The organism is Pseudoalteromonas sp. DY56-GL79 (genome assembly GCF_041414765.1).
GTDB lineage: Bacteria > Pseudomonadota > Gammaproteobacteria > Enterobacterales > Alteromonadaceae > Pseudoalteromonas > Pseudoalteromonas piscicida.
This window is the reverse complement of sequence record NZ_JANHZS010000003.1, coordinates 115344-230686: the sequence shown is the minus strand read 5'-3', so window position 1 is coordinate 230686 and position 115343 is coordinate 115344. Positions and strand designations below refer to the sequence as shown.

The 115343-nt window shown below is 42.9% G+C and carries 95 protein-coding genes, 5 tRNA genes and 1 other RNA gene (2 of these 101 cut by a window edge); 51 read left to right on the top strand and 50 right to left on the bottom strand.

The genetic code is table 11. From position 1 onward, the window contains the following. On the bottom strand, window positions 1-1119 hold the 5' portion of the coding sequence (locus NO992_RS03540; protein ID WP_371374394.1) for a GNAT family N-acetyltransferase. Its footprint begins 1551 nt before the window's first position; only the first 1119 of its 2670 coding nucleotides appear in the window; its start codon is at window positions 1117-1119; its stop codon lies beyond the left edge, outside the window. A 145-nt stretch (window positions 1120-1264) separates the two neighbouring features. On the opposite strand from NO992_RS03540, the gene NO992_RS03535 reads away from it, so the two are divergent. Next, the gene (locus tag NO992_RS03535) at window positions 1265-1975 is read left to right on the top strand and encodes an SIMPL domain-containing protein (protein WP_010374677.1); all 711 of its coding nucleotides are present in this window, start codon (window positions 1265-1267) and stop codon (window positions 1973-1975) included. Between the two features lie 83 nt (window positions 1976-2058). Here the strand turns inward: NO992_RS03535 and NO992_RS03530 are convergent, their stop codons facing one another. The 4 genes from NO992_RS03530 to NO992_RS03515 all read right to left on the bottom strand — a co-directional run bounded on the left by NO992_RS03530 (window position 2059) and on the right by NO992_RS03515 (window position 4996). Beyond that, window positions 2059-2541, bottom strand: coding sequence for an NYN domain-containing protein (locus NO992_RS03530; protein ID WP_253105588.1), 483 nt, complete (start codon window positions 2539-2541; stop codon window positions 2059-2061). A gap of 40 nt (window positions 2542-2581) precedes the next feature. Further along, entirely contained in the window at window positions 2582-3271 is a 690-nt protein-coding gene (locus NO992_RS03525; protein ID WP_010374681.1) for a hypothetical protein, read from the bottom strand. Window positions 3272-3344: 73 nt separating this feature from the next. Continuing rightward, window positions 3345-3857: an NUDIX hydrolase gene (locus tag NO992_RS03520; RefSeq protein ID WP_010374683.1), complete on the bottom strand. Its 513-nt coding sequence runs from the start codon at window positions 3855-3857 to the stop codon at window positions 3345-3347. An 86-nt stretch (window positions 3858-3943) separates the two neighbouring features. Continuing rightward, window positions 3944-4996 (bottom strand): aldo/keto reductase, encoded by a 1053-nt coding sequence (locus tag NO992_RS03515; RefSeq protein WP_371374389.1) that lies wholly within the window; start codon window positions 4994-4996, stop codon window positions 3944-3946. A gap of 152 nt (window positions 4997-5148) precedes the next feature. Between NO992_RS03515 and dinB the strand changes: the two genes are divergently transcribed. From dinB to NO992_RS03500, 3 genes are all read left to right on the top strand, one after another. Continuing rightward, window positions 5149-6273: a DNA polymerase IV gene (dinB, locus tag NO992_RS03510; protein ID WP_371374386.1), complete on the top strand. Its 1125-nt coding sequence runs from the start codon at window positions 5149-5151 to the stop codon at window positions 6271-6273. A 125-nt stretch (window positions 6274-6398) separates the two neighbouring features. Then, on the top strand, window positions 6399-8084 hold the full coding sequence (locus NO992_RS03505; protein WP_010374688.1) for a carbon starvation protein A: 1686 nt from the start codon (window positions 6399-6401) through the stop codon (window positions 8082-8084). A 69-nt stretch (window positions 8085-8153) separates the two neighbouring features. Further along, window positions 8154-9686, top strand: coding sequence for a leucyl aminopeptidase family protein (locus tag NO992_RS03500; RefSeq protein ID WP_371374383.1), 1533 nt, complete (start codon window positions 8154-8156; stop codon window positions 9684-9686). Between the two features lie 222 nt (window positions 9687-9908). Here the strand turns inward: NO992_RS03500 and NO992_RS03495 are convergent, their stop codons facing one another. From NO992_RS03495 to NO992_RS03480, 4 genes are all read right to left on the bottom strand, one after another. Further along, the gene (locus NO992_RS03495; RefSeq protein ID WP_371374380.1) at window positions 9909-12059 is read right to left on the bottom strand and encodes a M3 family metallopeptidase; all 2151 of its coding nucleotides are present in this window, start codon (window positions 12057-12059) and stop codon (window positions 9909-9911) included. A 116-nt stretch (window positions 12060-12175) separates the two neighbouring features. Beyond that, on the bottom strand, window positions 12176-13093 hold the full coding sequence (gene folE2 / locus NO992_RS03490; protein ID WP_371374377.1) for a GTP cyclohydrolase FolE2: 918 nt from the start codon (window positions 13091-13093) through the stop codon (window positions 12176-12178). Between the two features lie 20 nt (window positions 13094-13113). Then, window positions 13114-14448, bottom strand: a complete 1335-nt coding sequence (locus NO992_RS03485; RefSeq protein WP_371374374.1) for a dihydroorotase — start codon at window positions 14446-14448, stop codon at window positions 13114-13116. An 11-nt stretch (window positions 14449-14459) separates the two neighbouring features. Further along, window positions 14460-14984: a Fur family transcriptional regulator gene (locus NO992_RS03480; RefSeq protein WP_371374371.1), complete on the bottom strand. Its 525-nt coding sequence runs from the start codon at window positions 14982-14984 to the stop codon at window positions 14460-14462. Between the two features lie 33 nt (window positions 14985-15017). Between NO992_RS03480 and NO992_RS03475 the strand changes: the two genes are divergently transcribed. Beyond that, a complete protein-coding gene (locus NO992_RS03475; RefSeq protein WP_371374368.1) occupies window positions 15018-17411 on the top strand; it encodes a TonB-dependent receptor in 2394 nt (797 codons plus the stop codon). A 134-nt stretch (window positions 17412-17545) separates the two neighbouring features. Further along, window positions 17546-18934 carry an alkaline phosphatase PhoX gene (locus NO992_RS03470; RefSeq protein ID WP_371374365.1) on the top strand — a complete coding sequence of 463 codons (1389 nt, stop codon included), beginning with the start codon at window positions 17546-17548 and terminating at the stop codon, window positions 18932-18934. A 150-nt stretch (window positions 18935-19084) separates the two neighbouring features. Here the strand turns inward: NO992_RS03470 and NO992_RS03465 are convergent, their stop codons facing one another. Continuing rightward, on the bottom strand, window positions 19085-20056 hold the full coding sequence (locus tag NO992_RS03465) for a YihY/virulence factor BrkB family protein (protein ID WP_371374361.1): 972 nt from the start codon (window positions 20054-20056) through the stop codon (window positions 19085-19087). A 134-nt stretch (window positions 20057-20190) separates the two neighbouring features. On the opposite strand from NO992_RS03465, the gene NO992_RS03460 reads away from it, so the two are divergent. Further along, the gene (locus NO992_RS03460; protein ID WP_371374358.1) at window positions 20191-21300 is read left to right on the top strand and encodes a mechanosensitive ion channel domain-containing protein; all 1110 of its coding nucleotides are present in this window, start codon (window positions 20191-20193) and stop codon (window positions 21298-21300) included. 78 nt (window positions 21301-21378) lie between these two features. Here NO992_RS03460 and NO992_RS03455 read toward each other — a convergent pair whose 3' ends face one another. After that, entirely contained in the window at window positions 21379-21810 is a 432-nt protein-coding gene (locus NO992_RS03455) for an Lrp/AsnC family transcriptional regulator (protein WP_371374354.1), read from the bottom strand. Window positions 21811-21973: 163 nt separating this feature from the next. Here NO992_RS03455 and ctlX point away from each other — a divergent pair, with 163 nt between their 5' ends. Next, window positions 21974-22885 carry a citrulline utilization hydrolase CtlX gene (gene ctlX, locus NO992_RS03450; RefSeq protein WP_253105576.1) on the top strand — a complete coding sequence of 304 codons (912 nt, stop codon included), beginning with the start codon at window positions 21974-21976 and terminating at the stop codon, window positions 22883-22885. A gap of 82 nt (window positions 22886-22967) precedes the next feature. Next, entirely contained in the window at window positions 22968-24398 is a 1431-nt protein-coding gene (locus NO992_RS03445) for an alanine/glycine:cation symporter family protein (protein WP_371374351.1), read from the top strand. Window positions 24399-24516: 118 nt separating this feature from the next. Here the strand turns inward: NO992_RS03445 and NO992_RS03440 are convergent, their stop codons facing one another. After that, window positions 24517-25254 (bottom strand): TIGR04211 family SH3 domain-containing protein, encoded by a 738-nt coding sequence (locus NO992_RS03440; protein WP_017216479.1) that lies wholly within the window; start codon window positions 25252-25254, stop codon window positions 24517-24519. A 172-nt stretch (window positions 25255-25426) separates the two neighbouring features. On the opposite strand from NO992_RS03440, the gene NO992_RS03435 reads away from it, so the two are divergent. Together NO992_RS03435 and NO992_RS03430 are read left to right on the top strand one after the other, a co-directional pair. After that, on the top strand, window positions 25427-26947 hold the full coding sequence (locus NO992_RS03435) for a CYTH domain-containing protein (protein WP_010374710.1): 1521 nt from the start codon (window positions 25427-25429) through the stop codon (window positions 26945-26947). 110 nt (window positions 26948-27057) lie between these two features. Beyond that, a complete protein-coding gene (locus NO992_RS03430) occupies window positions 27058-27903 on the top strand; it encodes an HDOD domain-containing protein (protein ID WP_010374711.1) in 846 nt (281 codons plus the stop codon). Between the two features lie 64 nt (window positions 27904-27967). Here NO992_RS03430 and metK read toward each other — a convergent pair whose 3' ends face one another. Continuing rightward, entirely contained in the window at window positions 27968-29119 is a 1152-nt protein-coding gene (gene metK, locus NO992_RS03425) for a methionine adenosyltransferase (protein ID WP_010374713.1), read from the bottom strand. A gap of 260 nt (window positions 29120-29379) precedes the next feature. Here metK and tkt point away from each other — a divergent pair, with 260 nt between their 5' ends. Next, window positions 29380-31374 carry a transketolase gene (gene tkt, locus NO992_RS03420; RefSeq protein WP_371374346.1) on the top strand — a complete coding sequence of 665 codons (1995 nt, stop codon included), beginning with the start codon at window positions 29380-29382 and terminating at the stop codon, window positions 31372-31374. 115 nt (window positions 31375-31489) lie between these two features. Here the strand turns inward: tkt and NO992_RS03415 are convergent, their stop codons facing one another. The 7 genes from NO992_RS03415 to lptD all read right to left on the bottom strand — a co-directional run bounded on the left by NO992_RS03415 (window position 31490) and on the right by lptD (window position 40365). Continuing rightward, entirely contained in the window at window positions 31490-33505 is a 2016-nt protein-coding gene (locus tag NO992_RS03415; protein WP_017216477.1) for a methyl-accepting chemotaxis protein, read from the bottom strand. Window positions 33506-33739: 234 nt separating this feature from the next. Continuing rightward, on the bottom strand, window positions 33740-34537 hold the full coding sequence (locus NO992_RS03410; RefSeq protein ID WP_371374341.1) for a symmetrical bis(5'-nucleosyl)-tetraphosphatase: 798 nt from the start codon (window positions 34535-34537) through the stop codon (window positions 33740-33742). A 99-nt stretch (window positions 34538-34636) separates the two neighbouring features. After that, window positions 34637-35026 carry a Co2+/Mg2+ efflux protein ApaG gene (gene apaG / locus NO992_RS03405; RefSeq protein WP_371374338.1) on the bottom strand — a complete coding sequence of 130 codons (390 nt, stop codon included), beginning with the start codon at window positions 35024-35026 and terminating at the stop codon, window positions 34637-34639. Further along, complete coding sequence (gene rsmA, locus NO992_RS03400; RefSeq protein ID WP_371374335.1) at window positions 35010-35816, bottom strand: 16S rRNA (adenine(1518)-N(6)/adenine(1519)-N(6))-dimethyltransferase RsmA; 807 nt, start codon at window positions 35814-35816, stop codon at window positions 35010-35012. Before rsmA ends, apaG begins: the two co-directional genes overlap by 17 nt. Then, entirely contained in the window at window positions 35813-36805 is a 993-nt protein-coding gene (gene pdxA, locus NO992_RS03395; RefSeq protein WP_010374725.1) for a 4-hydroxythreonine-4-phosphate dehydrogenase PdxA, read from the bottom strand. Before pdxA ends, rsmA begins: the two co-directional genes overlap by 4 nt. Before the next feature lie 5 nt (window positions 36806-36810). Further along, a complete protein-coding gene (gene surA / locus NO992_RS03390) occupies window positions 36811-38103 on the bottom strand; it encodes a peptidylprolyl isomerase SurA (protein ID WP_017216475.1) in 1293 nt (430 codons plus the stop codon). 15 nt (window positions 38104-38118) lie between these two features. After that, window positions 38119-40365, bottom strand: a complete 2247-nt coding sequence (gene lptD / locus NO992_RS03385; RefSeq protein WP_010374728.1) for an LPS assembly protein LptD — start codon at window positions 40363-40365, stop codon at window positions 38119-38121. A gap of 112 nt (window positions 40366-40477) precedes the next feature. Between lptD and NO992_RS03380 the strand changes: the two genes are divergently transcribed. Genes NO992_RS03380 through djlA form a run of 3 tightly spaced genes read left to right on the top strand, consistent with a single transcriptional unit; the run spans window position 40478 to window position 43009 of the window. Next, window positions 40478-41473 carry an aminoglycoside phosphotransferase family protein gene (locus tag NO992_RS03380; RefSeq protein ID WP_371374331.1) on the top strand — a complete coding sequence of 332 codons (996 nt, stop codon included), beginning with the start codon at window positions 40478-40480 and terminating at the stop codon, window positions 41471-41473. Between the two features lie 8 nt (window positions 41474-41481). Continuing rightward, window positions 41482-42174, top strand: coding sequence for an N-acetylmuramate alpha-1-phosphate uridylyltransferase MurU (gene murU / locus NO992_RS03375; RefSeq protein WP_045962677.1), 693 nt, complete (start codon window positions 41482-41484; stop codon window positions 42172-42174). Further along, window positions 42164-43009: a co-chaperone DjlA gene (djlA, locus tag NO992_RS03370; RefSeq protein WP_010374731.1), complete on the top strand. Its 846-nt coding sequence runs from the start codon at window positions 42164-42166 to the stop codon at window positions 43007-43009. Before murU ends, djlA begins: the two co-directional genes overlap by 11 nt. A gap of 9 nt (window positions 43010-43018) precedes the next feature. Here djlA and NO992_RS03365 read toward each other — a convergent pair whose 3' ends face one another. Then, the gene (locus tag NO992_RS03365; protein WP_253105561.1) at window positions 43019-43864 is read right to left on the bottom strand and encodes a DUF3530 family protein; all 846 of its coding nucleotides are present in this window, start codon (window positions 43862-43864) and stop codon (window positions 43019-43021) included. Window positions 43865-43984: 120 nt separating this feature from the next. Here NO992_RS03365 and NO992_RS03360 point away from each other — a divergent pair, with 120 nt between their 5' ends. After that, window positions 43985-44920 (top strand): DUF368 domain-containing protein, encoded by a 936-nt coding sequence (locus NO992_RS03360; protein WP_010374734.1) that lies wholly within the window; start codon window positions 43985-43987, stop codon window positions 44918-44920. A gap of 37 nt (window positions 44921-44957) precedes the next feature. Here the strand turns inward: NO992_RS03360 and NO992_RS03355 are convergent, their stop codons facing one another. Further along, window positions 44958-45647, bottom strand: a complete 690-nt coding sequence (locus NO992_RS03355) for a 2OG-Fe(II) oxygenase family protein (protein ID WP_349198123.1) — start codon at window positions 45645-45647, stop codon at window positions 44958-44960. Window positions 45648-45792: 145 nt separating this feature from the next. Between NO992_RS03355 and nhaD the strand changes: the two genes are divergently transcribed. Continuing rightward, window positions 45793-47241, top strand: a complete 1449-nt coding sequence (gene nhaD / locus NO992_RS03350; RefSeq protein WP_017216469.1) for a sodium:proton antiporter NhaD — start codon at window positions 45793-45795, stop codon at window positions 47239-47241. 58 nt (window positions 47242-47299) lie between these two features. Here nhaD and NO992_RS03345 read toward each other — a convergent pair whose 3' ends face one another. After that, window positions 47300-48310, bottom strand: a complete 1011-nt coding sequence (locus tag NO992_RS03345) for an ATP-dependent 6-phosphofructokinase (protein WP_371374325.1) — start codon at window positions 48308-48310, stop codon at window positions 47300-47302. A 145-nt stretch (window positions 48311-48455) separates the two neighbouring features. After that, entirely contained in the window at window positions 48456-48851 is a 396-nt protein-coding gene (locus NO992_RS03340; RefSeq protein WP_010374742.1) for an MmcQ/YjbR family DNA-binding protein, read from the bottom strand. A 605-nt stretch (window positions 48852-49456) separates the two neighbouring features. Between NO992_RS03340 and NO992_RS03335 the strand changes: the two genes are divergently transcribed. Further along, the gene (locus NO992_RS03335; RefSeq protein WP_081629149.1) at window positions 49457-49648 is read left to right on the top strand and encodes a hypothetical protein; all 192 of its coding nucleotides are present in this window, start codon (window positions 49457-49459) and stop codon (window positions 49646-49648) included. A 25-nt stretch (window positions 49649-49673) separates the two neighbouring features. Here NO992_RS03335 and NO992_RS03330 read toward each other — a convergent pair whose 3' ends face one another. Then, window positions 49674-51911 (bottom strand): bifunctional diguanylate cyclase/phosphodiesterase, encoded by a 2238-nt coding sequence (locus tag NO992_RS03330; protein WP_017216467.1) that lies wholly within the window; start codon window positions 51909-51911, stop codon window positions 49674-49676. Between the two features lie 264 nt (window positions 51912-52175). After that, the gene (locus NO992_RS03325; RefSeq protein WP_371374321.1) at window positions 52176-54845 is read right to left on the bottom strand and encodes an insulinase family protein; all 2670 of its coding nucleotides are present in this window, start codon (window positions 54843-54845) and stop codon (window positions 52176-52178) included. Between the two features lie 286 nt (window positions 54846-55131). Here NO992_RS03325 and sixA point away from each other — a divergent pair, with 286 nt between their 5' ends. From sixA to NO992_RS03300, 5 genes are all read left to right on the top strand, one after another. Next, window positions 55132-55593: a phosphohistidine phosphatase SixA gene (gene sixA, locus NO992_RS03320; RefSeq protein ID WP_010374744.1), complete on the top strand. Its 462-nt coding sequence runs from the start codon at window positions 55132-55134 to the stop codon at window positions 55591-55593. Window positions 55594-56149: 556 nt separating this feature from the next. Beyond that, window positions 56150-58453, top strand: coding sequence for a TonB-dependent receptor (locus tag NO992_RS03315; RefSeq protein WP_045962670.1), 2304 nt, complete (start codon window positions 56150-56152; stop codon window positions 58451-58453). Window positions 58454-58536: 83 nt separating this feature from the next. After that, window positions 58537-58836 (top strand): hypothetical protein, encoded by a 300-nt coding sequence (locus NO992_RS03310; protein WP_010374748.1) that lies wholly within the window; start codon window positions 58537-58539, stop codon window positions 58834-58836. A 27-nt stretch (window positions 58837-58863) separates the two neighbouring features. Then, the gene (locus tag NO992_RS03305; RefSeq protein WP_371374316.1) at window positions 58864-59517 is read left to right on the top strand and encodes an HAD family hydrolase; all 654 of its coding nucleotides are present in this window, start codon (window positions 58864-58866) and stop codon (window positions 59515-59517) included. Between the two features lie 165 nt (window positions 59518-59682). Then, entirely contained in the window at window positions 59683-60522 is an 840-nt protein-coding gene (locus NO992_RS03300; RefSeq protein WP_371374312.1) for a DNA ligase, read from the top strand. An 80-nt stretch (window positions 60523-60602) separates the two neighbouring features. Here NO992_RS03300 and yeiP read toward each other — a convergent pair whose 3' ends face one another. Together yeiP and NO992_RS03290 are read right to left on the bottom strand one after the other, a co-directional pair. After that, entirely contained in the window at window positions 60603-61172 is a 570-nt protein-coding gene (gene yeiP, locus NO992_RS03295; protein WP_010606026.1) for an elongation factor P-like protein YeiP, read from the bottom strand. A gap of 83 nt (window positions 61173-61255) precedes the next feature. Beyond that, complete coding sequence (locus tag NO992_RS03290; RefSeq protein WP_371374308.1) at window positions 61256-62587, bottom strand: tetratricopeptide repeat protein; 1332 nt, start codon at window positions 62585-62587, stop codon at window positions 61256-61258. A 2216-nt stretch (window positions 62588-64803) separates the two neighbouring features. On the opposite strand from NO992_RS03290, the gene NO992_RS03285 reads away from it, so the two are divergent. Both NO992_RS03285 and NO992_RS03280 read left to right on the top strand, forming a co-directional pair. After that, window positions 64804-65136 (top strand): hypothetical protein, encoded by a 333-nt coding sequence (locus NO992_RS03285; RefSeq protein WP_371374305.1) that lies wholly within the window; start codon window positions 64804-64806, stop codon window positions 65134-65136. Window positions 65137-65275: 139 nt separating this feature from the next. Beyond that, on the top strand, window positions 65276-66043 hold the full coding sequence (locus tag NO992_RS03280; RefSeq protein WP_371374302.1) for a hypothetical protein: 768 nt from the start codon (window positions 65276-65278) through the stop codon (window positions 66041-66043). A gap of 672 nt (window positions 66044-66715) precedes the next feature. Here NO992_RS03280 and yghU read toward each other — a convergent pair. From yghU to NO992_RS03265, 3 genes are all read right to left on the bottom strand, one after another. After that, window positions 66716-67588: a glutathione-dependent disulfide-bond oxidoreductase gene (gene yghU / locus NO992_RS03275; protein WP_371374299.1), complete on the bottom strand. Its 873-nt coding sequence runs from the start codon at window positions 67586-67588 to the stop codon at window positions 66716-66718. A 212-nt stretch (window positions 67589-67800) separates the two neighbouring features. Next, a complete protein-coding gene (locus NO992_RS03270) occupies window positions 67801-69639 on the bottom strand; it encodes a S8 family serine peptidase (protein ID WP_371374296.1) in 1839 nt (612 codons plus the stop codon). Between the two features lie 241 nt (window positions 69640-69880). Beyond that, window positions 69881-71059, bottom strand: a complete 1179-nt coding sequence (locus tag NO992_RS03265) for a multidrug effflux MFS transporter (protein ID WP_371374292.1) — start codon at window positions 71057-71059, stop codon at window positions 69881-69883. Window positions 71060-71222: 163 nt separating this feature from the next. Between NO992_RS03265 and NO992_RS03260 the strand changes: the two genes are divergently transcribed. Next, window positions 71223-71693 carry a hotdog fold domain-containing protein gene (locus NO992_RS03260; RefSeq protein WP_010606036.1) on the top strand — a complete coding sequence of 157 codons (471 nt, stop codon included), beginning with the start codon at window positions 71223-71225 and terminating at the stop codon, window positions 71691-71693. On the opposite strand, the gene NO992_RS03255 is transcribed toward NO992_RS03260, so the two are convergent. From NO992_RS03255 to NO992_RS03230, 6 genes are all read right to left on the bottom strand, one after another. Further along, on the bottom strand, window positions 71690-72085 hold the full coding sequence (locus NO992_RS03255) for a polymer-forming cytoskeletal protein (protein WP_371374288.1): 396 nt from the start codon (window positions 72083-72085) through the stop codon (window positions 71690-71692). The two genes, NO992_RS03260 and NO992_RS03255, sit on opposite strands and share 4 nt — an antisense overlap. A 37-nt stretch (window positions 72086-72122) precedes the next feature. After that, window positions 72123-73202 (bottom strand): M23 family metallopeptidase, encoded by a 1080-nt coding sequence (locus NO992_RS03250; protein WP_371374285.1) that lies wholly within the window; start codon window positions 73200-73202, stop codon window positions 72123-72125. A 145-nt stretch (window positions 73203-73347) separates the two neighbouring features. Continuing rightward, window positions 73348-74661, bottom strand: coding sequence for a fumarylacetoacetase (gene fahA, locus NO992_RS03245; protein ID WP_010372399.1), 1314 nt, complete (start codon window positions 74659-74661; stop codon window positions 73348-73350). A gap of 132 nt (window positions 74662-74793) precedes the next feature. Beyond that, entirely contained in the window at window positions 74794-75840 is a 1047-nt protein-coding gene (gene hppD, locus NO992_RS03240) for a 4-hydroxyphenylpyruvate dioxygenase (RefSeq protein ID WP_045987722.1), read from the bottom strand. 419 nt (window positions 75841-76259) lie between these two features. After that, on the bottom strand, window positions 76260-77696 hold the full coding sequence (locus NO992_RS03235; RefSeq protein WP_017216449.1) for a peptide MFS transporter: 1437 nt from the start codon (window positions 77694-77696) through the stop codon (window positions 76260-76262). A 565-nt stretch (window positions 77697-78261) separates the two neighbouring features. Further along, entirely contained in the window at window positions 78262-81144 is a 2883-nt protein-coding gene (locus tag NO992_RS03230) for an ATP-binding protein (protein ID WP_371374280.1), read from the bottom strand. 266 nt (window positions 81145-81410) lie between these two features. On the opposite strand from NO992_RS03230, the gene NO992_RS03225 reads away from it, so the two are divergent. The 13 genes from NO992_RS03225 to NO992_RS03165 all read left to right on the top strand — a co-directional run bounded on the left by NO992_RS03225 (window position 81411) and on the right by NO992_RS03165 (window position 90454). Beyond that, window positions 81411-82619, top strand: a complete 1209-nt coding sequence (locus NO992_RS03225; protein ID WP_371374277.1) for a serine hydrolase domain-containing protein — start codon at window positions 81411-81413, stop codon at window positions 82617-82619. 306 nt (window positions 82620-82925) lie between these two features. Beyond that, window positions 82926-83001, top strand: a tRNA-Phe gene (locus NO992_RS03220). 63 nt (window positions 83002-83064) lie between these two features. Next, window positions 83065-83140 (top strand) — tRNA-Thr (locus tag NO992_RS03215). Between the two features lie 150 nt (window positions 83141-83290). Next, window positions 83291-83366: transfer RNA gene (locus NO992_RS03210), tRNA-Phe, on the top strand. Window positions 83367-83378: 12 nt separating this feature from the next. Beyond that, window positions 83379-83454: transfer RNA gene (locus tag NO992_RS03205), tRNA-Thr, on the top strand. Between the two features lie 72 nt (window positions 83455-83526). Continuing rightward, window positions 83527-83602 (top strand) — tRNA-Phe (locus tag NO992_RS03200). A 281-nt stretch (window positions 83603-83883) separates the two neighbouring features. Further along, entirely contained in the window at window positions 83884-84681 is a 798-nt protein-coding gene (locus NO992_RS03195) for a hypothetical protein (protein ID WP_371374274.1), read from the top strand. Window positions 84682-85050: 369 nt separating this feature from the next. Further along, the gene (locus tag NO992_RS03190; protein ID WP_371374271.1) at window positions 85051-85284 is read left to right on the top strand and encodes a hypothetical protein; all 234 of its coding nucleotides are present in this window, start codon (window positions 85051-85053) and stop codon (window positions 85282-85284) included. 284 nt (window positions 85285-85568) lie between these two features. Beyond that, entirely contained in the window at window positions 85569-86009 is a 441-nt protein-coding gene (locus tag NO992_RS03185) for a hypothetical protein (RefSeq protein WP_371374268.1), read from the top strand. Between the two features lie 596 nt (window positions 86010-86605). After that, entirely contained in the window at window positions 86606-87946 is a 1341-nt protein-coding gene (locus NO992_RS03180; protein ID WP_371374265.1) for a hypothetical protein, read from the top strand. A 671-nt stretch (window positions 87947-88617) separates the two neighbouring features. Next, window positions 88618-89502 carry a phage integrase N-terminal domain-containing protein gene (locus NO992_RS03175; protein ID WP_371374262.1) on the top strand — a complete coding sequence of 295 codons (885 nt, stop codon included), beginning with the start codon at window positions 88618-88620 and terminating at the stop codon, window positions 89500-89502. Window positions 89503-89515: 13 nt separating this feature from the next. Continuing rightward, window positions 89516-89725: a hypothetical protein gene (locus NO992_RS03170; protein WP_371374259.1), complete on the top strand. Its 210-nt coding sequence runs from the start codon at window positions 89516-89518 to the stop codon at window positions 89723-89725. A 195-nt stretch (window positions 89726-89920) separates the two neighbouring features. Further along, entirely contained in the window at window positions 89921-90454 is a 534-nt protein-coding gene (locus NO992_RS03165) for a hypothetical protein (protein ID WP_371374257.1), read from the top strand. Between the two features lie 81 nt (window positions 90455-90535). Here NO992_RS03165 and NO992_RS03160 read toward each other — a convergent pair whose 3' ends face one another. Next, window positions 90536-90946 carry a hypothetical protein gene (locus NO992_RS03160; RefSeq protein ID WP_371374255.1) on the bottom strand — a complete coding sequence of 137 codons (411 nt, stop codon included), beginning with the start codon at window positions 90944-90946 and terminating at the stop codon, window positions 90536-90538. Between the two features lie 46 nt (window positions 90947-90992). After that, window positions 90993-92597 carry a pentapeptide repeat-containing protein gene (locus NO992_RS03155; RefSeq protein WP_371374252.1) on the bottom strand — a complete coding sequence of 535 codons (1605 nt, stop codon included), beginning with the start codon at window positions 92595-92597 and terminating at the stop codon, window positions 90993-90995. A 169-nt stretch (window positions 92598-92766) separates the two neighbouring features. On the opposite strand from NO992_RS03155, the gene NO992_RS03150 reads away from it, so the two are divergent. Both NO992_RS03150 and NO992_RS03145 read left to right on the top strand, forming a co-directional pair. Next, a complete protein-coding gene (locus NO992_RS03150) occupies window positions 92767-92994 on the top strand; it encodes a DUF4224 domain-containing protein (protein WP_371374250.1) in 228 nt (75 codons plus the stop codon). Window positions 92995-93000: 6 nt separating this feature from the next. Further along, on the top strand, window positions 93001-94080 hold the full coding sequence (locus tag NO992_RS03145) for a tyrosine-type recombinase/integrase (protein ID WP_371374247.1): 1080 nt from the start codon (window positions 93001-93003) through the stop codon (window positions 94078-94080). Window positions 94081-94412: 332 nt separating this feature from the next. Here the strand turns inward: NO992_RS03145 and NO992_RS03140 are convergent, their stop codons facing one another. Both NO992_RS03140 and cysZ read right to left on the bottom strand, forming a co-directional pair. After that, window positions 94413-95630 (bottom strand): glycerophosphodiester phosphodiesterase family protein, encoded by a 1218-nt coding sequence (locus tag NO992_RS03140; RefSeq protein ID WP_371374244.1) that lies wholly within the window; start codon window positions 95628-95630, stop codon window positions 94413-94415. A gap of 78 nt (window positions 95631-95708) precedes the next feature. Continuing rightward, window positions 95709-96434, bottom strand: coding sequence for a sulfate transporter CysZ (gene cysZ / locus NO992_RS03135; protein WP_010372387.1), 726 nt, complete (start codon window positions 96432-96434; stop codon window positions 95709-95711). 417 nt (window positions 96435-96851) lie between these two features. On the opposite strand from cysZ, the gene NO992_RS03130 reads away from it, so the two are divergent. Together NO992_RS03130 and NO992_RS03125 are read left to right on the top strand one after the other, a co-directional pair. Beyond that, window positions 96852-97127, top strand: a complete 276-nt coding sequence (locus tag NO992_RS03130) for a hypothetical protein (RefSeq protein ID WP_045987718.1) — start codon at window positions 96852-96854, stop codon at window positions 97125-97127. A gap of 47 nt (window positions 97128-97174) precedes the next feature. Next, window positions 97175-97768 (top strand): CBS domain-containing protein, encoded by a 594-nt coding sequence (locus NO992_RS03125; protein WP_010606047.1) that lies wholly within the window; start codon window positions 97175-97177, stop codon window positions 97766-97768. A gap of 103 nt (window positions 97769-97871) precedes the next feature. On the opposite strand, the gene trmL is transcribed toward NO992_RS03125, so the two are convergent. Next, entirely contained in the window at window positions 97872-98336 is a 465-nt protein-coding gene (gene trmL / locus NO992_RS03120; protein WP_017216443.1) for a tRNA (uridine(34)/cytosine(34)/5-carboxymethylaminomethyluridine(34)-2'-O)-methyltransferase TrmL, read from the bottom strand. Between the two features lie 322 nt (window positions 98337-98658). On the opposite strand from trmL, the gene NO992_RS03115 reads away from it, so the two are divergent. Continuing rightward, window positions 98659-99504 (top strand): cation diffusion facilitator family transporter, encoded by an 846-nt coding sequence (locus tag NO992_RS03115; protein ID WP_082086207.1) that lies wholly within the window; start codon window positions 98659-98661, stop codon window positions 99502-99504. Here NO992_RS03115 and NO992_RS03110 read toward each other — a convergent pair. From NO992_RS03110 to NO992_RS03100, 3 genes are read right to left on the bottom strand one after another with little or no spacing between them, the layout of a single operon-like run. Further along, entirely contained in the window at window positions 99456-100418 is a 963-nt protein-coding gene (locus tag NO992_RS03110; protein ID WP_371374238.1) for an alpha/beta fold hydrolase, read from the bottom strand. The two genes, NO992_RS03115 and NO992_RS03110, sit on opposite strands and share 49 nt — an antisense overlap. 2 nt (window positions 100419-100420) lie before the next feature. Further along, the gene (locus NO992_RS03105; protein WP_045963353.1) at window positions 100421-101782 is read right to left on the bottom strand and encodes an ATP-binding protein; all 1362 of its coding nucleotides are present in this window, start codon (window positions 101780-101782) and stop codon (window positions 100421-100423) included. A 3-nt stretch (window positions 101783-101785) separates the two neighbouring features. Beyond that, complete coding sequence (locus NO992_RS03100) at window positions 101786-102472, bottom strand: response regulator (protein ID WP_253105441.1); 687 nt, start codon at window positions 102470-102472, stop codon at window positions 101786-101788. Window positions 102473-102679: 207 nt separating this feature from the next. On the opposite strand from NO992_RS03100, the gene NO992_RS03095 reads away from it, so the two are divergent. Together NO992_RS03095 and NO992_RS03090 are read left to right on the top strand one after the other, a co-directional pair. Further along, a complete protein-coding gene (locus tag NO992_RS03095; RefSeq protein ID WP_371374234.1) occupies window positions 102680-103141 on the top strand; it encodes a Spy/CpxP family protein refolding chaperone in 462 nt (153 codons plus the stop codon). A gap of 371 nt (window positions 103142-103512) precedes the next feature. After that, a complete protein-coding gene (locus NO992_RS03090; RefSeq protein WP_017216438.1) occupies window positions 103513-103821 on the top strand; it encodes a helix-turn-helix transcriptional regulator in 309 nt (102 codons plus the stop codon). A gap of 83 nt (window positions 103822-103904) precedes the next feature. Here NO992_RS03090 and yacG read toward each other — a convergent pair whose 3' ends face one another. After that, window positions 103905-104147, bottom strand: a complete 243-nt coding sequence (yacG, locus tag NO992_RS03085) for a DNA gyrase inhibitor YacG (RefSeq protein ID WP_371374450.1) — start codon at window positions 104145-104147, stop codon at window positions 103905-103907. Between the two features lie 156 nt (window positions 104148-104303). Between yacG and NO992_RS03080 the strand changes: the two genes are divergently transcribed. Together NO992_RS03080 and NO992_RS03075 are read left to right on the top strand one after the other, a co-directional pair. Next, window positions 104304-106634 carry an ATP-binding protein gene (locus NO992_RS03080; protein ID WP_371374231.1) on the top strand — a complete coding sequence of 777 codons (2331 nt, stop codon included), beginning with the start codon at window positions 104304-104306 and terminating at the stop codon, window positions 106632-106634. 79 nt (window positions 106635-106713) lie between these two features. Further along, window positions 106714-107163: a response regulator gene (locus NO992_RS03075; protein WP_371374228.1), complete on the top strand. Its 450-nt coding sequence runs from the start codon at window positions 106714-106716 to the stop codon at window positions 107161-107163. Window positions 107164-107209: 46 nt separating this feature from the next. Here NO992_RS03075 and NO992_RS03070 read toward each other — a convergent pair whose 3' ends face one another. From NO992_RS03070 to rapA, 4 genes are all read right to left on the bottom strand, one after another. Further along, window positions 107210-108568, bottom strand: a complete 1359-nt coding sequence (locus NO992_RS03070) for an L-cystine transporter (RefSeq protein ID WP_371374225.1) — start codon at window positions 108566-108568, stop codon at window positions 107210-107212. Between the two features lie 419 nt (window positions 108569-108987). After that, window positions 108988-109170, bottom strand: a non-coding RNA gene (gene ssrS, locus NO992_RS03065) — 6S RNA. 197 nt (window positions 109171-109367) lie between these two features. Continuing rightward, window positions 109368-110021 (bottom strand): bifunctional tRNA pseudouridine(32) synthase/23S rRNA pseudouridine(746) synthase RluA, encoded by a 654-nt coding sequence (gene rluA / locus NO992_RS03060; protein ID WP_349198069.1) that lies wholly within the window; start codon window positions 110019-110021, stop codon window positions 109368-109370. A gap of 104 nt (window positions 110022-110125) precedes the next feature. Beyond that, complete coding sequence (rapA, locus tag NO992_RS03055) at window positions 110126-113023, bottom strand: RNA polymerase-associated protein RapA (RefSeq protein WP_017216432.1); 2898 nt, start codon at window positions 113021-113023, stop codon at window positions 110126-110128. On the opposite strand from rapA, the gene NO992_RS03050 reads away from it, so the two are divergent. The 3 genes from NO992_RS03050 to NO992_RS03040 form a co-directional block, all read left to right on the top strand. Beyond that, on the top strand, window positions 113022-113228 hold the full coding sequence (locus NO992_RS03050) for a hypothetical protein (protein WP_349198065.1): 207 nt from the start codon (window positions 113022-113024) through the stop codon (window positions 113226-113228). The genes rapA and NO992_RS03050 overlap by 2 nt on opposite strands. 89 nt (window positions 113229-113317) lie before the next feature. Continuing rightward, complete coding sequence (locus NO992_RS03045; RefSeq protein WP_010372335.1) at window positions 113318-114718, top strand: PhoH family protein; 1401 nt, start codon at window positions 113318-113320, stop codon at window positions 114716-114718. Window positions 114719-114840: 122 nt separating this feature from the next. After that, window positions 114841-115343, top strand: the 5' end (the start) of a protein-coding gene (locus tag NO992_RS03040) for a response regulator (protein ID WP_371374220.1). The gene runs 3139 nt beyond the window's last position; 503 of the gene's 3642 nt are visible here — the first part of the coding sequence; the start codon lies at window positions 114841-114843; its stop codon lies off the right edge, out of view.

Sequence of the window (115343 nt, the reverse complement as noted above, 5' to 3'; positions counted from 1 at the left end):
GTTTTTGACTTCGTCAGCCTTTAATAAAATTTCTAGTGCTTGTTGGTAACGTTTTGGCGAGGAATCACCAAAAATATCTATAGGGTTACAAGCATGATCCGTTTGTGGGATCAGGGCGCTGAGCGCTTGCTTGGTCTGCTCGCTTAGCACCGCCAGTTTGCCTGAGTTCTGTAGTAAGGTATCGACGGCCATAATGCCTGGGCCGCCGCCATTGGTTAAAATGGTCAGCTGTTCTACTTGCAGCAATTTGGGGTGTAAAGCAAGGGTTTGAGTGGCAGCAAATAGTTCCCTAAGATCGTTTACCCTCAGCATACCAGCACGCTGGAACATAGCATCATAAACCGCGTCATCGGAGGTATTGCCGCCGGTGTGATTCAGCGCAGCGATTGCGCCAGCCTTGGTTTTTCCGGTTTTTATGGCGATGACAGGCTTACTAAATGCAGCGGCTCGAGCTGCAGAAATAAAGCGCCTAACATCGTCGATATTATCAATGTAAAGCAAAATAGCTTGGGTTTTTGGATCCCGTCCAAGGAAATCAAGTAGTTCGTCGAAATCGATATCAAGGCAGTCCCCAACGGAAACAAAGTAAGAAAAGCCGATTTTTTTATGTTGTGCCCAGTCCAGTATGGTTGAACATACCGCCGCCGATTGTGAAATAAAAGCAAGCTTACCGGGCGCTGCAACGGTATGAGAAAAGCTGGCATTAATACCCAAGTGAGGAATGAGTAAACCGAGACAATTAGGACCAAGTAAAGTGACTTTCGCTATTTTGGCAGCTTCTTTTAATTGTTGTTTGTGCTGATTATCAAGCCCCGCCGCGATGATGATTGCATGTTGACAGCCAATATCACCAAGTTCATTGATGATTTGCACTAAGGTTTGTTTGTTGGTACAAATAACAGCGAGATCAGGGACTTTGGGGAGCTGCTTGATGGCGCTGTAGGCGAGCACCCCATGCACGGCGGTATGCTTTGGACTGACGGGCATAATGGGCCCTTTAAAGCCGCCTTGTAGCAAGTTACGCATTACGATAAAGCCGGCGCGATCAGGATTGTTAGAGGCGCCAATCACCGCGATGGATTGGGGGTTAAAAAATTGGCTAATACGCTTTACGCTCATACTGTTTCCTAGTTCAGCCGCAGCTCATAAGCACCACTCTACCATTTTGCTCGCGGTTTTCGAGTGCAATTAAGGTAGACTTTGATCTATCCCCTTAATAATTGTTTGAAAACTATGACTGAGGCGTAACGTTGAGGACAGAGATATGTCTACTATGAGTAAATATTTGGCTCCTGCAGCTTTGCTATCACTAGCGGTGGTAGTGAGCGGTTGGATGGTAAAATCGACCATTCTAGAAGTAAAAGGAATGGAGCGAACGGTAAGTGTAAAAGGCTTATCGGAAAAGGAAGTAACAGCAGACACGGTGATTTGGCCCGTATTTTATCGTGATGCAGATAACGATCTGGAAGCCTTGGTGGAGCGCACGGAAAAGAAAAATGCGGCGATCCGCGCGTTCTTAACCTTGCATGGCTTTGATGCTTCAGAGCTTTCGATATCAGCGCCTTCCATTACGGATAAATACGCCCAAGAGTACGGTCAAAACAATCAAGGATTTCGCTATGTGGCAAAAGCCGGTGTGACTGTGTACTCCAATAATCCAGATAAAGTCTCGCAAGCACTAGGGCAGTTAAGTGAGCTGGCCAAACAAGGTATTGCTATCACCAAAGACGACTATCAAAATCGGGTTGAATATTTGTTTACTGGTCTTAATGATATTAAACCTGAAATGGTGCAAGAAGCCACACAAAAAGCTCGAGAAGTGGCGGTCAAATTTGCTAAAGATTCCGACTCTGTGCTTGGCAAAATAAAATCGGCAAGGCAAGGACAATTTAGTATTCGCGACAGAGACAGTAATACGCCACAGATAAAAATCGTGCGTGTTGTGACGAGCGTGGAATATTACTTATCGGATTAAAACGCGTGTATTGCACAACCAAGCAATCAAAAGTGACGAATTCGTCAACAAGCAAAGCCGCTGCTATCAAGGAGCTTTGCTTTTTATTTCTTGCCAATCAACAATTCGTTTTCGATTGGTATAAACTCACTGGCGGCACGGATCAGTGAAGCGGCGGTAAGCTGCGGCACGCCGTAAACTTCGACTCGGGTATGGTATTTATCTCTGAGCTTATTCGCGAGTAAATCAAAATCACCATCGCCAGTAACTAGAATTATCACATCGGATCCTGACGCGCATTCCATGGCATCAATGGTAATGCCAACATCCCAATCACATTTTGCGGAGCCATCGGCACGTTGAATATAAGGCTTTAACTTCACCTCAAAGCCAATCGCTCGCAAGATATTTTGGAACTGTCTTTGCTTGTCGTCACCCCGTTCGCTGGAATAGGCAATGGCTTGATATACCTCGCGATTAGCCGTCGCTTTGCGCCAAAACGAATTATAGTCGAAGCCTGTTTGGTAGGCTTGCTTGGTGGTGTAATAAACATTTTGGGCGTCAACTAAAATGGTGACTTTTTCCATAATGGACTCTTCGCAATAGATTTGCTTTATGATAGCAAGATTAGCGTTTGTTTAGCCATTTACTCATTGCGGCGTCATAGGCTTTTTTAATGGCACCGCCATCGCAAGGGCGAGGCGCAGTACGCCAATTCTTATTTAATCCTTCCGGTGTAGGAATGCTTGGGTCGGGCCTAACTTCAGCGTAACACAGGCCATTTTCCCGGTAGACTGTGTATTGAGACGTAGACTCGAGTTGCTCTCTTTGCATGCTCGCAGCAGTGGTTTGATGCGTTTTAGGCACGGTGATCCGCTGCGGCTTTTCTTGGCTTTGGCTGAGTACAACGTCACTCGGAACGCGCTCTAAAAGTTGCTGACGAAATTGAGAGATTGCTTTGCGATGGTCTAATTTTTTAGGTTGCGTGACGACCGCTGCTTTGGTTATGTGCTTAGTTGTACTTTCAACCGTAGGCTTTTTTTGTTCTGCTTGCGCAGTTTTTAGTACTTCAACTGTATCGTCCGGCAGCGTCGGTTTTAACTCCTCTACTGGCTTATCTTCAGTTATCGTCGGTGTCTCAATGCGCTCCATCTTAGGCTTGGCAGGCTCAATAACCAAATAGGTTTTCATTGCCTTAATTTCTACAGGCTTTGAGGGGATATAAATACTTTGCTGCAGATACCAGCCGAGCAGTAGATGCAGCACAATAGAGGCGATAATGGTGAAACTAATCAGGTTGTGTTGGAGCAGCCGCATTATTCTTATTAAATCCTTGAGTCATGCGGAGTTAGAGCTTAATAAAGACTTAATTGTTCCCTCAATAGGCAAATTAATCTGTGACTAATTGCGCGGAAATGTGTTTTAGCAAAGTGAGTTCACGTAATACGGACATCCCTTTGTTATTTGCATCATTTAGTTTTGCTTCGTTATGCGCGATGGCTTGGTTTATGTTGATCCACACCGGCTTCATACCATTGGCGTGTTCATAATCCTCCATAGCTGGCGCATCAAATTCGCCACAAATCTCACAAACGTAGCAATAAGAAATAATATGCACATTGTCATGATCGGGTTTATACCAAGGGCGGTACTCTTCGTAGCGACCAAAAGGAGTCAAACCTGTGATGGATACGGCACCCGTTTCTTCTTTTAGCTCGCGCTCCAATGCCGCTTCTAAGCTTTCACCCTCGTCGACGCCGCCACCTGGCAAGGTGTAATCATCATAACGTTTGGTGTAAAGCATAAGGATGTCGTTGTCTCTAAGGACAATGGCGCGAGTAGTTTTTCTGGTAAAGCAGCTACCTTGAAGTGGAGTGACTGGATTGTTGTTTAAGCTTTGCATGGGGGTTTTAACTTCGATCTAGGTAACAAAAATGGGTTTACAAAGCGATACGCCAGCGTAAAAGCGGCGTATCGCGAATGAAGATATTAAAACGGAGCAGGGTACGCTTTAAATACCGTATCAATCTCGGCTAAAGATTCTGCACATAGCGGTTGTTCAAACGCTTGAATATTTTCTTTAAGCTGTGCCATGGTTGTCGCGCCAATAATAGTTGAAGTCACGCCATCGACTTGATTGCACCAAGCTAGCGACAGTTGCGCTGCAGTCATATTAAATTCTTTGGCGATCTCTAAATATTTTGCAACGGCTTCTTGCGCTAGTTGCGTGTCTCTAAATAGGCCTTGTCTTTGCACTAAGGTAAAGCGGCTGCCTTCAGGTCTTGCGCCCCCTAAATATTTACCGCTCAGCATCCCACCAGCCAGCGGCGACCAAGGTAAATAGGCAATATCTTCGTTTACGCAGCTCTCAATTAAGTAAGGCCAATCTTTGGCATGTAGCAAGCTAAACTCATTTTGAATTGAAACCGGCTTAGGTAGGTTGTGCTGCATCGCCAAATTAAGGTAAGTGTGAATGCCCCAAGGCGTATCATCAGAAAGACCCCAATGGCGAATTTTACCTGCTTTAATACAGCTCGCTAGGCCCTCTAAAATATCTAGCATGCCAGCGCGTTCTTCGTCGCGGTCAAGCGCACTCAAAGGCACCATACCTGGCCATTGTTTACCAAAGTGCGGTGAAGTACGGTTTGGCCAATGTAGTTGGTAGAGGTCGATATAGTCGGTATTCAGGCGCGCTAAAGAATTGTCCACCGCTTGGATCACTGATTGTCCCGTAATAGGGCCGCCTTCACGGATCCAAGGCAAACCGCTTCCCGCAATCTTGGTTGCAAGCACGAGCTTTTCGCGCTTTTCTTGGTGGCGCTTTAGCCAATTGCCAATGATGGCTTCGGTTTTACCATAGGTTTCAGGTGAGGGAGGGACCGCGTACATTTCAGCGGTATCAATGAAGTTAATACCACGGCTTAGTGCATAATTGATTTGCTCGTCGGCATCATGCTGGTTGTTTTGTACGCCCCAAGTCATGCTTCCTAAACAAATGCGCGAAACTTCTAATGGGCTACTACCAAGTCGTGAGTACTTCATGCAGGCTCCTGATTGATTGCTGAATGATTAAATATAGCCAAAGTAACGGATTTAGTACTTTGAACTGTATTGATATTGTTAGCATTATCTCTGTTTTGCAGTGCAACTTGCAACAGACATCCACACAAGTATAGCCCAGAACACTAAGGCTTATGTTCAAGATTGCAACAGTTGGAAAATTAGCACATAATAAACACTGTTTATTTAGACAGTGTTTTAACGTGCGTAAATTTATTCATATTGATATGGACGCGTTCTATGCATCGGTAGAAATGCGCGATAACCCCGAGCTTGCAACAGTGCCGATGGCGATTGGTGGGCGGAGTCATCGTGGGGTGCTATCCACGGCTAACTATATTGCTCGGCAATATGGCGTGCGCTCGGCCATGTCGAATTATCAAGCGAAAAAACTCTGCCCTCAGCTGGTGATTGTACCGGGGAGAATGGAGGTATATAAGGCAATATCGCAACAAATTAGAACTATTTTTGCCCGTTATACTGAGCTCATTGAGCCACTGTCTTTGGATGAAGCCTATCTAGATGTCACTGAGTGTCAGCAATGTAATGGCAGTGCAACGCTTATTGCCGAGCAGATCCGAGCGGATATATTTGCAGAAACGGGCCTTACAGCTTCAGCGGGAATTGCGCCAATCAAGTTTTTAGCCAAAATTGCCAGCGATGAAAACAAGCCTAATGGTCAGTGTGTTATCCCGCCTCACCAAGTGAGCGCTTTTATTGATGCGTTACCCCTTAAAAAAATTCCAGGTGTAGGTAAAGTGACTCAACAACGTTTGCTAGCCATGGGACTTGAGTATGGCCGAGATATTAAGGCACTGTCTGAAATTCAGTTACGCCAATCATTTGGCAAGTTTGGCGCTGTATTATGGCGGCGTTGTCAAGGTATTGATGAGCGCCGAGTTGAGACCGATAGAGTGCGCAAATCGATAGGCGTTGAAACCACATTTGCAGAAGACACGCTCGACCTTGATACCTTAAAACAAGTCATAAAAGAAAAGTTGTTACCTGAACTGACTCGCCGAGCACAGCCTTATTTACAGCGCGGCTTTAATAAGCTTGGCGTTAAAGTGAAGTTTTACGATTTCACCCAAACCACCAAAGAATGCCAATACCAGCATATTGATTTGCCCGTTTTCGAGGAATTATTGATTGAGGCGATGTCACGGCAAAAGTTTAAACCCGTGCGCCTCGTGGGCTTGCATTTAGGACTAAATGAAAAGTCTAACACGCAAGCTCAATTGGGACTTTTTGATGGCTAATTCTGACCTACCTAGACTAAAAGATAACTGCAATTAGTTTAATTTGTGCTAGCTTCGAAGTTGTCGTGCAACAAACTAATCACGCCAACTGCGTGTAATTAAAACAACAACAAGAGGTAAGCATTATGCAATCCATAATGATCGTACTCTTCGGCATCATAGGGATGTTATTTGGATGGTTTGTCTATTCCAAATTTATTGCTGAAAAAATATTTAAAATGGATGACAACTTTGTCACGCCGGCTCATGAGCTTGAGGACGGCGTAGATTATGTTCCTACCAACAAAGTGGTATTGTGGGGGCATCACTTTACTTCAGTCGCGGGCGCTGCACCAATTGTAGGTCCAGCTATCGCTGTGTATTGGGGCTGGGTGCCAGCAGTACTTTGGGTTGTATTCGGTACCATATTCTTTGCGGGTGTCCATGATATGGGCGCGTTGTGGGCAAGTGCTCGCCATAAAGGCAAGTCGATGGGCGCGTTGTCTGAAAGCGTGATTGGCAAGCGCACGCGTTCATTGTTTATGATAGTGGTCTTCCTTGTACTGCTCATGGTAAATGCCGTATTCGGCGTGGTGATCGCAAACTCCTTCGTGGGTAACCCAAATGCGGTATTCCCCGCTTGGTCTGCTATCGTCGTGGCGCTTATTATCGGGCAATTGCTGAAACGAAAAGTGCCGCTAGTACCACTCTGTATTATCGGGGTTATTGTGCTCTACGCGACCATTTATATGGGCAGTAGTATGCCGATCACCTTACCAACCGAAATGTTTGGTCTAAGCGACAAAGCCAATTGGATCATCATTTTGTTTATCTATGCTGCCGTAGCGTCATTGTTACCGGTTTGGATGCTATTACAACCTCGTGACTTTATTAATGGCATGCAGCTGTTAGTGGGATTGATCCTGCTTTATGGTGCAGTATTTGTGGTGATGCCAGATATCACCGCGCCTGCGTTTAATACCCAAACGGTAGAAAACACCCCAAGTATTATACCCCTGTTATTCGTGACCATCGCTTGTGGTGCGGTATCTGGTTTCCACGGTATTGTTTCGTCGGGAACGAGTTCAAAACAACTAGACAAAGAAAAAGACGGCCGTTTTGTCGGCTACTTAGGTGCAGTTGGTGAAGGCTCACTTGCACTTATCACTTTGGTCGCCGTGAGTGGTGTGATGCTAGCTGTATCACCTGAAGAGTGGCACGAAATTTATAGTCATCTTGGTGCTGGCAGCGTATCAGCCTTTATTAACGGTGGCTCTAACCTGATTAGTACAGGCTGGGGACTACCAGTCGAAATCGCATCAACTCTACTTGCCGTTATGGTTGTACTTTTTGCAGGTACCACTATGGATTCTGGCGTTAGACTTCAGCGTTATATTATTCAAGAGTGGGGCGAGATCTATAACATCAAGTTCCTGAACAACGGTATCATCGCGACTTTATTGGCCGTTGCATGTTGCTTGCTACTCGCCTTTGGCGCGGGCGGCGCATCGGGTAGTGGTGGTATGGTGATTTGGCCGCTGTTTGGTTCAACCAACCAAATCTTGGCAAGCTTAACCTTGTTAGTTATCTCAGTGTATCTTATCAAACTCGGGCGTCCGGCAAAGTACACCTTGATCCCTATGGTATTTGTGCTGGTGATGGCGTTTTTTGCCGGAGTGATCAAGCTAGGTGAATACTATCAAAAAGGCAATTGGCTGTTGGTTGTGCTTGACGTTATCGTGCTGGTGGTCAGTATTTTGGTGATGTTAGAAGCTTGGTCTGTGATCAGCAAAACCAAAGCGAAACCAGATGAAGCCCGTGATATGTCGTAGTTCCCTTGGAACTTGACTACAAATCACCTATAGTCGGCCCTAATTCTAATATAGAAAAGGGCCGTTTTTATGTCTTTTCCAATCGCATTACCTTGTAACACCCTATTTGAAAGCGATGCAGATGCTATCGTTGTTGTTACTCATGATATTCAAAACCTTGGCAGTGCAGAGCTCGACGACGTTGCTGCGCCATTTTTAGCTGTGGATGCGCGCATTGCGCAAAAGGCAAGTCTGCTTGTTTCAGACAAAGTACCAGGCAAGCGTTTGGTGATTGCGCCAACCGGACCACTCGACAGAGATTACGATGACGTTCGCCGTTACTTTGAAGCGGCAAAGGCTGGTATTTTAGAAGCGAAAGCGGCTGGTGCAGTAAAGCCGGTACTCGCTGTCGTTAATGTGCCAGCCGATGCTCGTTACGAAAATGCGCGTGCAGTCAGCTTTTTAGGTGCTTGCCAAGGCTTATGGCAGCCATTAGAAGCACGTGAGTACCGTGGCGAAGTGATTGAACCAATCGAAGCGATTTATGTTTTTGAGGCGTCAGCACAATGCTGCGATCAACTGAGTGCAATCGCTGCAGGCCAATATGCTGCGCGCGATCTGTGTGGTACAGAACCTGAGCGCATGGCACCACCTCGTTTTGCTGACTACTGTGTCGAGCTATTTCAAGGTTCAGCGGTAAACGTTGAAGTTATCGCGGATCGTAAAGTTATGGATGAGCAATATCCTCTCTTAAGTACGGTAGCGCGTGCCTCTTACGCCGTTGAGCGTCACCATCCTCGTGTTGTAAAAATGGCATACGAGCCAGAAGGTGACGTTGAACGTACCCTTATTTTTGTTGGTAAAGGTCTTGTGTACGATACCGGCGGTGCAGACTTGAAAGTGGGCGGTTTTATGGCAGGCATGAGCCGTGATAAAGGCGGTGCGGCGTCAGTGGTTGGCTTTATGGAAGCAGTTGCTAAGTACCAACCAAAAGGTATTAAGGTAATTGCTTACCTTGCCGTGGTTCGTAACTCGATTGGTTCTGACTGTTTCGTGCCGGATGAAATCATTGAGAGCAGAGAAGGCGTTCGCGTTCGTATTGGTAACACTGATGCGGAAGGTCGCTTGGCGATGGGGGATTTACTCAGCGAAGCGAAAGACTTAGCTCTGGGTGAGAAAAACCCTGAGATCTTTACAGTTGCAACACTGACAGGTCATGCGGCGCGCGCCATGGGTCCTTACAGTGCTTATGTTGAGAATGGTCCAGCACGAGCAGCACAAGTATCTCGCAAGATTGCAGATATGGGCGACCTATGGGCTGACTGCGCGGAAGTATCGCGTAGCCGACGCGAAGACTATGACTTTGTAAAACCACGCACCCTTGCGGATGATGTGCTTTCGAGCAACAACGCACCATCGGCGGTTACCGCTCGTGGTCACCAATTCCCTATGGCATTTTTGGCAATTGTTGGTGGCTTAGACAAGCATGGTTGTAATGCAGAATTGCCAATTCCGTATGTACATATGGATATTGCGGGTAGCGGCGTTGAAGGTGGCGACTGGCAGCATGGCAAACCAACCGCTGCAACCGTTGCAAGCTTGTTTGCTCGGTATTGTATTTAATACCAATTGAATTAATTCTCTAATCAATTTGAAGGGTGAAATAGCATATTAGCTTCGTTAAAAATTTCTCATTTAGAACAACTAAATAGCAAAATTTTTGCCTTGCTACTAAAGCTATTTTCCCGCTTCAAGATAGATCATTTACTTAATACAACTGGTATAAGATTGATAAAAGGGAAGCATTGCAGCTTCCCTTTTTGGCTGGGTAAACTAAATAGTGTGTTATTTAGGGGTTAGTCCTCTGCGTTTTAATAGCGCTTCAGTCGTTGGCTCTTTTCCGCGGAATGCTTTGTAAGAGTCCATTACAGGTCTTGAGTTACCAACCGATAAAATATGTTTACGATATTTTTCGCCATTTTCAAGTTTAAGTCCACCGAGCTTTTGCACGTATGCATAGGCGTCGGCTGCTAATATTTCACTCCACATATAAGCATAGTAACCAGCAGAATAGCCGCCTCCCATAGAGTGCGCAAAAAATGCTGATTTATAACGCGGTGGAACGTAATCGAGGGCGACTCCATGCTTCTTCAGTGCCGCTTGTTCAAATTCATTGATATCGGTGGGTGCATGCTCAGGTGAAATTGTATGCCACTCCATATCTAAGAGCGCAGATGCCATGTACTCCAATGTATCGTAGCCCATATTAAAAGTTCGTGAGCGGATCACTTTATCAAGCAGTGTTTTTGGGATAGGCTCCCCGGTTTGGTAATGCTTTGCATAGTTACTGATAACTTCTGGGTGTGCAGCCCAGTCTTCCTCAAAGGTTGAGGGAAACTCAACAAAATCACGAGAAACAGCGGTTCCAGCAAGACTCGGATATTTTACGTCAGAAAACATCCCATGTAAGCCATGTCCCATTTCGTGAAACATAGTTGTCACTTCACTGTAGCTCACAAAGGTTGGTTCACCATCAGGTGCCTTTGCAATATTCATGACATTGATAACCACAGGCTTTTGGTTTAATAACTTAGATTGCCCTACAAATGAATTCATCCAAGCTCCACCACGTTTACCTTCTCTTGCAAAATAGTCGGCAAAGAATATCGCGAGGCTTTCACCATTGTTATCGATCAGTTCATAAGCCTTAACATCTGGATGATACACAGGTAAGTCAGGGCGAGCTTTGAAACTTACGCCGTACAGCTTATTCATGGTATAAAAAACACCATTTTCTAAGACGTTATTAAATTCGAAGTACTTTTTCACTTCTGTTTCGTCCAGATCATAACGAGATTGACGAACTTTTTCAGCGTAGTATGCCCAGTCCCAAGGTTTGATGTCGAACGAGTGCCCTTCGCTTTGAATAAGCGTTTTAATATCTGCAGCTTCCTTTTCCACGTTGGAAATAACGGCCGGCACCATGCTGCCAAGCATGTTGTAAACTGCTTTAGGGTTTCCAGCCATTTGCTTTTCTAGGCCGTAGTCTGCCCAGCTTTTATACCCTAACAGCGCTGCTCTTTCGGCCCTTAGCTGTGCCAGCCGGATGATAATTTGAGTGTTGTCATTATCACCTGACTGAGCACGATAAGCAGAAGCTTGCCAAATCTGTTGCCTAAGTGCTCGGTTGGTTAAAGACGCTAAAATAGGTTGACGAGTGGTGTTGGTAATACCGATTAAGTACTTGTCTTTATGTCCTGCAGCTTCAGCCGCACGTTTAGTGGCAAGAATTTGTCTTTCTGTTAAACCGTCTAATGCGGCTTTATCATCAACAATCACTGATATGGCAGACGTTTCTGCTAATAGGTTTTGTGAAAACTGGGTAGTCAGAGAGGAATGCTCTTCATTGATTTTGCGAATTTTCTCCTTATCTTCAGCACTTAGTTTTGCGCCAGCTCGTACAAAGTTGGTGTAGTAAACATCCAATAAACGCTTTGATTCAGAGTCCAGTTCGAGTGTGTTGCGATTATCATAAAGCGACTTTATACGGTCAAATAATGCGGCGTTCAAATTGATGTTATCGCGGTGTTCTGCGAGCATTGGGGCTAGTTCTTTTTGTAATTGACGACGCTTTACTGAGCTATCAGTGCCTATTAAGTTAAAAAATACGCTACTGGTTCGCTTTAGCAGTGCACCACTTTTTTCCATTGCAACTAAGGTGTTTTCAAACGTAGGCGTTGCAGGGTTAGTTGCAATACGCGCGATTTCTTTGAGGTGCTCTGCCATACCCAACTTAAATGCAGGCATAAAATGTTCATCTTTGATCTGGTCAAACATTGGGGTTTGGTAGATTAAAGTACTGGCGTTGAACAGTGGATTGTGATGGACTGATTCACTTTTCTTAGGCACGCTAGATGCCACCTCCGTTGTATAATTTGAACAACCAGAGACAAAAAGCGTGGAGTAAATCGTAACGGCGATGATGGTCTTTTTCATAAACTTCTCAGTATTTTTGTAATGTTATAGTGTATCTATTGTGTGTTTGTAGTTGTGTTTTATCGCATAATAATGGCGGTATCATGATTCTTGCATCTTAGGCAGATAAGTGTTTATTAAGTCAGTTTTTGAGCCGGAAACTTATTATCAATGGCGACAGCATTGTGAGCATGCAAACTTTCTTGATGTTCAATTTTGAACCAATAATCAACAAATTGTGTGTTTTGCTCTAAAAACTGTTTGACTCGTCGTGCGGCATCTTCACAAAACATTAGATTTTCTGCATTTAGCTTCGCAAATGCTTGTTCATCTTCACGTTTTACCGCAGTTTGAACTGGCGTGCCAATGGCTTGTTCTAGCGCTTTTATAAGGCTTGGAATGAGTGGCAACGTCCGTTCAGTTAGTTTTACCGTTACGTAAGCGAAAGAGCGCTGGCTATGAGGTGTGGCAATGCTTCCTTGTAGAGAGGTTATCCACGTCATTAGTTCGTGTTTTGAAATCATCTGTTGGGAAAACTGCTCTTCGATCTCTTCACTTAATGCTTGTCTAGAAAGTGCCGCTGAACAAGGGCAGGTACTTGAATAGGCAATAGTAAGTGATAACTCGTAGCTAAGCTCTGAGTTTATATACTCACAATTAAGCGTGATAGGGTAACTTTGATAGCCGAATTGATCGCTCAACAATGCTGGTTTATCTATGGTTACTTCAAACTGTAACTCAAGCTTGGCTGCTTTGCTCAATCCTTGTTGAGATTGAACCGACTCTTTTAATAACGCTTCAATCGTTTTAATATTCAAAGGAGCCGTACTTAGTATCTCTCTCAAGCGAATGTATAACCGGGACATATGGATCCCTTTCGCCTCAGGTTTATCAAGGCTAACAAAAATATTTGCAAGAGCGTTAACTCTTTGGCAGGAGGAGCTTGATATTTCCACCTCTAAAGGTATGGCAATTTTTTCCATACCCACCCACTTTAGCGGTAAGGCTGTTGTTGCAAGCTGCCCAAAGGCAACATCAGGTAAAGATACTGTCATATTTATTTCCGACGAGGTTTCTAGCGATTAAAAATTAGTGGCATAGCGGCTGTGGGTGTATTAAGCGGTTGTTGGCCGTCATAAACGAGACTGCCATTCACCCAAGTTTTTAAAACTTTTGCTGAAAAACGGTGACCGTCGAACGGGGTCCAGCCACAGTGATAGTGTGTTTTCTGATGGCAAGTGAGCGTTTCGTGATGAGGGTTCACGAGTACCAAGTCAGCATAGTATCCTTCACGAATAAAGCCTCTATCTACAATGTGATATCTTAACGCTGGATTATGTGCCACCTTCTCAACGAGCTGCTCTATAGATAAACGCTGATGATGCACATGGTCGAGCAAGCTTAACAATGCATGTTCAACTAAAGGTAAACCCGCAGGTGCTTGCTGGTAGGGGAGTTGCTTTTCTTGCCAAGTATGAGGTGCGTGATCAGTAGCGATAATATCTATTTGATTATTTCGTACCGCTGCTAACAAAGCATCACGATCGCTTTTCGCTTTAATCGCTGGGTTGCATTTTATTAGGTTACCCTGCAGTGCATAATCTTCTTGACTGAACCACAAATGATGAACACATGCTTCTGCCGTAATATGTTTGTCGCGAATATCGCCTGAAGGGAATAAGCTCAATTCTTTTTCTGTTGTGATATGCAGTACATGTAAATCGCTACGATATTGTTTCGCTAAAGATACAGCGTACGAAGAGGATGAATAACACGCTTCGACGTCACGAATGATGGGGTGATCTTGAATTGTTAAACTGCCACTGCGTCCGATGCACATGGATAAATTCTTTTCAATCACTCTTCCATCTTCACAGTGGGTGACAATTAGGGTTGGACTTTCTCTGAAAATTGCGTCGAGTGCTTGTGGATGCTCAACGAGTAGATCGCCTGTTGATGCCCCCATAAAAACTTTAACACCGCAGTACTTCTTCGCATCTAAACGTTTTATTTGTTCTAAATTATCTTCGGTTGCCCCTAAGTAAAAACTATAGTTTGCCAGCGAGCTTCTAGACGCAATCGCGTATTTCTGTTCAAGAGCTTCAATGGTTGTAGTCGCAGGGCTTACGTTTGGCATTTCCATATAGCTGGTGATACCACCTGCCACAGCAGCTCTGGATTCTGAGGCTATATTCCCCTTCTGTGTTAAGCCGGGCTCACGGAAATGTACTTGGTCGTCTATCATTCCAGGGAGTAGAAAATAACCTGTCGCATCCACAATATTGTCATTTGGCTGCGCAGTTATTGAGCTTGCAATTTTGTTTATTCTGTTATCAACGATAAGTACATCACATTCTTGTGATTGATTCTCGTTGACCACAATTGCATTTTTTATCAGTGTGTTTTTCATATTGTAGGGACCTATTTGTCAAGTTTGGCTTTGCAAAGGTTACATAAGCCAGGCAACTCTAAGCGTGCATTTGCAGCTGAAAATCCAGTGCTTTCTACCGCTTCAAATAGATGCTTGGCAGCCTCTTGAACAGAATCTATTTCTTCTATTTGATGGCAGGATTTGCAGACTAAGATCACGGATAGATGGTGATGGCACGCACCATCTAGACTCTTACAGGCTATATATTTATTTGCAGAATGGATCCGGTGTGCCAGATTGACTGATTCTAAGAATTCAAGAATGCGGTACACGGACATTGCTAGAATAGGAGAGTTGGTGCTTTTATTGTATTTGTCAGTAAGTTCATACGCTGATAGCGGCTCGACTGTTTGCAATAATATTTCTAGCACGCCCTGTCGTTTTTCAGTTAAACGCAGCCCTAACGATTGGCATTTTGCTTGAGCCTGTTTGAGAATAAAATTTCGTTGAGTTTTGTTCACGGCAATGACGACATAATCCATCCAACTATTGATACAATATAACATATCGAGCATAATTGATACAATATAACATTTATTGGAGTCGTTATGTCTAAACTATCAACAATATCCTTGCTCGTTGCTGCACTGTTACCACCAAGCCTTGTAGCAAAGTCTATAGAAGGTACAGTCGTCAATAAAGCTGGTAAAGGGATTGCAAATGCATCAATTGAGGTCGAAGGAACTGATATTCGCGTACTCACAGATAACAATGGTCATTTTCAAATTTCGGGCGTTGGGCTTGGAAATAAACAAATCCATGTAAGAGCATCTGGTTTTGCTCACCTGCATAAGGCGCTCACTCTGGAGCAAGGTGGCGTTAAAAACGCAATGCTAATGTTAAATCGTTCTCCAATAGAAGTTATAGATATTGTTGCTACTCCTGTACATATGTCGGCGATGGAATCTGCGGTTCCAGTTAGTGTTTTGTCAGGTGAAACATTGCGTCGACAGCAAACCGCTACGCTAGGGGATAGTTTAGAAAAATTGCCTGGCGTCAACACAAACTTCCACGCCAAAGTAGCGAGTACACCAATTATTCGAGGTTTGAGTGGCCCGCGAGTGTTGGTGACGCAAAATGGATTAGATGTCAGTGATGTATCTAGAGTTGGTCCTGATCACTCAGTCGCCTCCGAAGCCTCAACGGCTCAACAAATCGAGGTGTTGCGGGGACCTGCAACTCTTTTTTATGGTAGTGGTGCGATTGGGGGAGTGGTTAACGTTGTCGATACAAGAGTGCCAACCGATAATACAACTCGCGGAGAATGGAATCTGGAAAGTAACTCTGTTGATGACCAAAATACAGCCTCGTTTAATGCGACATCGGGTATTGGCTCTGTGGCTTTATATGTTGATGCATTCTGGCGAGAATCTAATGATTACGAAGTACCTGTTCCTGCTGAAATTCATGAGCATAGTGAAGGGAATGACAATGATGAACATCACTATAAAGTAGCAAATAGTGCTGAAGAGTCTGATGGTTTTACTGTTGGCTCAAGTTACTTATTTGATCAAGGTTATGTCGGTGTGGCTGTTGAGAAATTTAACCGCAAATACGGCATTCCGGGGCATACGCATGGTGATGAAGAAGCACATAATGAGGCTGAAGAGCAGGTTTTTGCCGACTTAGCACAAACAAAAGTGCAACTATTAAGCGAGTACAAGTTTAACAAAGGTTGGCTTGATAAAGTGAATGTGCGTGCTGGTTTTACAGAGTATGAACATGTTGAAGTTGAGCACGGCATGGTTGGAACAACATTTAAGAATGATACCAATGAGTTAAAAGTTGATTTACTACATCAGCCTCTGTCCGCTTGGACTGGTGGCGTAAGCTTACATTACAAACACAGTGATGTTGAGGCTCAAGGTAGTGAGGCGTTTACGCCACCATCTGATACCCAAACACTTGCGATAGGGGTAATGGAGGAAAGGCGGTTTGGTGATTTTTTAGTGCAGTTAGGTGGTCGTATTGAGCAAGTGGAGATCACCGCAAGTAATGTGCCTTTACCGAGTATTGATGCCCACTCGCACGATACTGAAATGCATGACCACATTGGTCACGATTCAGAAGCAACAAAGGTATATGCGGTTGAGCATCAGTTTACCCCTGTCAGTTTATCTTCGGGTCTTGTATGGGACTTTGCGCAAAATTATAACCTTGGGTTATCTGTTTCACACTCTGAACGCGCTCCTTCTTCATCGGAGTTATTTTCCTTTGGTCCTCACATAGGAACTGGCACTTACGAGGTAGGGGCGTTGTTCAAAATGGATGAGCACGGTCATTTTGAACTTGATGAGCAAGGCATAGCGCTAGAAAAGTCGCACAATATTGATATTACACTGCGAAAAACCCAAGGTGATATAGGCTTTATTTTTAACGCTTTTTACAACCAAGTAGATAACTACTACTATCAAATAGAAACTGGGTTGTACGCCCAGAGCGGCCATAGTCACGACCACAATCATGAACATGAGCACGATCATACTTCCGAATTACCTATTTATTTATTCAAGACAGATGATGTGGTTTTGCACGGTTTTGAAGCGCAAGTTGCTTGGCAATTGACCGACGAGTTGAAAGTTGATGTTTTCTCTGACTTTGTGCGCGCCAGATTAGAAGAAGGCGGAGATTTACCTCGTACACCACCTCTGCGCTTTGGGTCACAGCTAAGCTATCAGACGGATAATCTCAGTGCACATATCCACATTACTCGATATCAAGAGCAGGACCGGATTGCACCAGAAGAAACCATGACCGACGGTTATACCTTAGTTGATGCTAGCATCTCTTATGATCTTTCTGTGTTAAATCAAGATCTCTCTATTTATCTTAGAGGGAGTAATCTGACGGATACAGAAGCACGAGTACATAGTTCATTCTTAAAAGATATAGGCCCTCGTCCGGGACGCAGTTTCGCGCTTGGTATTCGCGGCTATTTTTAGCAGGTTAAACCATTGTGTACCTGCTGGTTAAAGCCACACAGGTACACAAGTCACTGAGTTGTACAACAACATAAATCTTATCTATATGTAGCACGAGATTATTACCGACACGACTACGATCAGCAGGAGAAATTATGGTTTCACGTCGAGGGTTTTTAAGGGGGGCTGGCACCCTCGCATTTATCGGCCTTTCTAAAAGCGCATTTGGCAGAGTGTCACTATTAGACTTTAACACAATGATAGCTGGGTATGGGCCGTTGATCACCGACCCCAATGGTTTACTCGATTTGCCCCAAGGTTTCAGTTATCAAATAGTATCAAGCCTTGGAGATAAAATGTCCGATGGTTTTACTGTACCTGACAAAGCCGATGGTATGGGTTGTATTGCTTTAGATGAAGAGCGGGTTGCATTGATCCGCAATCATGAATTGAAACCAACAGATTTAGCAAAAGCCGAGAACAGTATTCGCCAGCATAAAAGTGAGCTTGCTTTTGATACAAATGACTCAGGCATCGCACTTCCAGGTGGCACAAGTCATATTGTCTATAACCTAAAAACACGCCAAAAAGAACAAGAATATTTATCCTTGGTTGGCACTATTCGTAACTGCTCTGGTGGAATAACGCCTTGGGGGAGTTGGCTTACTTGTGAAGAAACAACTGCAACTAAAAATGATGGTTTTACACAAGATCACGGATATATTTTTGAAGTACCAGCGACTGCAAAGGGTTTAATTAAGCCACAACCTCTAAAAGCAATGGGGCGGTTTAATCATGAAGCTGCTGCTGTTGATCCCAAAACAGGTATTGTTTATCTCACGGAAGACCGGGGAGACAGTGTGTTTTACCGCTTTATTCCAAACGAAAAAGCAAAGCTCCACAAAGGCGGGAAACTACAAGCGTTGGCTGTGAAAGAAAGCCCGCAATTTGATAGTCGAAATTGGAATAAAAAAGCGATGCCACTTCATCAGGAGTTTATCGTTGAGTGGATAGATTTGGACGACCCGCAAAGTGCTAAAGACGATTTACGGATCCGTGCTTATCGAAGTGGAGCCGCGCTATTTGCTCGAGGTGAAGGGATCCATTGGGGTGAAAACGAGCTGTACTTTTGTTGTACCAATGGCGGAAAAAAGCAGCTAGGGCAAATCATGAAGTATCAGCCATCTGAGTTTGAGGGAACAGAAAAAGAACGTCTCAATCCAGGAAAGTTGTCTTTATTCGTGGAAAGCGCTAGCCAGTCTCTCTATAACTTTGGTGACAATCTTACCGTGTCGCCACAAGGACATTTAATTGTTTGTGAGGATCAGTATTCCGATGTTGTAGATAACTATCTAAGAGGCGTAACACCAGAGGGAGAACTCTATAATTTTGCACGGCTAGCTAAGCAAACTGAGCTCGCCGGTGCTTGTTTTTCACCAGACGGCAAGACTTTATTTGTTAATGTGTACTCACCAACGACAACATTGGCGATTGTGGGGCCATGGGAGCACTTTAATCAAGCAAAAAATAAAGAGCCTCTCTAATTTTAATTTGTTGAATTAGGGCTTGTTGAGCTTTTCGCTATTTGGTTTATGTTCTCATAAGTGTATTTTGGTCGCGACGCTCAACTTGCTGCTGAGTAATCTAAGCAAAATTTAAATCGTGAAAGTGAGCTATTGATATTGATGCTATTATCAATGAGGCTCCTTTTCTTTACGTTGTCTTGTCGTCAAATTATCAGCCACAAATGCGCCTCGTTGTCCTCTCTCTTTCTCAGGGCCAACGGTACTATCTTTTAAAGTTTGTAGCTCAGTACTGGCGTTTAATGCGGCACCAAAAATAATGATGTATGCGCTTAAGTATAACCACATCATCATAATGACGACGCCTCCCAATGAGCCATAAGTTTCATTGTAAGAAGCGAATTGCGCGACATAATATGAAAATCCCAATGACGCCAAGATCCATAAGCTGGTTGCGGTAAACGAACCGAGTGTTATCCAGCGCCATTTTGCGGCTCTGCGGTGAGGCGCATAACGATAAACAAACGCCAAAGAAAAGTGAAATAGCGCTGCTAAAATAGACCAAGTGATTAGCTGGATTATCGAATCGAGTGCTGTGGTAAATCCTACGAGGTTAAGTACAATCGGTAAAATTCCGATAATAGACAACGCCACAATCGCGACGAAAATCGCCCCCATAGAAAACAAAAAGCGTACCACTAGCGCTTGCAAAAACTGCCTTTTATTGTGCTCATGATACGTAATGTTGCAGGCTGTAATAAGTGCTTGGCAGCCTTTACTGCTGCTCCAGATTGTTAAAAAGAGGGTAAAAATAGCACCTAGACTTAGGCTTGCCTGAGATTTTTGAGTGAGCGCTTTGAGTTGTTGCAACATAATTTCTTGACTGGATGGTGGTAAGAGTTCAATAAGCGGCAGTAGCTGATCAACCATTTCTGCAGGAGAAGAAAAATAGGCATAGATAGCAACAACGGCCGCTAACGCGGGAAATATTGCCAACAGGGCATAAAATGCCACTCCAGCGGCCACTAGCGATAAATTATCTTGGGATAAGCTGTGATATAGCCGTTTACTGACATCACACCAACCGAGTGCTGGAATATCACTTGGTCTGTCTGCATTAAAGCCATGTTTATGAGCTGCCATTGGTTTTTCCTAAATCAATTCTGAGCCTGTTGATCTAAAGTGATATACAGCAAAAGGTCTGCCAATCTCGCTTGGCGTTATATTTGCTACTAATCAACTCGTGATCTTGTCAATAAAAAACTGAAGAGTGCAATATGGAAATTAATAATCTTATTAAAAATCAAATGACTAATATGATTCAGACGGCAGCTTCTCGCGAAGCGACTGAAGCCGTGAGCACATCAGATACACTAAGTTTAAGCGCACAGGTTGTGCACTTTTTACAAACCGCATGGCAATTATTACCTGCTCTGGCGTTGGGGATTGTGGTTATTGTGCTTTGTTATTATTTAGCACGGCCAATCTCTTATCTTTTGATTAAGCCCATAGGTTATGTCAGTAAAAGTCGATTATTACATCTCGTCACTCGCCGTTTTATCAGTGTGTTAGTCATATTTTTTGGTATTTATATCTTTTTGCGCTTGGCCGGGTTGAGTGAGTTTGCCGTCGCAGTAATGAGTGGTACTGGGCTTGTCGGTCTTATTCTTGGGTTTGCGTTTCGTGATATCGCCGAGAACTTTATTTCGAGTATGCTAATTAGTGTCCAACGCCCGTTTAGAATTGATGACGTTATTGAAGTGGATAACCGTTTGGGGATCGTTAAAAAAGTCACCGCCCGCGCAACCACCTTAGTTGATTACGATGGTAATCACATTCAAATACCCAATGCTACCGTCTACAAGAATGTAATTAAAAACTTTACTGCCAACCCCAAAACACGTGGACACTTTAAGATTGGTATTGGCTATGACAACGATATTCGCCTGACGCAGCAAATTGCAATTGACTTACTTAAAGAGCAAAGTGCGGTTTTAAACGACCCGCCACCTCAGGTTCTACTTGAAGCCTTAGGCTCCGCGACTATCAATCTTACCATTTATTTTTGGGTCAATAGCGAACAACATAGCCCGATCAAAGTGGCGTCTCAACTCATGCGAGAAACTGTTAATTGCTTTACAGAACACGGTATAAGCATGCCTGATGATGCTAGAGAGCGGATAATCATAGCTGCGAATACTGAAACACAAGGAGTAAACAAAGAAGCGACCAGTAATTCGAGTAGCAGAACGCCTGTGAAACAAAAGAACAAAACCACAGCAAGTGCAGTAGATGCGGATATTGACGATGTGAGTAGCGATGCGGATGAGATCAGAGAGCAAGCAGAGCGCGCTCGAAGCCCAGAAGAAGGGGACAATATTATTTAGCGGTAAATTAGGGCCTGTTGAGCTTTAGTTTATTTTGGACAATCGATTCACTTACCCTAATCTAAACGCTATCGAGCCTTACGTACTCGATAGCAAAATACTGGTTTCACTATTTAAAATGCCATCAATCTCTCGAACTTGTCTCAGTACACCATCGAATTCAGTGAGGTTAGCGGCTTGTATTTCAGCGATTAAATCCCATGCCCCGTTCGTAGTATGAATTTTACTTAATTCGGGGATCCCTCGCAGTGCATTAATCACTTGCGTGGTGGATTTACCAATCACTTCTATCATCATGATAGCGCGCACAAGCTCGGAGTCGATATGTTCATGAACCCGTACTGTAAAGCCTTGAATTGCACCACTGGAAATGAGTCTATCTAAACGGTTTTGTACGGTGCCACGAGACACATCGAGCGTCGTGGCTAAGGTTGAAATGGCTGCTCGGCCATCTTTGCGCAATTCAGCAATCAAGGCTTTATCAAGCGCATCATATAGATAAGGAGTCATAGTACGGCTTTGTGGTTTTTTGTTGTATTAGTCTATTTGTATAATTCAACTTAGCAAAGTGATAGAAAATTGCACGAATTGTATAAGATTTTGGCATTTAAATTGTCTTATGGTGTGGTTACACTGATATTGAGTATGACAACGCCCAAATGATGAGTGCAGTATGACAACGATATTCCAAGCACCAAGAGCTGTGGTGATGATCCGTCCACACCATTTCACTTCGAATCCGCAAACCATGCAAGATAACGCGTTTCAGCAAGCTTGCAGTGAAAACAATCCTAACAACAGAGCCTATGTTGAGGTCAGTAACGCCGTGCAAGCGTTAGAATTGGCTGGCGTGAAAGTGCACTTATTTGAAGATACTTCCACAGATACGCCAGATTCGGTCTTTCCAAATAACTGGTTTTCGACGCATAGCGATGGTCAATTAATTATTTATCCCATGTACGCCTCGAATCGACGATTGGAGATCCGTCGCGATATTATCGATTTTCTGAGTGCTCACTATCAGGTAACAAACATCAATGATTATAGTCATCTAACCGCTGAAGAAATATTCCTTGAAGGCACCGGCTCTATGGTTATCGATCATCAAGCAAAAGTGGTCTATGCGGTAGAATCCAAGCGCACCAACGCCGTGTTAGTTAATCAAGTTTGCGAGCAGTTGGGACTAGAGGCAGAGATATTTAATGCCTATGATAAAAATAAAGTGCCTGTTTATCACACCAATGTCTTAATGTGTGTCGCCACCGATTTCGCCATGATATGCCTAGATATGGTGCCAGAATATCAGCGGGCACAGCTTATTAATCGTTTTACGCAAAGCGGCCACACCCTGATTGCGCTATCTTATCAGCAGATCCAACATTTTTGCGGCAACGCGATTGAGCTGCAAGGCAGTATGGGACGCATACTCGCGCTTTCCACAACGGCTTATCAGGCGTTGTTGCCTGAGCAAATTGCTGTCATTGAAAAGTCAGCTAAGCTAGTTGCTATTGATATACCAACAATTGAAGCAGCAGGTGGCTCGGTGCGTTGTATGATTGCTGGAGTCCATTTAAATAACCGTTAAATAATACTAGGGCCTGTTTATCCTTCAAGAAGTTCAACAGGCCCTAGATAAACGGCAAATAATAATAAAACAGGAATCGCCTATGTTTGAAAGCGCAGTTAAGAGTATTAATGGGCTCTTATGGGGAGAAGGCCAGATACTTATTTATATCCTGCTATTTGCAGGGTTTTGGTTCACTATTCTTTTGCGAGGGATACAAGTTGTAAAGTTTCGTCACATGTTTAGCCTGTTACGGGGCAGCAGTCAGGGTGATGACAATACGATCAGTTCTTTTCAAGCGTTATGCACGGGGCTATCAGCTCGAGTTGGAACCGGTAACCTAGCAGGTGTTGCGGTTGCAATTTCTCTTGGTGGCAGTGGTGCGATATTTTGGATGTGGATGATAGCCATTTTGGGGATGGCAACAGGCTTTGCCGAAAGTGTACTTGGGCAAGTCTATAAAGTGCGAGATAGCCAAGGTGAGTTTAGAGGTGGTCCTGCTTATTATATTCACATGGGATTGGGAAGCCGAGCGTTTGCAGTATGCTTCGCCTTTTGCTTGTTTTTGGGATATGGATTTACCTTTAGCGCGATGCAAACCAATACCATAACCGATGCGCTCAATAATGCGTTTGATATTCCAACCTTATATTCAGGTATTGTGATCACTGTCCTTGCCGGCTCTATTATTCTTGGTGGCTTCAAAGCGATTGCGCGATTTGCTGAAAAGGTAGTGCCAGTAATGGGATTAGTCTTTGTCCTTGCGGCCATTATTATTACCGTGATGAATTACTCGCAAGTCCCTGCCATGATCAAAGATATTTTGCTTTCGGCTTTTGGCTTGCAAGAAGCGGGCGCTGGCGCACTTGGCGCAGCTATCAAAAATGGTATTCAGCGCGGGCTCTATTCTAACGAGGCGGGAGCGGGTAGTGTGCCGCACGCATCGGCAAGTGCGTCGCCAATTCCCAATCACCCGGTGACCCAAGGTTATATCCAAATGTTGGGCGTATTCTTTGATACCATCGTTTTATGTAGTTGTACTGCTGTCATAATTCTATTGGCAGATATAGATATTGGCAGAGAGATGGAAGGCATACGGCTAACACAATCTGCGATGACCGCGCATTTAGCAACTGGGGGCGTTTACTTTGTCGCGGCGGCGATTACTTTGTTTGCTTTCACCTCTGTAGTGGCTAATTACGCCTATGCAGAAAGTAACTTACACTTATTCCATCTGGATAATAAAGTTGGCCGTTCAATTTATACCGCATGCTACTTATCTATGATGTTGTGGGGCGCTTCGGCAACGCTAAAACAGGTATGGGATCTTGCCGACATAGCATTAGGTTTAATGACGGTGGTGAATGTTATTGCCATCGTGCGCCTTACACCCACTATCTTGGCGGTTACGGCCGATTATCATCTGCAAAGAGCAAAAGGGAAAGAACCTGTATTCGAAGTCGATAAGGTCAAAGTGCAAGGAGTTACTGAGTCTGGCATTTGGGGTAATATTAATGCGAAGAGTTCAGCCTAATACGTTTTAGATGGAATAAATAAAGGCCGAATTTTCCGGCCTTTATTTATTTTTGACAAGAGAGTTTAGATGAACCGTCAGTGACGAAGTTATCTAACCTCAATAGGTATATAACCAATTACCAGCCGTCGTAACGCTTTCTACGAGATAAAAATAGCGTCAGGATCACACCGATAATAATGCCACTGATCCCGATGATGCCACCGTAAGTGAGCAACTGGTGTTGCTCTTTTTGGACTTTTTGCTGCTGTGCTAAACGCTCATCTTGTAGTTGCTTTTCAAGCCCTGAAATAGTGTCTTGAAGTGAAGCATTCTCCGCTAGTAAATTGGTATTGTTTTGCTGCAGCATTGGAAGCTGCTGCTGGGCATCGTTCAGCGCCTCTTGGGTCTCCACTAAAGTTTGGTTAACCGCCTCTAATTGTTGCTTTAAACCTGGCTCCGTGGTGACAAATTTACTTTCTACCCAACCTTCTCTTGCTTTGTCGTCTTTAATTTGGACAAACTCGTCATTAGCGCCACTCAAAATAGTGATTGGCGTACCAGCATCAACAGAACCTAAAATTCGATAATTTTTACTTGGACCTGTGTGCATGAAAATAAAAAGATTGTCACTAATATAGCCGTTTGGTGTTGCGGCGTTTACTGTGCTATTTTCGTCTGGCTCTTCGGCAAAGCTTACAAAGCTGGTGAAGAGCAGGCTCGCAATGATAAATTGCTTAAAGTTGAACATGCGTGGGCCTTTTATTCTTTGGGTCGTAAAGTTTACAAAATAGTAGGGATTTCGCGGCCTAATAGCAAGGCTTTGTTTATTTTGAATGGCGCGAAATAATTGATTACATAATGAAAATTGCAGCATTTAACGCAATGATTCAGTGTTATTGATCCGTTGATGTTCAGCGAAATTAGCCTGACTATCTATTGATTTAGCGCATATTTGGTGCACTTCTCATCGGATAAAAAGATTGCAAACTTAGCCTCCTTTGTATATTTTGATCCTCCCTTAGACAAATAGGTAAAACACTGCCCTAATGGACACTGAAATAGAACTGAAATTTTTGGTTTCAGATAATGAAGTTCCGCTGATCCCTGCACTCATCACACAGTTTGCAAAAACGGTCACTAACAAGCCTGCTAAAAACTTAACTAACGCCTACTTTGACACGCCAAATCGTGAATTGCGTGCGCTAGATATCGGTCTAAGAACGCGTTGTTGCAATGATGAATGCGAGCAAACGATTAAGCTTGCGGGAGAAGTTGTAGGAGGGTTACATCAACGACCTGAGTACAATTTACCTATTCAGTCAGGACGTCCTGACTTGTTAGCGTTTGACGCGAATATTTGGCCTCACGGTATGCAACTTGAGTCTATTGCAGAAAACATATTCCCGATCTTCAGTACGAATTTTATTCGTCGTACTTGGTTAATCGAAACGGATTCAGGAACCAAAATCGAAGTCGTGTTGGATAAAGGGGAAATATCAGCACAAGGGAAGATGGAGCCAATCAATGAGCTTGAAATAGAGTTGATTGAGGGAAACAAAGAAGATCTTTTCTTATTAGCCGATCACCTAATTAAACAAGCTGGTATGCGCTTGGGACTATACTCAAAGGCCGCCAGAGGATATCGAATTGCCGATGATAAACCTCTAAAACCAAATAAGTTTATAGGGTTTGTACCGCTCAAGTCTCAGGTAACGCAAGAACAAGCGCTAATTGCGACAGTCAGTTATGGTATTCAGTTCGTCCAAAAACATGAGCAGTGCTATTTTAATAAACCAAGTCTCAAGACATTAAAACGAGTTATTGATGGAGTTTCGCTTATCCGCCACGCATTTTGGTTGTTCGATGACATCGTTGATAAAAGCTCGACTGAGAGTATTCGCAATGAGTTAAAATGGTTGTTGTCAGAACTTGCTTGGGTCGAAAATGCAATTCATTTAAAAACCTATACCTCAAAGCGTCATGCTTATTATAAGAAACTTAATCAGTTTCCTGAATTGGCGCAGGTCATTACCGATTTACAAGATGTTCAGCCGACACCGACAGACATTGAAGATTTATTTCATTGCACTCGTTATAACCGTTTGATCCTTTCACTTACTCGTTGGCTTGTTGATAGAGCGTGGCGTAAAAACTGGGATCAAAAAGCGTTGAGTGCAGCAGAGCTACCGGTCACAGAAATCGCAAGCCAATTATTTGATAAAGACTGGCAAGAGTTGAAAAACTTGCTTCCACAGGATAAATCGCTTTCTGAAAGAGATTATCTACATGTCAGAATAAAGCTAGAAAACACACTACTAAGCGGTAACTGTCTGGGCAAGCTTTACGATAAAGAAGCACGCAAAGCGTTTAGAACGCCTTGGATTGATATCGTTTATGGTATTTATGAGCTAGAAACACTGGCGTATCTATATCAGCTTTGCCAAAGCCAAAACGCAGATGAACTGCAAGAAGTGCAGGCATGGCTCAAGCAAAAATCAGACTTTTTGATAAGTGCTATGGAGCAAAGTCGACAATCTTCCATGCATAGCGAGCCATATTGGTTTTAACCAAATTAAGCGGGGTTTTATCCCGCTTTTTTGTACCACTTCATAACAATCAATACTGCAAATATCAGGCGATGAACTAAACTTGGGTGTATCAATTCTGAGGTAGCCCAATGATCGATATAGACGATAAAGTGCTGAATGATTTGCGCGGCGGATTTAACTTACCTGCTAAGCCTGAAATATTACAAGCCTTACAAAATGAATTATCACAACCTGAGCCTGAGTTATTTACCGTGGCGGATATTATTGCGGCAGATGTTGGTGCGTCAGCTGCGGTGTTAAAGGTAATTAATTCACCTGCTTATGGTCTTGCCCGTACAATCACAGATATAAAACAAGCAGTGATGTTTTTGGGCGTTACCTGTATTACGCAGCTAGTGACAGGGTATTTGCTTAAAAATGCGTTTGAGCAGTCAAAGTGCTGTATTTCACTGCAGCAGTTTTGGGATAACGCTGCGGATATTTCAAAAGCAGCGATGGTGGTTGGACATCATTTAAAGGCATCATTACCGATGGAGAATTTGCAGCTGCTGGGACTGTTTCACGATGCCGGGATCCCTGCAATGGCCGTAAAATATCCTGACTACGCAGAGGTAATAAAGCAGTCTATAGAGCGGCCTGAGCAAACACTGATTTACTATGAGCAGCAAAAGTACCCAGTGCCTCACACTGTGATAGGCTACTTCCTTGCGACGTCTTGGCACTTACCCAAAGAAATATGCCAGATGATTTTACGCCACCATGACGTTAGCTATCTTGAAGAGCAAAAAAATGCACAACATGTGCAAACCTTTGCGGCACTTAAACTGGCTGAAAACCTCTGTTTTGAAGCAAAACACTTTAGAAGCGCAGCAGATTGGTACCTATTTAAAGATAAGGTGATGATTGAGCTAAATCTACATGAAGATGAGTATCAAAACTTAAAAGATGATGTCGACGAAGTATTTATTGGGTAGGGGATTATTTACGGGCATTAAAAAAGGCGCATTTGGCGCCTTTTTTACTTTTTGCAGCAGGGGATTATAGGCCTGCAGCTGCACGTAGTGCGTCAGCTTTATCAGTTGCTTCCCAAGGGAACTCTTCACGACCAAAGTGGCCGTAAGCAGCAGTAGGCTGATAAATTGGACGCTCAAGGTCTAGCATAGTGATTAGACCGTAAGGACGTAAGTCGAAGTGCGCGCGGATAAGTTCGATTAAACGCGACTCATCAAGCTTAGCTGTACCGAAAGTTTCTACGCTGATAGAAGTTGGCTCAGCAACACCGATTGCGTAAGACACTTGGATCTCACACTTGTCAGCAAGGCCAGCTGCAACAATGTTCTTTGCAACGTAACGTGCTGCGTAAGCCGCAGAACGGTCAACTTTTGATGGATCTTTACCAGAGAACGCACCACCACCGTGACGAGCCATACCGCCGTATGTATCTACGATGATTTTACGACCAGTTAGACCACAGTCACCCATAGGACCACCGATAACGAAACGGCCAGTTGGGTTGATGAAGAACTTAGTTGCTTCAGTGATAAGTTCTGCAGGTAATGTAGGCTTAATGATAGTTTCCATCACCGCTTCTACAAGGTCAGCTTGTGATACAGAATCACAGTGCTGGGTAGATAATACGACTGCGTCGATACCTACTGCTTTACCGTTTTCGTACGCGAATGTTACCTGAGACTTAGCGTCTGGACGTAACCAAGGTAGCGTACCGTCTTTACGAACTTGCGCTTGTCGCTGAACTAGACGGTGTGAGTAAGTGATAGGCGCAGGCATAAGTACGTCAGTTTCGTTACACGCGTAACCAAACATTAGACCTTGGTCACCAGCACCTTGTTCTTCTGGACGAGAACGATCAACACCTTGGTTGATATCAGGTGATTGCTTACCAATGGTGTTAAGGATTGCACATGAATCAGCGTCAAAGCCCATGTCAGAGTGTGTGTAACCAATTTCACGCACGGTCTTACGAGTTAATTCCTCGATATCAACCCAAGCGCTAGTTGTGATTTCACCACCAACCATAACCATACCGGTTTTAACGTAAGTTTCACACGCAACACGTGCTTTTGGATCTTGCTCAAGGATGGCATCTAGAACCGCATCAGAGATCTGATCGGCGATTTTATCTGGATGGCCCTCAGAAACAGATTCAGAAGTAAATAAATGTTTAGCCATTGTATTTATGCTCACAAATATTGCGCTTCACAAACATCAGGGACAGCGCGAAAAATTAAGGGGCGTATTCTAACCAAAAAACCTAGGCATTGACTAGTTATTTTACGCCTAGACGTCCAAAATTGTGCAAACTTTTTTAATGGTCGGAAAAAGTCCGTCTGTACCCGTTTTTTTATGGCCTTTGCCGTTGCAGTTAGCCATATAAATAAGTAAGAATGGGCTCAAACCCCCGCGAAACACATTTAAAGGTAGGAGAATTCATGCCATCTCGCAAAGAACTTGCTAATGCAATTCGCGTTCTTTCCATGGACGCTGTACAAAAGGCCAAGTCTGGCCACCCAGGAGCCCCTATGGGCATGGCGGACATCGCAGAAGTACTTTGGCGCGATTTTTTAAAGCACAACCCAAGTAATCCTGAGTGGTTCGACAGAGATCGCTTCGTATTATCAAACGGTCACGGCTCGATGTTAATTTATTCATTGTTGCATTTGTCGGGTTATGACTTATCAATTGATGACATCAAAAACTTCCGTCAGCTACATTCAAAAACACCAGGCCACCCAGAATATGGTTATGCGCCAGGTATTGAAACTACCACTGGCCCATTAGGTCAGGGTATTACTAATGCGGTAGGTATGGCGATTGCTGAAAAAGCATTGGCTGCACAGTTTAACCGTGAAGATTACGACATCGTTAATCACTATACCTATGCATTTTTAGGTGATGGTTGTTTGATGGAAGGTATCTCACACGAAGCTTGTTCACTTGCGGGTACCCTTGGTCTTGGCAAACTGATTGCATTTTGGGATGACAACGGTATTTCAATCGACGGTGAAGTTGAAGGTTGGTTTAGCGACGATACACCAAAACGCTTTGAGTCTTATGGCTGGCATGTTATCGCCGGTGTTGATGGTCACGATAGCGATGCGATTAAAGCGGCAATCGAAGCGGCGCAAGCAGAGTCTGACAAGCCAACCCTCATTTGTTGTAAAACGGTTATCGGTTATGGTTCACCAAACAAGTCAGGTAGCCATGATTGTCACGGTGCACCGCTAGGTGATGATGAAATCAAAGCAGCACGTGAATTCCTCGGTTGGGAGCACGGCGCATTTGAAGTACCGGAAGATGTGTACGCGAAATGGGACGCAACAGCTCGTGGTCAAAATCAACAGAGTGACTGGTTGATTAAGTTCACTGAATACCAAATGCATTACCCTGAGCTTGCTGCTGAATTTGAGCGTCGCATGAAAGGCGAGCTTCCAGCAGACTGGTCAGAGAAAACAGAAGCGTATATCGCAGAGCTTCAAGCGAATCCTGCAAACCCTGCAACTCGTAAAGCATCACAAAATGCATTGAATGCTTATGGTCCAATTCTACCTGAGTTTATGGGTGGCTCTGCTGACCTTGCGGGTTCTAACTTAACACTTTGGGATCAATCTAAAGGCTTAACGGCAGAAGATGCTGCGGGTAACTATATTTTCTACGGTGTGCGTGAATTTGGTATGTCTGCCATCATGAACGGTATTGCACTGCACAGAGGCTTTATCCCTTACGGTGCGACGTTCCTGATGTTTATGGAATATGCGCGTAATGCCGTACGTATGGCTGCATTGATGAAGCAAAGAAGCATCTTTGTGTATACCCATGATTCAATCGGTCTTGGTGAAGATGGTCCAACACACCAGCCAGTAGAACAAATGGCGAACTTACGGACTACGCCAAACCTAGCGAGCTGGCGTCCATGTGACCAAGTTGAGTCAGCAGTTGCTTGGCAGCAAGCGGTTGAACGCGCTGATGGCCCATCTGCACTGGTATTTACCCGTCAAGGTCTTGCGCAGCAGCCACGTACCGCTGAGCAAGTTGCAGCGATTAAGCAAGGTGGTTATGTACTATCTTGTGATGGTGAGCCTGAAATCATCCTTATTGCAACCGGTTCTGAAGTGCAACTTGCGGTGGAGTCTGCGGATAAGCTTCGTGCAGAAGGTAAAAAGGTACGTGTTGTGTCTATGCCTTCAACGGACATTTTTGATGCGCAATCTCCAGCATACAAAGAAAGCGTACTACCAAGCTCAGTAACGCGTCGCGTCGCTATCGAAGCGGGTATTGAGGACTTCTGGTACAAATATGTAGGCCTAAATGGTGCTATCGTTGGTATGACAACGTTTGGTGAGTCAGCGCCTGCTGATGAGCTATTCAAGCTATTTGGCTTTACGGTAGAAAACATCGTTGAGAAGGCAAACGCATTGTTTGCATAATCAAAGAAAAGAAACAAAAAACCCATGCCATGCATGGGTTTTTTTATGTTTAGCGGTTTTGCTAAACCACCTAGAGCTTTGAGACTGTTTCCTGCTCAAAGCTCAGGTTCGATAGCTAAACCTTAAACTGTTCTACCGATAAGCGTAATTCTTCGGCGAGTTTAGCAACCTCAGAACTAGAGATTGAAGTTTGGCTTGCGCCTTCAGCCGTCTGCTCTGCGATTGTTACAATCGATTCCAAACGTTCACTAATTTCCTGTGCCACCTGCTGTTGCTCATTCGCCGCGTTTGCAATCTCTTCACTCACATCATGAGCCTGAGAAACAGCTGCAGTGATAGAGTTTAGCGCTTCGTTAGCAAGGTCGCTCTGAGTTACGCACGACTCCGCCTGCTGTTTGCCTTTCGACATTGCGCCTACCGCTTCTTCGGCACCGGCTTGTAAGGATTCAATCATTGCTTGAATTTCTTGAGTTGACTCTTGAGTCTTACTTGCAAGCGAGCGCACTTCGTCTGCCACTACCGCGAAGCCACGACCCTGTTCACCAGCACGCGCGGCTTCGATTGCAGCGTTTAGTGCAAGGAGGTTAGTTTGCTCAGCAATGCCACGGATAACATCCAAAATACTGCCTATCGACGCGCTGTCTTGGTGCAGTTTGTTAATCACGCGAGAGGCTTCATCCACTTCCCTTGCGAGTTGCTCAATAGTGTGTTTGTTCTCATGTGAAATACCTTTAACACGCTCCGCTTCTTTATCAGCATTTTTAATTTCTTGTAATGCTTGATGCGCGCTGTTACTAACACCGTGAGAGGTGCTACTCATCTCAGTTGTAGCGGTAGCTGCTTGCTCTACTTGTGCCTGCTGATTCTTAATTGCTTGGCTGGATTCTGTAGTGATAGTCGATGTTTCTTCAGATGCTGCAGCAAGCTGTGTCGAACGAGAAATAATGCCAGTGATAAGTTCACGTAAGCTAGAGATTAGGGTGTTACAGCTTCTAGATAATTCACCAAATTCATCTTTTGCCGTGTCATCTAAGCGCTGTGTCATATCACCACTGGCGACAATGTTTAAAACTCGGTTTACTTCCGATAGTGGTTTTGTGATTCGGCTAACGGTAATGTAAGCTACGCCGACTGCCATTAGCGTTGCTACTATCATTCCAATCCAAGTCCATAGGTTTGCTGTGCCTACATCGGCACGTACACCTTGTTGTAAGTTAAAGGCGACTTGGCTTGCTTCGGAGAGTAAGTCATCTAGCTGAGACAGAGCGGCTTTTGTGGTTTTCTCGGCGTCGGATAATTCCTTACGCGTTTCAGCTAATGCGTTGATCAAGCGTTTTTGATTTTCCGCGATGCTGTTGCTGCCGGTAACTGCACCTTTTAAATTAGTGTAATAGCCTTCGAGATCAGCAAACAAACTGCTATCAAGCGCGCTAACGGGGCCACGCATTAAATCAATATTACGACCTAGCTCTTCAACGAGATAGCTTTGATCTCTACTTACAATTTCCAATGTATTGATGTCTTCAACAGTAACAATATCGTTGGCGCTAGTCACAACAGAAGAAAAGTTATTTTCTAAGTTATTTGCAGCTTGAAAAGCGCGTTTGTCAGCATCTTCTAAGCCATCCAAATCAATGATATCAACCGTCACCATCGTCGCATCTTCTGCGGCAACATCAATAGTTGATAACTGCTCTTTTAATTTGTCCCGTAACGAAAGCTCAGTTGTTTTCTCGTTTACCAAGCTGTTCATGGCTTTTACGAACGCATCATAACTTTTGCCAACATCACGACTGCTTGAGGACAATTTATTATTAGCGGCAACGACCTGCTGCAGCTCTGAATAGGTTTTGTCAAAGATCTTCTGGCGCTCTGCAAATTGCTGTTTTAGCGTCGCTAGTTCAGTCTCCGAACGTGCATAAAAACTTCCCTGAGCCATTTTGCTCATTAAAGTGAACTCTACTTGTAGAGCAGAGCTTTTAGAGAGTGCTGGTAAAGAGAGGTTATTAACCTGTTGAGTTGAGTTGTCAATGTTCGCAATTCTAAATAAAGAATTGCCCCCGATAAGAAGAAGCAACAAGGTGATGGTAATAAAACCACCCCAAATACGTTGGCTAACAGTCAAATTCATAGCTGTCCTACAAAATTTACAAAGCAATACGGATACTTATCGGATTTATTGCGGATAAGTTAAGTATTTTATAGCAGATGTGACAAAAAATTTCAGTAAAAAAGGTCGGATTACAAAAAATAGCAGCTCAACGGATAAAAAGTATAAGCTTCACGTTTTCTTCGAGTGTAGCCTAGTTTAATAAAAGTTAAAGTGGGTGATTACCCTAGATTCGACTTAGGAAAGTTAAATAGCCTAATTGTGCTGGTACTTTTCGCCACTGTCGATATTTATCATCGTCATAGGACCTCCCCACACGCAGCCAGTGTCTAAGGCAATAATATTTTTCTTGTTGGTTTCGCCTTCCAAAGCAGCCCAGTGGCCGAAAAGTAGGGTAGTGTCGGCTGATGTTTGGCTGAGCTCAAACCACGGAGTGAGACCTGCCGCATCTTTTAGGCCAGACTTGTTCTTAAGATCCAGTTCGCCACTTTGTTTTAGAAAGCGCATTCGAGTGAAGACGTTAACAATGGCTTTAAACTTATCTTGATCACTGAGCGTGTTGAGCTCAAGTCCTGGGTGAGCACCGTACATATTGGCGTAAAACTCAGGAGCTTTTGTCGATTGATAGATGGTTTCGGCAAAGCGTGCATATTCTAGCGCTTGCGTAATATTCCAGCTTGGATGAATACCAGCATGAGAAATAAAAGTCTGCTGTGTTTCAAGCCAAATAGCCAGTGGCTGTGCACGTAATAAATCTGCATATTTCTGGCGTTTAGGGCTGGCAAAAACCGCGTCTAATTTATCTTTTGGGTTTGGAGCGACTCCCAAAGCAAGACAGGCTAAAAAGTGGAGATCGTGATTGCCGAGTGTAATGCTAATAGAGCCTGCGTGTTGATAGAGGAACTCTAAGCAAGCAAGCGAATCTGGGCCTCTGGCGATGATGTCACCGACAAAGTATAAATGGTCTTGGCTTGGGTTAAAGTTGACTTGATCGAGTAGCCCGATGAGTGGAGTGAAGCAGCCTTGCAGGTCTCCAATTGCGTATTTTGCCATTTATTACCTGTGGTTTTTTATAACTCAATGTTTTTATTCTGATGTCTAGCACGTATGAGGAACGCGGGGTAAACCCGCTTCCGCAAAATAAAAATGGTATCAATGCAAAATATTTGGACAGGAGAGTCTAAATACATTGATTGGCGCTTTAAACTCGGTGCCAAACTCATTACGCATTAAATAATACCCTTCCATTGTACCAACTGGGGTATCGAGCACCGCGCCGCTGGTGTACTGATAGCTCTCGCCAGGACGAATAGTGGGCTGCTCACCGACAACACCATCACCTTCTACTTCGGTCTCTTTGCCATTAGCATCGGTAATGAGCCAATAACGACTATGTAGCTTAGCGTTACATAAGCTATGGTTTTTGATGGTAATGGTGTAGGCAAACACATATTTGTCCTTATCAGGCTGTGATTGCGCTTCAACGTAAAAGGTCTCTACCGATACTTTGATCGGTGAGCCAATATTAGTTTGAGTTGTCATATATCCAATTTGCAATTTCAATAAACTGGTTAAGCGACAGGTTTTCAGCGCGAAGCGTAGGGTCGATACCCAAGTTTCGCAACTGCTCTTCGGTTAACAGGTTCGATAAGCTATTTCTTAGTGTCTTACGACGTTGGTTGAACGCTTCTAAGCAAACAGTATTCAAAAGTTTAGTGCTTTTGGCTGTATGTTGTGACGGATCTTTTGGGATCAATCGAACCACTGCCGAGTCAACTTTTGGTGCCGGTTTAAAGCAATGTGGTGGTACTTCAATCACGGGAATAGCGTGACAATAGTACTGCGTCATTACGCTTAAGCGACCAAAGGCTTTACTGCCAGGGCCTGCAACCATACGGTTAACCACTTCTTTTTGCAGCATAAAGTGCATATGCTTGACCTGGTCGGCAAATTCAAATAAGTGAAATAGCAAAGGGGTTGATACGTTGTAAGGTAAGTTACCAAAGATCTTCAGCTTTTCCCCTTCTTTGATTAAAGAAGAGAAGTCAAACTTCATCGCGTCACCTTGGTGAACCGTTAATTTAGGTCCCAAGAATGGATGATGGATCAAGCGCTCGGCAAGATCTTTATCGAGTTCTACAACGGTTAGGTGACCACTTAAATCACAAACAGGCTCAGTGATAGCACCTAAACCAGGACCAATTTCAACCAGATTATCTTCTGGTTTAGGATCGATAGCGGTTACTATCTTGTCGATAATATTGTTGTCATTTAAGAAGTTTTGACCAAAGCGTTTACGCGCTCTGTGTCCGAGATGTACTTTATCTGTCATGCATTCTGTGCTTTTTTGGTTGCGAGCTTAATTGCTTCGCGGATCGCTAATTCAAAACTACCCACTTCAACATCACCAGAGCCGGCTAAATCAAGCGCTGTACCGTGATCAACCGATGTGCGAACAAAGGGTAATCCTAGGGTGATGTTTACTGAGTTTCCAAAACCTTTATATTTTAACACAGGTAAGCCCTGATCGTGATACATTGCGAGCACAGCATCAGCATTATCTAAATATTTAGCTTGGAAAAGGGTGTCAGCTGGCAGCGGTCCAACCAAGTTCATGCCTTGTTTATTCAGCATTTCCAGTGTTGGTTCAATGGTTTCTATTTCTTCACGACCAAGGTGACCACTTTCTCCAGCATGCGGATTTAATCCACAAACTAATACTCTGGGTTGTTCAATACCGAACTTGGTTTGTAGGTCGTGATGTAAAATATGAATGACTTTGCTGAGACGCTCAGGCGTAATCGCCTTTGATACATACGCCAGTGGGATATGCGTAGTAACTAGCGCTACACGCAGCCCTTCGGTAGCGAGTAGCATAACGACATCGGCGGTATCAGACTGCTGTGCAAAGTACTCAGTATGGCCGCTAAACGAGATCCCAGCTTGGTTAATAATGCCTTTATGAACAGGACCCGTGACTACCGCTGCGAATGTCCCATCCATATTCTTTTCAGAGGCAATGCGCAAGGTTTCGAGCACATAATGGCCATTAGCTTCATCTAATTGACCAGCGACCACTTCAGCACCTTTGTCTACTTGAAGGTAGTAAATGGCACCAGCAGGTGCCGCTTCAGGCGCAGCATCACTGTCAAAAGGCAGTAACTTGATTTGTTCACCAAGTTCTTTGGCGCGTTTTTCTAGAATACTTTTATCAGCCACCGCAACTAACTGAGCAGGCCATGCATGCTGAGCCAGTTTGATAACAAGATCTGGGCCAATACCTGCAGGCTCACCCGGTGTAATTGCGATTCTGAGTGTCATAGCCGTTATTCCGCTTCGATAATTTCAATATGCGCTTGGTCACGCATTTCTTTAATCCATTTAAAGCTTTCTTCTTTAAATTTACGGTTAAACAGCAGACGGTGTGCGCGATTTAACTTGGCTTGTTCTGTTTTATCGGCCACGCGTTTATCTAGCAGTTGTACAATGTGCCAGCCAAATGTACTTCTAAATGGTTCACTGATCTGATCTTTTTCTAGCGACAACAGAGTGTCTCTAAACGCTGGTACGTATGTAGTTGGATCTGTCCAATCGTACTCACCGCCTTTAAGTGCAGAGCCCGGATCTTCAGAATATTCTTTAGCTAGCGCAGCAAAGTCAGCGGTACCTGCGCGTAAGTCTTTTACAAAACCTGTTAGCATTGAGCGTGCTTTTTCTTCACTTAGGATAATAGACGGTTTGATTAAGATATGACGTGAACGCACCTCAACAGTTTCAACAACTTCACGACCACGAATATCTTGTACTTTTAGAATGTGGAAACCCGCGCCTGAGCGCAGTGGACCAACGATGTCGTCTTTTTTCGCACCTTTAATGGCCTCAGCGAACAAGGTTGGCATTTCGTTAATGCCCATCCAGCCTAATTGACCACCATCTAGCGCTTTTGAGCCGCTTGAAGAGGCAATTGCGATGCGCTTGAACTCTTTACCTTCGTTCAAAAACTTAATCACGTTATCAGCGCGCTCACGAGCATCTTCAATTTCTTCTGGAGTTGCTTTATTTGGGATCTTAATCAAGATATGGCCAATATCATACTCTTCCGAGTTACCCGTTTGCTCACTCAAGATCTTTTGCAGGTTAGTCACCTCTTGAGGGCTAATATAAATACGGCGATCAACACTGGCACGGCGCACTTGGCTTGTGGTTATTTCTTTTCGGATCTCTTCTCGATATGCCTGAAAGCTTTCGCCACTCGCTTCAACTGAACGACGTAAGTCAGCGATAGTACCGCCTTGATCTTGGGCAATATTTGCAATGGTCTGGTCTAATTGAGCATCAGAAATTTGCATACCCATGCGATCACCCAGTTGCAACATTAAAGATTGCTCAATGAGTTTATCGATGGCTTGTAAGCGTAGTGTTTTATCACTAGGAAGTTCTGTGCCTTGCTGCTCAGCCTGTTCTTTAACACGATTTATTATTTGATCGACTTCGCTTTGTAAAATTACACCATCATTAACCGTGGCAACAACAGTATCTAGCTTTACACGCTCAGCATGTGCTTGAGTAAACAGGCCTGCACTTAATGAGGCCACTAATAACAACTTTTTTAAATTCATACGGCTTTCTAAATTCTATTTATTCAAAAAATACGGTCTACGGTAACCAAAAATACCCTGTTGAAGGAGTTTACTCGCATCACCACTGCTTTGGCTTCCAAGCCCTGTAAGGACAAATTTCAGGCTGAAGCCAGAATCAAACACTGCTTCATCATTTGTAAGTGTTTGGTTTAAGTTTGTTTCAATTTGACGATTCGCAGTCACCTGAATAGCCCAACAACAAGACTGGTATTGAACACCTACAAAGGATTCAACACTTCTATTTGCCGTCATATCTCGGTGATAGCTTGCTACAAATTGCCAGTTATCGTCAATTGGTAAACTTGTAAAGAGACCGACTTGGTCAATTTCATAGTCTGAGACATCATTAACATAACGATGGTTCAATTGCACTAACTGCTTGTCGTCTCCTTTATAGTCCAAAGTAAAGTGAGACTGCACTAACTCTTTGCTATCCACATCATATTGCACCCCACCTGAGAGGTACCAGCGCTTATGCCAATGTAACATGGATTCAGCGGCAAATAGTGCATTATAGTTGGTATCATCAGTAAATAGCTGTTCAGAAGGCTTTACAGATGACTCAAGATAAATGATCTGACCTGCACTGAAGTTAAAGCGTTCGACATTACTGCTATCGAATACACGCGTGGTTGCACCCACGGTGAATTGATTGGCTTCTGCAATACGGTCATAACCTGAGTAACGGCGTGCTCTAAACAGACCAATAAAGTCATCTTGTAACTTAGCCGTATCGTACCAGCCAATTTGGCTTTGCTCTCTGTGTGGTGTGTAAAGGTACTGAATTTGTGGCTCAAGCGTTTGTGTACCTTGTTCAAAAAAGAACTCGGTACTGCGCTCAAAATTCAGTTGTCCATGTACCCGTAAACTTGGCAATGTACGCGTGACAGACTCCTCATACTCTGTATCCGGCACATCTATATTTTGTTCATAGCGTGTGTGAAGTAGGCGTGCCTCGGAGGTAAATGACCAAGCGTAGTCGCTGCGAGAAAAAGACACGCGAGGTTCCAGATGTAATCGCGACGCCTCTGAGATTGGCAAAGCATCATTTTGAAAATAGGCAAACTCACCTTCAAAGTCCCAATCAAGGCCGACAAGTTCATAACTGTCACGTGTACGGAAGCTAATTTGCGGTAGTGCAGTGTAGGATTCTCTGTGATCGCCCAACACTTCAAAATCTTGCAACTTTAAGTCAACCAGCCAGTCGTCGCCTAGATAACTCAAGCTGCCAGTACGGTACAATTGAGTGTCGGTTTCGTTGGCGTATTCGGATGTTAAGTCAGTGAGGTAGTTATCGTCACTGACATTTGTGACATCAACAAATGCGCGCCATTTATCACTTAAATAACTTTTTTGTTGCCAATGTACTAAATAGCGATCGTCTAGCTGCGGCTCTGAATCATCTTTACTGAGATATTCTACGCCAATTTTACCTTGATGTTGTTCAGTTAAATATCTGAACTCGGTAATAAGCTGAAATCCTTTATTGGCCATGTATCTTGGCGTTAAGGTCGCGTCGTAGTTGGGGGCTAGGTTGAGATAATAAGGAGTGATTAGCTCCAAACCAAACTTATTTGAGCTGGAAATTGTCGGCGTCAGCAGGCCTGATTTTCGTCTATCATCGATTGGAAACGTAAAATAGGGTAAATAGATAATTGGCGTGTCCATAATTTTGAACACCGTATTATAGGTCTCACCCCAACCGTCTTCTCGAGAAAGTACAATGCTGCTTGCCTCGATACTCCAAAATGGGTCATCAGCAGGACACGTGGTAAAGCTGGAGTTGTCGAGTGAAATTTTGCTGCCAGAGGCATGCAACTTCTCAGCACCACCGCGGCCCTGCTGGTCCGTTAATTCATATTCAGCACCAAGCAAGCTCACGGTGTTAGCATTTAAATCCGCGAATAGCCCATTACTGTGAACTTTGGTAAATTGGTCACGATAGAGTAGTGGTCCAGAAGCGCTGAGCAGGCCTTCTTTTTTATCGATTAGCGCACGTCTAGCTTCTAAGCTCATGGTTTCAGTGTTAATCACCACATTACCCGAAAACTCAGCACTATCAGTACCTTGTAGTTCTAAGTCATCGGCAACGATATCAATGGCATGTTTGGGCAGCGAGGCTAACGGCTTCCAGTTTTCTGGCTGCATATAGTCTTTACATTGTGCGGCGACAATGTTCGTATTAGCAAAAGCTGTAGAATGAATCGCGGATAATACAGCCAAGCCCCAAATTTTGCGCATTTAATAACCTATTAGCTGAGCATTTAATAATAAGCTCATCATGATAAATGAAAACTGTCGGAAATACAGTAGCATTTAAATATTTACAAGTAGAAGGTGTAATAGTAAATCCATGAATAGTCAAAACCAGCGCGTCGAGTTTATACAGCAGGCAATACATAGCGACGATTTTACGTGTGAGGCTATCACCTCGGATGCCAGCTTCCGGCGTTATTATCGCGTTAAACGACAAACGATGTCGTGGATCTTAATGGAAACACCAGTCGATAAACTCGATAATGCCCCTTTTATTGGTTTAAATACGGTGTTTGCAGAGCAGGGGCTTAATGTTCCACAAATCCTTGCGAGTAATGAAGAGCTAGGGCTGTTACTGTTACAAGATTTAGGCTCTGAGCATTTGGCCGATAGGTTGGCATTGCCTTCTCGGCTAGAGGATTATCGTGCGCTGATAGCGCTTATTCCAGAAATCGCCAAAACACCAAAGAGTGAATGGATGAAGCCCTATGATGCTGAGTTCGTTGATATGGAACTTCATATTTTTTACGAGTGGCTTGTAACAAAATGGCTTGGTTTAACGCCCACCGAATATCAACAAGTGCAATGGCATAATGTGAAGTTGAAACTCGTTGATGCGATGATTCGCCAGCCGCAGGTTACGATGCATCGAGATTTTCATAGTCGCAACCTGATATGTCATCAGTCTCAGTGGTATCTCATTGATTATCAGGATGCGGTACAAGGACCTGTCACTTATGATGCGGTTTCTCTATTGCGGGATTGTTATACTCGCCTTGATGTTCATGAGTTTACTGAGCTTAAGCAATATAGCTTTGATTGTTTAAAAGCGGCTAATTTATTAGACGGTATGGATTTTAGCACCTATCAACATTACTTTGACTTAACAGGGATGCAAAGGCACCTTAAAGCTGCCGGGATTTTTACTCGCCTATTGCAGCGAGACGGCAAAGGCGGGTACTTAGAAAATATTTTGCCAACGTTACGCTACCTCGTTGAAGTAGCGAATAAGTATAGAGAATTTCAGTGGCTTGCAAGCTGGCTGGAGAATGACATAATGCCTCAAGCGCAGGCTAAATTAGGCACAAAATAGAAGTAACAATGAAAGCGATAATTTTATCTGCTGGTCGTGGTAAACGCATGATGCCACTGACCGCGAACCAACCAAAACCTATGCTTAACGTCGCAGGAAAGCCACTACTTGAGCATCATATCGAGCGCTTAAAAGCGGCTGGGATCTGCGATATCGTGATAAATCTTGCATGGCAAGGTCAGGTGATAAAAGACTATTTCGGCAATGGTAGTCATTTCGGTGTCAATATTGAGTACAGTGATGAACCTGAAGGTGGATTAGAAACCGCAGGTGGCATCATTCAAGCACTGCCGATGTTATGTGAACAGGATGACAGCTTTATTGTACTCAATGGCGATATTTTTACGGACTATGATGTCAGCAGCTTAATGCAGTTACAGCTCGGCAGTACAGTTGAGGGTCATTGCGAAGCGCACATTGTGTTGGTAGAAAACCCCGAACATAATCCTGAAGGCGATTTTTGCCTTGCCCATCAGCCGCTCAATCAGCAAAAGTATACCTTGTCCGGTATTGGTAAATATCACCAAAGTTTTTTTGCCGAGCTTGGGGCTGGCTTTATAAAACTAGGGCCACTGCTGCGTAGTGGGCTTGAGCAGCATAAAGTTTCTACTGAACTGTATTTGGGTGCATGGGACGACATTGGCACGCCAGAGCGACTAAAAATGATCAACGAAAAGTTAGGGTATAGCGATGTGGGGTAAATTATTAGGCACAATTTTCGGCTTTTTATTTGGTCGTTGGTTAGGCGCTATTTTAGGTTTTTATCTCGGCCATTTATTTGATAAAAGTTTGCGTCAGGATTTTGATAAAGTCGGTGGCTTTCAAGGTTTCATGAAAGGTGAAGATCTGCATGAGCGCCAAGCCTTGTTCTTTTCCAGCTGTTTTTCTGTGATGGGACATATTGCCAAGTCTAATGGTCGAGTCAGCGAAATCCACATTCAAGCCGCGTCTGCGTTTATGAGCGAAATGGGCTTGCAGGGTGAAGAGCGAAAAGAAGCACAACATGCGTTTACAGCGGGCAAAAGCAGCGATTTTTCGATAAAAGAAGCAGTTACCGATTTTAAAGAAGCCTTTGCTAGACGCTATGACTTGAGGCAGCTGTTTTTAGAGATTCAAATTCAAATGGCATTTTGTGATGGGCATGTGTCTGATGCGGAGAAGGCCTTACTTAAACAGGTGAGTAAGTATTTAGGCTTCGCAGAAACCCACTTTTTGTTCTTGCTTAAGCGCTATCAAGCAGAATTTGAGTTTCGTCGCTCTCAGGCGTCTGGGAGATCGCAACATCAACACCAGCAACAGGGCGGCCGTCAACCAACATCACAAGATAACGGCTTAAACCGTGCTAAAGCGTTGGCTGTACTGGGATTGAGTGAAGGGGCGAATGAACGTGAAATCAAAAAAGCATACCGCAAACTGATGTCGCAGCATCACCCTGACAAATTGGTGTCTCAGGGATTACCTAAGCATATGATGGAAGTGGCAAAGCGCAAAAGCCAAGACATTCAGTCTGCCTATGAATATTTAAAAAAGAGCTAACCTGAAAAACTATAAAACGCGCAAAAAACCGAGTAACTCTTTTCTGAGTCTTTGATGTTGGAGCGGATCGGTTTTTTCTCCAAAAAGCTCTCGTTGGCGATAATCAAATTTACTGTTTTTTCTCGCCCAGCGCGCTCTGTCTGGCGTATTGTCGACCACAATCGGATTGTCAAAACTGTAGTAAACATCCAGTAGAGCAGGGCTTATCAGAGAAAGGTTGGATGCCAAGTGCTTTTGCCGCGTTGCATTAGGCAGTTGTGGGCTAACAACGGCAAAGGCATCGATACGTAGATTGGGCAGGGTTGCTAAGTGCTCTCCAAACAAGCCTGCGCTATTACCAAATGCGACAACCACCAACTTTTCTGTTTGAGTCATGGACAGCGTGTTGTAAAGCACCTCAAAGCGGCTGATCAAGGCCATTTTATATTCGTCGAGATTAGATTCTGAAATAGGTGCAAGCGTTTGCTGAGCCGGTTTTTCAGTATCGGGGAGCGCGATGTCTTGCTCCAGTAGACTCGGTGCATAAGACAGGTCCGGCGGAGTAAGGGTATACGTGTCGTAGCCATCATCGCTTAAGCGTTTTGCAAGAAAGCTTATGCCGCTGTTATTGAGCGGCGGAGTTTGCATGTCTGGTAATAAGATCACGATGCCTTCACGAGCGGCTGCCATATACTCTTGATGAAATACATAAAAGCTTTCGTTTTCGCTTTCCAGTTTTATCAATTGCGATGGCTCGTAGAAACGATTAGCGTCTTGCTGATAAAGAGAACCAAGCGGTGCTGCATCAATATGTTCAGCTGCAAAAGTCGTCGCGGGTAAAGCGGCAATAAGTAATAAAAGCGTTCTGATGATCATGGTACAAGCGCGTAAAATATCATAATTGGTTATCGACCAGTTAAGCGAAAGCTTTAGCTGTCGCTATTTTTTAGCGTTTTAAGTTAAACTGCTCGGCAGTGGAAATGAAAGGAGAAATTTGTGCAGTATAAAGATAGCAAACGAGACTATCTCTTTATGTTTTTAAAAGGGGCCGGAATGGGGGCTGCGGATGTTGTCCCGGGTGTTTCTGGCGGCACCATTGCTTTTATTACTGGCATCTATGCACGTTTTTTAAATGCCATCAAAAGTGTGAACTTACAGGCTTTGAGTACATTGCGCCGTGATGGCCTAAAAGCAACTTGGCAGTACATTGATGGTAGCTTTTTACTGGCGGTATTTTCTGGTTTGCTCATCAGTGCAGCGTCTTTGGCGAAGGTGATCACTTATTTATTGGAAGCACACCAAACACTGGTATGGTCATTTTTCTTTGGTCTTATCGTCGCTTCTTTTGTTTATGTTGCAAAACAGGTCTCTCATTGGAGTGGCCAAAATATTATTGCCTGCGCAGTTGGCGCTATCGTAGCCTTTGCTATTACTTCCCTTTCACCAGCTGAAGCGCAAGCATCTCATTGGATGTTTTTTATCTCAGGTGCTATCGCCATTTGCGCGATGATCTTACCTGGGATCTCAGGGAGCTTTATCCTACTGTTACTGGGTATGTATGGCCATGTACTTAGTGCGGTGAACCAGCTTGAATTTGGCTTAGTGAGTTTATTCTTACTAGGTTGTATTGTAGGGTTAATGTCGTTTTCGCGCCTACTCAGCTGGCTATTGGCGCACTATCAACAAGTAACGTTTTCGCTACTCGCTGGCTTTTTGCTGGGCTCGCTTAATTTATTGTGGCCTTGGAAACAAGTGCTTACGACTTACGTGAATTCCAGTGGTATAGAAAAGCCATTGAGTCAGGCCAATATTTTGCCTGCGCAATACAGTACGCTGTATGGTCAAGACCCAAATACGCTGGCATGTATTGCACTTGCCATCGCTGGCCTTGCGCTGATCTTAACCATTGAAAAGATAAGCGAAAAATATTAATAAAATAGACACCTAGAACAATAGGCACGGTTTGAGCTTATGTGTCTATTGTTCTAAACCACCCCGTTACAGAAAGTCGCGGCGCTTTTGCAAATGGTGCGACGTAAGTCACAGAATGAATTTTACTTACATCAAAAACCACCAGTGAATTGAACTTAGGTGCATAACTTTTAGTGGGTGTGCCATCGCGTTCAAAAAATTGCAGTAGCCCGCCCCAGTCAGGGTGCCAACTTTTGCTTAGGCTGAGTACATAAGCATAAACCCGGCCCTCAGCTTCAACAATGTCATTATGTCGAGTTAAATACTGACCACCAATAAATCGTGTTGCTTGGGCAGAGGTACGGATAATGTTCAGTCCAGAGATAGCGGAAAAACAGGACTGTACATCGCTACTATTGAGGTTATTGTATAGCCTTTGCAGAGCGTCAGGGCTTGTGGAGTCTATGGAGTGGCGGCCATACATAAAACCAACACCACGTGATGCATAGCTATGTATATCTTCAAGCAAGGCTTGCTGCTCTTGCGGTGTTAAGGCAAGAATATCACTGTCTTTGACTGACTTGGCTGCTCCGTTATGAAACAGTGCGAGCTGGTAGTCGAGGTTACAGAGGCACTCATGTAGTTGTTGAGCGTTTGTATCGTCTAGAATATTTTCAATCCGTGCAAACCCATCGTTGCTCAATTTTTGCTGTAATTCTGTTTGTTGTTGCTGCGAAAGTTGAAGCATAAATACCTACTGCTGATGTATGGCCTGTTTGTACTAGTGTAAACAGGATGCCTTAGACTTCAGTCCAATGCTGATTACTTTTTATCTATGCTAAAGTGAGTTTGGCTGAAATGCCATCCCTCTGCACTCATCGATAGGCAAAAAAATGAAAATCAATGGACTACTGCTATTCTGTTGCGCATGGGTCATATCCGTGATCCCATCACCAGCCTTGGCGGCTCAAGGCACCTTAGATCTTACCAGCTCGACACTCGGCTTGGTTTGTATTGTTGTCTTCGTTTTAGCATACGCACTTGTAATGCTCGAAGAAAAACTCCATATGCGAAAATCAAAGCCAGTGCTTGTGGCGGCAGGCATCATTTGGCTCATGATTGGGGCGTATTACGTTAATCAGGGACAACCCGATGTTACCGAGCACGCATTTCGGCATAATTTGTTAGAATTTGCGGAGTTGATGTTGTTCTTGCTCGTTGCGATGACTTATATCAACGCGCTAGAGGAGCGCCGCCTTTTTGATTCACTACGAGCGTGGATGATCCAAAAAGGCTTTAGCTATAAGAATCTATTTTGGATCACTGGATTCTTATCCTTTTTTATCTCTCCAATTGCAGACAATCTAACAACAGCCTTACTCATGTGTGCCGTGGTGATGAAGGTAGCTGATGGTGACAAAGAGTTTATCAATCTGAGCTGTATCAATATCGTGATAGCAGCCAATGCTGGCGGTGCATTCAGTCCCTTCGGTGACATTACCACTTTGATGGTATGGCAAGCCGGTATGGTACATTTCAGTGAGTTCTTAGCGCTATTTGTTCCTTCACTGGTCAATTACATCGTACCAGCACTCGTAATGAGTTATTTTGTGGCGGATAGAAAGCCGAGTGCAGTTTACGAAAGAGTAGAGCTTAAACGCGGCGCTTTAAGAATTTTAACTTTATTCCTTCTGACTGTCGCAACCGCTGTGCTCTCACATAGTTTGCTGCATTTACCACCGGTCCTTGGCATGATGATGGGCCTCGGTTACCTACAGTTTTTTGGTTACTTCCTAAGAATGACATTACCGGGGTCATTAGCAAGAAAGCGAGCGATGGCGGAAAGAGAAGGGGATCAAGAGCGTCTCGAGAAGTTAGGAAGTGTTGTGCCATTCGATGTCTTTAGCAAAGTTTCACGCGCTGAGTGGGATACCTTATTATTCTTCTACGGTATCGTTATGTGTGTAGGAGGTCTTGGGTTTCTCGGTTATTTAAGTTTAATGTCAGAGATATTATATGGTGAGTGGTCTGCAACCTATGCCAACGTATTCTTAGGGATTATTTCCGCGGTCATCGATAACATTCCTGTGATGTTTGCTGTGCTGTCAATGCAACCTGAAATGTCACACGGTCATTGGTTGTTGATCACGCTCACGGCTGGGGTAGGGGGGAGTTTACTTTCTATTGGCTCTGCGGCAGGTGTTGCGCTCATGGGACAAGCTAGAGGCTATTATACTTTTATGGGGCACTTAAAATGGGCACCCGTGATTTTGCTTGGTTATATCGCGAGTATTTTATGTCACCTGTGGCTTAACGAATCTGCTTTTAGCGTGTTTGGCTAGCGCTTACGCAAGACGTAGTGAGAGTGAATAATTAATATGCGCTTCACTCTCACTACGTTTATTGCTCGGCGAGGTAGTGCTGATATCGTTGTACCCACTCCTGTGATACTGGTTTATCCATATTCAGCACCTTCTCGACTTCAGTAATTACAATTACACCATGTATTTTTCCTACCATAATGGGCGTCGTAATATCAGTGTCTGGTTTGATGCTACCATTAATCACTTCCACTGCCGCTACTCCTAATTCCGTGGCGAGCATTCTATCTTCAACAGATGGTGCCCCACCTCGTTGAATATGGCCTAACACGCAAAGTGCACAATTGATATCGGCATTGCTATTTAACTCTGTTTTAAGCGCTTGAGCGCCGCCTGGCCATAAATTTTCGGCCAGTATAATCAAAAAGCTACCGTGTTGATGTTGCTGCTCTATGGCATTTTTGAGATGAGCTAAGACCTGAGAGGTATTCTCTACCGTGCAGTTTTCAAATGAAATGATAGCCTCAGCACCTGTCGCAATGCCCACATGGTAAGCAATATGCCCGTTATGACGACCCATCACCTCGGTGATAAAAACTCGCTCAAAGGCATTTGCGGTATCGCGGATTTTATCTATTGCGGAGGTGGCAGTATTGATGGCTGTGGAGAAACCAATGGTGTTGTCACACCCTGAAAGGTCGTTATCTATAGTACCGGGAATACCAATTAGCTGACCTTGCCAGTGAGCTGCCAGCGCCTGCATTCCTCTAAACGAACCATCACCACCAATCACAATAAGTACGTCGATATGAAGCTTTCTCAGGGCGTTTGCGGCTTGAAGTACGCCTGAAGGTTCTAGCATCGCAGGGCAGCGGGCGCTTTTTAGAATTGTGCCACCAAGTTGGGTGATATCGGTGACGGAAACCGCACTTAGCTCGGTGTACTCTTGATTAATTAGACCATTGTAACCATGAAAAAAGCCAAAGCACTGAAATCCAGATCTCAAGGCACTTAACGTGATAGCCCTAATCGCTGAGTTCATACCCGGCGCATCGCCGCCACTTGTCAGTACTGCTATCCTTTTCGTCATGTCGTCACTCTATTATTGCTAGGTTATTCTTTTTGTATACTACCAGAGTGATTTGAAGACAAGTTGATCGACATTAAAGATAGAGATTAATACGAGGATATAGAAAGGTAAAACGGCATTTAGGTCTACCTAAATGCCGTTTTAATTAACGTTGCGTGACTTTGCTAGCAAGTTCTTCACGTTGTGCGGTCGGTAGGTTATCTACGACGATTTGATAAGAATCATCGATCATTTTCTTTATTTCGTCTTCTGGAATAGTGCCATCTAAGATGACTGTGTTCCAAAGACGCTTATTCATGTGATAACCAGGCACAACAGACGAATACTTGTCTCTAAGCAATAATGCTTCGTCAGGGTCGCATTTTACATTTAACCACCAAACAGGTTCACCATTTTCATCTACTTGCCCCTCTTTCCCCTCAGTTAGAGTTGCAAACATTTTATGCTGAACTTTGTACACATCTACGTCTTGCGCAAAAGGCTTAGTGATAAAGGTTGCAGGCTTGGCCTGCAAATATTCATGTACGCTTTTCTGATCCATAGCCCGTGTCCTTGAAGTAACAGTTAATACTACATGAGAGTAAGTTTAGCAGCTCTTGTGATAATACTGTAATCGTCTATCAGTAAAAACTATCAGAAAGTCTATACTATGGCGTTATAACGCAGACAATTATTGAATAACTGACCGTTTTATATCGGTTTAACTCACAGTTGACGATTAAAATAAGTACAGTGTGTAAAAGCACTAAAATTTCAGTCGTCTACAATATTAGAAAAGCTAACTTTTAATTTCCAGTTAAGGACTAAGTTGGCTTCACAAATTATGCTAAAAATACACTCATAACCTAAGTGGACTAAGCTAGGAAATCAATGCCAGTTGACCGTAAAAAATTTCCCACTTGTCTCTATTTCCCAAATTAGGAAAAGTTACGGCATAACATCCCTTGTGCAATGCTATACCTCTAAACAGTCCGCTATTAAATTAAATAATACAAAAATATGCAACAATAATTTCTTCGTTGATTAAATATTGAACGTTGTGTAGACTCATCGGCCGCATTAGTAAATAGTATCGAAATGTGATGTTTCTTTCCTAATAAAGAATGTTTTAGTTTTCTTAGTGAATTAAAAAACCGAGGAGTATCAGTGGCTTTTGGAATAATTTCAGCTTTATGTGCGATGGTAATGTATCTTCAAACTCTATGGACTGGAATGCCAAGAAAACGCTGGTTAAGTTTGGCCGTAGTAACAGGCCCCGCTGCGTTAATTCTGTTTCGAGTGCACTATCGCAGAGCGTGGATGCGTCGCTGCGCAAATTTAGTTAGTTGGAAAGCGTAAAGTGGTTAGGTCAAATTAAGCTAGGCTATTGCACGAGTTGTAGGTTTGGCTTTTCACTTGGGATATGTTGCTTTAAAAATTGTTCAAATTCACTGCTTGAAAGCGGCTTTGAATAGTAATAGCCCTGAACTGTTTGGCAATTTAGCTGTTCTAAAATATTGAGTTGTTCTTCATTTTCAACCCCTTCCGCAACAACGTGAAGATCTAAGTTATGCGCGATAGTGACAATAGAGTCAACCATGTTTCTACCGCGCTCGTTACCCATATCATCGATAAATGCCTTATCGACCTTGAGTGTATTTAGCGGAAATTGCTTGAGATAAGCCAGTGACGAATAACCAGTACCAAAGTCATCCATGGCTAAGTGTATCCCTCTAGCACTAAGTGAGCGCATTATCGAAATTGCTTCTTTTGGATCGTCCATCACCGTTCCTTCTGTGATTTCTAACTCAAGAAAATAAGAAGGAAGTTGATTTTTTTGCAAGATAATGTCGATACGAGTGGTGAGATCCGGCAAACTAAACTGTTTTGCTGATAAATTAACCGCAACTCTACCATTGAACAGTCCTTTATCAATCCAGCGCTTTACATCACGGCATGCTTTGTCTAAAACGACTTCACCAATTTCGATGATCTGTCCGGTTTCTTCTGCGATAGGGATGAATACACCAGGACTTATCACCCCCTTTTTTGGGGTAATGAAACGGACAAGCGCTTCCATGCCAACCAGCTCGCCAGTTTTAATATTCATTTTTGGCTGATAGTAGACAACGAAGTGATCCTCTTTGAGGCCATAGCGCATCAGGTTTTCAATTTGCAGACGCTTAACCGCTTGCTCGTTCATGGAATCATTAAAGAATAAATAATGGTTACCCTTTTGTTTGGCATGATACATAGCGGTATCTGCATTTTTCAGCAGACTTTCAGGAGACTTACCATCTTCAGGGCACAGTACAATTCCAACAGAAGAGGTGATCACTAACTCGTGATTAGCAATTTTAAAAGGTGTCGCAATCGCTGCTAGAAATTGTTTTGCTGTACGTGTAATCGTGTGAATATCATTGGTGCCTGAAATCACCAGCGCAAATTCGTCACCACCTAGTCGGTAGAAGGTATCTTGTTGGCGAGCAAGTTTATTTAGCCGCATTGCCAGTTTCGCAAGTAGCGTATCACCTAACTGGTGACCTAGCGAATCGTTGATCTTTTTAAAGTTATCTAAGTCAAAGACAAGTAGGGCATGGTGCGTCCCTTGTAATGACAACTTTTGTAAATTGGTAAAGAACAAGTTGCGATTGGGAAGACCTGTCGTACGATCGCGATTAGATAAATTGTGGAGTTGAGACTCTGCTTTTTTACGCTCGGTTAAATCAGAGTACACAACCACATAGTTACTGATCTGACCGTGGTTATTTTTAATTTCATCAATCGTAATTTCGATAGGTAAGAGTACATCTGCCGCATTACGCAGTTTGAGCTCTTCTTGCCAATGCTCTGTTTGTTTAAGCTGAGCCTTTACCTGAGCAACAAACTTATTGTCATAGCCTGGTAAGCTAAAATGTTTATTCAGATAGTGTTCCCGTTGACCACCAAATAGTTTCAAGTAGCTTGGGTTTAGGTCGACTAGATTATAGTGCTTGTCGTAAATTGCGATTGCGTCAGTCAGCGACTCTACGCATTTTGCAAACAGGTTTAGCCTTTCCTCGGTGCTTTTAAAGTGGCTGATATCGCGAACCGTACCTGTCATTCTTAGCGGGTTAAGGTTGGCATCTTTCTCGATAATTTTGCCTCGGTCTAACACCCAGTGATACTGGCCTAGTTCATCTTTAATACGATAGCTTGCTTCGAAGAATGGTGTCTTTTCTGCGAAGTGCTGTTTCATCAGCTTTTCTACGATTAATAGGTCTTGTGGATGGATCCTATGCTGGTTGGGGATGACGCTGCCAGGCTTCGCAGAGTTCATGCCGTATTTATCGTTGATCCGAACAATTTCACCTGACTGAATATTCCAGTCCCACAGCGTATCGCCACTGCCTTCAATGGTACTTTTAAATCGTTGTTCTGAGTGCTTAAGTTGAAGAGTGGATTTTTTGAGTTGGTGATTTGACCAAACTAAGTAAGGAATGCTGAGCAGAGCAATCACGCATGGTACGAGCCAAGCTAACTGGGCACCTGTTAATACACTTGCGTCACTGGCGTAAATTACATGCGGAGTCAGTGATAAAAGTAGTGCATTGATTGTTATTGTTTTTATTTTTAGGCTCATATAATGCGTAATTCATAACTGCAATCTCTAATCTAAATCAAGCCATTGTAGTAGTCAAAAGGAAAACGTTGATTAAGGGGAAATTCAGGTTAATTGCGGTTTTTCACAACAGCGAAACAAAGTTTCAGATGAAATTCATTATGCTAAGGAGTGTGGTTGCGTATTTTTTGAACTTTGATTAGGTTTCAAATGAATGGACTAGGTGAGAAAAGTCTTAATAGTCATTCAAAAGTTTGATAAGCACTCCTTGCTTACACTAAAACGCTAATTACACTTTAAAATCAGTCGTGGAGCATTTGGCTCTAACATTTTATCTATATAAGTAAGGATGTCTTCTAATTCCAAGTCGGTCAAAGCTTGGATTAATCTTTGCTGCATATCAAACTGGTGGAAGTCATTGGTAATCGAAATCCACAAACGCTGCGCCCTTAGCCTTAGATTTTTGTCTTGCTCCGATATATGTAGCAACAAGCTTTCTTTCGAACGTTGCCAACTCACTTCATCGAGCTGATGCAATTGTTTGGCAAAGTGCTTAAGAAATTGGTTGTGTCGTGCAAGTAGGTGTCCACTATCAAAGTTGGGAGATTGAATATAAAAAGCGATACCTGCACGTGTATTGAATGGTGCATACCCAGCGCCAACTAAATAACCAAGTTGTTCCTTCGTTCTTAATTGCTCAAAATAATCTTGATTAACGAGATTATTAATCGCCATCATAGTGACTTTTTCTTTAACGGAATCGGTACGTGATTGAAAATATTCAATGAAGGCATAATCACAGCCTTCGCGTTCGATATGTTGTTCCGTTAATTTCGTCAACTCGTTTAAGGGACGTTTCAAATCTTCTAAAATTTCGCTACTTGAAAATAGCCCGTGCACTGATGTTTTTAATTTTTCAGCATGTTTTAGTTGCCAGTTGCCATGCATGAAAGCTTTGACATGAATGGCTGAAAAAAACTGCTTTCGAAATAGTTGAAATTCGTTAAAACTGGCACTTTTAAGTGCGCAGGCTAAGTCTTCAGGACTTGGGTTCCAGGGCATCAAATGGGCACCAAGTCGGCTAAACAGTTCGCTAACAGGCTTATTCTTATTGTGATTCTTCCAATGGCGGATAAGTTGCTTTTTATATTCCGCAAAGCGAGCTGCATGGATTGGTTGATTCAGTAGTGCCTCGACTAACTCTAAAACCAAGGTGATTTGATTACCAGTAAGCCCTGCGGTGTGAAGTGTTAAGCCACCTTGATGGGAATTAATATGATAACTAAGGCCGGCTAATTCTGCGCTATAAAAACGCTCAGCGACCGCATCCATAAAGAGATCGGCAAACAGGCGAGAGAGTGCCATATGCTTGTGACAAGTGACGGACGGGGCGGAATCTATTTCGAGATAAAAATGCCCTTTGGTGACTCTAAAAGTCAAATCCTGCTTAAACCAAAATTCAAATCCAGGCTGATCAGCTAGACGAATAGGCGTATCCTGTTCACTCTCTACATCATGAAGTGGGTTTTTCGCGCTGAGGTATGGATTAATTAGTGGTAGCGACATTTGTGGCAAAGGCATATGCACATTATAGAGCGACTCAATCCAATCTTTGGCTATTGGCGAGACACTGTATGGCGTGTTGTACCATTTAGCTTTTTTATTTACCTCCACATGAGGGTGGATAAGCACAAGGCGCATATTAGTAGGGCACAAATGCATCAGTAGTTTTTCGTGCTGCTCTTGAGAAAAGCCATCCATGCGATAATCACCATAGAGAAAATCTTCTTCTTCATAGTGGTGCATATTAACGCTGATTGAATTTACCCAGTCTAACATACGGCCGACTTCTTGGTTATCGAACGCGATATCTAGTAAAGTGCTTTTATCTTGATAAAGGCGTGGTAGTGCAGCGGTATTTTGCTTAATTAATGCTATGTACTCGAACAGCATTTCCACTATGTCTTCATAGTATTCAATCCCTTCATCGGTAAGTGCAAAGCTGATATTAAAATCTCTGAAATTACTACCCGTGATCCCACCACCAGCCGATAGTGCATTAATCCAACCTTGTGACTTGAGGATAGAATACAGTGAGCCTTTACCTTCATACCCTAACAAATGGGCTAAAAAGCTCACGCTTTTATGGCGGTATAAATCGGTAGGGTTGGGCATAGCAAAACTGACAATAAGTTTTTGCATATGTTTTCTAGGCTTTATTTGCAGTTCTAGCTGCAGGTCTTGCTCTCGGTACATAGGCGCTTGGATCGCTGGTTTTTGCGCTTTGCTGCCAACAATTTTTGTAAAAGGTGAGCAAAAGGTCGCAAGCGTAGCCAGCGGTTGTGGTGCAGCTATCACCAAAGTCATCCATTGAGCCTGATAGTATTGATTGAAAAACGCCCGTAATTCACTGGCGATATTACCATTACGATCTGCGAGAGTGTCTCGGGTACCAACAGAGAACTTGGCAAAAGGATGCTGAGGATTGATGGTTTCTTTATGAACTTGATAGATGCGACGGCCATCATCTTTGATTTTCATCTTAAACTCGGCATCGATGGCTTCACGCTCTTTTTCAGTATCGCTCTCGCTCAGCAGTGGAGACACAAAGAATTGGCTAAAGCGTTCTAACGCTTCGTCAAGTTGTTCGGCGTCGCAGTCAAAGTAATAGCTCGAGTGCTCGGTACCAGTCCACGCATTGCTCTGGCCACCATACTGACTAATAAATTGCGAAAAGCCACCTGAGTCAGGGTGCTCTGCAGTACCAAGGAATAGCATATGCTCCAAAAAGTGCGCCATCCCTTGACGCGCTTCGGGGTCGTCAAAGTGACCGACATTAACTGTTAATGATACGGCGCACTTAGCAGTTGAATCGTCATTGATCAACAAGACTCTAAGACCATTGTCCAGTGTTAGTAATTGGTACTGCCGACTATCATTATTACTCAGTTTCAATATGCTGCTGCCGATAAATTAGTTAAAAGATAACTGAAGGTAATTAGAATTTCATTTCATGTTAATCCTTCATTTGTTTTAATATAGCGAACAAACCAGTGAGATAGCTACCGGTTTAGAAGAAAATAATGCCAAGCTGCATATATGAGTAGTCAGCAAGCATAAGATCCCGGGTGTGAGTGGCGCAGAAGGGAAAGGCCATTAACGACAATAGGTTAAACGTGGATCTCATCATGCATAAGTCCGCATATATGTAGGGTGATATAAACAGAAGGTGCTGAACAGTATGAAGACTATCTTGATTATGCGTCATGGTGAAGCTGAACCCATGCAAGCCGACGATGCAAGCAGAAATTTAACCGAACAAGGATTACAACAAGCCAAGGATGTAGGTGAATGGTTGAAACAATATTTTGAGATAGACGCTGCACTTGTGAGTCCCTTCGTCAGAGCACAACAAACCGCGGAGCAAGTGCTTGCACTTCAAACGCCTAAATTTGTTGAAACCTGTTCAGACATAGTACCGAGTGGATCAGCACACACAGCTATCGATTATTTAGAAACACTTATCTCTATGTATCCAGCACACCAAACCTGGATTTTAGTCGCACATATGCCAATAGTTAGTTATTTGGTAGACCGTTTGTGTCCGGATACAATGCCTATCTTCTCAACTGCCGCGGTAGCTATAATTGAATACAATGAACAGACTGGCCGTGCTGAATTCACATCGATGCAGTTACCTTAAGCCTTTTATTTATAAGTGGCATAGAAAGGCTAAAACTTCCCTTTAATCGGTCTAATGTCCTCTTTTTAATTTTGTTTGAACTTTATCATTACACCGGTGTCATATCATTGGCATTGCAATCATGGTTTCCGATATGGCCAATACGTTTGTTTGGGCGCAAATTTGTATTGTTTAGGTAACCGGCACAGTTTCGACCACTGTGTTATGGTTCTGTTATCGGTAAAGATGGTTTTTTGGAACTTATATACCATTAAGTTTAAAGGACAATTGTCCGCTTTTTTGTGTTTTTTGTTGCTAAATGTTGTAAACTGTCAGCTAACGTCGCTGAAAGTTGCAAAAAAATTGATTTTTTAGTTCGGTTTATAAAGCAAAGTAGAAATTACCTGCTATAATTACCGCCGTCTCGTTCAGCCTTACAAAGTTGTATCGCACTCTCGACTGTAAGGTCCGCGTTATTATATTCAAATCGCGAAAAATTGAACGTTCACGCCAAGTGAAACGGCGCCCAAATTTTAAACCGTTGAACAAAGAGTGCACTAAAAGGTCGAAAACCAACATGAAAGCAATGAAAAGATCTACGTTAGCTACCCTTATTAATGCTACGTTGTTCTCTGCTGTGGCAGGTACTTCATTTTCTGCACTTGCTGAAGAAGAGCAAGCCAAAAAAAATCAACTAGAAGTTATTCAAATCACCGCACGTAAACGTGTTGAAAACGCGCAGGAAGTACCTGTGTCTGTTTCAGCGCTTCAAGGTGATAACTTGAATGCTTACAGCTCAGCGGGTATGGACATTCGCTTTATGAATGCGAAGATCCCAAGTTTATCGGTAGAATCTTCGTTTGGTCGTACTTTCCCACGTTTTTACGTACGTGGATTAGGTAACACAGACTTCGATCTAAATGCTTCTCAACCTGTATCTTTGGTTGTTGATGAAGTGGTTCAAGAAAACCCTATTCTAAAAGGCTTCCCTGTATTCGATATTGCACGTATTGAAGTATTACGTGGTCCTCAGGGCACGCTATTCGGTCGTAACACGCCAGCAGGTCTTGTTAAATTTGACACGGTTAGACCAAGCCAAGAGTTTGATGGCTATGCTGCTGTTTCTTATGGTAGCCGCGGCGCGGTAGACTTTGAAGGCGCAGTAGGCGGCTCAGTAACTGACCGTGTATCAACGCGTATTTCTGCATTGTGGCAGGAACAAGAAGACTATATCGATGTAAAAGCGCCAGGCTTCGAGAAAGAAGATTCTCTAGGTGGTTACAGCGAGCAAGCCGTTCGTGTTCAATTCCTATATGAAGGCGATGATTTTAACGGCCTACTTAACTACCACTATCGTGATTTAGATGGTCGCCCAATTGCATTTCGCGCAAATTTAATTGAAGCTGGCACAAATAACATTAACCCATTGTATGACAACGATGTGGTATACCACGATGCGGCCTCTCGTTCGACGCAACAGGTTGAAACTCAAGGTTTGAGTCTAAAACTTGAGTGGGATTTACCTGAGCATACTGTAACGTCAATTACTGCTTGGGAAAGTGCTGAAATCTATTCTCGTGCAGACGTTGACGGTGGTTACGGTGCTGACTTCCTTGGTTTCCAAGGCCCAGGTATCATTCCATTTGCTTCTGAAACAGCAGATGTTATTCCTGAACATAATCAGTACACGCAAGAGCTTCGTTTATCTAGCAACTTCTCAGGCGATTACAACTATCAGGTAGGTATCTTCTTATTTGAAGAAGATCTTATGATTGAAAGCTACAGCTTCGATACATTTGCATTTGATGCTGGCCTTGGTCAGTACGGTGCACAAAATGGTTATGCTTACCAAGATCAAGATACATCAGCATGGGCTGTATTCGGTTCTTTTGATTACACCGTATCTGATGATTTAAAAGTAACTGCTGGTCTGCGTTATTCTGACGATGAGAAAGAGTTTTACGCCAAGCGTACTAAAAATCCAACACCTTGGAACGGCTCTCCAGACGTACTTGATGGTACCGCTAACCCAAGCGATAGCCACGTAAGTTGGGATTTAAGTGCCACTTACAAGCTAACTGATGACGTAAACTTGTTTGGTCGCGTAGCTAACGGCTTCCGTGCTCCAAGTGTTCAAGGCCGTATTTTGTTCGGTGATGAAGTGACTGTTGCTAAGTCAGAAACTACTAACTCGATTGAAGCTGGTATTAAGTCAGACGTACTTGATGGCCAAGGTCGCGTAAACGCGACGGTATTCTACTATCAGATGGACGACCAACAGCTAACGGCTGTAGGTGGCGGCTCAAACTTCAACCGCTTAGTGAATGCTGATAAAACAACCGGTTATGGTTTCGAACTTGATACCGAATGGGTGTTAACGGATGAGCTAAATGCAACGTTTAACCTAAGCTATAACAAAACTGAGCTTGAAGATAAAAACTTAGCAGTAGCGGTTTGTGCGCAGTGTACCGTGACGGATCCAACCTATATGGTTGAGGGTGCTAACGGTCCAGAAGCTCGAGCAATTTTGGACGGTAACAGCTTACCTCACGCTCCTGAGTGGATCGCAAACGCAACACTTCGCTACACGAAAGAGTTAGAAGGCGGCGAGTTCTTCGTCTATGGTGATATGTCTTACCGTAGTGAAGTAGACTTCTTCTTATACAAATCAGTAGAATTTGAAGGTGAAGCGTTGTTTGAAACAGGTCTTCGTGCTGGTTATATGTGGTCTGAAGGCGATAACGAATATGAAGTGTCAGCCTTTGTTCGTAACCTATTTGACGAGCAAGTGGTTATCGGTGGTGTAGATTTCAATAACAACACCGGTATGCTAAATGAAGCGCGCTTCATTGGTGCTGAATTCAAAGTGAAATTCTTCTAATTCACGCTACAGTGATTATAATAGAATAACTAAAGCCCGCATTAAGCGGGCTTTTTAATGAAATTTTTATGTTAGGAGTGGATATGTCAGGTTTTTGGAATTATCGAGTGATATATTGTGAAGCAACAAAAGACGAAGCGGCTTTATATCAAATCCATGAAGTGGAATATAACTTAAATGGGAAGGTAACGAATTGGTCTGAAACGGGTGCTGCACCTTTTGGTCGTTCGATGGAAGAGTTGCAAGCGGATGCAGATAGACTGAAGTCAGCTTTCGATAAGCCAATTCTAAAAGTGATTAGACAGCCACGAGGCTATACATTAGTTGAAGTTGATAGCGGTGAAGAAGCTACTGCTGAGCCACCAGCAGGGATCAACGGCTAATTAATACAACCAATTTAAGGAGTGTAAATGCGTTTTCAGGCAGTTTTATTTGATTTTGACGGTACATTAGTTGATTCAGAAGCACTCCATTACCAAAGTTGGATGAAGGTGTTAGCCCCGTATCAGGTTACTTATACGGAGCATGACTTTTGTGATGAGTTTTCGGGTGTACCAACGCTTAAAGCTGCGCATATACTTAAAGAAAGACACCAACTTGCGCCTTCTGCCGGCGATTTATGTGATGAAAAAAATGTCGTCTTTGTTGCAACGGCTGCGGAAGTACTCCCTAGATTGATGCATTTTGCAAAGCAAGTCGTTGAATTAACCTCAATGCGTTGTCCAATCGCACTCGTGACAGGAAGTAGCAAAGCAGAAGCGCTCCCTGTTTTACGACACTATCGGCTATTAGAGTTATTCTCTGTCATTGTGTGTAAAGACGATGTCGAACAGCCGAAGCCTCATCCAGAACCTTATCGCAAGGCGCTTGCTGCGCTAAACATTGCACCACACGAAGCCGTGGCTATAGAAGACACCTGCACAGGATTAACTTCAGCCAAGGAAGCTGGGTTAAACGCGGTTGTCGTGCCAAATGCGCACTCTAATAAACAAGATTTAAGTCTTGCCGATCATTCATTTACCGATCTCGAAGCGGTTTTTGACTGGCTTTGCCCTGAAAGGTAATAGCAATTGGTATAAACAGGGGACTGTTAGTCAAAGCTGTTCGATTTTACAAACGTCGATTCTTGTGTAATCTTTAAGTGTGAAATTTGTTAATTTTTAATATCGGCGAACGCAAACAATGCACCAAGTCGCTGGTATTAACTATCCACTGCAAAGGATTATGCTATGCGATATGTACCATTCTTGTTCTGCTTTTTTTTAGGTTTTTCCAATCTTCTTTATGGAAATGAAACCCACACAAAAATCCAGCTTGCTTCGGTATATCAAGGCGACGAAGATATTTCTAATTATCTTGTGAGTGAAAAATTCGATGGTGTTAGGGCCATTTGGGATGGCTCGCAACTGCGTACGCGTGGTGGTCATTTAATTAAGGCACCAGACTGGTTTACGCACGGGCTACCTGATACATGGTTAGACGGCGAGTTGTGGGCTGGGTACAATAACTTTGCTTTTGTGAGCGCGATTGCAAGACGCCATTCGCCTAATAATGAGCACTGGCGTCAAGTGACTTATTATGTATTTGATGCGCCAAATTCTACAGAAATATTCTCTCAGCGCCATGAGCGTTACTTAAGCCTACTAAGCCATATTGAGTTATCACACATTAGACCCGTCAAGCAGCTATCATTTGGCTCAGTTGATGAGTTAAACGACTATTATCATGGTGTCTTAAAGCGAGGCGGTGAAGGTGTTATTTTGCATGCTAAAAATGCCAAACACGAAGATGGAAGAACAACCAACGTATTAAAATACAAGCCGTACCTTGATGACGAAGCTATCGTGATTAAGCACTTACCCGGTAAGGGAAAGTACCAAGGGATGATGGGATCGCTATTGGTGAGAGATGAACAAGGTATGGAGTTTAAAGTTGGGTCGGGGTTTAGCGACGAAGAGCGCGCATCACCACCACCGATTGGTAGTCAAATTACCTATCGATATCAAGGGTATACTAAGTTTGGTAAACCGCGTTTTGCGCGATTTTTAAGAGTAAGGCCAAAATTATAGAATGGCACTATTGCAAAGAAAGTTTGGGGATCTTTAGACGCTAGCGAGCACAACGGCTCGCTATCAAAAGTGCAATGGACTTATTCTGCACGGCCCATGAACTTAGATTCAGCAGTGTTGATCTTAATTTTGTCACCGCTTGAAATATGCTCAGGAACTTGAACAACAAGGCCAGTCGTTAATGTCGCAGGCTTTGTTCTAGCACTAGCAGATGCGCCCTTGATTGAAGGAGAGGTATCTTCAATCACAAGCTCTACGCTTGAAGGTAAGTCGATAGAAACAGGCATGCCCTGAACCACGACGATAGATAAACCTTTAGTTGATTCATCGATAAACAATAATTGCTCAGCAATAGACTCTTTATTTAGATGGTATGGCGTGTAGTCTTCATCATCCATAAACACATACTCATCACCATCTACATATGAAAGCATTGCAGGGCGGCGGTTAAGATCTGCAAGTGTCAGCATTTCTTCCGCTTTAAAAGTCTCATCTACTTTAGAGTTATCTACTACATCGTACATACGCATACGGTATAGGCTACCACCAGCGCGACCTTGTGGTACTGAACGCTCAATGTCACGAACAATCATTACGCGGCCGTTATACTCGATCGCGGCATGTTTTTTTATTTCACTTGCCTTTGGCATAGCTTAATTCCTAATACAAATAAAGTTGGCACAATATAATCATTTTTCGGCTTTTTGGCGAGTTTCAAAACTCATTCTGAGCCTCAAATACCGTATAAAGTCGTCATTTCTGAGTACTTGATCCCAAAGTGCTGGTCAAACCAACGGTTGATATAGTCATGCTCGGGCTCAAGCTTGGCACAGCGTAGAATATTTTCGCCTTTATTGCTGCCAAGTGCCTGTCCACAGTAATTTTGCTTCCAAGTTAGCGTAAGATCTTGAGAGAATTTTTTGAGTAGTTCGTCAAAGGTCTTTTCAGTTATCTGTGAAAGATTAAGAAAGTCTGGAGACAGTGGGGTGATATCAAGTTGTTCAAAATCAGCCTGATGCGCACGGGTTTTATTATGCTTACTATCGCTTGCACTGCCTTTGATATAACGATGGGCTAAACTCGCCTCATAATTAACGTTGATATCAAATTTCTCATCGTAGATGGTCACCGGGTAAGTGAACTCTCTTGTGACTTCTACGGTGTGCGTCTTATCTGAGTTATTAGGGTCTGGTCGTTCAACTTCCTGTTGATAATGCTTACGCTGAATATATTGATTGCTAGTGCGGTAATAGTCTGCATCTGCATATAGCTCTAATGAAAGCTGTTGACTGCCATCACTATCAAACCAGAGGCTATTATTAAATGCCGTATTTAGGCTTGAGATAAATGCGCCATATTGTCCTCTGATTGAATTGCCAAAGCGCAAGCCAATATCGACACGATCTCGTATGTTCATCGCAAAATAACGACTTTTATCTTGGTTATCTACACGTAAACGTTTTGGAGTTTGCCACGCTAAACAGTATTTTTCCGTGAAACTTTTTAAATAGAAGCGCTGCCCGCTGACCTGTCCTGCAAGTTCATCACACTTTTTCTGCGCTTGCGTTCTTAGCGTGTCATAGTGGGTACTCATGGCGCTTGCTAATTGCGCATTGCTGATCAGATGGCGATAGTTATGTTCAAACAGCTTAAACTTGTCAGGGTAGGGCGTATTTGATAGCGAGCGGGCTTCGTCGAGTAGCCATTGCCTCGCGTAATCTAGTTCTTCTCTTTGGGTATTTGCCATCGCGCCAGTCGGCTTCATTTGCCATTGTGCTTGGTTCTCTACGATTTCTTCTAGCCTAGTTGCAGAAGCGGTGTAGTTATTTGCTAAGCGCAGCATACGCACATCGATAAGTCCTTTATCTATAAGCTTATCTCGCGCCAGTGTTAAACCTTGTTTCGCTTCAAGATCCTCAGGGTCTTCCGCGAGTGCTTGTGAATAATATTCAGCAGCTTGGCGGTACATTCCCGCTTCGTAAAGTTTATTACCTTTATAAACCAGCGATTTACAGCCGCTAATAGCAGCCAATATTGCAATGATGATGGCGGTTTTCTTGATCATAATATCATTCCATTCGCGCAAAAAGTTCCATAAGCACAGTTATTGATTTTAGTATCCATTCGCTTAACGTACAGGCACACCCGTTCCTAAGCTTTTAACAGGCTTATAATACAGGGTTCTGGCGAAATCTACATCACTGAATTGTTAAGATTTTGTTTTGGGAGGTATTGAATCTCGCTGTGTTGGTTTGTTGTCCTCCTGACTGGTTTCGACGCCCATCCATGGGCTACGACATACTTTTCTTTGATGCCCAAAGAAAAGTATGCAAAAGAAAGGGCACTCCCAACATCACACTGACTCCTCAAGAAAATTGCCAATATGAACGTCACCGCTGTGTAAGGGCCATCCTTGGCCCTGTCACAGCTTTTCACGCATCCATGCGTGAAATGACTCATTGGCAATTTACTTTCGGGTGTGATGAGGGAGGAAAACCGTGCTGAGAGCTGTTTTGGTACTCGCAAGCTACTTAGCTGCTTTTAAGAGAAAAACCAGAACGTACGGTCAATATCACACCAGAAAAACATAACAGCTCGGCGGGTAAACCACCTCCCACAAAACGATTTAGACTGTTAATTAGGTGCTCACACCGTTCGTTTTTGTGGTGCTTGTAAGCAACTTAATCATAAAAGCCGTAGAAGATCTTGAAAGCAACTTATTCCCCCTCCATTACACCCGAAAAGCATAAGCCGATATGCAATGTGCCGACAGGATGTCGGCCAAGTCTTGTCAGGCACAAGGACGTGCCTTACAAGGCGGTTGCACTATATCGGCTTAGGGTTTGAGGATTAAGTGTGATGCTGGGGCGACGTTTTCTTGGTTCGTTCTTTTGCGTCGTTTCAAAAGAATGAACGAGGAGCGCATGGATGCGCTTTGATACGAGCCATGGAGGGTAAGGCTAATATGTCCTCCTGACGGATTTCGACGCCCATCCATGGGCTACGACATACTTTTCTTTGATGCCCAAAGAACAAGTATGCAAAAGAAAGGGCACTCCCAACATCACACTGACTCCTCAAGTAAATCGCCAATATGAACGTCACCGCGGTGTAAGGGCCATCCTTGGCCCTGTCACCGCTTTTCACGCATCCATGCGTTGAAATGACTCATTGGCAATTTACTTTCGGGTGTGATGAGGGAGACACAAGGCGCTGATAAATTCTTGTGGTGCTTGTAAGCGACTTAGCTGCTTCAGGAGATAAAACTAGAATTAACAGTCAGCGTTACTTTCCTCTCTTCATCGCACCCGAAAAACATACTTCTCGGCGGGTAAACCACCTCCCACAAAACGATTTAGACTGTTAATTAGGTGCTCACTCGGATCGTTTTTGTGGTGCTTGTAAGCAACTTAATCATAAAAGCAGTAGAAGTGTTGTGGTTCAAAAGATCTTGAAAGCAACTTATTCCCCCTCCATCACACCAGAAAAGCATAAGCCGATATGCAATGTGCCGACAGGATGTCGGCCAAGTCTTGTCTGGCATAGGGAAGTGCCTTACAAGACGGTTGCACTATATCGGCTTAGGGTTTGAGGATTGAGTGTGATGCTGGGGCGACGTTTTCTTGGTTCGTTCTTTTGCGTCGTTTCAAAAGAATGAACGAGGAGCGCATGGATGCGCTTTGATATAAGCCAAGGAGGGTAAGGCTAATATGTCCTCCTGACAGGTTTCGACGCCCATCCATGGGCTACGACATACTTTTCTTTGATGCCCAAAGAACAAGTATGCAAAAGAAAGGGCACTCCCAACATCACACTGACTCCTCAAGTAAATTGCCAATATGAACGTCACCGCGGTGTAAGGGCCATCCTTGGCCCTGTCACCGCTTTTCACGCATCCATGCGTTGAAATGACTCATTGGCAATTTACTTTCGGGTGTGATGAGGGAGGAAAACGGTGCTGAGAGATTTTTTGGTGCTTGCAGGCAAATTTGCTGCTTTGAGAGGAAAACTAGAATTAACAAGTAGAGCTATTTCCCCCATATTCAAGAAAATGCGCAAGTTGCGCATTTTTATCTTTCTCAAAAAATCGTAACTTGAACTTTTAATAATGTTGGCCATGAGTTATCAATTTTGTTAAAACTAAACCAATCATAAAAGTGCGCGATTGCAAATCAGAAATATGCGCGATTGCAAATCAGAAATATGCGCGATTGCAAATCAGAAATATGCGCGATTTGCGCACTATTAAATTTTTAGGTGTTTCGTATATATTGGAGCCATATGCTTAGTTTAAATAAAGCTGACAAAGAGATCCTCTCTATCTTGAAAGAAATATATCTGACGAAGAAAGTTAAACCTTTGCAGTCAGATGAACATTTTAGAATTTGGTTGGTTAGGGTATATTTCTATCTTGGGACGCTTTGTTTACTTTATAGGCTTGCTATATGGGCTACAGGACAACAAATAAGTGCCCAAGAATCATCATTTTTATCTTTTAATATAGCTATGTTTTTTGGTGTACTATTTTTTTATATTAATCATCGCTCAGAAAATAGCAGTGTTATAGTATTTTCATTAACGTGGTTATCAATTATCTGCACTATGTATGTGTAGTAAAAATACCTAACAAGTGGTTTATGGCTTGGACGAAAAAAAGCTTGGTTTGCGTTCGTCCCTCACTAATTATAGCCAAGCATTTTCCGCCCCATAACCGGGCGCTAGCCGTCTTTATATTTAGTTTTGGAAGGAATTTATGGATGCAATTTTTAGAATAGTGAAGAACCCACTGGTACAGATTTTAGTCGCTATTCTTATTGGCTGGTTTTTTTATTCAATTGGTCAAAAGGAGCCTGAGCCTGTTTATGCGCTAGAAAAGTATCAAGTTTTTGCTGATATTCAAGGTGATGTACCAGAGCTAAGGCTTCTTTGGAATGATAAGCCTATAAATAATTTTTATAGTAGCCGTGTTGCGATTTGGAACGCAGGTGATGATTATATTGATTCAAGTAGACTGAGCTCATTGGATCCTATGCGGATTGTTGTTCCACCATCAATTAATCTATTGAGTTTTTCCTTAAGCTCTTTGAGTCGAGAGGATCTTGCTGTTTCTGTAACTAGAAGTGAATTTAATTCTCAGACAATTATTCAAATAAATTTGGATGAAGAGGAAGCACTTGAACCTAATGATGGCTTTGCGGTGAAAATATATTTCACTTCAGATCAACCTTCTGACTTTACAGTTGAAGGACGTGTAAAGGGAGTATCTGAAGGATTTTCTATAAGGGATTGGGGGCAAGAGTTTAAGCTTAATAAATTAAATTGGATGACATGGCTTATGTTGGTTGTTGCATTTATGTTGTCAGTCGATGGTTTTAGAGATTCATACAGAACCATAAAATATGGAAGAAAGTCAGATGTGCTGAATTTTCTTCCTAGAGCAATTGGAGGTCCGATGTTTTTTTTCGGTCTCGTATATTATTCAATCATCCCAGGAATATTCGGTATGGCATGGCTTAGTTAATGAGTCATACAAAATACGGCTAACACATCTGAACCTTCTCCGGTCAAGTACGCATAACGATTCTTTTTAGCTGCTTTTAAGTAAGCAGCTAATTTGTATTGGCAACGCTTAAACCTGTTAAACTTCGTTATGTCGGTTAGCCGTTAAATCGTTTACGGCAAACACATATTGAGGGTCTCTTATTGCGATCTCATCGCTGCCTAAATCAGTCGATACAACTTATCGTTTAGGGCCACTAGACATTCATCGGTCAACCTTAATCTTGCGCTACTCAAGGGGATGGCTTATTCGTCCAGTTAGTTAAAGGCTCAGCTAAGGTGTAAACGATTCAATTCATTGCTTAAATAAATGCGCACCAGTTGGGTGTCTAATCAAGGCCAAAGAGCTTATTACTTCGACAACACTTACCTGTAAAATTCAGCTATTACTGACAAAAACACAAATAATGCATGGTTTTTCGTGCTTCTCTAGTTAGGTGTTGAGCTCACCCCATTGTACGACTTAGCTTTTTAAAAAACGTTTATCGTCGAATACCGTTTTGTTCTTAAGCATAAAATAAACTAACACCATTCTTTTCTGACATACAGACAATCGGGTTTGATTAAATCTGATTAATCAAACCCGATAGATAAAGCTAACTCTTATAAAACCAAGAATTAAACCAAGGTAAGGTTATGGCTCTAGTTTGTCTTGGGTGCTGGTATCAAAGTCGCTGGCGTCGTGCCTTTCATGAAGCTGCTCATGAGGTTCTCCCCATGTTTTATTTACCATTTTTCCGCGTTTGACCGCTTCTCTTGAGGCGATGAGTCCAGCCCAGCGGATCACGTGTTCATAGCCATTGACGTCTAAAAACTCTGCCGCGTCATATAGGTGTCCTTGGGCTAGCACGCCATACCACGGCCAGATTGCCATATCCGCGATAGTGTATTCATCGCCACAAATATATTCTCTTGTGGCTAGGTGTTGATTCAGTAAATCCAGTTGGCGCTTCACTTCCATCGTGTAGCGGTTGATTGGATATTCGTAGTGCTCTGGTGCGTAGGCATAGAAGTGACCAAATCCACCACCAAGTAGTGGCGCAGCCCCCATTTGCCAAAATAACCAGTTGAGGCACTCCGTGCGTTTTGTGGGATCTTGAGGAATGAACTTTTGGAACTTTTCAGCTAAATAAAGCAAAATTGAGCCAGATTCAAAGATTTTGGTAGGTTCATTGGTGCTGGTATCTAATAACGCGGGGATCTTAGAATTTGGATTCAGTGCAACAAACCCTGAGCTAAATTGCTCACCTTCCATGATATTAATTAAAAAGGCATCATATTCTGCTTCTTTTACCCCGGCTGCTAAAAGCTCTTCTAGTAAGATAGTCACTTTCACGCCGTTTGGGGTTGCGAGGGAGTAGAGTTGTAACGGGTGTTTGCCTTGCGGTAGGGACTTTTCGAATCTTGCGCCTGCAGTAGGGCGGTTGATATTTGCGAACTTACTACCATCGCCACTTTGCCAAGGCCACTGCCAAACTTTAGGTGGGGTATAACCCGATGTACTCATTTCATGAACTCCTTCTGTGACTGTCCAACTCCATTATAGAGTGTAGAAGTGAAATGGAAATGAACAAATCTCTATGGTCATAGGCTTACTCGTTTGATCCAGATCTTAAGAGAGGGAGCCGAACAAGCTATCAACAAAAGATGGGGGGGGGAGTAGTAGAATAAAAAAATGCCGATCAAAAGACCGGCATTCTTGAATTGGTTGGTTGGGAGTTAAAACACAACAGTTTGTGTTGCTGAACAGGTCGCAGTGCTACCTTGTTCGCACACTTGGTAGCCGTATGTACCGCCGCCTTTAACACTGATGCTGTCTGTATGACTATTATCATTGCTAGTTGTGACAATTTTACTACCGTTACGATAAATATCGACTTGTGACGTGCTTGCACCGTTCCAGCTTAAGTCAACATAACTGTTACCTTTTTGCTTATAACCTGAAGCTGAAAGCTCAACGCTTGTTGTGTTATCACCGCCACCTGAACCTGTACCACCGCCAGCACAACCATTAGCTGTTAAGTAAGCGCTCGCATCTGCTGCTTTAACGATACCGTAACCAAAGTACACGTCTTTACCTGCAGCGCCAGCATCTGCTGCGGTTGCTTTTAATGCACTACGGATTTCTTCACCAGTACACTCTGGGTGGTTAGACCATACCAATGCTGCAAGACCTGCAACAGCAGGAGTTGCCATTGATGTGCCGCTCATTAAGCCATAATCACTCGTACCAATGCTGATGTTCGCGTTTGTAGCGGCCATCAACGCTGTGCGATCTTCAAATGCAGCGCCAACCGCTGGGATTGATGTGCTGTTAGTATCACCTAAAGTGCCGTATAGCATGCCTGCTTCATTGTTTACGATAATCGCGCCGATACCACCAGATGCTTCACAGTTTGCTACTTTATCGTGGAATGAAATATTACCACGGTCAATTAGGCACACTTTACCGTTTGCAGCGCCATCGGTTGCTTCAGCTGTGCCCATAAAGTAAAGCGAGCCTGAAGCGTTACCACTATTTTCCATTGCTGAACTTGCAAACGCTGAACCATCAGCGGTCATGCTTGAAGAGGTCGCCATGTCTGCTGGGTAAGTTGAAAGCGTATCAACACCGCCTGCAGTTACCTCTACACAAATATGTTCGTCGTTAGTCGCGCGCTTTCCACGACCAGAAGTACAGCTTGGGTACTGAGAAAAGTCTGCAATTTGATTATCTGCATCGTTTGCACCGATCATCATTACTGATGGGTAGCCTGCAGGATATGAACGAACATTGTTGCCATCGTTACCAGCTGCAGCAACCACTAAGCCACCTGCATTACGGAAGTTTTCAAATGCGTTTGATTCTGTATTGTTTGAGCCACCACCACCCAAGCTCATATTGATGATGTTTGCACCTGCTTGTGAGCATAGGTTTGCCGCGTGAGCAAGGTCAGAAGAGTAGCCCCAGCCTTCTGCGTTAAATACTTTAATAATGTGCATTGGCACGCCAGGTGCCATGCCGATAACACCAATATTATTGTCAGCAGCACCGATAGTACCGGCTACGTGTGTGCCGTGTGGGCCACCATTTTCATACCAATTACCTGTGCCGCTGTCATTATCACCAGTGATATTACCCCAAATGAAATCAGCGTTTGATTGGTCAAGACCTGAGTCAATCACACATACTTTCATGCCTGCATTGGCATCGAAAGTAAGTTGATCAGCTTGTGATTGGTAAACTGCATAAGGCGTAACCTGTTGCTGCATTGGGTTACCTGCGTCGTCGTTATAAATCCCCAGAGGGTAACGCTTTTGGTCTGCTTCAACGAGTTTGATGTGTGGGTTGTTTAATAAGCCCTTTACTTGACTAAGATCTTTGCCTGTAAAAGTTGCAGCGAAGAAGCCATCGCCATCAACGTGCAGCTCAGCGCCAAGCTTTTTAGCAAGTGCTTTTACGACGCCTTTTTTCGAATTGTCGACCTGAATGATGTATCGATCCTCAGATGCCTGTGCTTGTGACATAGCGCAGGCGCCAGCGATGAGTAGTGCCCCAGTTAACTTGTTTAATTTCATTGTTATTTTCTCAGTTACATTGCGTGAATATTGTTGTTAATAAAAACTAACAACTTCTTAACGGTGGTTAGCATATAACCAATAACAAGAACTCGTAAAGAGTAAATTATGCGGATTTTTGAAATTAATAAGAATGTTTAATTACTTTAATATAATGTATGGTTATGACAGGACGTCTAACCATACATCGTAGTTATTAATAAAGGAACTGTACTGATAATTGCTATTACATCAATTCTAATTAAGCTGCACTGTGAAGCTGGTGACGGTGCTTCGTAGCCAGCAATAGCAGGAAAGGTAGTGCGAGTAGTAAGTGCAACGCGAGTTGCATCGGGGCATCCAATGCTAGTGGTTGCGTCATGGTTGCAAGCACCCCTGCACCACTCATCTGTAGTACCCCAATCAGCGCTGAAGCCGTCCCAGCTTGTTTAGCAAACCCAGATAACGCTTTACCAGCCGCGGCTCCAATCGTAAATGCAAAGCCGACTGATGCCATATACATAGGCAGTACAAAGTGCGCTATTTCAGTTTGTGGCAAAGCCAGTAACAACAGGCCGCTAAAGCTAAAAACGGCGAGGCCAAAGGTGAGTGACTTCTGGCTATTGCGCTTGATGAAGTGGGGAGCAATAAAACTTGCGACAATACTCAGTACCGCATTGCCAGTAAACCAAAATGTGAAGTCGGAAACACTGCCGCCCATTTTTGCCATGATCCACCCCGGAGCCGAAATCACAAATACCAGCATTGCAGCCATACCAAGCATAGCTAAGGCGGCATTGTATATGAAAGTCGAGCTACTGAGCATCGGCTTAAAACGTCTCAAATCTAGGATATGACCACTGTAATGCGTATCTTCGGGGCGAGTCTCTTTATAAATAAGAGAAACTAAGATGAGGCCAACAACGGCAAAGCCAAACAAAAAGCTAAAATTACTCTGCCAGCCAAACTCGACGGTTAACCACGCACCTAAAATAGGCGCTAATGCTGGGATAAAACATACAATACCATTGAGGTAAGTGATCATTTGGCCACTGCCTTTGTGTCCAAAGCTATCACGAACAATAGCAAAAGCGCTGACGAAAGTGGCGCAAGCGCCCAGACCTTGTAGCACTCGAGCTACCATCATGAGCGGCCAAGTGGAGACTGTGCTTGCCATTACGGCGCCAAGTGCAAACAAAACGATTCCAACCAGTGCAACTGGTTTACGGCCATATTTATCCGCAAGTGGACCTGCTATCAATTGTCCAAGACCCACAGCTAACATATAAATACTCACCGTTTGCTGAATTTGGCTTTCTGATACTTGAAGGCTGGACTGCATGTCCACAAACGCAGGTAGATAGAGATCGATACCTAAAGGGCAAAAGATAACAAGTAAAGCGAGAATAAAAATCAGTGCTTTTGAATTTGATTGGGTCATGGCGTCTCCTTTTGGCCGTTATTGTATTGTGGAGAATGAGAAAAGACAGGACAAAGCGCCGATTTAGCAAATTTTTAAGATATTTTATTCGCTGATAATTGTAGACGGTTGATTAACTGGTCAGATGTGTTAATTTTAAGCAAAATCATTTTAGAAAAATCTTATGTCTGCACCACTTTTAAAAATTTATAAAAGGATGAGTTGGTTGCCATTTGGTAAATGGATGTTCAGTAAGGCGGTATGTCGTAAGGCCCCTTACTTTGGCACCATTAAGCCTAAAATCACACAACTGAAGCCTGGCGTTTGTAGAGCCACAATTCGTAACCGTAAAGCCATTCATAACCACATAGGTACGGTTCACGCTATTGCACAGTGTAATCTTGCGGAGTTGTGTGCAGGAGTCATGACAGACGCAACCATCGACCATAAAACCCATCGCTGGATCCCAAAGGGGATGTCAGTGCAATACTTAGCTAAAGCCGAGACCGATCTGCATGCCGTGGCGCAAATAGAATACCCGCGAGCATGGCAAGATAAAGAAGAGCTAGTTGTACCGGTGGAAGTTTTTAATACTGCGGGAGAGAAAGTATTTCACGCCGACATTAACATGTATATCAGCGCGAAAAGATCTTAGTTGTTTATGGTTTGATCGTCAGCAGAGTCAATTGCCGTGACGTTATTGGCTCGCTCGTTACGATGTGTCAATTTACCATCGACATGCGCACCAGCTTCAATCGTTAAGGTTTCGTGTTCGATGTTGCCAAATACTTGAGCGCTAGGAAGCAGCGTGACTTGTTTGGCCTTAATATCACCTTCTACTTTGCCTAATATCGTCAGTTCATTGGCTTGGATATTACCTTGTACTAAACCTTTATTGCCGATGATTAGTTTTTCGATGTCGAGGTTACCATGGACGGTACCATCTAATTGCAGTTCACCTTCGCAGACAATATCGCCCGTGACTTTAGTGCTTTGAGCAATAATAGCCGGGACGTCGTTTCGTTGGTTTTTAAAAGAGTTAAACACGAATTCCTCGCTACCGCAGCGCAATTGCAATTATATGTTACTTATTGAATGCGCGAGCGATTTTAATTGGGTTTAGGTGTTTTTTACCTTGAATCACTTCATAGTGCAAGTGTGTCGCTGTACTTCTTCCTGTGCTGCCCATTAATGCAATTACATCACCTTTATTGATTTGTTGACCCGCTTTCACTTTGATGGTGTGAAGGTGACCATAGCGTGTGGTGATATCATTAGCGTGTTCAATTTCGATAAAGTTGCCATAGCCGCCATTTTTCCCCGCTCGTTTAACGGTGCCAGAAGCTGGGGCTACTATCTGTGTTTTGTGCCAACCTGCGAGATCGATACCTTTATGATAGGCACGGCGGCCAGTGATCGGGTCTTTACGAAAACCAAAAGCACTGGAGACATAATATTTCTCCTGAGCGACAGGCAGTGTATCTGGCAGTTGGCCAATCATCGTCGCTAACTGCGCATAAACAGCGTATTGGTCAATGGCATTAATAAAGCTGGCTTCTACTAATTCTAAGTCGGCTTGGAAGTAGGGACCACCTTGTGCTTCTGAGAAGTCAGATGATAGTTGTAATCCCGCACTGTCGATGGATTCTTGCATCGCTGCAATCTCAGCGCTGAACGATTGCCCAAGTTGTTCGCTGAGCTGTCGTTGTTGGATGAGTAGGTAACTGGCTTGGGGAGCAAATTCGGTTGTGGTACTTGGTTGTGAGCTGTTAAGGTCTGTCGGTGTTTCTTCTAGCTCGCCTTCCACTACGTTGTCGTCAGTTGTTTGAGTCGAGTCAACCAATGACTCAAGCACACTGTGCTGCTGTGACAGTTGGTCAAGCATGCCTTTTTGCTGCGCTAATTGTGCTTGAAGCTGTGATTTTTCTTTTTGCCACTTAGCTTGTAGCTGCGCTAAGTTTTGTTGCTCTTTAGTGAGCTGGTCACCGTTTTCTTGTAATTTGAGTGAGGCATTGGCTATCCAAATGGCGACAGCAAGCAAAATCAAAATCGAGCAAGCTTGAACCCAAGATGGCAGTTTCAGCATCTTGACAGTTGCGTCTTGACGAACAATTAATTGAGTCGGCTTAAACAGCTTTAGATATAGGCGCTTGAGTACTTGCAACGTTCAACCTCGGATTTAAATCAGCGCTACACTCTAACAATTTTTAGTCAAATTTCCAGTTTTTAGAACTAAAAAAAGGCATGAAATCATCATGCCTTTGATTTAAAAGTAAATAAAATTGCGATTAACGCACGAATAATTGCGATTATTTTGCTGGAAGTACAGTGCCTTCAACACAGCCAAAGCCGATACGGTTGTAGCCTTGGGCTTCACACCAACCGCGCATAATTACTTTATCGCCATCTTCTAGGAACTTACGCTCTTCGCCGTTTGCAAGCGTGATAGTTTCTTTACCGCCGCGCGACAGTTCGAGTAATGAACCCGCTTCTACATGCTCAGGACCTGACTGCGTGCCCGAGCCTAGCATATCACCCGGTAGGAAGTTACAGCCGTTCACTGTGTGGTGCGTAACCATTTGCGCAACTGTCCAATAGCTGTGCTTGAAGCTGGATTCAGACAGTTTGCTTGGTTTAGCGCCTTCGCTACGCATTTTTTCAGTCTCTAGTAAGACATCCATGCGAATATCAATAGCACCAGACTCGCGGTTTTGCGTTGATTCTAAGTATTCCAGCGGTTGTGGATCGTTTTCATCACGGTGCCATTGAGTACGGTATGGTGCAAGTGCTTCGGTGGTTACAACCCAAGGAGACACCGTTGAAGCAAAGTTTTTCGCAAGGAATGGACCTAATGGTTGATATTCCCAAGCTTGCAAGTCACGTGCAGACCAGTCATTGAATAAACAGAAACCAAAAACGTGATCTTCAGCGTCTTTAATTGCGATAGAGTCGCCAAGTTCATTACCTTTACCTAAGTAAATACCTAGCTCTAATTCGTAGTCTAGTCGCTTACAAGGACCGAATGACGGCGTATCTGCATCAGGTGCTTTGGTTTGGCCTTTAGGGCGAGGGAAAGTTTGACCTGAAACACCAATAGACGATGCACGACCATGATAACCGATTGGTACCCATTTGTAGTTTGGTAGCAGCGGGTTATCAGGACGGAACAGGCTACCTACCGCTGTTGCGTGGTAGATTGAGGTATAAAAGTCAGTGTAATCGCCAATGTGACAAGGTAAAGCGTATTCTACGTCATCCTGTGCAACCAATGCGCCTTCAAGGCTTGATTGCAGTTCAGAACCTTCACGTAATGCACGAGACAGGGCAAGTCTAAGAGCCGACCAGTACTGTTGGCCCATACCCATAAATTCATTTAATGCTGGGGCATTTGCAGCTTCGGCTGCTTCTGCGGCGTCGCCTGAAAATAGGTTAGCGTCAACAACTGCGCCAAGGTCTAGTACTTGATCACCAATCGCAACTCCGCCACGAAACTCTTCATTACTGTTCTTACGACGAAATACTGCAAAAGGTAAGTTTTGAATAGGGAAATCAGTTCCAGTCGCATTCGCACTAGCTACCCAACTTGTTAGTTGGATGTCGTGTGTTTCATTAATTTGAGACATTGCCTTTCCTTTAATTTTGGCTTTCAACTTGAGTTATGGTCAAAAGTGAAAAACTCAAGTCGTAATAGCAATTTGATAAACCACAAAAAGCAGCTATCGCTAGCTGCTTCTTTATTAATTTGATGTGTGTGTTTAGATTACACCACGGCGCTCTTGGTCGCGTTCAATTGACTCGAATAGCGCTTGGAAGTTGCCTTCACCAAAGCCGCCATCGTCAACACGTTGGATCATTTCGATGAAGATTGGGCCAAACAGGTTTTTAGTGAAGATCTGTAATAGGTAGCAGTCTTCGCTTTGGCTATCTACTAGGATTTGGTGCTGCTTGATCTTTTCTTTATCTTCTTTAACCCAAGGCACACGGTCAAAGATAGTGTCGTAGTAGTGATCTACGATATCTAAGGTGGCAATGGTGCTCTTGTCTAGTTTATCTAGTGAGCCAACTAAATCGTCAGTTAAAAATGCTAAATGCTGTACACCTGGACCATTGTACTCATCTAAGTACTCATCGATCTGGTTGTTGTTGTCGTCTTTACCTTCGTTGATTGGAATAGAGAAGGTGCCACATGGTGACTTAAGTGCATAAGAAAGCAGCGCCGTTTTTTGACCTTTGATGTCAAAGTAACGAACTTCAGTAAAACCAAATACGTCTTTATAGAAGTTAGCCCAAGTTTCCATCGTCCCTTTGTAAACATTGTTCGTTAGGTGGTCGATGCGCTTAAAGCCTTTGTCTTCAACAATTTTTTGCTCTTCTAGGTCAACGAAATCTTGCTCGAAGATTGACCCTTTATCGCCAAAGTTTTCGATGAAATAGATAAGGCTATCGCCAATACCGTAAATCGCTGGGTATGGTAAGTCTTTGTGTGTTGAGTCAGTCGCAGGTTTTGCACCACGCTCAACCGCAGTATCAAACGCCTTTTGCGCATTTTCTACACGCCAGCCCATAGAACAAATTGCCGGGCCGTGGCTTTTCGCAAACTGTGCTGAGAAGCCTTCACGCTCGTTATTCAACAAAAAGTGAATATCGTGCTGGTTGTAGTAAACGATATCTTTGTCTTTAAATTTCTTTAGTTTTGAGAATCCAAAGTCAGTGAATACCTTATCCATGTAATCAGCGTCTGGTGTTGCATATTCTGTAAACTCGATGCCGACTAGGCCTAGTGGATTATTTACTTCACTCATTGTTTTACTCCCGTATTAAGCACTGGGTGACTTGTTAGTATTTATGACTGGATGATTAATCAAATTACTGCAAAGGGGAAGTTAGAGGCCGTAAATAGCAGTAGGAGACTTTGTAAATTTAGTTGCACAATTGCCATGTAAAAGACACAAAATTGACACAGGCGTGACGATAATTATTTTTGCTTAAATTTTGACTAAAAATAGCAAGGCGCTTTGTGGGGTATTTTGTAAGTTCATTTGTGTATTGCTATGATTTTATTTGGGTTTTATGTTTCTGGTTGATGGATTGTATGAAAGGGAGGATTTTTATCACACGGCTAAATTGAGAGGACAAATGACGCTAAGTGTATTTAAATCTTTACGTATGGCTCCTGAGGGAGAGGTAAACCACGCTAAATTAGCGTGGTTTACAGCAAATATTATTGCTTCTCAGCGGATACTTCTAGCTCTTCCGCAAGGTAATGCTCTTGCGTATGAGGTTCGTGCTTGCCTTCAGCGCCGTGCATCCAATCTACAAGCTTGTTGCTTAATAGATACATTAACACAGCAGATAGCAAGGCTACGCCGCCTAAACCAATGAAGATGCTCATCGCGTTTTCCATTGCTTCTTGGCCTTCACCGATGAAAGAGCCAACAAGGCCAGCAAGTTTGTTTGCAACGGCCGTACATAGGAACCAAATTCCCATTAGCAGTGATGCTAAACGTAGCGGTGCCAGTTTACTTACCATAGAAAGACCGATTGGTGATAAACATAGTTCACCAAGTGTGTGGAACATGTAGAACAATACTAACCAAATCATGCTGATCTGAAGTGTGCCACCCGCTTCACCACCTTCTGTTGCAAGCGCTAGCATCATGGTTAAGAAACCAAGTGCTAAGAATACTAGACCAATTGCAAACTTCACTGGAGAATTCGGCTCTTTGTTATCTAGCTTTAACCAGATCATCGCTACCAATGGCGCAAATACAATGATGAAGATAGAGTTAAGCGACTGGAACCAAGAAGCCGGGATCTCAAAGCCCATAAACATACGGTTGGTATAGTCGTTTGCGAATAGGTTCATCAGACCACCAGCCTGCTCGAAACCCATCCAGAAGATAATTGAGAAAACACTCATGGTGAAAATAACACGGATACGATCTTTTTCTTTCTTCGTAAGCGGTTCTTTAGTCTGTGAGTCAGACATCTGTTGAGAAAGTTTAGCAGAAGGTACTTTACCGATATCGCCAAGGTATTTCTGGCTTAAGATAAGCTGCATAACCACAGAAATGATCATACCAATACCTGCTGCGATAAAGCCTGCCTGCCAGTTCACGACCGCTGCTACATAACCCGCAACAAGTGGACCTAATGCACCACCTAAGTTGATACCCATATAGAAGATAGTGAATGCACCGTCACGGCGCTTGTCACCTTCTTGGTATAAATCGCCAACCATCGTTGAGATATTAGGCTTGAATAAGCCATTACCTAAACAAAGTAAAGCCAAGCCCAGGTAGAAGACGTTTACTTCTTGTCCTGCCACAACGCTGTGAGGAATACCCATAATAAAATGGCCAGCAGCCATTAAAATACCACCAATAATGATGGCTTTGCGCTGACCTAATACGTTATCTGCAAGCCAACCACCAAATAGTGGGGTGAGATAAACGGCCATCGTAAACGTGCCGTAAAGACTTAGTGCGTCGGCATTACTCCAACCGAAGCCACCATTTTGTACTTGTGCTACAAGATAAAGAACTAAGATGGCACGCATACCGTAGTAGCCAAAGCGCTCCCACATTTCGGTACCAAATAATAAGAAGAGGCCTTTAGGGTGACCCAGAAATTCTCCGGCCTTCGGAACTGAATTCATATGTACTTCCTAATCTAATCAATGTGTTGTATCTGGCCATTTTTATAAAGGATGCGTTATTGCATCTAATGTTTTTCAATCAACACTGAATAATGAGCCATGTACTTAGCATGCAACGTTTGAAACGACGTGCGGTAAATAGAACACTTTTCAATGCAGATTGGCATTGCCCATCGAGTCACCAAGTAAACATCTTAATCAGATATTTGCTTGTATGAACTCAGGCATGCCTGTACTTTTTTTGAACGGGTGACCAGTACCTATTTCAACTAGCGTTTGTTGTATGTAACGACTAACTAATTTAAAAAAGTGCGTCAGTATACTCAGTGAGAATTAATAGGGGAAGTGTTTGGAGTCAGAAAGCGAATAAAATGCGGTCAGTGATTCAGGGAAGGATCATTCATTTAGATGGCGGTGATATCTAAATGAATGGCGTGAGCATTAATATCGCGATATTTCCCATTCATTGCAGGTGTAGGAGTAGGTCGACCCTGCAATCCGTTTGCTGAGAAAATGCCTGCCCCTTGTGGTGTTAGGAGTTGCGAGGGGCTGTGCCCCCACATCATTAGGCTTCTTGACTCAAATATTGTTGGATAAACTCGGTTGCGGCTAAAAAGTCTTGCTCCAATTTATCACGCATCTGGATCAGCTGATCGGTGGTAAGTGTGCCTTCCTTACATAAAGTTTCAAACTCTATGGCTGTTTCAGCTACTTTTTCGGCACCGATAGTTTTAGAGATGGACTTAAGTTGATGACAAGCTTCAATGATTTCTTCTTGGCTCATCGTGATCACCGCGCCATTTACGTCTCGTGTTAACTGACTACTTTGTTCTAAGTACATTCTGAAAAAGCGATTTCGTTTCGCTTCATCATGATTTACATACTTGTTGAGCATGTCCATATTGATAGCTGGAGCAGGTTCGCTGGCCTCAGCTTCAATAGCTTCAGGCTCTGCAACCATAACTTCACCAACTTCAGGCTCTAGCTCTGTTTCCTGTTCTGATCCCAGCTGCACTTGGCTAGCGGCCGCTGGTACAGCAGCTGGTGGCTCAGCACTTGGTCTCGGTTGCTGTGCTTTTGGCAAGCTTTCTATACACTTATTAAGTGTTGCCTCTAATACATTTAACTCTACTGGTTTGGTGATATAGTCATTCATGCCACCAGCCTCACAACGTTCTCTTTCACCTTTGAGCGCATTGGCTGTCACGGCAATGATGTATGGTTGCTCGGTGGTATCTGTTGCGGTTTCTACATAGTCTCTAATATGTTTGACCATGTCGTAGCCCGACATCTTCGGCATATGTAAATCGGTCAGTACGATTGGAAAGTGCTCTTTTTTCCAAAGCTCTAGGCCTTCCTCACCGTTTTCTGCAACCTCGACACCATAGCCTAACAGGTGTAATTGGTCGGTCAGTACTTGCTGATTTAATACGTTATCTTCAACTAACAACACCAGTTTGTTGGTTGCTCTTGCTTCATCAACGCTTAAAAAGTCGTTGATAGTGCGTGACGGTTTAATTTCCTTCGGTTTATGCAAACCAGCAGCAACCAAGATAGCCGTCATAAAGCTAGACTTACATAACGGTGATGCATTGAGGTAGAAAATATTTTTGTGATTAAGGGCGGCTTCGTCCATTTTACTTAGGACAACAACCTGCTGTTCGTTTTTCTCAAGCGAATAAACTACGGTTCTTAGCTCTTCATTGACCTTGTCCATACCATCTAAACCGTCTAGCACCCAGATCAACTTGTCTTCATGTTGGTTCTCGGTTATTTCGCTTTCATCGATAGCAACCACGCTCGCACCCATGAATGAAAGATAGCGATTTAAAATAGTGCGTCTCTCATTATTTGGGGTGAGTAGGGCAACAGTGCGGCCGTTTAACATTTGCTTATTTGCGTAATTGACTTTGCCATCAACACTAAATGGTAATTCCACGACAAACTCGCTTCCCATGCCAATATCCGAGTTAACATGGATACTACCTAGCATGAGTTCGATTAAACTTTTACAAATAGAAAGGCCAAGTCCAGTACCGCCAAACTCTCGGGTGATAGAGCCCTCAGCTTGAATAAACGGATTAAAAATTTCTCTCAACTGAGCTTTTGTCATGCCTTTACCATTGTCAGTGACGGTAAAGCGTAAGGTGTAATGCTCCGAGGTGTTTTGCGCAACTTCAACGGAGATTTTTACATAGCCTTGGATTGAATCATCTGTAGTCGTGAATTTAATGGCATTACTGCACAGGTTATAAAGTACTTGCCTAACGCGAACGGTATCACCAACTAAATTCGTTGGAATGTCGGGAGCAATAAACAGCTGTAAGTCTAACTTACGTTTTTTCGCTACTGATGAAAGCACACGTGCGACTTCCTCTGTGGTTTCAGCCACCGAGAAAGCACTATTGTCTATGCGTAATTTACCCGCCTCAATTTTAGAAAAGTCGAGAATATCATCGAGAATACCAAGTAAAGAGAAAGCCGAGTCGCGAATAATCGTGGTGAGGCGATGTTGAGCACCGTCAAGATCGGTTTGACGCAGTAAATCAATGGTCCCAATGACGCCGTTCATTGGCGTGCGGATCTCATGGCTCATGGTGGCTAAGAAAGTGGTTTTAGCATCACTGGCACGCTCCGCATTTAAAATCGCTTTTTCTAGCGCCAGCGTGCGGGCTTGAACTTCAGTTTCGAGACTTTCTTGAAGCTGTTTTAACTCATTTTGCGTTGCTTGATCGGACTCTATGGATGATTGTACTTGCTTTAACAGCGCATTTATTGCTTCAGCAATCTCAGCCAGACCGCCACTATAATAAGTACCCACCGTCGACTTGTAGTTTTTATCCATCGTTAGATGATTGATTTCTGAGATAAGCTCTTCAGTATCATTACTTGATGCGCCAGAAAGCCGACGAGCCGCAATTACAACAATCATCAAGGCGCAAATAATAGCGGCAGCGAGCAGTATATAGGCAATGAATGGATCGCCTGATGATGTAGTAGCAACGGGGGGGGTATAAGTCAAAATGAGTTCACCAACGTTTTGCTCATCTAGTCGCAGTGGCATGTGGTAAACCTGCATTGTGTCTTTGTTATAGGACTCTTCGCGATTCAGTGCAATGATTTGCTCTCCTGCACTTTGTTGAAATACCAGATTTGGTTGCCCCATCCCCGTATTGACGTACAAATAGGCGCCCAAATGCTCGTTAGATGCTAATAATGCGGATACGATCTGTTTGGCACTGTCAAAACCGTGTTGTGTGACCACCTTAGCAAGGGGAGTTGCAACCGTTGTTGCTTGTTGTTGTAGGTTCACGGTTGGTGCGGTAGGGACGTCAGCTTGCTTTGGTAGTAGATAAGCACCTGCGGCGCTACATAGTCCAACAATCAGTATTGCGATAAATAAAAAAAGTATCCGTCCATTTGCATTGGTATTCGCGCTATTTGGCATGCTTAATCCTGAAAGAATTATTTATACTTATTAGTTGTAGCAATCCTATCACCTTCGGCAAGTTTTTACCTCTCGTTTTTCAATCAATAGTGGCAATACACTGAGAACACTTGATTGTTTTAAATCTTAAAATAATCAGGTTGTTATCTCGATAATTTTAACCACGCCTGCGATGTGTAAAGCATTAAACTTTAATAAAAATTAAATTTTACGTAACGTTTTTATAAAGTAGTATTCGTTCAACCTAATACTTATAAGGATATCTCATGTTTCTACGTCAAAGTCGGCTGGCGTTTGGTTGGCTTATCACACTGCTGGGCTGCGCCTTACTAACTGGCTGTAATAACAGTGACAATTCTATTACTATTGAAAATAGCGCTAGCGAAGACGTAGCCGTCACTCCACCGCGCTATGGCAAGGTGGGAGACGGGCTACTCAACGAACAACTGGAAGCAATCCGAGCTGAGTTTGCTATGCCCGCACTTGGCGGATTTATCGTTTATGGGGATGAGTTGATTGAGCTTGATGTAGCTGGTGTGCGAGTGAGCACAGGGCAAGCTCTGGTCACCAAACTTGATAAGTGGTCGATTGGTTCGTTCAGTAAATCCATGACAGCAACCGTAGCTGCTCGCTTGGTTGAGCAGGGGTTAATTCGATTTGACAGTCGGGTGAGTGATGTTTTTCCTGAGTTAATCGGAAAAATTAACCCTGAATTTGAGTCTGTTACATTAACGGCACTGCTTTCGATGACTTCGGGCTTAAAGCGTGATCTTGACTCCATGTATTCTGGTAAGTGGCATTTAGATCAACGTGGCATGGTCGAGCAAAGATATGCGTGGACTCAAGAGGCGTTAACGACGCAACCAGAAGTGACTCACGGAACCTATCTATATAGCAATGCAGGTTATGTTGTTGCAGGCCATATGTTGGAGCGTGTGACAGGGCAATCATGGGAAGCGTTAGTGAAGCAAGAAGTATTCATTCCTCTTGGAATGGAAAATATTGGAATTGGGCCTGCTAGCTATGGAGATCCAGAAGGACAGCCGAGTGGTCATCAGATGCGAGAAGGGCAATGGCATCCAATAACACCGGCCGATAGGGTCGATCTACCAAACGTTGTTGGACCTGCTGGGTTAGTCAGTACGACCTTGACCGATCTGTCATACTATTTACGTGCTTATCTCGCGGGCGCCAGAGGTGGTGATAATTTGATTGGTGCTAATTCATATACGCGACTGCTTACACCGGTTAGCCCAGAGTATGGCTTAGGCTGGATCCTTACTCCAAACAACAATAGCTTTCATCACAATGGCTTTACTGGGACCTTCTATTTAGACAACTTAGTGTTGCCAGAAAAGAACATAGCGATATTAGCGGTAACAAACGGCGATACGAGTAATGCAAAGCAAGCGGTAGAAAAAGCGATACTGGTCATGCAACAAAGATTTGAAGCGCAACATAAAGACAATCTCTAAACAGGATTGATAAACCTTGTTGCCGAGCTTCGCTATAGGAATGAGATAGAATATGTATCGCCATTCTATTTTATTCCTTTAAGCACATATTTCTCTTAAGTGGTGCCTTTTTCTTTGTTGTAGGCCTAAAGTGGTTTGCCTGCTTCATAGATATCAGCCGTTAAATACAGTAAAACATAGCTAGTCGAGTGTTTTTTCAGCGAAAAAGCGGTATTTTAACCGCTTTGTCTGAAAACTGTGCAAACGATAAATGTATTTAAAAAAAGGGTTGACTTAGAACCGCAAAACCCGTTTAATACGCCGCACGCCCAGATAGCTCAGTCGGTAGAGCAGAGGATTGAAAATCCTCGTGTCGGTGGTTCGATTCCGCCTCTGGGCACCAGATTAAAATCATTGCATTAGCAATGTGGTGCATGCAGAAACTGCATGGTACACGAATTAGTGTGCCGACTTAGCTCAGTTGGTAGAGCAACTGACTTGTAATCAGTAGGTCATCCGTTCGACTCGGATAGTCGGCACCATTTAATTTAGGCGAAAGCCTGTGTTTTCTAGGTAGCTTAGTATTAAGTTATTTAGAGAATAAAAAAGATTTGCCCAGATAGCTCATTCGGTAGAGCTGCTTGGAGTTGTATTGAAAATCCCTTTTAGGATTCAGATACTAAAAAAGATTTGCCCAGATAGCTCAGTCGGTAGAGCAGAGGATTGAAAATCCTCGTGTCGGTGGTTCGATTCCGCCTCTGGGCACCAATAATTTAGTGTGCCGACTTAGCTCAGTTGGTAGAGCAACTGACTTGTAATCAGTAGGTCATCCGTTCGACTCGGATAGTCGGCACCACTTTATTTAGGCGTTAGCCTGTGTTTTCTGGATAGCTTAGTTAGTAAGTTATTCAGATACTAAAAAAGATTTGCCCAGATAGCTCAGTCGGTAGAGCAGAGGATTGAAAATCCTCGTGTCGGTGGTTCGATTCCGCCTCTGGGCACCATCCCCTCTCGCTTACAGCGCATTTTGAAAATACAGTTTCCTACAAAAACACCCATTTCCTACAAAATCTATAACTTCGTCGCGCATGACGGAGGCGATTTAGCGAACGCCAGAAAGCAAAAAACCGCGATATAGAAACTCAGATTAAGTTTGGCGACTTAAGTTTCCAACGCGGCTTTCATAAACATTCGAAAGTGTTTATATGGCTATCTTAGCCGTAGGGTAATCCTGTGTCTAGTAGGTAGTTAAAAATTTGCTGACGACGTTCCTGTCGAAAATGAGTTGAGTCACAACCAAAAAAATAAATTTGCACCAATTGCAAAGCAAAACTTGGGTAACCAAGGCAAAAAGAAGCAAGTTTTCTTCTCATTAGAAGTGCTGCATGAAACTAAATCTGATACCCAGACATTAGTTTTGGGCCATATTGCCTATCATCACGCTAAACATGGAAAATTTAACTCCAGCGTTTCATCTATCGCAAAGCACCTTTGCTACTCGATCAACGCGGTAAAAAATGCGCTGAGTCGGCTTCTAAGCGCTGAAAATGATGAAAAACAGCCATTGTTGTTCGAAGAGTGTACAAAAGGCTACAGCCGTACATTGAGGCTTAATTTAAAACACCAACTAGGCTACCGGCTACTTCAAAGCTACACGCAAATCATTCATGGCCAACAAGCAGCGAATACACTTCCCCTCTATGGTCTTCAGTTACATTTATTCGACTCTAAAAGCCGGTATGATTCACGACATCAGCACAAAATGCTGATGCTACATGCGTTGATCAGCAGTAAAATCAAAGCTAGCAAACTATCTACACGCAATAAACGAGATACCTACCAACAAAGCATTTCTCAGCTTTCTAAAAAGTTGGGATGGGCATACATGACAGTAAAGTCTTTAATTGAAACCATGCAGCCACTTGGTTTGTTGTCTGTGCTCAAAGAGCAAGTAGATCGTGTAGCAAAGTTTGTATTTGGTGAAGTGAAAGCAAGTAAAGCCAAAGTGCACCGAACGATAATCCCCAAAAAAGAGCGTGAAGCACCACCAATCGAGCGATACCGCGATATTCCCATAACTTAATAAAACTTTCCCCAAGATAAATTAGAACTGCCTTGATGCAGGGCTTTGTCGTGCTTGAAATTCAAAAAATAGAGCACACAGTTTCTCCGTTGGCTTTTCCAGATGAATGAAAGTCAGAGTATTCCGCATTTAAGCAACTTGAAAGTCTAAAGGCGCTCTTTGCAACGCCTTGAGAGTACCGTGTAAGTAAATTGGTGATAGGTGTTTGACGTTCAGTCTAAATCAGTGCTCAAAGCTGCAAACTTCGTGATCTATCACTTTTAACTGGTGATGCCTTTAAATATAGTGTTTAAATATAAATAGATAGATTTTTACCAAAACGTAGTTTGGCCAAAATCATTTTTAAGTTTTTTAAAGGTAGCCGTTGTAATGGAAAAGATTGAGCTTGGAGTTGAGCCAGTAACGTTTCAGCATGATCTGAATGGTGAAAATGTATTTTTTTGTGTTGGTCAAACTGACTTTGAGCGATTTGGTGTCGAGTGCGTTTCAAAACGAGCTGTGTTGAAAGGTGTATCAGATGATGAAAGTGAAGCGATTCATGATTATATGATGCAAGTTATTTTGAGCATGTCTGATGAGAAACTTACCAACTTAATTCATTAGTAGCTGTTATAGATAGCCGCGACGAGCGAAAAGCAGATCTTCGCTTTCTTTATTTTGGCTGTTTATTTAAAAGCTTCTAGTATGATTAGGAAAACGAGCGATTTGGCCGTTTTTATCCTTAAGCAATTTAAGCTATAAAGGCAGAAAGCTATTTGTAGCAATAAGTTAGCCGTTATGGTAAAAACTCTGTCAATAGAAACTCGAGGCGTCAAGGTAGAAAAACGGCCGAGTCGCTCGTAGAGTAAGATTGTTAGGTTTACTATGCAACACAGTAGATGGTAAGTATGGGAAAAAATGAAAAATCACATAATGATTCAGTTATTGATGAAGTGGTTAGTAGTTTAGAAGTTATTGCAGGGCAGCAAAAATCACAGTTAGAAAAAATCCAAGACTTGACTGATTCACAATTCATGCTGAATGAAGAACTTCACTCACTAGTTGAGTTAAATGGTATAATAAACAAAGAGTTAAATGAGGTTGTTAGCATAAGTAAAGATAATAACTTAAGTTTGAGAAATATCGCCGAGCCAAATGTTGTTAATTGGATTAGTGCTAGTTCTAACGTTATTTTGGCATTGTTGGGCGCTTACGCAGCAGTTAAAGTGAAAAGCGCGTTCGATGATAGACAAGATAACAAAGTCTACGCGGAGCTTGAAAAGTTTTGGGAGTATAGTGATGATATTATCCAAGATTTAAATACATACGTCCTTTTTTTTTCCATTTAAGCTTTTAGAGCCAGCGGAAGAGTGGGAAGACAATGAGGAGGTTAAGCGTAAAGTCGAAAGCTTCCTTGACTTTTCCGAATCTCAATCTAAAAAGATGAAGGGATTTCTTCATATAATTAAAGACTTAGATAGATCTGTTAATCGTCTTGGCTGGAAAATACACTCTAAAGCGGCAAACGATTTCAACTCTCTTTACACCTCACTTGAGCATATACATCGAAGTTTTGGTGAATACAATTGTATGACAGCTCAGCTTTTTAGGATTGACAGACAGTACATTGGAATGACGATGTTCATGGGGGTTGAGGATATGGAGTGGCAGCAAAGATACGCTTTAGTAGACAGAAACCTACCTGGTCACATAAAGTCTATTAACGAGCTAAAAGATCAAATTATAGTTCATATAGAAGCATTAGAAACTTTTAATGCTAGGAAAAAGTTTCTATCGAAACGTTAAACCTAACAATCTGTTTAAGAGTGATTCGCAACGCTTGGCATTTTTGCTATGCGTGCTCACACCTAAACAGGTTGTTATGCAACCTTAGATTTATGGGACAAAGATATTTATGCCACATCTACATGACATGGAAGAGCTAGTGAATAGCATTGAAGACAGTCAAGTTAAAGACTATATGAAAGAAGCGATGTCTTGTTATATGGCTGGCGCTTACAGAGCCTGTATTGTATTGACTTACATAGCTCTCTTTGATGATATCGTTAAGAAGCTTGGGGAGCTTGGAAAAGTAAATAAGAAGGCCAAAAAGATACATGATGAGGCGCAAAATAAGATCAATGCACAAGATGTCTATGAAAGTTATGTTATTGATCAACTTAAATCTAATGCACTATTACCAGCACTAGATGCTACTTTTTTAGATACACTTCGTGTATTAAGAAATAAGTCATCTCACCCTTCAGGTCACCATGCTTCCGCTGAGGAAGCTAGGTTTATTGTCTTTGAAGCAATAAGTAGATTTCTGTCCAAACCGATTTTAACCACCACTCAGCTTGTGGATGAAATACTTTCTCGCTTAGATGAAAAACACTTCTTCACATCAACAGATATCAGTAAGATATCGGGCGTTGTAAGAAAGGAGCTTAAAAATATACATCATGAGACATTTCCATATTTAATAAACAAGTTTCTAGATAAAACTCTAAGTTCGAATGTAGATATAGCATGTAACGCAGGCTTCTTTTTAACAGGGTTATCTTACCTAAAAGAAGAGCTAACAGCCACGTATGTTAAAAAATACGTTATTGAGTCGAAGTGTTCTAACTCTAATTACTCATTGCTTATTCTCCGACTTATATCGGCTAACGGAGCTCTTTTGCAAGGTCTTGATCCAATAACTTTTGATAGATTAAGGTCTGTGATTTCGGAGCGAATTGGGAGTGTTGAGTCGTCTCTTGAGCACACAAGGTTTTCTCACCCTTCTTCAGTTTTAAAATCCATCATGGAAGGCTGTGGTGAGGATATGTTGATCGATAATTTCAAAGATCAGCTAACTGAATTTTTCAGAAAAAATATCCTGAGCAAATATTTTATTGCTCATATGGCGGAATACTCAAAAGTAGTGGAAGTATATTTTGAGGAGGTTTGTAAAAAAGCTGGTTCTTCTGACTATAATACAGCAAATGACTTATCTCGCAATATCCATGACGCTGACGCTTATTTATCTAAGTCGCTCACCGATGAGCAAGCATTTATTCTGATTTCTAATATTCTACAAGCAGCAGAGTGGGGAGCTTGGGGCGCTCAGTCATTACGAGACTCGAAATTCTCATCAGTTCCAGAAATGAAAGCAATCGCTATCAATTATATTGATGCTAATAAAGCTACTGCAAAAGTGAAGTTTGCTAACATCTACAATGATGGTGATAAATTTGATGCATTAATTAACAAATATCTAAAAGATGAAGAAGAAACTGCATAACAAACCCAGTCAGTGGGATTTCCGAACTGCCTGCTCCCACGCCTATTGACGGCGTTAATATCCGGTCTTAGCACACCGCGTCATTCCGCGAAGCAAAGAGGAGTGACGTGGCGTTAAACCCCTCGCCAAACCAAGAAGAACAAAGAGGGGGAGAATCAATTGTTGACGTTCTATGCGCGTTATGACACTCTAAAAATGATTCCAGCAAAAGCGAGACGAGCGTCATCGCGTCAAGAAATAAAGCCTTTGGCTTTGTCATACCAGTGAGATCTACTCACAACTAGAAATCAAGCTTTCGGGCTTTTTACCTCACAAATTAGTTCATCTGATTTAGGCACTTTTATGCCTTGAATTTGGCTATTTTTACCTGCGTTTTGCAGAGAATTAAGTGATCCCTAACGAACCCAAATAGGAGAAATGTTATGACCTAACAGACCTGTGCTGAGCACATTTTTATTTGCGCTTTATCATGCACGCCCATTACGGGAAGCATCTAAAGCGAGGCTAATTTGGCCATTTTGAACTGTTGTGCCTTTATTCGTATTTATACGGAAATTGTACGCTCCAACGTGCAGTTGGCATTTAAAACTTACCATTTGGATATTGGTTCAAATAGTTAGTTGGGTTGGTAACGTGTAATCGAATTTATAAACACGGTGAGTGAACAAATATTGAGTAATTTAAAATATCAGCTTCAAGGGCTTATGCTCAGAAACCAAGACGGCAGTTTTGGAGTTAAGGCTGAGCGTAAAAAAGTACTGGTCCAGATCTCTGCTCAGCTTAAACAGGGCGGATATCGCTTGCAATCAGTACAATCACTCAAACCCAAACACGTAAACTATCTTGTTGAGCGCTGGCAGGGAGAAGGGCTATCTGCTGGTACCATTAAAAACCGACTTAGCCATGTAAGATGGTGGGCAGAAAAAATCGGCAAAGCCTCGATGCTGCCAAAGTCCAACAATGGCGCAAACCAAGCAATCACACTGGATTTGGAAAAGCGAACCTACACACCTACCGAGTCAAAAGCAAAAGAACTAGAACAAAATAAGCTTGAGAAAGTCAGCGATCCACTTGTTAAGCTCTCACTTCGGCTTCAGCGAGAGTTTGGCTTACGTAGAGAAGAAGCCATTAAATTTCGACCTAATTATGCCATTCGAGGTGAACAGTTAGTGCTAAAACCCAGCTGGACAAAAGGCGGTCGCCCCAGAGTCATTCCTATTAGAACAGAATCTCAGCGACATCTACTTCAACAAGTGCAAAAGCAAGTCGGTGGAGGCGCGCTGATCCGCCCCGACCGAAACTATATTCAACAACTCAAAGCGTATGAACGGCAAACAAGTCAAGCAGGACTAGATAAAAACCATGGCCTTAGACACATGTATGCCCAAAAGCGCTACTTAGAGCTAACAGGCTGGCGCTCTCCAATTGCCGGTGGGCCAACAAGCAAACAACTCACACGAGAACAAAAACTGGTTGATAGACAAGCGCGATTACAAGTTTCGAATGAACTTGGCCACAGCCGAGAGCAGATCACAGTCATATATTTAGGTCGATGATAGGAGCAATTAGATGGCAGAAAAAATAACGTATCGCGATGTGAACGGTATATTTATTCCTGACGCCGAATGGGCACAATTTTTAGATGATGTAAGTACTATTAAACAGCGCTCTACAGAACTGGAAAAAGTAAATGGTGAGCAACAGTACAAGTTAAAAAAGTTGGCAAGAATCATTCAACGTAAGGATAGACAGTTGACCCAACTGAAAAACTTAAAATAGATAATTTAAGCTCTTTTGTTGAGTGGCGACTGGTAAGGGTTACATTGTTTTCAAATTCTTATAAATTTATGTTAGGTATTCAAGCCTCCAATCACATATGCTTCTCTTAGTATAAATTGAGATAATAAGTCTCTATTTTATGTTACAGAACCACAATGGATTATGGTTGATACTGTATTTATGAGGTTTGCATCAATGCTTGAAAAAAATAATTATACCGGCCCTTCCCTGAGGGTTGGACTTCATTCATGTGAAGAGCTATTTGAAAAGTTAAAATGGGAATATTCGCAACTACAAGAAGATTGGAGTAACTCTTATATTACCTTTAACTTTGTTCTTACTGCTAACCATCTATACGCGGACTGGGTGACCAGTCAAGGTACAAAAATTCAGAGACAAAAAGTGAATCGTTTACCAGAGCTGGGTAAGCAACTATTTGCTGTGTTGAGAGATGTGGCAAATGCGTCTAAGCATTGGCAGTTAGATAGGAAAAGCGAGAAAAAGAAGGTAGTTGAAAGTGTATCTAAACCAATAATAGGTGATTGGTTTTCGTATTTCATATCAGGGCCGGTTCCATATATATCTGTTGGAGAAGCTAACCCTAGTTTACCTGAGTTAGCTTCTGTAACTATAAAGTGCTTCGAATGGATATTGGTATCTGAAGAGCTAAATTTTCCAATCAAGTTAGCTGAGGAACTACAATTAGTATTTCTCCCTCGCCGCAATTAGCTATCAAATATTAAGAACTACTGAGCTGAGTGGTGAGGCTTGTAAGTCTGAGCTAATGTAGCTAAGCCGTCCTAGCTTAGACTAGTCTATAGGGATATTAGCGTTGATCGCGAACCGCTTAAATAATTCTATCTTATCTGGGCCTAATTTGCCTTCTTGCTCCCATCTTTTAAAGTCAGTGATTGTAAAAGATGGTTCTGAAATTTGGATTTGACGTATGGCCTCTTTAGTGAGTTCTTGTCCATGTGCATCGGCCATAGCCAACAAGTTTAGTAGCTCTGGATCAATAGTATCTCGATACAGTTTTAAATACCTCTGTTTAGCAATTTGAACTGTACCATTTTCGTTTTCCATTCTTTGATAGTTGAACCAATTGTTTGCTCGTACATATTCATTCAACTTTTTTACTTCATGGCTTTGGTAAACTGCGAAGCCAAACCCTACAACACCGAAAATCAAACTAAGATATGCAACTACTCTGTCATTTAACATCTCTAATGCTCCCTATTTAAATAAAAAATCATTAGGCTTTAGTCGTTTAGATTCTAAACCTGTTCCTCAAACCAAGGCCTATCAAGAACATAAAAACGAAAGATGACCCTGAGTGTATGTAACTGTATAGGTAGTAGTTATCAGGGAGTTCTTTATTAAAAAGTTCTTCGGTGCTCTTGGTTCTTGCTTCTTTGGATATTGCTAAAAATGGTGTGGCGGTTGCGACTGAAATCGTAAGAGCTGCTTTCATTTGAGCTATGTCATAGCTGGACTGTTTAGTTTGGCTAAGTGTGGCAGAAGCAAAAATAAAGACACTAGCTAATAGGTACATGCTCGGTCGCATGATACTTTGCCCATAATTGCTTGTGAGTGAGTACAACCCATCTAGAATTGATTGCCAAGGGCTAAATATGTGCCAGCGCTTTGCGCGTAATTCGTCGGCATGAAATGCGAGTGCTCTTTCATGATTTTTGTTTGACTCTGCAATTTCTTTTAATCGGCATAAACGGTCTGCATCTACTTGATCTACGGTTGCTTCCATTCCAGTATTTTTTAAAAAATGGCGATTTAGTTTGATAGTTAATAAACTCAAGTCTATGTGGTGAGATGTCTTGGTCTGTCTCAGATCTGGGATACAGTTGAAGTGTCCGGAAAGAGTAAATTGCTTGTCGAAAGAAGCTCCCTCAAAGTCCAGACATTTTAAATTAGCAGTTTCCTCTGGCCGAAAATCAAATGTTGCGTGGAACTGACACTTTTTAAAGCTAACTTTTTCCCCATAGAAGGAGCTATTTTCAAATGCTACATTATCCTGAAAAGTTGATGCAGAGAAATCGGTATAGTGTTTAAAAGATGTACCTGAAAAGTAAGATGAGCTTTTAAAGTTTGAATCCTGAAAAACAGTGCTGCCACTAAACGTAGCTCGAGAAAAAATAGCCATTCCGCCAATATGAGCATGGGCGAAATAAAAGAGCGAATGAAACTCGCTGTGAAGTAAAGTTAAATGCCCAGAAAAGTTACAGCTTTTGAAAACTGCTTGGCCAAAAACTTGTGCTTCTTGAAAATCTAAAGGTCCATTGAACGAAGCTAGTTCGAAATTTATATGCGACTCACATTTTACTTTTGTGAACACTGCTTTATCAAAAAAATTAGCCTTTTCGAAACTTGAGCGACCTTCAAAAGCAGAATTTGAAAATGTAGCTAATGCGGAAAATCTAGCTTCATTAAAGTTTGTATTTCCTTGGAAAACAGCAGAGGAAAAGTCGACTTTTCCGTGGAAATGTGCGCCACTAAAAGTAACGTTGTGAAACTTAAAGCCTGAAAAATCAATGAGATCAAGCTCGGAGTCCTTATTTACAACTCTTTTATTAGAGAGTTTTCCTTCAAGGCTCTTATAAGAAAATCTCACCCCTTTAAATGATATATCACTAATTGAATGCTTCTCTATCCATTCATTCCAAGCATCTTTACCTTGAAGCCACAGATCTAGCGCAGCGTCTCCCTCTAATGTGACTTCAGCTGAGTTGTTGTGCTGCTCCTTGCTCATAAAAATTCCACTAACCTGATTTTGTATCATATTGAGTTTTATAGCTAAATAAATCAACAATAATTCCAAAGTAGCCCAAATACTACAAATCGCCCCTTTTAATTTCATTCGCACTATTGCAAACCAAAAACTCATAAAGTAGAGTAAAAAACGCTGAAATATTGGGAAATCAGCAGAAATAAGCAAAAGCGAAATTCTGATTATCGCGAATAAGGTGAGTCCCAAGCTGATTCACGGCTAGTTGTTAGTCGTGGTTACTTATTCGCAGGAGGATTTCGTGAGCACATTCCTATCTAAAACTGAAGTTGCTGAGTTAACTGGCCGTAAGCAGCGCCAGAAGCAAATTGAGCAACTGATCTCAATGCATGTTACTTTCACCCTTGATGCCTTTGGCTGGCCCAAAGTTTTGCGTAAAACGATTGAAACAGAGCTGGGTGCTGCCGATAGCTGTCAAATTAAGCGTGGTGGGACTACGCTTAGTGATGACGAGCTATACACGGGGTAAGCGGTCATGGGAAGAAAACGTTCTGCAGAAAATGCAAACCTGCCTAAGGGTATGATCTTTAATAAAAAAGGGAATACCTATTACTTAAGGGCAAGCGGTCAGAAAGATATTCGCCTTGATAAAACGCTGAGTGAGGCTTTTCGCAATTACTACGCCTACGCATCAATTAATTTTGAATGTCAAACGATGCATGACTTGATTGACCGCTATCTCAAAGAAATTTCACCCACTAAGGCACAGTCGACACACAAGAGTAATATTAGTGCGTCAAAGCATTTGATAAAGCGTTTTGGTCATATGAACCCGAGAGTGCTTAGAGCCAGGCATGCCTATCAATATCTCGATCTTAGAAATCGAGAGGGGGCACCGGTAAGAGGCAATCGTGAGTTTGCGTTACTGAGCACCATTATGTCTCATGCTGTGCGTTGGGGCGTAATTGACGACACACCATTTCATAGAATTATACGCAATCCTGAACAGCCACGAGATAGGCTAGTGACTGATGAAGAGCTGACAATATTCTTAAAATTTTGCCCAGAATGGTTGCGGTTATATATCGCACTAAAGCTATCAACGGGTTTACGCCAAACAGATATGTTGAAATTAAGTAGCAAAGACTGGGATGAAGTGGAAGGGCTAAAAATTCAAGTTAACAAAACACGTAGCCGTTTACTGTTTTCTTCCATAGACTATGTGCGTGATATTGTATATCAATTAAAGCAAATCAACGGATACCGCATAACACGTAAAAATAAAACTCCGATTTTGCATTGGTACTTTTTTGCCTCAAGTGCTAGCTCTCGAAAAGACGCGCCGTTGACTGATGGAGGTCTTAGGTGTGCTTGGAACAAAGCAATGCGGGCCGCAATGGCGAGTGGGGAGCTGGAGAAGTCGCAACGTTTTCAAGAGCGAGATCTTAGAGCTAAGACTGCTAGCGATTGCGAAAGTCTCACACAAGCTTTTGAGTTACTTGGGCATGCTAATATTGCAACGACTAAGCGTGTCTACCGTAGAGGTTATTCTAAAGTGAATCCGCTCACGCCAAAGTCTCCAGATGATAAGAAAAAACAAAGCATTGAAAAGTAGTCATAAAAAAGGCATTATTTTTAAATTAAGAATTGTATGTTTAGCTAAAACTTCTAAGCTATTAAAAACAAAGTAATTTTAGCTAAATTAACCATAAATATTAAACCAGACGAAAGTTATAGGAAATATTTTGTGGGTTTGTGTAGTAAAAACAGTATGTTAGATGCACAAGCGTTAAGGGTTGAAAATCCTCGTGTCGGTGGTTCGATTCCGCCTCTGGGCACCATCCTTTAAAAAGCCTCGCAATCGCGAGGCTTTTTGCTTTCTGGCATTTGTAAATCTTAGCTTAGTGCGGGTTTTACCCACACTAAGCCATAAATCTTATTAGCCTATCATTCAATTCCCATGCAGCTGGCGTAAAAGCTGGTAGTCGCAGGCCAGTCACTAAATACAGCAACTACGCCAACTTGTTTTGCCAATATGTCCAACACCCTAAGTATATCGCCATCATGCTTAACAGCGTTTTTTACAGATTGATAATACCAACCGCCGCCGTTCGCTAAAGGGCCTGAGCGCTCTAAAGACCAAGCAACTATCTTTAATCCTGCACGTTTAGCGGCTAGGGCGTACTGCGATGGAATGATATCGCCATTTTTATCTTCGCTAATTAACATCCAAATTGGTGGGGCGATAATTTTTACCTTATTTTTGACTAAGTCTTCCATTGACGGTTGCCAAGTACTTGGTTTGTTAATATCAAAATGTTCGCCAGCTTCTCTACCATCAAGAAATACGGCATGGTTTGCAAACTCTGGCGCCTGTTTTATCCAGTACTGAATATCTTGGTAAGAAAAGGATTGTGGAAAAACTTGAGATGGGGGGACATTGTGCTCAGTATATTCGTCCAACATTTTTTGCGCGAGCTGACTTTGGCTTAACCCATTAAAGGGCATTGGCACTTCTGGCGCTTTTAACTCAGGAGTCATATTTACACCAAGTTGCTTAAATAAAGCAATGCTTTCGCTGTGGGTCATTAATGTACCTTTACTAGCATAGAGATCTGTACGCCAATTGGGAGTGCCTTTGACAAACTCTTCTACTGTGGTTGCTTGAGTATTCACACCATCCATTTTTCCTTTTAGTTGCTTGAATTCTGTTAAGGTAATGTCTGAGGTGCAGCATTGAGCAGACGCAAGTTTACCGGAGTCTGGATTGGCTGGTGTGAAGGGTTGTCTACACTTGCTAGCAAGCTTAGGCTGTAACAAGATATCGGTTGTTGCATGGAGGTCACATTGTGCATGGCGGCAAACTAAGGTCTTATCTTTCGTAAAAGTAACATCACATTCAAGCGTGCCAGCTCCCATTTTTGCGGCGGCTATATATGATTCTTTGGTGTGCTCAGGATAGAAAAGTGGCGCACCGCGATGTCCTATGGAAAAACGTGTGCGCTTGATTGGTTTATCTAAACAGCTTGCAAGCTTTTCTTTAAGCTCACCATCTGGAAGCTGCGAGACTAAAAATTGAGGCCGTGTACCGACATCAAACTGTTTTGTTGCCTGGCACCCCGTTAAAAATACCGTTAACCAGATAAGGCCTAATGTTAGGCGCATAGCGACTCCGCTGAATACTTGCAAAAAAGTAAGTAAAGCATGAGTTTTTGACAGCTAGATGTCAGTCATACGAGCATCTTACCGATATTGCTGACGATAGTTCTCTACCCACAACTTAGTGGCGCCACAAACGGCAACGGGCATCACGATGAGGTTAACAAATGGGATTGAGGTCAGTACAAACACCGCAAAGCCAAAGCCATAAGACAGCCCTTGTTTGCTCTTCAAATCGTCTTTCATTTGCTTGAAATGAATTTTATGGTTATCAAACGGATAATCATTGTATTGCACGCTGTACATCCAACACGTAAACATAATCCATAAAATTTGCCCAACGATAGGCAGTATCCAAAGTAAGATGAAAAAGCCAAGTGCACGTGGAAGGTAGTAGCAGAGTTTGGTCCATTCTCTACCCAACATTCGCGGCACATCTTTTATGGTATCAATTAGCTTATCATCATTGATGTGTTGGTTGGTCAGGTAAAGCTCCACTTTTTCGGAGAGTAAGCCATTGAAAGGCGCAGCAATAAAGTTGGTTATCACCGTGAAAATCATACTATAACTGAAAAGTATCACTAAGATAGCAATTGGCCACATTAGCCATTCCAGCCAACTGAGCCAATCTGGTAATAATCCGTTGAGATAAGTAAATCCTTGAGTCAGCCAGTCGTAAAGAAAAAAGAGTGATGCACCAAATAGCAGTACATTGATTGTTAAAGGAATAAATACAAAACGTTTTAACCCTTTTTGGGTGATCAAAGAAAAGCCGGCAATAAAGTACTCGATACCGCGTGATAGTTGCACTGTACACCTCGTGTTGTAATACCAATTAGTCTTAATACTTACTCAATTTGAAGGAGCAAATCTGACGCTAACTGCGTTAAAAATTTCTCATTTAGAACAACTAAATAGCAAAATTTTCACCTGGTTATCGACAAGATTTTCTCGCCTCAAAGTAGATCACCTTAATTAAGAAAATTGGTATGGTTTAATTCTTTTGATTTAAGGCACATATCAAAAATGTTGGCGTTAGTATAACGCTAAACGGCGGGCTACAAATAGGAGATTAGTAACAATTCATCTCAGCTCACACAGTGCCTGAGTGTGTATGAAAATTAACCTTAGTATATTTAGAAGCTTAGTAAATAGATTAGAAATAATACTTGTAAACGCAAGAAACTGCCCATACACTCAAAGTAAGGCAGTAGAAGTGAGAATACTATGCGGTTAGTTCGTTGGATGATTACATTTTGTATGTTGAGTCTGTTGACAGTGTCAACGGCCGATGCTGCTAAATGTGATACCACGCTTTCAATCGCGCCTATCGTTGTCGACCTAGACAATTCTAACTCCAGCCCTGACTTAGATGATTGCGTCGTATCAACAACTCATCGTTTCGTGGTTGCTAGTAGCTTTATCATAGCGCAATCACAACCCACCTATTCTTATTCAAACTCAGTATGCGAGTCTATTAGAGCACCACCTGTCGCAAATTAATTTAGTCCTTTTCCGTGCTTAATTAATTTTAAAGATAGAGGTGATCTATGAACACTTACACAGTATTGAAAACTCAACCTGTTGCAAATTATGAACTTGCTGAAAATAACTTCCCAGCTTGTAACACTGACAACCTAGAGCAAGCGCCAGCACATTGCCTAATGCACAATCTACATTTGGCACCAATGCAGCATATTGATGAAAACAGTAGCATAGATGAAGCTACGTTAGTGCTGGACAAAACACACCGCAGAGCAAGCTTTGTCGTTGATAGCAAAGAAAAGCTTGTTGGCATGATCTCTAATGCAAGAATTGGTAGTCGCTACGTGTTGAGTATTGCAGAAAGACGTGGTTGTACAAGACGTGATTTAAACGTCAATGATGTCATGATCCCACTATCAGATCTTCGTCAAATCACCTTAAAACAAACTAGCCAAACTGTGGTTGGCAATGTGCTAAAAACAATGGAAGAAGGTGGCTTTGAGTTTTTACTTGTTATTGATGAAGTGACTCAGCATCCAGTTGGTTATTTTGACCTAATCGATATGATGAAGGCCTGTGGACGTGCAGTAAATTCAATGAAACCGGCAAATAAATTCAGCGATATTGTTGGTACGATTTTGCACCACGCAGAAATTTAAAAGAATCCCTATAGTTAATGTAAATTAAAGTTAGCAAGGCGTCGTAAGGCGCCTTTTTTGTGTCTCAAATTTGCTCCTATGCAGCAGAGGCTAGGAGCTATTTTTACTTTGCGCCAGCAAATCCAAGTTGTCGCCAAGACTCATAGACAAAAACGGAAACAGCATTAGATAGGTTCATACTGCGGCTATCGGGGCGCATTGGAATACGGACTCGTTGCGGCTCAGGCAATGAAAAAATAATGTCTTCTGGCAAACCACGAGTTTCAGGGCCAAACAGTAGACAGTCACCAGCCTCATAGGCAACTTCATGATGGTACTTGGTACCTTTTGTTGTACAAGCAAATACTCGCTTTGGGTTTCGTTTGGCTAAGTATGCTTCAAAGTTTGGGTGGCGCTCTACTTCGCTAAATTCATGATAATCAAGGCCGGCACGTCTTACCCGTTTATCATCCCACTCAAATCCTAGCGGCTCTATCAGGTGTAGTGAATATCCTGTATTGGCACATAAACGAATAATATTGCCTGTATTAGGCGGGATCTCGGGTTGGTATAAAACGATATCTAACATGATAGGCCTCAATTAAATTTTGCCCGGCAGTATAGCTGATACTTGTCGATATTTATATGTGCTGCGCTTGATAGAGTGAAAGGTATACCCAGTTTTTAAAGTACGACTGTTGTGAAAAACTATACAACCGTAATCTGTTTTTCATTTCAAAGCATTACCCTGTAATATAACAGCATCGCGATGCCGTGGCATTTTGCGAGTGGTTTGACGACTAATTAGAGGTTTAGGCTTTCCGTCAGATTAAATAACATGAAAAAATGAGGTGCCAGTGGATCGCAACTATGAATTTTGGGTTAGGTTTTCGAGTGTCTTTACCATCATAATGGTGGGATTGATGATCGCTGCTAAGTGTTGGGCTTGGCTGTCTTCAGGTAGTGCCGCTATGCTCGGCTCTTTAACTGATTCACTGCTTGATATTAGCGCCTCTTTAATGAATTTCTTTGTACTGAGCTACGCACTGCGTCCTGCGGATGATGATCATCGATTTGGTCATGGAAAGGCTGAAGCATTAGCTGGGCTTGGACAAGCGGCCTTTATCGCGGGTTCTGCGAGTTTATTGGCTTTTCATGGTGTAGAGCGCATTATCAATCCAACCCACATTCCACATTCATTGTTTGGTGTGTGGGTGAGTTTATTTGCGATAGTTTGTACTTTGTTGGTGGTTGCGGTGCAGTATCAAGTCGTTAAACGCACGCAGTCCATCGCCATTAAGGCCGACTCGTTACATTATAAGGGCGATATTTTATTAAACCTCGCGGTGCTCCTAGCGGTATTGCTTAACTTTTACGGCGTAGGTTACGCCGATCCGATTTTTGGTATTTTGGTGGCGATGTATTTACTTTATAACAGTTGGGATATTGCCAAGGAAAGTGCTGCGCACTTAATGGATAAAGAGCTGCCAGACGAAGAAAAAGCACAGATCATACTTATTGCGTCGAGTCATGAGGACGTTTATGGAGTACATGATTTGCGTACCAGGCAAGGTGGCAAAATCAAATTTATTCAACTGCATCTAGAGCTTGATGACGATATGCCGCTGATGCGAGCGCATCAAGTTGCGGATGAGGTGGTTGCTAGCATTAAAGAAGAGTTTGATTGTGAGATGGACGTACTCATCCATCAAGACCCAGTTTCTTTAGCGCTAAGTAGCTCGGCTGTAAACGCATAAAAATCATCTAACACGGCTTTGCGGGTATTATCTTGCTCGCAAAGTAGTTCATGTTTCCCGATAAACTCTGTAACTGTCACATTGTCTCTGTGCGCGGCAAAGTGTACTTGTGCCTGATTATCAACAATGCTGTCTTCACTGGCTGTCGCGATACGGATTGGCAGATCTAGCTTAATATCTTGAAACGAGCGGCATTTATGTAGCGCCGTGTATAACCAAGCAAAGCTGACACCACCGAGTTGTAGCTCGGGAAATTGATCGTACAAACCTCTAAAAAGCGCATATCTAATTGGACAATCAGTAAGGTCATTATCTTGAAAAGGTTTATTGTGGTAGTGCACCTGTCCCAGTGCATAATGCTTACCAAGCCCAAATAAACAAGCTGCGCCTGCCAGCCCCTCGGCAAACCAAGCCGGGTAGGGAGTCGTATTGATCCCAAGCATCGGGGCTGATAAATAGACTCCCTCTATGTTGTGAGGCGAAAATAACGATAAATAGTCGCAGGTAATGGCGCCACCCATTGAATGCGCCAATATAAAAAGTGGCAAGGTATTTTGCTTGGCAACGATTTGATCCATAAAGCAGTGCAGTGTTGCTGCATAATCTTCAAAGCGCCTAACATAGCCGATTTGCTTGTCTTTAAGTAATCGCGGCGAGTAGCCTTGTCCTGGATGGTCATAGGTAAATACCGCTATGTTGTTTTGCGCAAACTCCCACAGCAATTCTCTGTATTTATGAGCAGATTCAATACGACCATTAACCAATACCAGGCTGAAGGTTGCCTTTTTTGGAATGTGGTAGGCGTAAAATAGCCTACCATGAGGGGTATCAAAAAAGCCTTTTTGGCAGCCTTGCCAGTGCTTATCAATTTCCGGAAGATGTGATTCAAGTTGCTGACTTTGGCTATAAAACATGGCTACCTGTGTAATGGAATTCGAATGCTGACTTGCAAACCAACATTATTACTAAATTCGATATGAGCGTCATGTACTTTTAACGCGTGCTGCGCAATGGCAAGACCCAGCCCAAACCCGCCCATTTGATTTTTGCTTGGCGTACGTGCGCTCGATACTCTGAAAAATGGAATACAAAGCTTGTCGAGCATATCTTCACTTACGCCTTTACCATCATCACTGATAGTGCATAGCAACTGATTACCATCACTCTCAATATCGACATTAATAAGGCTAGTCGCATACTTGATCGCGTTACGAATAATGTTTTCGAATGCGCGGTTAAGTAGCATTGGGTCGCCATAAAGTGTTGCCTCGGGTAGTGCTGTGACGATAAGGTTTTTCCCTAATTGTTGTGCTTCAAACAGTGCATCTTCCAATATCGGGTCGAGCAGTTCATTGAGCTTAATTATCTGCATATCGATTGGCACTTGATCCGCTTCGAGCTTAGATAAATGCAAAATATCACTGAGCATATTTTCAACTAACTGAGCTTCACGCTCAATGCGCTCGATATAACTTTGGCTTTGCGCTGTGGCATGACCGGCAGCGAGGCCTGTGGCCATTTGTAAGCGGGTGAGCGGTGAGCGTAGTTCATGGGATATATCAGCAAGCAAGCGCTTTTGATTATTAACTAAAGACTCTAACTTATCTGCCATTAAGTTAAAATCATGACCCAGTTGACCGAGTTCATCTTGGCGCTTGGTATTTATATTGGCTCTGCTCGACAATTCTCCACGAGAAAGTTTTGCAGCAGCTTTTTGTAGCTCTTTAATTGGCGACAATAGATCTCGAGTAAACCAAAAACACAGTAATAAGCTTGCGCCTAGCACCACCGCGATTTTTACCCAAAGCGGTAGAGTTCTTAATTTGATGAGCGCACTTGGGGTATGGTTTTCAAAAATTAAATAAAGACGATAACTTTCACCTTGAAGTGTAAGTTCTAGGGGGCCAAAAGCCTTGTACTCTGGGGTAAAAATAGCGGCCGGTTTGGCATCTTCGGTAAAACTGAGTAAATCTAAATTCAGCGTTTTTATATTGGGATCGGCGGCAACGCTTTTTTCGGCATCGCGGTGGCTCAAGTAGATATTTCGAGCCTTTCTTTTACGCAGTTTGGCGACCTTATTCAACTCAAAGTTGGGGCGCTCGCTTGCGCGTATTAACGCTTGTTCTAATTGTTTTAGATTTTGCAGCATGGGTTTTGAGATGCGGTGAGTTTCTACAACATCGGGTTGTAGCATGCTGATCCCAAGCAACAACAACATAGTGGCAATGATAGTAAGCCAAAACCAGGCAAAAACCTTAACAAGTAAGTACCGCTTCATTCATTACGCCTTTAGAAAAATATAGCCAGCGCCGCGGATCGTTTTGATATAAGTATGTTCACTTAACGCGGCAATTTTCTTGCGAACGTTAGAGACATGCATATCGATAGAGCGATCGTAAGGCACGAGTGGTCGGCCTAGTACTTGTCGTGAAATAGTCTGCTTGTCGACCACTTCTCCTGCGGTTCTGACCAGCAAGAGTAACACCTCGTATTCGGTGCCCGTCAGTGACAGCACCTCGCCATTAACAGTAGCACTTCTTGAAGCTACATCTAAACGCAGCTGATGGATAGTAAAGGTATCATCCGGGCTGTGTTGCTTATAATGATCGACGCGACGGGTAATGGCTTTAACGCGCGCGAGTAGCTCGCGGTGGTTAAATGGTTTTGGAATATAATCGTCAGCACCTAGTTCCAAACCAAAGATGCGGTCAAAGTCATCGCCTTTTGCTGTTAGCATAATAACGGGTGTCATCTTCTGGACACGTAACGCTTTTAGTACTTCAAAACCATCCATTTCGGGAAGCATTACGTCTAATAATATCAGGTCGAAATTTTGCTTTAATGCCAGCTGTAGACCTTCAGTTCCTGTGTGGGCCATCGCTACTTCAAAGCCTTCTGCAGTAAAGTATTCTGTTAACAGGCCGCAAAGTTCTTGGTCGTCATCAATAAGTAAAATGGAATGTTTCATTGTCATACTTAGTCCAGCATTGTTGATTGGCGTTGGCCTGAATAGTTCGGCGCTAGCATATTACACCTTACTTCAACGCCTTATGTAAATTGCCTTTGCTTTTTTTTGCAAAGCACTGACAAAACTTTACCTCTGTCTGACGTTCCTTTTCTTTGTGCTTGCTAAATTTGGAAGTGACAAAGCAATGGCGAACAAGGAGCCAATACCATGAAATTACTATCTACTTTAGCATTAGTTACAGCACTTGGCGTATCGACTTTCAGCTTCACTGCAAACGCGGGCCTGATGGGCGGGCAGCTTGAGCACTCAGCAAGGTTGCTACTATCAGATAAAGGCCAGAAGTTATTAGAGTTGACAGAAGCGCAGCAAGGCCAACTAAAGACAATTTATGCGGATTACAAAACTGCCAAAAAAACGCTAAAAGAAAGCGGGAAAGAAGCACATTCAGCTTATCGTGAAGAAATGAAAGCACTTATGGCAGCGCCAACCTTTGATAAGGTTCAAGCGCAACTTTTACTGGAAAAAGGCCAAGATAAAAAGCAAGCGTGGGCGCTACTTTCAATGGAAACTCGCCACAAAGTATTCCATGTATTGAATGAAGAGCAGCGCGATAAGCTCCAAGCACTTAAATCACGTCGTAGTCACAAAAGCCATAAAAAAGCAGATTAAGTCTCGATGTTTCTCTCCAACTTAGCCCTAACCTTTCCGGTAAGGGCTTTATCATTTCTTGCCAATCACTTTTGAATAGTGAGAGCTGGTACTCCAAATTGACCAAGAGTAGTGGCCAATTGCGATTAATGTACAAAATATTACGACTGCTTGTACTGGTTTAAGTTACATGTTGATAACATGTTTGCGTTGTGATATTTTTCGATTAAGAGTACATCTTGCAAGTCTGCGGACAACTCTTTGAAATAGTGTTGAATTGAAAAATTCTTAATTTACGCGCACAAACTTTCCAATAACTTTTGTTTTCTTCAGAGTAACTAAGGGTATTCTTTGTTGTTGGCTGTTTGTTACTAGGTATCACTGAGGGAGACATGCAGACACCTGAAGAATACGAGGTGACACTTAGGATCCGAGAACTGCTCAAAGAACTCAAAAAGCGTAAAGGCTATACTAAAAAAACCATTAGCCAAAAGCTCGGAATAGGTCTCACCACACTAGACGACTATCTTAACGGAACAAGCTCATTTCGCTTAGGTACCTTAATTAAATTGTCGGAAATTTGCCGGATCCAATTAAGTGATATTTTGGAAGGGGCGGGGCATATAGCTAAAACCTATCAAAATGAGGTGAGAAACACAGAGCAAAAGACGGAACAAGATCAAACGGAAATAGAGCGCTAGCACAAGCTGCTGAGTTTGAATTGTTTGTCTTGCCAAACAAGTTGCTAATGAGAGGAAAAGGCCGAGGAAATCGGCCTACAGGTTTATTCTTTAAAAAAGCTGTCGTCGTTTTTTGCCAGCATCGCTTCTATATCTTCAATCAAACTTTCCGCATCTTGAGGCGTGAGCTCACCGCTTTTCATCGGCGTTGAAATCGTATTGGATTCGTCAGACCAATCACCTAAATCAATTAATTGACAGCGTTTTGAGCAAAACGGGCGAAATGGGCTTTTATCAGACCATTTAACAGCCTGTTGGCAGGTTGGACACTTTACTGTGGTTGTCATCATACACTTACTTTTTTACTTCCTAATTGCTTAAGTCTAATCGCATTTAATTGCTTTGTGAACCGAGTGCTTACTTACTCTGTTGCTTGCATACTAGGTAGGGATCCATGATAGGATGAGACTGCGAGGTAAACTAAGGAAAAAGGTGTACAAAAGGTGGAGAAGTTCGAAGCAACATTAGACAACTGTCATAAAGAGCCAATTCATATTCCAGGTTCAATTCAGCCGCATGGCTATTTATTGCTATTCGACACTAACACATTAACACTATGCTATTTTAGCGAAAACTTTGCCGCACTTGTAGGGCTTGAGCCTAGTGCTTTGGTCAATACTCATGCTGAAACGATTTTTGCGTCTCCATTTTCTGAGTTGCTTGCCAGCAACTGTAACTCCTCTGATATCCATCGTTTGAATCCGATGACAGCCAGCATAAAAACCAAGAACTCAACATGCGTTGAATTCTCCGTAGTCGCTAGTCAAAACGAAACTGGGCTCATATTAGAACTTGAGCAAAACACGGCGCATGGCGTTGAAATCAATCATTCAATGCAACACCTTATGAAGCATTCGTTGTCTAGTATGGTGGATTCTCAGTCGTTACAGGCTTCGTACGAGATGGCCGTGGAAGAAATTAGAGAATTAACGCGGTTTGACAGAGTGATGCTGTATAAATTTGACCATGAATATAATGGTGAGGTGGTTGCAGAGGCTAAGCGCAGTGGACTTAACTCCTTTTTACATCAGCATTTTCCCGAGTCTGATATTCCAAAACAAGCAAGAGCACTGTATTTAAGGAATCCGATCCGCTTGCTTGCCGATGTTGATGGTGAAAATTCACCGCTTTATCCGCAAGACCGGGCGATCGATTTAAGCGCCTGTATTTTACGTAGTGTATCACCTATTCATTGCCAGTATTTACGCAATATGGGCGTTCAGGCAACCATGTCTATCAGTATTATCGTTGCTGGTAAATTATGGGGACTGATAGCCTGTCACCACTACGAAAAACACATAGTCCCATTTAACACGCGTGAAGTCGCCCAGTATATGGGGTTGATGTTGTCTTATCTGATCTCTCTCAAGACCTCATCCTTAGAAGCTATGGCAGAAGCCAATGCACTGACATTGAGCTCTTCCGTCACAGAGCGCATGGCAAAAGAAATCTTTTTTGTTGATGGGCTACGCTACGAGTCCGCTGCATTACAAGAGATGATGAAAGCTACGGGTGTCGCGTGGCGCGTTGAGAATGATTTGGAGTGCTACGGGCAAACTCCCGCAAAAGCGGATATTGAGAGTATTTACCGTTGGCTTGCAGAGCATCAACTTGGCGATGACTCCATTTTTTATTGTCATAATTTAGGTGAGCTTAACGAAACATTTAAAGCCTTTGCGAAAACTGCGAGTGGGGTGCTATTGATGCCACTTTCAGCGGATGCTAATCATTTCATCATGTGGTTTAGAAAGGAAGTTATTCAAACCAAAAATTGGGGAGGGAAGCCTGAAAAATCCATTGAGTTTTTGGATGATGGTAGCCACCGTTTAATGCCGCGTAGTTCGTTTAAGTTGTGGGTCGAGAATGTGAAGTGCAAATCTCACCCTTGGACGGAAGCTGAAGTAAGTTGTGCATTGAAGTTTCGTAATACCTTGGTTAATTATGTGCTGGCTAAATCTGAGCGATATAAAAAGCTTAATGCAATTCTAGAGCAAAAAGTTACCAAACGTACCGAAGCGTTGGAAAATGAGATCACTTCGCGTCGCACTGCTGAGCAATTACTGACGATAGCACTTGAGAAAGCACATGAGTCGAATCAAGAGCTGGAGCGTTTTGCCTTTTTAGCATCCCATGATCTACAAGAGCCGCTTAGAAAAATCCAAATGTTCGGCGATCGGATCCAGTGTTCAGCTGAGGGACTAAATGATAGACATGCCTCTTATCTTAAGCGCATGATGGATTCTGCTGAGCGAATGCAAAAGTTGATCAAAGGATTACTAAGCTTTTCACGGATTGATCGTAAAGGTGAGTCATTTAAATCATTTGATGGCGATAATGCGTTAGCTGAAACCTTACTGGATCTTGAGTTAGTTATTAAAGAATCAAACGCACAAGTGGATACCACGGGGCTTGGCGACGTATTTGGAGATCGCAGGCAGTTGCAGCGTGTGCTGCTAAACTTAATTAATAATGGGATTAAGTTTAGTGCGCCAGAAAGAGCGCCGCGGGTCTCTATTAGCAGCGAACGTAAAGCAAATGAACTGATTGTTGCCGTTAAGGATAACGGGATTGGTTTTGATCCAGAATTTAGTGAGCAGATCTTTAATCTTTTTGAAAGATTACATGGTCGTAGCGCATATGCCGGTACTGGGCTTGGGCTTGCTATTTGTAAAAAAATCGTCGAAAGACATCATGGTCGCATATGGGTCGAAACGGAAGTGGGGCAAGGTTCTACTTTCTATTTTAGCTTGCCGATTTCAGCGCAAGCGATTTAACTTAGCTGTAGAGCCATTGATGCGGTTCTGATATCAGCATACAAACTCGAGGTTTAATGCGAGTTTAAGGAGAGTGTGTATGGGTCATCATCATGATTTAATTAAACAGCTTCACTCTGTAAACTATATCTTGGTTGCAGATGATGATTTCGACGACCAAGAATTAATCCGTGATGCATTTGAAGACAACGGTGTGATGGAGGCTAAGTTACAATTTGTAAGTGATGGCGTCGAGTTGATTGAAAAACTCAATAGCACCGAACTATTGCCTAGCCTTATTATTCTTGATTTAAATATGCCACGAAAAAGCGGTAAAGATGTATTGGCTGAGATGCGAGGGGCTGCAAACCTTAAGCATATTCCGGTTATTATGTTCAGTACATCGGACTCAGAGATAGATATAAAACAGTGTTACTTGCTTGGGGCGAATTCTTATATGACCAAACCTTCTCAATATCATGAGCTGGTGGATTCAATGAAGTCCTTGCTGACTTTTTGGCTTGGCACTGCAAAGCTCGTGATTGATTAAAAGTGAAGGGCCAGAATAACTAGCTGGCCCTTAAGCTGTCATAGCACTATATTGCTTCGTTAGTATGCTTTTGCTTTAGCAAGCGACTTGTCACTGTACCTGCGGTCATTGAGCCCGATACATTGAGTGCCGTTCTTGCCATATCAATTAATGGCTCAATAGAAATAAGCAGCGCTGCAATTGTCACTGGTAGTCCCATCGCAGGCAGTACTACCAAAGCTGCGAAAGTGGCACCACCTCCAACACCCGCAATACCAAACGAGCTAATTGCAACCATAGCCACTAATGAGACAATAAAGTCGAGTGCGAACGGGTCAATTCCTACCGTTGGCGCAACCATTACTGCAAGCATTGCAGGATAAATACCGGCGCAGCCATTTTGTCCGATTGTCGCACCAAACGATGCAGAAAGGTTTGCAATCGCAGGGGGAACATTAAGCTTGTGGATCTGCGCTTCAACATTCAATGGGATGGTTGCCGCGGAGCTTCTTGAGGTGAAAGCAAAAGTTAAAACAGGCCAAATTTTTTGGAAGAAATGCTTTGGGTTTTCACCAACCAAAGTAACTAGTAAGCCATGCACCACAAACATCAGTAAAATGGCAACGTAAGAGGCAATAATAAAACCGAGTAAGCTAATAATGTCAGCCATGCTTGATGTGGCGATCACTTTGGCCATCAAACCAGCTACACCATAAGGCGTAAGGGCGATGATCATACGTACTAATCTCAACACAACTGCCTGTGCGCCTTCAACTGCATTTTTTATTGGACTACTTAAATCTGACTCTTCCATGATGGCTCTACGAGCAGCAATACCAGTTAACACACCAAAAATCACCACGGCGATAATCGAGGTCGAGCGCTCGCCAGTTAAGTCAGCAAACGGATTGGTTGGTACAAAGCTAAGCAGCATTTGTGGAATGGTTAAATCGGCAACGGTTGTTGCACGCTCTTCAAGTACCGCTATTCTGGCAGTTTCGCGTGCACCTTCAACTAAGCCTTGAGCGCTTAACCCAAATGCTTGAGTGATAAAAATACCAATAAGCGCCGCAATGGCCGTGGTAAAAACTAAAATTGCGATGGTGATAAATGAGATCTTTCCAAGTGAGCCTTGATTATCTAATTTTACAACCGCGGCAATCATAGAAACTAAGACCAATGGCATAATGACCATTTTTAGAAGGTTGACATAGCCGCTACCAACAATCGCAACCCAATCTAGTACAGTCTGTTTAGTGGTTAAGTCACCGGAGAAAACAAATTGTAGGGCGAGTCCAAATAGGCTACCCGCAACTAAGCCTAATAATACTGTTCGAGACAGGGTTTCGGAGCGCTGTTGAAAGCGGTAAAGACCGAAAAGTATGGCAATAAAAACCACCAACGCGGCGATAACAGCAAAAGACATCAGAATACCTTTCGAAATATATGAAAATAACGCGCTACTATAGAGGTTTTGTTGATTGGGCTAAAATATTCTTTGACTATGGAATAGAACAAAAGGTTATCAATAAAAATGAAAGTTTTTGATGGTTTTTCCTTTCATATAAAGATGTCTTGTAGTGAGTTGGTACTAACTCATAGTAATTTAAAACACTGAGATATGCGCTTAGCTTACAATAATCTTTCGTAGCAGCGAGTTTATCTCGCGACTCTTTTTTAGAGTTTATCTCGCGACTCTTTTCGAGCATTTATCTCGCAATTTCTTTTGCTTTGCGACGTTAACTGTGTGGCCGCTTTTATAGTATGGAGTTGAACATGTGGTTTATTGAGTATATGTAAAAGCGAGTTAGCTTTGAGGCGATGACATGCGTAGAGTGGGAAAGGTTGTTCCCCGGCTTCGCGGATGCCGATGTCAGCCCTTGAACCCTGAGGTTCAAGGCGGAGAGCAACAGCCTACCGTAGGCTTCTCGGTACATGCCGAGCATGCTCAATAGTAAACAAACTGCTATCCTAAACGAAATTTATCGGCTCAGGGACTTAATCAGCTGTCCTACGAGCTAGGGAACAATTACAGTATATAAAACATCTGCCGATCACGAAACCATAGTAATGCAATTTATGTGTTAACCGCGTGCTTTTTACCCGCTTTGTTTAGTGACTAAGCAAACGTTAATCTGAGCGTTAGCTGGCAACGCTAAATTTGCTTAATTTTTCGAAGGCCACAGTTTCTAAACCGTTTCTAACTAACAGAGTAAACAGGTTACTTAGAAAGGAACCGGTGCGGTAAAGGTCATCATCTCAGTGGTTGTTGGATGTGAAATTTGCAGCATCTCTGCATGCAACTGTAGACGTGAAGCCGCCGCTAACGCCTCTCCCGTAGCGTATAGTCTATCACCTAGGATAACGTGTCCAAGCGAAAGCATATGTACTCTGAGTTGATGAGAACGTCCTGTGATGGGGGTTAGCTTTACGCGTGTTGCTTGTGCTTCATATTCCATGACTTCAAAATGCGTTAATGAAGGTTTTCCGGTCTCATGACAAACCATTTGCTTTGGGCGGTTAGGCCAATCACACACCAGCGGTAAATCAACAGAACCCGTTTGCTGTTGTAATTTACCATGAACTCGGGCGATGTAGTGTTTGTGGGTTAACCGGTCTTGAAATTGAATACTTAGATGGCGATGCGCTGCTTTATTCATAGCAAGGCACAGCACGCCGGATGTTGCCATATCAAGGCGATGCACAATTCTTGCCGTAGGGTAGACAAAATTCACTCTGGCGATAGCGCTGTCCCAATGCTTTGGATCTTTACCAGGTACGGTGAGTAACCCGCTTGGTTTGTTGATCACCAACATATCTTCATCTTGGTACAAAATATCAAGATAGGGAGAAAGGGGGGGCGCGTAATTTAGTAACACCAGCTGCCTCAGCATGAACAAGAACGAAGCCGCGTATTATATATGAGTTGCTAAGTGATCGGTAGCAAGAAAGAGAGCCGAGGCTCTCTTTCGGTGTGGGAGGTTTACTGGTTTGCAACTACAATTAAACGAATCGCATCCAACTTAAGCTGCGCTTTTTCAATGTGTGTGCTCAGCTCAGCCCTTTGTTTATCAAATACTTGAACTTCTTCGTCACGGATGTTCGGATTGATAGCTTTAAGTGCTTGCAAACGACCTTGCTCATCACCTAATTGCTTTAGCATTTTATCCATAGCATTGGCTTGAATGCTTTCAAGTTGAGCCTGTGCAATATCGCCAGCTTGAGTAATAAGCGGGTGAATAGCACTTTGCAGGGCATTAACCAGCTTACTGCCTGTTTGTCTGCCAACGGCAGAAAGCTGTTGATTGAATGCGTCAAACGCAACGTTTTGGGCTAAGTCATTGCCACCTTTATCCATTAGGACGCGAATTGGTGTAGGCGGTAAAAAGCGGCCCACTTGAAGAGACTTAGGCGCAGAAGCTTCTGCAACGAAGATCATTTCAACGAAGAAAGTACCGACAGGTAACTTGTTGTTTTTAAGCAGTGCCACTGACGCACAACCAAAGTCATCGTTACAGATCATATCCATTACACCGCTGACCATTGGGTGATCCCAGCTGATGAAATGCGCGTCTTCTTGTGACAGTGAGGTGTTACGGTCAAAAGTCACTGTGATGCCATCGTCTTTCAAACAAGGGAAAGAAGGATTTAGCATGTGCTCGGTCGGCTTGAGAATAATCGTATTCTCGCCTTTGTCTTCTTGGTTAACACCAAAAGTATCAAACACATTAATCATAAACGCAGGTAAAATTACGTCGTTATCAAGTGCTTCAAGTTCAGCAACGATATTATCTGTTTTACCTTGGCCACTTGAGTGAAGCTCAAGTAGACGGTCTCGACCTTGCTCCATCTTTGTGCGCAGCTGAGCATTTTCTTTTGCGGCTTGCTCCAATAGAGGATCTAATTCGTCTTCGTCACAGTTGTGTTCAGCAATCAGCGCTAACAAATCATCAGAAAAAGACTTATACAGCATTTGCCCCGTAGTGCTGGTGGTTTCGAATGCATCTAAGCCCTCGTGATACCAACGTAGTAATACTTCTTGTGCGGTACTTTCAAAGTAAGGCACGTGAATATTAATGTCGTGCTTTTGACCAATGCGGTCAAGACGACCAATACGTTGCTCAAGTAAGTCAGGGTTAAGCGGTAGGTCAAATAGCACCAAGTGATGTGAGAACTGGAAGTTACGACCTTCAGAGCCAATTTCAGAGCAGAGTAATACTTGCGCGCTATCATATTCATCAGCAAAAAACGCTGCCGCGCGGTCGCGCTCAATGATCGACATGCCTTCGTGGAACACCGCCGCTTTAATCGCTTCGCGTTCACGTAATACTTGTTCAAGGCTAATTGCGGTTTCCGCTTTGGCACAAATAAGCAGTACTTTTTCGTGTTTCAGCTCTTTTAATTTAGCAATCAACCACTCAACGCGCGGGTCAAACTGGGCCCAGCTGCTTCCTTCACCTTCGAACTCTTGGAAGATTTTTTCTGGGAACAAAGCACGCATCGCGTTAAATTCAGGACTTTGAATACCACCAATGTTACCCATTACCGACATTGCTGTTTTGTATTGCTTCGGTAAAGGTACTGGGTATTGATGTAATAAACGACTTGGGTAGCCATCAATGCCACTGCGGCTATTTCTAAATAGAATACGGCCAGTACCATGACGGTCTAGTAACATAGACAAGATTTCAGCTTTGGCGTTGCTATCGCCACTTTGTGCCTTTGCAAGTAGCTCAGAAATATCGGTTTCTTTTAGCAGTGTACAAAGTGTTTGCTCTTCTTTTGCGTCTAACTTTTTGTCTTGCAGTAAGTTGTTTGCGGCTTCTGCGACTTCTTTATAATGACTTTCTTCTTCAACAAACACGTCGTAGTCGTAGAAGCGGTCTGGATCGAGTAGCTGTAAACGCGCAAAGTGACTGCGGTGACCAAGTTGGTCAGGTGTTGCAGTCAACAAGATAAGCCCAGGAATATCCTGAGAAAGCTCAGCAATACGTTGATATTCAGTGCTTGGCTTTTCCTTTGTGACCGTCAGGTGGTGTGCTTCATCAACAATCAGTAGATCCCAATCAGCGAGTGTGGCTTGTTCAAACCAGCGGCGCTTTTTGGTGATAAACTCTAGACTAACCAGTACCAGTTGCTCTGTTTCGAATACATTCGGTGCATCTGCATAAGCTTCGCTACAACGCTCTTCGTCAAAAATCGAAAAGTGCAGGTTAAAGCGGCGTAGCATCTCTACCAGCCATTGGTGTTGTAAGTTCTCTGGAACCACGATCAACACACGGTTGGCACGACCAGAGAGAATTTGCTGGTGTAAAATCATGCCCGCTTCAATGGTTTTACCTAGGCCTACTTCATCAGACAGAAGTACGCGAGGTGCAAAGCGCTTACCGACTTCATCGGCAATATAAAGCTGGTGCGGAATAAGGCTAGCACGCTGACCTATCAACCCTTTAAGGTGAGATTGTTCTTTATCAAACTGGTGTTGCCAAGTTTGATAGCGCAGTGTGTAGCGATCAAAACGGTCGATTTGGCCTGCAAATAGACGATCTTGAGGTTTATTGAACTTGAGGAAGTGATCAAGAAAGGTCTCTTTGAATGAAGTCTCTTCTTCATTATCAACTCGAGTACCATGATAGCAAAATAGTCCATTTTGCTCTTCCACGCTGTCAACACGTAGTTCCCACTCTTCAACATGGCGGATCACATCGCCTGGGTTGAATACAACTCGAGTTACAGGTGCTTCCTGTACTGAGTAAACACGGTTTTCTCCGCTAGCGGGAAATAAAATAGTCACTTGACGCCCCTCAAGTGCCACTATTGTACCCAATCCCAAATCTGATTCCGTATCACTGATCCAGCGCTGACCTAAGGAAAAATTCATGGTTATCTCGTCTATGCAGAAAAAAGGCGGCTATGTTACCTATTCATGTCGGTTTGTTCAATACACAACAGCGACTCAAGCCTTTATTTATCAAGCGCTGGCGCTTTTTCTATCTAGTTGGCATGGCAATCGCCAACTAGTTGTTTTTTATCAATATGCAAGTTGGATTTTCTACTGTCATAAAAGCGACTTTTGTGACAAATAGACTAAACTTGAACTATATCCAAAACATAATCAGTCACTACGTTGTGTATTGGGTATAGCATAATAATCTGTAAACAACAGGAATGCGCTATGGTAAAACAAGACAAAGACCATAAAGTGTACGTGCTCGACACCAACGTACTTCTCCATGAACCACTCGCTTACCTTTCCTTCCAAGAACACGATGTTGTTATTCCGATGACTGTCCTTGAAGAACTCGATCACATTAAAGATCGAAAGAGTGACGTGAGCCGAGACGCAAGAGTTGCCATTCGTGGGTTAGATGATGTGCTTCGCGATGCAACACCAGAGCAAATGCTAGAGGGGGTAGCGCTACCAACATTGAGGATTGAAAGTCACCGGACGCCCAGTTCAGGTAAATTGATTATTGTAAACGATCACCTGTTTCCTGATTCCATCTCCGGGTTACCCGGCAACGAAAATGACCACCGCATTATTAATTGTGCGGTACATTTGCAAACTCAGTACAGCGACAAAAAAGTGGTGCTGGTTACCAAAGACATCAACATGCGACTGAAAGCGAAGGGCGCTGGACTCAAGTATGTTGAAGACTATCGTACCGATCAACTGATTGACGACATTGCGCTGTTAACCAGTGGCTTTAAAAAGGTTGAAGGCGATTTTTGGCAAAATGTTGGTGAGTGTCAAACGCAGCAGGAAGGGCGATACACGGTTCATGATGTGCCAAAGTCACTCGTACCTGATGTGTTCTGTAATGAGTATCTGATAGACGATACTAATCACTTCGCGGCTCGGGTTGTGGGTTACGACTCTGAACACATTCGATTAAAAGACTTAGGCGTTGAACGTTTGATGCACCGTCAAGCATGGGGAGTGAAACCGAAAAATATCAACCAAGGTATGGCGCTGGATGCATTACTTGATACTGACATTGAACTGGTGATACTAACCGGGCCAGCAGGGTGCGGAAAAACCTTATTGGCGCTTGCCAGTGCGCTTGAAATGATCATCGAAAAAGGAATTTACGATAAGGTAATTGTGACGCGAAATACGCCTGAAATTGCAGAGAGCATCGGCTTTTTACCGGGTACGGAAGAAGAGAAAATGGCCCCTTGGCTTGCGGCAATCACAGATACCTTAGAAGTGCTCCACAAACACGATGAAAGTCCCGTGACTAGCCGTAACTACATTATGGAAAAGGCGAACATTCAGTTCAAATCGGTGAATTTTATGCGTGGCCGAAGTATTCAAAATGCGGTCGTTATTCTAGATGAGAGCCAAAACTTAACGGCATCACAGTTAAAAACCATCATCACTCGCTGCGGTGAGGGGACTAAATTGATTTGTACGGGAAACCTCGCCCAGATTGATAGTAATTATCTCACCCCTGTGACATCAGGGTTAACCTATATTGTCGAGCGTTTTAAAGACTTTGAAGGTAGCGCTACCATTAACTTAAACGGTGTAGTACGAAGCCGCTTGGCAAGTTTTGCTGAAGAAAATTTATAACTTGCCTTGAGCCGACTGGCTCGTTACTCTTTTGCTAACACTGTGTGCAAACGGGAACGAGCCAGTAAATGGATGCGACAAAAGAATTTTTACCACTAAAAAGTTACCGAAAGGGAATTTTAGTGGCGGTAATAATACCCATCCTACTTGTCCTCGTCTTAGCTTACCATCTCTATCAAATTAAACTCGAACGCCAGTACAAAGTGCGTTTTGGCCAGTATGAATATGTTTCTCAGCAGCTGAAACAAGAGTTTTATGCTGCACATGTCGTTCTTGATAGTATCGCCGTTAACCTAGCGCAGCCCATTTCTTTTCAAAAGCCACCAGAGTGGTTAGAAGATATAGAGCAACACCCTGAACATTATTATCATGCGTTACCAAACAATGGTGGAGAGATTGTTGGTCGTGGGCAAGTTAGTGAAGCGCTTTTTGCCACTAAACGATGGCAAACCGTATTGTCGCTTAATACCGCTTTTGATGCCGCGCTCGCGTTGCAAGGTGGATTGTATGCGGTCGCATACATAGAAGATGACGGCTTTGCGTATGTTAAGCGTCGAGAAGCCTCAAGCAGCCATTTTATCACGCGGCTAGTTCAAGGTAAGTTCGAACCCGACTTTAGTTTGGG

What these genes read in the sequence shown, in the direction of transcription:
- rsmA (WP_371374335.1), bottom strand. Translation starts at nt 35,816, where the DNA reads ATGACAGATAAAGTACATCTCGGACACAGAGCGCGTAAACGCTTTGGT.
- NO992_RS03520 (WP_010374683.1), bottom strand. Translation starts at nt 3,857, where the DNA reads ATGCAAAGCTTAAACAACAATCCAGTCACTCCACTTCAAGGTAGCTGC.
- hppD (WP_045987722.1), bottom strand. Translation starts at nt 75,840, where the DNA reads ATGAGTGAAGTAAATAATCCACTAGGCCTAGTCGGCATCGAGTTTACA.
- NO992_RS03155 (WP_371374252.1), bottom strand. Translation starts at nt 92,597, where the DNA reads ATGAAATTAAAAGGGGCGATTTGTAGTATTTGGGCTACTTTGGAATTA.
- tkt (WP_371374346.1), top strand. Translation starts at nt 29,380, where the DNA reads ATGCCATCTCGCAAAGAACTTGCTAATGCAATTCGCGTTCTTTCCATG.
- NO992_RS03310 (WP_010374748.1), top strand. Translation starts at nt 58,537, where the DNA reads ATGTCAGGTTTTTGGAATTATCGAGTGATATATTGTGAAGCAACAAAA.
- NO992_RS03140 (WP_371374244.1), bottom strand. Translation starts at nt 95,630, where the DNA reads ATGCGCCTAACATTAGGCCTTATCTGGTTAACGGTATTTTTAACGGGG.
- NO992_RS03525 (WP_010374681.1), bottom strand. Translation starts at nt 3,271, where the DNA reads ATGCGGCTGCTCCAACACAACCTGATTAGTTTCACCATTATCGCCTCT.
- NO992_RS03050 (WP_349198065.1), top strand. Translation starts at nt 113,022, where the DNA reads ATGGTTATCTCGTCTATGCAGAAAAAAGGCGGCTATGTTACCTATTCA.
- NO992_RS03445 (WP_371374351.1), top strand. Translation starts at nt 22,968, where the DNA reads ATGTTTGAAAGCGCAGTTAAGAGTATTAATGGGCTCTTATGGGGAGAA.
- folE2 (WP_371374377.1), bottom strand. Translation starts at nt 13,093, where the DNA reads ATGACAGTATCTTTACCTGATGTTGCCTTTGGGCAGCTTGCAACAACA.
- NO992_RS03160 (WP_371374255.1), bottom strand. Translation starts at nt 90,946, where the DNA reads ATGTTAAATGACAGAGTAGTTGCATATCTTAGTTTGATTTTCGGTGTT.
- NO992_RS03465 (WP_371374361.1), bottom strand. Translation starts at nt 20,056, where the DNA reads ATGGCAGCTCATAAACATGGCTTTAATGCAGACAGACCAAGTGATATT.
- NO992_RS03110 (WP_371374238.1), bottom strand. Translation starts at nt 100,418, where the DNA reads ATGTTTTATAGCCAAAGTCAGCAACTTGAATCACATCTTCCGGAAATT.
- NO992_RS03380 (WP_371374331.1), top strand. Translation starts at nt 40,478, where the DNA reads ATGAATAGTCAAAACCAGCGCGTCGAGTTTATACAGCAGGCAATACAT.
- NO992_RS03290 (WP_371374308.1), bottom strand. Translation starts at nt 62,587, where the DNA reads ATGATCAAGAAAACCGCCATCATCATTGCAATATTGGCTGCTATTAGC.
- yacG (WP_371374450.1), bottom strand. Translation starts at nt 104,147, where the DNA reads ATGACAACCACAGTAAAGTGTCCAACCTGCCAACAGGCTGTTAAATGG.
- NO992_RS03535 (WP_010374677.1), top strand. Translation starts at nt 1,265, where the DNA reads ATGTCTACTATGAGTAAATATTTGGCTCCTGCAGCTTTGCTATCACTA.
- NO992_RS03260 (WP_010606036.1), top strand. Translation starts at nt 71,223, where the DNA reads ATGTCTGCACCACTTTTAAAAATTTATAAAAGGATGAGTTGGTTGCCA.
- metK (WP_010374713.1), bottom strand. Translation starts at nt 29,119, where the DNA reads ATGGCTAAACATTTATTTACTTCTGAATCTGTTTCTGAGGGCCATCCA.
- djlA (WP_010374731.1), top strand. Translation starts at nt 42,164, where the DNA reads ATGTGGGGTAAATTATTAGGCACAATTTTCGGCTTTTTATTTGGTCGT.
- NO992_RS03475 (WP_371374368.1), top strand. Translation starts at nt 15,018, where the DNA reads ATGTCTAAACTATCAACAATATCCTTGCTCGTTGCTGCACTGTTACCA.
- NO992_RS03340 (WP_010374742.1), bottom strand. Translation starts at nt 48,851, where the DNA reads ATGGATCAGAAAAGCGTACATGAATATTTGCAGGCCAAGCCTGCAACC.
- NO992_RS03330 (WP_017216467.1), bottom strand. Translation starts at nt 51,911, where the DNA reads ATGAGCCTAAAAATAAAAACAATAACAATCAATGCACTACTTTTATCA.
- surA (WP_017216475.1), bottom strand. Translation starts at nt 38,103, where the DNA reads ATGAATTTAAAAAAGTTGTTATTAGTGGCCTCATTAAGTGCAGGCCTG.
- NO992_RS03440 (WP_017216479.1), bottom strand. Translation starts at nt 25,254, where the DNA reads ATGCTGCAATTTTCATTATGTAATCAATTATTTCGCGCCATTCAAAAT.
- dinB (WP_371374386.1), top strand. Translation starts at nt 5,149, where the DNA reads ATGTTCAAGATTGCAACAGTTGGAAAATTAGCACATAATAAACACTGT.
- NO992_RS03090 (WP_017216438.1), top strand. Translation starts at nt 103,513, where the DNA reads ATGCAGACACCTGAAGAATACGAGGTGACACTTAGGATCCGAGAACTG.
- lptD (WP_010374728.1), bottom strand. Translation starts at nt 40,365, where the DNA reads ATGCGCAAAATTTGGGGCTTGGCTGTATTATCCGCGATTCATTCTACA.
- nhaD (WP_017216469.1), top strand. Translation starts at nt 45,793, where the DNA reads ATGAAAATCAATGGACTACTGCTATTCTGTTGCGCATGGGTCATATCC.
- NO992_RS03430 (WP_010374711.1), top strand. Translation starts at nt 27,058, where the DNA reads ATGATCGATATAGACGATAAAGTGCTGAATGATTTGCGCGGCGGATTT.
- NO992_RS03285 (WP_371374305.1), top strand. Translation starts at nt 64,804, where the DNA reads ATGCTTAGTTTAAATAAAGCTGACAAAGAGATCCTCTCTATCTTGAAA.
- NO992_RS03415 (WP_017216477.1), bottom strand. Translation starts at nt 33,505, where the DNA reads ATGAATTTGACTGTTAGCCAACGTATTTGGGGTGGTTTTATTACCATC.
- NO992_RS03410 (WP_371374341.1), bottom strand. Translation starts at nt 34,537, where the DNA reads ATGGCAAAATACGCAATTGGAGACCTGCAAGGCTGCTTCACTCCACTC.
- NO992_RS03300 (WP_371374312.1), top strand. Translation starts at nt 59,683, where the DNA reads ATGCGATATGTACCATTCTTGTTCTGCTTTTTTTTAGGTTTTTCCAAT.
- NO992_RS03165 (WP_371374257.1), top strand. Translation starts at nt 89,921, where the DNA reads ATGCTTGAAAAAAATAATTATACCGGCCCTTCCCTGAGGGTTGGACTT.
- pdxA (WP_010374725.1), bottom strand. Translation starts at nt 36,805, where the DNA reads ATGACACTCAGAATCGCAATTACACCGGGTGAGCCTGCAGGTATTGGC.
- NO992_RS03460 (WP_371374358.1), top strand. Translation starts at nt 20,191, where the DNA reads ATGGAAATTAATAATCTTATTAAAAATCAAATGACTAATATGATTCAG.
- NO992_RS03345 (WP_371374325.1), bottom strand. Translation starts at nt 48,310, where the DNA reads ATGACGAAAAGGATAGCAGTACTGACAAGTGGCGGCGATGCGCCGGGT.
- NO992_RS03095 (WP_371374234.1), top strand. Translation starts at nt 102,680, where the DNA reads ATGAAATTACTATCTACTTTAGCATTAGTTACAGCACTTGGCGTATCG.
- fahA (WP_010372399.1), bottom strand. Translation starts at nt 74,661, where the DNA reads ATGTCTCAAATTAATGAAACACACGACATCCAACTAACAAGTTGGGTA.
- NO992_RS03125 (WP_010606047.1), top strand. Translation starts at nt 97,175, where the DNA reads ATGAACACTTACACAGTATTGAAAACTCAACCTGTTGCAAATTATGAA.
- NO992_RS03225 (WP_371374277.1), top strand. Translation starts at nt 81,411, where the DNA reads ATGTTTCTACGTCAAAGTCGGCTGGCGTTTGGTTGGCTTATCACACTG.
- NO992_RS03105 (WP_045963353.1), bottom strand. Translation starts at nt 101,782, where the DNA reads ATGAAGCGGTACTTACTTGTTAAGGTTTTTGCCTGGTTTTGGCTTACT.
- NO992_RS03305 (WP_371374316.1), top strand. Translation starts at nt 58,864, where the DNA reads ATGCGTTTTCAGGCAGTTTTATTTGATTTTGACGGTACATTAGTTGAT.
- NO992_RS03235 (WP_017216449.1), bottom strand. Translation starts at nt 77,696, where the DNA reads ATGAATTCAGTTCCGAAGGCCGGAGAATTTCTGGGTCACCCTAAAGGC.
- NO992_RS03265 (WP_371374292.1), bottom strand. Translation starts at nt 71,059, where the DNA reads ATGACCCAATCAAATTCAAAAGCACTGATTTTTATTCTCGCTTTACTT.
- NO992_RS03130 (WP_045987718.1), top strand. Translation starts at nt 96,852, where the DNA reads ATGCGGTTAGTTCGTTGGATGATTACATTTTGTATGTTGAGTCTGTTG.
- NO992_RS03115 (WP_082086207.1), top strand. Translation starts at nt 98,659, where the DNA reads ATGGTGGGATTGATGATCGCTGCTAAGTGTTGGGCTTGGCTGTCTTCA.
- ctlX (WP_253105576.1), top strand. Translation starts at nt 21,974, where the DNA reads ATGACAACGATATTCCAAGCACCAAGAGCTGTGGTGATGATCCGTCCA.
- NO992_RS03280 (WP_371374302.1), top strand. Translation starts at nt 65,276, where the DNA reads ATGGATGCAATTTTTAGAATAGTGAAGAACCCACTGGTACAGATTTTA.
- NO992_RS03230 (WP_371374280.1), bottom strand. Translation starts at nt 81,144, where the DNA reads ATGCCAAATAGCGCGAATACCAATGCAAATGGACGGATACTTTTTTTA.
- NO992_RS03100 (WP_253105441.1), bottom strand. Translation starts at nt 102,472, where the DNA reads ATGAAACATTCCATTTTACTTATTGATGACGACCAAGAACTTTGCGGC.
- NO992_RS03435 (WP_010374710.1), top strand. Translation starts at nt 25,427, where the DNA reads ATGGACACTGAAATAGAACTGAAATTTTTGGTTTCAGATAATGAAGTT.
- NO992_RS03495 (WP_371374380.1), bottom strand. Translation starts at nt 12,059, where the DNA reads ATGAAAAAGACCATCATCGCCGTTACGATTTACTCCACGCTTTTTGTC.
- NO992_RS03190 (WP_371374271.1), top strand. Translation starts at nt 85,051, where the DNA reads ATGGAAAAGATTGAGCTTGGAGTTGAGCCAGTAACGTTTCAGCATGAT.
- murU (WP_045962677.1), top strand. Translation starts at nt 41,482, where the DNA reads ATGAAAGCGATAATTTTATCTGCTGGTCGTGGTAAACGCATGATGCCA.
- NO992_RS03070 (WP_371374225.1), bottom strand. Translation starts at nt 108,568, where the DNA reads ATGTCTTTTGCTGTTATCGCCGCGTTGGTGGTTTTTATTGCCATACTT.
- sixA (WP_010374744.1), top strand. Translation starts at nt 55,132, where the DNA reads ATGAAGACTATCTTGATTATGCGTCATGGTGAAGCTGAACCCATGCAA.
- NO992_RS03270 (WP_371374296.1), bottom strand. Translation starts at nt 69,639, where the DNA reads ATGAAATTAAACAAGTTAACTGGGGCACTACTCATCGCTGGCGCCTGC.
- NO992_RS03315 (WP_045962670.1), top strand. Translation starts at nt 56,150, where the DNA reads ATGAAAGCAATGAAAAGATCTACGTTAGCTACCCTTATTAATGCTACG.
- NO992_RS03480 (WP_371374371.1), bottom strand. Translation starts at nt 14,984, where the DNA reads ATGCTCGATATGTTATATTGTATCAATAGTTGGATGGATTATGTCGTC.
- NO992_RS03470 (WP_371374365.1), top strand. Translation starts at nt 17,546, where the DNA reads ATGGTTTCACGTCGAGGGTTTTTAAGGGGGGCTGGCACCCTCGCATTT.
- NO992_RS03355 (WP_349198123.1), bottom strand. Translation starts at nt 45,647, where the DNA reads ATGCTTCAACTTTCGCAGCAACAACAAACAGAATTACAGCAAAAATTG.
- trmL (WP_017216443.1), bottom strand. Translation starts at nt 98,336, where the DNA reads ATGTTAGATATCGTTTTATACCAACCCGAGATCCCGCCTAATACAGGC.
- NO992_RS03500 (WP_371374383.1), top strand. Translation starts at nt 8,154, where the DNA reads ATGTCTTTTCCAATCGCATTACCTTGTAACACCCTATTTGAAAGCGAT.
- NO992_RS03185 (WP_371374268.1), top strand. Translation starts at nt 85,569, where the DNA reads ATGGGAAAAAATGAAAAATCACATAATGATTCAGTTATTGATGAAGTG.
- yghU (WP_371374299.1), bottom strand. Translation starts at nt 67,588, where the DNA reads ATGAGTACATCGGGTTATACCCCACCTAAAGTTTGGCAGTGGCCTTGG.
- NO992_RS03530 (WP_253105588.1), bottom strand. Translation starts at nt 2,541, where the DNA reads ATGGAAAAAGTCACCATTTTAGTTGACGCCCAAAATGTTTATTACACC.
- NO992_RS03045 (WP_010372335.1), top strand. Translation starts at nt 113,318, where the DNA reads ATGGTAAAACAAGACAAAGACCATAAAGTGTACGTGCTCGACACCAAC.
- yeiP (WP_010606026.1), bottom strand. Translation starts at nt 61,172, where the DNA reads ATGCCAAAGGCAAGTGAAATAAAAAAACATGCCGCGATCGAGTATAAC.
- apaG (WP_371374338.1), bottom strand. Translation starts at nt 35,026, where the DNA reads ATGACAACTCAAACTAATATTGGCTCACCGATCAAAGTATCGGTAGAG.
- NO992_RS03075 (WP_371374228.1), top strand. Translation starts at nt 106,714, where the DNA reads ATGGGTCATCATCATGATTTAATTAAACAGCTTCACTCTGTAAACTAT.
- NO992_RS03485 (WP_371374374.1), bottom strand. Translation starts at nt 14,448, where the DNA reads ATGAAAAACACACTGATAAAAAATGCAATTGTGGTCAACGAGAATCAA.
- NO992_RS03505 (WP_010374688.1), top strand. Translation starts at nt 6,399, where the DNA reads ATGCAATCCATAATGATCGTACTCTTCGGCATCATAGGGATGTTATTT.
- NO992_RS03515 (WP_371374389.1), bottom strand. Translation starts at nt 4,996, where the DNA reads ATGAAGTACTCACGACTTGGTAGTAGCCCATTAGAAGTTTCGCGCATT.
- NO992_RS03170 (WP_371374259.1), top strand. Translation starts at nt 89,516, where the DNA reads ATGGCAGAAAAAATAACGTATCGCGATGTGAACGGTATATTTATTCCT.
- NO992_RS03365 (WP_253105561.1), bottom strand. Translation starts at nt 43,864, where the DNA reads ATGATCATCAGAACGCTTTTATTACTTATTGCCGCTTTACCCGCGACG.
- rapA (WP_017216432.1), bottom strand. Translation starts at nt 113,023, where the DNA reads ATGAATTTTTCCTTAGGTCAGCGCTGGATCAGTGATACGGAATCAGAT.
- NO992_RS03455 (WP_371374354.1), bottom strand. Translation starts at nt 21,810, where the DNA reads ATGACTCCTTATCTATATGATGCGCTTGATAAAGCCTTGATTGCTGAA.
- NO992_RS03145 (WP_371374247.1), top strand. Translation starts at nt 93,001, where the DNA reads ATGGGAAGAAAACGTTCTGCAGAAAATGCAAACCTGCCTAAGGGTATG.